The sequence below is a fragment of the Streptomyces violascens genome, from assembly GCF_014649955.1.
Classification (GTDB): Bacteria; Actinomycetota; Actinomycetes; order Streptomycetales; family Streptomycetaceae; genus Streptomyces; species Streptomyces violascens.
On the sequence record NZ_BMUA01000032.1, the window covers coordinates 1 to 83,380 of the forward strand.

An 83,380-nucleotide genomic window follows, 5' to 3' on the forward strand; every position below is an offset into this window, starting at 1 on the left:
CACAACAGCCGCTCTGCCCATCCGAGTTGGCGAGCCGCGTTGAGCCCATCCCGCAGGGGTCGTCTGGGCAGGAGCCGGGGTGAGCAACTCCGCCAGAAAACAGGGCACGACGTGTACGAGGTGATCGCGCCGGTGTGTGTGCGAGGTGAAGGCGCGTAGCATCCGGCAGGAATCCCTTGCACACACTCCCGGAGGAGTATCACCGTGCCGGAAAGCACCACACTCCAGTCGCAGTACGCGCTTCAGGTCCAGAGTGACCTGGAGAGCAATGGTGCGGAACGCGAACGCATCACCGCCGAGATCAACGTCCTCCAGGAGCAGTTGACAGTCCTGGAGGGCAACCATGTGCTGCTGACCGCGATGCAGCAGACCCTCGGCACCCGCACACCCCCGGCCGCCACGGCGCGGAAGAAGACCAAGGAGGCTGCACCTGCCGGGGGACGGGTTCCACGAGCACGTATCTCAGCCGATACCCCCGCCACGGGGGCGAAGAAGCAGAAGCAGACCGCAGCCAAGACCCGGGCGCGGAGGAACGGTCCGACCCTGCGCGAACTGGTCGCCACGCACCTCTCCGACACGCGTGAGCCACGTTTGGCTGCCGAGGTCACCAACAGCTTGACCACCGCCCATCCGGACCGGAACATCGCCGGCACCGTGGTGCGCAGCACCCTCGAAAACCTCGTGGCCAAGGGGCAGGCGGAGCGCACCCGACAGAACCGGTCCGTCTTCTACAGTCTGCCCGCCAACCCAAGCGGCACCAGGACGCTCGGTGACCCTCAGGGCACTGCACTCAGGGAGACTACGCCGTCCGGGGCCACGGCCTGATCCGGAGGCAGCACGGATTCGGTAGGGGTGATCGCCGCCTGATGTCATGACGACCTGCCGCCCTTCCATACCAGGATGCGCGGGGGGCGTTGACCCGGGTCGGCATCCTCGCCGGCGAACAGTGAGCTGAGCGCGCTGACGACTACTTCGCGCGCCGGCCCGGATGGCGAGACTGCGCGGGTCGATGCCGGACCACTCGTTGCGGCCGACGATCTCGGGCCGTTTCGGCTGGTCGAGACGCCAGGTGTGATTGAAGGGCCGGGACTTCGGCGGGACCTTGCGGATTGTGCCGATGGGGACGTTGTGTCCGTCCTGAACGCGGAAGTGGTGCTGACCGTCGGTCTCCTGCCCGGGCTCGACGGTGAGCACGGCGTCACGCCCCTGATGGCACAGCAGTTGCCAAATGTCACAAGGCAGCTCTCGAAGGACGCTGGTCGAGCATCATGCGATTCTTCGCCGGCCCCCGCCTGCTGGTAATCGACCTATGCCGAGACCGCGGCTATGCAGAAGCCATGCGTGCTGTTCCGCTCCTTCGTGGGGTTTCGGCTGTTCGTGGCTCTGCATAGTTTCGGTGCCGGGCAGCCGGGCCGCTACCAGCCCACCGACAAGGTCCTCGCTTTCCTCGACCGCCTGTGACGCACCTGATCGAGGACCTCAGGTCGAACCATGCAACACTCGCCACATGATGACGCCGAGAGAACTGCTGGAGGCATGCCCGCCCGGTGGAGGACCCTACGCCTGCCCCTGTTGCAGACTTCTGACCCTGGAAGCCCGCTGCCAGTGGGAGATCTGCACAGAGTGCGGATGGGAAGACGACGGCCAGGACGACCTGAACGCCGACGAAGTGTGGGGCGGTCCCAACGGATCACAGAGCCTCACCGACGCGCGGACAAACTACGCTCAGTACGCTGCTGCGGTGCGATCAGCCGACCAGGACTCACTCGTTAATGGCGGCGAAGGGGCCTGGTGGGCACCTGGGTCGCGAAGGATGCGCGAAATGGGTGACTCCACCTGACTATGGGCGAGTGAGGCAACTGCGACTATGCCGAGCAACGTCAACTGCAGGCCATTTCACAGTCCTTGCGATCGGAATAGCCGCGCTCTCGGCATAGGTCCAGCTATGCCGATATCGGCATAGATCGACGAACTCGGCTATCTCCCACTGCCTGGCGACGGTGCATCAGCCCTATTCCAAGTGATCAACCAGAGGTATCTGAAGTCGAGTACGATTCTGACTACCAATGTCGGGATTGCCGACTGGGCAGGGGCTTTCGGCGACGCCACCGTCGCGGCCGCGATGCTCGACCGGCTCCTGCACCGGGCCGCCGTGGTCGGCATTGACGGACCGTCCTATCGCCTCCGCTCGCACCAAGCCCACTCCGACAACCTCCGCAAAGGGGTGACCGGGCGTGCTGGTTGAAGTCCGAGCCTGTCCGATCTGCTGGACCCAGTTCCAGGTCAACCCGCAGGCAGCCGCGCGACACACCTACTGCTCACCCCGCTGCAAAGCAGAAGCGGCACGGCGACGACGACGCGAACGCGACAGCGCCAACAACGCCGTTGTGGCGGAGCCGACCAGGCCGTCATTGCCCGTGACCCCGCTGGCACCGACCGCGATCCGCAACTGTCCTCACTGCGACAAGCCCGTCACTGTCGTCGCTCTCCTGGCCATTCCAGAAGCCGCTCGCCCCACCATCCCCTCAGCGAGTCCGGACGTCATTCCCATGCGAAGAGGCTGAACCCCAGCCATGAGGAAAACCGCACGACACCACACTGGTCGTTCGATACGGTGCACCGGGAAAGGACGTGAGTATGGCGCTGGTCAAGAAGGGGTCGCGACACATAACGGTTGACGGCATCACCTATCGTTGGAGGATTCGACGGAGGCCGACCTATAGCCAGGCCTGGCCTGGTCCCCTCTGACTTATGCGGTCGAGCATGGCGATTCGTCGGGCACCGTCCTGATGGTCACAACCAACCAGCCGCACCCGAGCAACTGGCTGGTCGACCCGGGCAGTTCGGTCCTCCCATCCGATGTCGCCGACAGCATTCGCACCGCTCGTGCTCACGGGTGGATCCCTGAGAAGCCCGGACCGTCATTCCATCTCGATCAGTCAGAAGGCTTCGTCTCCTTCCACTGACTTGCCGCACATTGAAGGACTCACCGACCGTGCGATCGGTGAGTCCTTCTGCTTTGCGCTCACTCCATTCCCCAGTTGGTTCAGAAGCTGCGTTTGAACTCGGGATAGGGACTGCTGAGGGTGCTGTGGCCTGGTTTCGAGAAGTGGTCGTCGGCGATCAGACGTGGGTGCGGTCGGACGATGAGCATAGGGAATGGGCCGACTCGAACCGGCGCTGAACTCACTCTCACTCAACAGCTGAGGTACTTGATCATCGCGTCACCAGCGCTGGCCGCGGCACGGTAGAAGTCTGCGAGGTCCTGCAGATCACCGGCCACCCTGCAGGCCCAGTCTTCGTCCCAGGATGTGGAGAATCCGAGTTCCCGCACCATTGCGGTCATGCGCTGCGGGTTGGCGAAGATCCATGCCCCGTACGGTGCGTTGCTCAGGAACTCGGCTGCCGAAGCGACCGCTTCGGGTTCAAGCACCGTGACGACGGTGACTTCCTGCACTTCACCGTCGGGATTGGTCCACAGATCGGTGCGCGGCTCACCGCCGTAGACGGCAAGCCCAGCGGACGAGTCCTGGATGGGGCAGCATTCGAGAAGAACCTGATCCATCACCGAGCAGTGGAAATCCACTCCGGTGGCCAGGCCCGTGTCCCACAGTTCCGGCTGCTCGCTCCAGTCCGGGACGAGTTTCAGCAGGGCCTGTGGAGCCAACGACGAAGCCGCCTCGGCCGACGTTCTTCGCCAGAAGAAGGACACACTCACGCTCTTACTCCATCCGCTCGCCGACCGCCCGCACCCGTGATTGAGACGAACGCAGCGTAGAAGTACCCACTGACAACACCCCCACCAGGCCAGTTACCAGCGTGGAACAACCAGAGGCTCTGACATCCCGGAGCACAGCACCCCATCACTTGCCGGCGAACGATTACTTGCCTCACGGGGAAAGATCGGCGGATCGCCGAAACGTGCCTGATCAAGCACTCTCGTGCACGGCCCGACGATGCAGAGCAACAGGCTGGGCGGTCCCGGGTATGTCCGCAGGCCGACCTTCTACGCTGCGCGCCCCCACGGTGACGGTCCTCGACAGACTTCAGCCGCCGGAGAAGTACGGCGGCGTGCGAACTCGCATGGTGACGGCCAGTTCTCGGAGAACGGCGTCACTCACTGGCGGAGTCCTTGCCTCGATGACGGCGACCGCGTCGCCGACCCGGGTGAAGTACTCGACGTACTGGTAGCGCGACCAGCGCCACACTCCGGTCGTGAGCGAGGTTCCGCACCTCTTCCAGCGGGTCGCTCTCCCGGACTACCCGATGTGGACGGGGAGTGACGAGTCCCCGGTCCGCTGGTTCTCTGCTTCCGGACTTCTACTGCGGCAGGACGGGCTGACGGCCGAGTGCTGGCTGCACGTCCGAGCGAAGACGCTGGCCCACCTCTCGGAAGCATGCATCGCCGTCCCGGGACGGTGGGCCCAGTGGCAGGGGACCGAGCCGAACGCGGTCGACGAGCTTCCCTTCTAAGTCGGAGTCGAGCCGGCAAGGTCGTCACCGTCTTGCGCAGGCCATCGCGAGGCGGCCACCCACCCGGGCGTTCTGGCCCAATAGCTCGCGCTGTGGCGGGAGTTCGATGCGTTCATGGGCGGACATTGTCGGAGGCAGCCCGTAGCCTGGTTCTGGAGCGCACCGATGTCGGTGACTTGTGCAAGCCCCGATGGGTCCGTCGCGGTCCGGGGTGGCCAATGCCGGGGTTCCCTTGAGGAACCTGCGGCGGCCGGGCATGGTGATCTGTCCAAGGTGGTCGTGACGGCCCAGTGCCCCGCAGCGGCGGGGAGGCGGTACGGCGGCGGCACCGACCTCTGCGCATGCGGCAGGCGGACCCACTTCGCGTCCCGATCCGCCCGGGAACAGCGGCGAGCAAGCGGCCGTTCCCGCGTACGAAAGCAGAGGTGCGCTATGTCGCCGCGTCGTTCCGACCGCCCATCCGGGCCCTTCCGCTATCTCGACGAGCCCGAGTGGCGGGCCCGCTTCGTCCAGGCCGGCCTCGCCGACCCCAGGTGCACCCTCGATGAGCGCGCGCTGGAACGCGTCGCCACTGAGATCATCGACATCAAACCCCTGCTCGACACCCACGGCCGCGGCAACAACATGGTCGTCACCGGCTTCAAGAAGCTGGCGGTCAAGCCGATCGAGACCGAGTACGGAACCTTGTTCCAGCTCCTGGGCCACCAGTCCGGCCTCGCCGGCGCGATCAATCAGTTCAACATCCGCTTCGCCCACGACGTGGCCGCCAGCACGGAGGTGTCCACCCCGAAGGTGAAGCCTGCCACGGCCGAGGACGGCCCGCAGCCCGCCCTCATGGAGGCCGAGTTCACCTCCGAGCAGGAGCTGCTGAAGCACCTGACCTTCATCGAGGGCCGACTGACCGCTGCCGAGAAGGCCCGCAAGTACGACCTGAAGGAAGACCTGGCGGTCTCGGGCCAGTCCGAGCGGGCCACCTACCACGTGGTGCGCTACCACGTCGGTGACGAAGTCTGGGACACCGTCAGCGCCACGGCCGGCTCGAACCGCACCCGGCACCGCCATGCCCTGTTCGGGATCCAGGCCGCTGCCGGTCTGCTCGGCCTCAACCAGTCCGCGCTCGGCGGCCCGACCGGTCAGCGCTGGCGCAATCCCGCCGACTGGCGCGACCGTTACACCACCCTGCTGAACAAGTACGCCGAGTTCGATCCCGAGGACATCGAGATCCCCGACGACCCGGACGCCGCAGCCGAGGCCCAGGAGGCCCGGCAGTGGGCCCAGCTCGCCGCCGCCGCCCGGCAGGTCGCGGTCACCAACGTGGCGATCATGATCGGGTTCATCCCCAAGGCCGCCACGCGCCCGGACTTCGATGCGGCGCTGGCGTCGACCAACCTGCGCACCCATCTGCGTGGGCCCCTCGACTTCACCGACACCAACCAGGCGATGGCCGCTGCCAGGAAGCTGGCCGACCACGCCTACAGCGACAACGCGATCACAGAGCTGCAGCACTCGGTCCTCACCGGCACCACCCCGGCGGCCGAGCTGCACGCCGACCCGCGGGAGGCGGTGGCGGAGCTCGTGCGGCTGGTCGACGAAGTCGTCTACCCCAGCGAACGGAAGGCACTGCGCCGGACCACGAAGGTGCTGGTCGAGCCGTCTCCCTCGCTTCTGCGAGACAAGCATGCGAAGGCCCGTGGCGAGATCCGCAGTGCGCTGCTCACCGCCGCAGTCGGGGGTGTCGACCTGCCGGCTGCTGCCATGGACAACCCGCACCGGACGGCCGTGCCCAAGGGCATCATCACCACTGGGCTGTCCGTCGAGCAGCTGATTGCCGCAGCGACCGACTCCAACCCGAGCACGGCCCGTGCCGCGGCCCGCGGTGAGCTGGGCCACCTGGCGGTGCCCGGCCTGGTCAACGGCAAGGTTTTCCTGGGCCCCTACGGGTCGACGGGGGACCGCCGTCTGACGTCCACCAAGCTCGCCGCCGCCGACACCGAAGACGGCGTGCTGCTGCTCACTGAGGCGATCGACGCCTTCGCGCGGGTTATGCAGCTGCGGGCGGGACGCCCGGTGTCTGCACAGTCGGTACCGGACGGCCGGCTGCGCCGCGTGGACAACGGCGACTTCGACGCTACGAGCAAGTCGGCCGACTCGGAGTGGTTCACTGGCCACTGGCCGGTCTCGAGCGGCAGCGACGACTCGAACGACGAAGCCGGCACTCCGTCGGGCCCGTCGCCCAGCGAGCAGTGGGCGGAGCAGGTCAAGAAGACGCAGGGGCTCGTGGACGTCGCCATCCACGGCGTGACCAACGTGGTCAAGCACTTCAAGGCGATGGGGCCGCTGGTCGGGCCGGACCGGGAGATGACCAGCGGCGAGCGGCAGGGCTGGCAGGACCAGCTCGATGCCATGGAGGACCTCGTGGGTGAGGCTGGTCGGTACTTGCGGAAGCTGCGGAATTCAACGGTCGACACCGAGGCCACCGACGGCAGCGCCGACGACTTCGTCTATGGCACCGGGGAGTCCGAGTGAGCACTTCTCTGCCGGGTCCGCGGACGCCTGAGGACGCCCCTCCTCCCCCCGGCCCGCTTCTCCAGCGAGTCCACATCCCGCTGCTGGCGCGCGCCCTCGGCAGTTACAGCGCCGCCGATCCCGTCTGGTTCCGGGTCGACACCGTCAGGGCGTTCTTCCCTGGCCTGTACCTCGTGGTCGACGCCCAGGGCCGGATTGTCTGGCTCGGCATGGCGGCAGGCTTCCTGGGCGTGACCGGGCGGATCATGCAGCACCGGACCGAACCGTGGAAGCGCCGGGTCTTTGACCGGGTCTTCGTCGCCGAGGCGCGGGAGGAGATCACCCGCCCCGCGCTGGAGGCCGCGGAAGGCTGGGCCGCGGACGCGCTGAATTTGCGCACCTGGATGCCGTACCGCACCTGGCCAGCCTCGACCAACTGGGGCGCCCTCGTTTCCAGCCGTTCCTGACTGCACGACAGAACGCGTGGCGGGACTGCCTCGTGCTCCCGCCAGGCCCTCCTGGCCTGCCCAAGAGGAAGAACCGCGACCGGTTCCCGGGATGAGTCCTCCGAGATTCGGCGAATCGGACGGATTCAGGTGGTGGGCGACTCCGTGGTGGACGCGGCGATCTGCGACGGCGACCTCGTCACGGTCCGCCGCCAGTCCACCGCCGAGCCTGGCGACATCGTCGCCGCGATGCTGGACGACGGCGAAGCCACGGTCAAGCGGTTCCAGAGAGACGCCGCCGGGCATGTGCCTGGCTCGTTCCCCACAACCGCCACTACGGGCCGCTCAGCGCCGACGACGCGGTCATCCTCGGCAAGGTCGTGTCCGTGATGCGGGCGCTGGGCTGAGCCGAAGTCCCGGCCCGTGCCCGGTGATTGCGCGGCAATCACCGGGCACCGTCCGGCGCGCGCGGGGGCGGACCGCCACGTGTCCGCGGACGTACTTACGCATTTGCCCTCCGTACGACGAACCTCTCTCAGCGCGAATTGCCCAACGGCCCTCCAGCGCAAGGAGCCTGATCCATCGTGCCCGTGCCTGCTCGGCGATGCGCGTGCGGGCAACTGCCGGTCAGCGGGGAGGGCCGACGATCCGGTCGCGGTAGTTCTGGAAGGCGCGCCAGCCTGCGGGGTCTTGGGTGCTGAGCAGGTCTCCGGTGGAGCAGTCCAGGGCCTTGCAGCCCAGGGCCTCTGCGAGGCGGGTGACGGAGGCCAGTACGTCGTCGCCGGATCCGCGGATGTGCAGCATGATCGAGTCCACTGGATCGTCGGAGCCGATGTTGAGCTCGATCGACCAGGTGGCGCCGGACAGTTCGCCCCAGGCCGGGTCCGAGAGGTCGGCCTCGGGGGTGGCCCGGGCCACGGCGGCGAGGATGTCCTGCTGCTGGCCGAGCGGCGCAGGGGTGTAGCCGTCGGGTATGTCCCGCACCGAGACGACGTCGTCGGGCAGGTGGAGGAGGATCACGTCCCAGCTCATGTAGGCCTTCCAGATAGGGGAGTGGCGAGCCGCCGGGGGCGGCCGGGGCCACTCGATCCGGTGGTGTTGCCGTGCCCGGCGAATCACTCAGGGGGCGTCGTCGCCCAAGGTATGGAACCGATCAGCAGTACAGAGTGCGTGGGCGAGCCCGGACTCGTGGTCCTGGACATCGCAGCCGCGGACGAGGCGACCGACACCGCACCCGGCCGTCCGCACGGAGGCGGCATGTTCATGGTCCTGACGCTGTTTCGCCCCGGCGACAGTGCGACGGCCTGGCCGCGATGATTCAGGTTCGCGCCTGGCCTGCCAGTTCCTTGGCCAAGTGCTCCAGTTGAGGGTCGGCCTTGGCGTTCTGGCCGAGGCTGACGATCAGGGCCAGGTCGCCTGGTCCGTCCATGGGCAGTCGCACCGACACGACGCTCTGGCCGGGCGTCGCCACCGGCTGGCCGCGCTCTGCCGTGGCCGCCTTGTTGAGCCAGGTCTTCATCTGGGCCGTGGACATTTCGGCGTCGCTCTGAACGCGCGGCGCCAGAAGAGCGAGAGCCGCGCCCTTGCCGACCCCGACGGTGTAGACGTGCAGCTTCTGCGCGTCGATGCGGTAGACGCAGTCGAGCACAGCGCCCTCGGACCGGCGGATCGGGGAGTCCGGGTCGGCCGTCGGATCGTCGACGTCCGCCGTCGCGGCGGGCCCGCCGGGGCTCGTGCCCGCCTGGCCGCCCTGGCCCGAGGCCTTGGCCGCTGCGACGATGTCGTACTTCACCGGGCACGTCGACGCACCGCTGCTGCCCGTCGCCTTCGCCCGCTCCCTGACCCACGCCACGCTCAGTGCTCCGCTGTCCGGGCCCTGCGAACATCCCGTGAGCAGCAGCGCGGCGACGCCGAGCGCGGCGGCCGCGCTAAACCTCATGACCATGGACATCCCCCGATGAGTTCTCCGGCTGAACCTCACCGGCGACCGAACGTTGATGAGGGTGCCGATGATCGACGGATGGATCCTACTGGCCGTTGTTCCTTCGACGGTGACCGGCTGGTTTCTGCGGGCCAAGCAGGTCGCCCGGGTGATGCGGCAGACCGACCCATCACGTCGTCGGGCGCGCTGTGTGATTGGCCTTGCTGGTGGATGCACCACCGCTTCACGACCTGGAACACGATCACCGGGACCTGTCCGGCCAGTTGGGCAGAGCCGACATTGATGACGACTCGATACGCGCATCTAGGGCCTGTTCGAAGTCGTGATCACGGGATGGGGACTGAAGTCCACCGATGAGGGGCCAGTTAGGGTCTGTGCCATGTCTGCTGTCACTGAGCCCGCGCCTGCTCATACCTTGCGCCCCGCGACCCGTGCCGACCTGCCTGCGGTACTGGCCCTGCTCGCTGACGAGGAGCAGGTGGTAGACCCGGCGACGGCGGTGGTATCGGAGGCGCATGAGCGCGCCTTCGCGGAGATCGACACGGATCCACGCAACGAAATGCTGGTCCTGGTGGACGACGGGGGCACGGTGGTGGGGTGCCTGCAGGCGACTTACATCCCGGGACTTGGCAAGGGCGGCGCCGAGCGCGCCCTGGTCGAGGCGGTGCGGATCCGCGCAGACCGGCGTGGGGACGGGCTCGGCCGGACCTTGATGGCGCACGCGATCACACGGGCACGCTCGCGTGGGTGCGTGTTGGTGCAGCTGACCAGCAACAAGCAGCGTGAGGACGCACACCGCTTCTATGCCGCACTGGGCTTCGCACGCAGCCACGAAGGGTTCAAGCTCGCGCTTTAGGGACGGTCGGGTCGCCTGTCATCATGCGGGGTGGAGACTGCGGAGCCAGATGATCGCGCCGCGCAGATGAAGCCCCGCCATGTAGCTGTCGGGCCTCTTGTCGAAGCGTGTGGCCAGTCCCCTCCAGTCCTTGATCTTGTTGATGCACCGCTCCACGGTGTTGCGTTCCTTGTACATCCCGGCGTCATGGGAGACCGGGCGCCCGCCCCTCGCGCCCTTCTTCTTCCGGTTGGCCGCCTGGTCCGCCTTCTCCGGGATCACCGCCTTGATCTTCCGTTTGCGCAGGTGGGCACGGTTGGCTCGGGAGGAGTACGCCTTGTCGCCGGCCACGGCACCGGGCCGGGTACGCGGACGTCCGACGGGCCCGCGCACCCGCACCCCTGCCAGCACGGCGGAAAATTGCGGGCTGTCGGCGGCCTGCCCGGGGGTAAGCACGAAGGACAGCGGACGGCAGCGTCGCTCGGCCGCCAGGTGAACCTTGCTGGTCAGGCCGCCGCGGGAGCGGCCCAGGGCTGCCGCCTTCAGTCGCGCCCGGCGCCGGTGCCGCTGCCGGCGGCGCTCCTCACGCTCCGGATCGGGCTCGGCCTCCTCGGCCGGGGTCATCTCATCGGCTTCGGCTGCAGCCTGCCGCTTGCGCCGCTTTCGCGCCTTTCGCGTGCCCCCTTTTTCGCCCTCGGCGGCCTTCTCCAGGGCGGCGAGAACCTCCTCGTCCACGACCATGCCGGCCGCGGCATGATGGGCGCGGGCGGTGGTGGAGTCCACGCTGACCAGGGACAAGTCCACCTGCCCGCGGCGGGCGGCTTCTGCGATCACGGCCTCCATCACGGCGGCGAACACCCCGGCATCACGCCACTGGGCAAACCGGTCATAGACCGTGGACCAGGAGCCGAACGCATCCGGCACGTCTTGCCACGGGCTGCCGATGCGGAACCTCCAGATGACCCCCTCCAGCTGGTCGCGCAGGTGCTCCGGATAGGGGCCGTACTGCCCGATCGGCAGGTGGGGACCGATCAACTCCCAGTCAGCATCGCTCAGTTCGCGTCGCAGCACACGAGAGATCTATCAGTTCGATCGTGGTTGCCGAAAGCGATCACTGGGACCCTGATCACGACTTCGAACAGGCCCTAGCGCTGGGCTCGGGTCCGGGTGACACGCTGGCGTGGGTGGCCCTGTTTGCAGTCCCGATGGGGGCGGCTGTCCGAGGGACAGATGCCCGTGTCGCACCCGGAGGCCGGATGGGGGCGGGGGATGATCGGCGCGGTTCCGCCCCTGGCTGCCCATAGCCGGTGTCTCCCAGGACACGGGGCGGAGCCCCTCCCCGTCGCCCTGTCCCGGGTCCTCGTGTTGCGTCCCGGACGGCGCGGCGGGCAAGAACGGTGCCACTGCCTGGAGCGGCTCACCCCGGCCGGTGCCCGGCAGCACAGGGCCCCGGGGCTGGGGGCTGAACTGTCCCGGGGCTCGTGTGTACTTCACCTGACCGATGGTTCAACGACTCGTCGTTCCCGTGGTCACTGTGTCGTCACACCCAGTCGACGCCCAACTCGGCGCGCAGAACGGGTTGTTCGCCGCTGGGCCGCTCGCGGCGGCCCTTCTGGTTCGAGTCCAGACGCCGTGATCCCGCCACCGGCGGCTGCCAGAGACGGGGGCGGAGGCGCGCTATTTGCCGCTCTCGTGGGGGTTCCGCGTGGGGCGGAAGGGCCGACGGAGGCCGACGCATCAGCCTGCACCTGGCCGACCAGGACCACCGGGCCCTCATCCTGATCCTGTCCCACCAGCCTGGTCACGGACCCGAGGGCGAGGACCTGCTGCGCGAGGTGACCGCGCTCGGTGTCGAATCCTGCGGCACGGACACGGACCAGGAGGACGACGGGCGTCGGCGCTGGGCCCTGGCCGACCTCGGCGGGTGAGCCGATGTCATCTTGATGCCGCGGCTTGTGACAGCTCGGACAGCTCAACTGGAGGTCCAGCTACGTGACGGAATATCTGCCAGGGCGACCGTGCAGCCGACACATGTACGAAGCCCGGGAGACACTCAGGGGATAGAACGGAAGATGCGGATACCCCGAAACTTTTCCGCTAAGGAAGCACCGCGACCTCCATCACACTCATCCGTCAACACGACTTCTGCTGACCTCCGGCGGGAACCGGAAGCCCTTGTACGACGGCGGCCTGTCCACGAAATGGCCTCTCCCGAGACGATCAACACCAAGACTTGATAAGGCCGGAGCCCAGGGTGTTGGGACTGTGGCTCGCCATGATGGCGCTCGCCGCCAGCACGGTCATGGGCGCCATGCTGGCGGTTCTGATGACGTGAGGAGTGTCGGCTCATGGCTGCTGGGACATGGGACTGAGCTGACCGCATCAGGTGGGGCTGTCGGAGGTGATGCGGGCCAGCAGTTCGCGGGTTTGCTGGGCTCGGTGGTGTCCCGGGGGCAGGAATTGTTCACAGTCCGCCAGTGCCTGGCGAGCCTCTGCTTCAGCCTCGCTACGGCGGCCCAGGCCGTGCAGGGCGGTGGCGGCGCCGAGGCCGATGGCTCCGGCGCCGCCGCGGCCGTATTGCGGTACCGGCTTACGGGCCTCGGTGAGCGCCTCCTCGTGGCGGCCCTGGCCGTTGAGGCTGCGGACCAGGCTGCAGCTCAGGGCCATGACGGCATCTCCCTCGGCACGGGGCAGGGCACCGCGGGCAACGGTTTCGGCCTCCGGGTGGCGGCCTTGGCCGTTGAGGGCGTGCACCAGACAGTGGAGCGCGGCCAGTTCCACCTTCACGGAGTGCTGGGTGATGCGGGCCAGGGCGTTCAGGACGTCCCGGCACTCGGTCTCGGCTTCGCCGGGCCGCTCCAGGTGGCAGAGCGCCTGCGCGCGGTTCACCCGGACCGCGAGCGATGTCACGTAGTGACGCATGCTCGGCGGTTCGGCCGGCTCGGCCAGCAAGCCATCCAACTCGGACAGGGCCTGCGCGGCGCGTCCTTGCGCGAGGACGGCGCGTGCGGCCAGCAATGAGGCGGTCACGTTCGTCAGGTCGCCCCGTCCCGGGGCGCGCCGCGCGGCACCTTGAAATGTACGCGCCCGGGCCTCGGCCTCCTCGGCACAGCCCGCACGCAGAAGCTCTTTGATACCGCGCAGCACCAGCGCTGAGGCCTGGTCGACTCCGCCCGTGGCCGTCGCCGGTCTGGTGCGGGTCAGGAGGGTTCGTAGGGACTTCACAGACCGGGAGGCTACGTGGAGCGGCTCATCGTTGATCGTCGGGGTGCTGCCATGTCCCAATCATCCTTATCTGCCGGTCAGTAAGCCGTGCTCGTGGCTGTCGGCCGCAATGGGGCGTGGCTTTGTCCATGAGTGTGTCGTCCCGGTGGGGTTGAGTGGGTGGCTTTGTCGGCGGGTCTGTGACCTGTGGTGCTGCAGGTTTTGGGACGGGTTGGCTCGGGGTTCTGGGCTGCTGTGTTCTGGGTTTCTCGCTGGTTTTGGCGTTGTGGCTTGGGGTGTTGCAGAGAGTGGGATTGCTGCAGAACGGCTGGGATTTCCTGGGGTGGTGTCAGCGGCGGGCGTCTTGACCTTGGTCGGTACTCCGCCCGCCGCTACCCCCGTTGCCCCGTCCGCCCGGGTCTCCCGCTGCGCCTCGTCACCCGCCCCCTTCTGCCGGCTGTGCGACTCAGGCCCAGCCTGGGGCGGTGTCTGTCGTGACGGCCGTGCTGAGGCTGGCGCCGGGCTGGGCAACGGCCGACAGGTAGCGTCGATGGCGTGAGCGGCCCAGGCCAAAGGAAGCGGTGCGCCCCCAGACGGCGGCGCGCGATCTGTCCTCAACACAGGTGTGCTGGAGCCGAGTTGCTGACGTTCCGCGTCGTTACGATTTTCTCCCATGACGGATGACTGGCGGTTGGACCGGATCGGAAGTGCCCTGCGCGGTGAGAACCCCACGGTGCTGCGTCGTTTGCGGGCCGGCTTTGCGGCTATCGGCGATGTTCAGTTCCTACCGGGCTACTCGGTGCTGCTCGCGGACGATCCGCAGGTGCAGCGGCTCTCCGACCTGCCGAAGGCGAAGAGACTGTCCTTCTTGTCGGACATGGACGCGCTCGGTGAGGCAGTCGAGCGTGCCTGTCGGCAGCTCGACCCGGCCTTCCGCAGGGTGAACTTGGAGATCCTCGGCAACACCGACGGGTTCCTGCACGCGCATGTATGGCCGCGGTTCGAGTGGGAGTCGGCGGAGCTGGTCCACATGCCGGTCTGGCTCTATTCCCGCGAGCACTGGCAGGACGAGCGTCATGCCTTGTCTGCTCAGCATGCTGCGTTGCGGAAGACCATCGGTGAGGAACTGGATCTGCTGACCTCCTCCTGAGCTGGGGCTCAGGTGGCCAGTTCCTCCCAGTGAATAGGGGCAGTGGCGGTCTGGTCTGTCGGAGTCGCTCACGCCCTCCACCCGCACATCGATCCCGGGAAACAGCACATCCTCTACCGTCTTGCTCGCTACGGCAGGAAGTCGTTGCCGAAACGATCCCGCGTTCTGACCGCTGACCTGGGGATTCACGGAACTGCGGCCAGAGCCTCGAAGATGGCCAGGGACGCTGCCCGCCTCAGTTCGTTCGGGGTTCAACGGTGTGGGGATGAGTGGGGAGCGACCAGCATCCACGGCAGGGCCCGGTGACCAAAGCTCGCCGGGGCCTGGTGATCTGTAAGGGCTGGCGGAGGCAGCTCCTGTTCCGACCCCCCTCGCTCCGGGCTCGTCGCCATCGTTAATGTCGAGGGGATCATGGATCATCGCCGAGCCTGACGCGCTCGGGGGTTAGACGGGAGAGCCTGGTGCCGGAGCTCATCGACCACTTTGAGAGCAGGCTGGGGAAGACGATAGGTGCCTGGTCCCCGCCCGCAGACGCCGTGCAGGGGCGTCCTGAGGTGGCGTGCTTCCGCAACGGGCGACTCTCCGGCTGCCAGGCGTTCGCGACCATCGGCCGTTTCCGGACGCCGTTGCAGCATCCCACTTTGGACCGTCACTTTCACTTGGAGCTGCTGGCCTGTGAGAACACCCGCCGCACCACTGGCTATGGACATTTCCCCGACGTGCTCGAATACCTCGCTGGGCAGCTGCTGGCGAGCGGTCAGGCGATCCTGCGCGGTGACGTGGTCCCGCTTCCCACTCCGCTGCCAGGCGGAACCATGACGTCCCTCTATGCAGGACTGCCCGTCTACTTCGACGACGACTTCTTCTCGGTCACGATCGAGAACGGCAGCGATGTCGTCATCGTCTGGCTCATCCCCATCACGGATCAGGAGACAGCCTTCATCCGCGACAAGGGCTGGCAGGCATTCGAAGACGCACTCGCCCGCCAGGACCCCGACCTCCTCGACCCCGCCCGTCCCCAGCTCGACCTGTGAGTCGGAGACAAGCGGAGGGCCTTGAAGTCGCGCTCCGGGCCCCCAAGGCACTCCACCACCGTCCCCCGATGACCTCAGTGGCATCGGAGCGGCTCCCACTCCCGCGCTCGCGGCTCAACTGCCCACGTGGAAGCTGCGGCTGATGATGACGAACGCGGGCCGCAAGCGCGGCATCACCGAGGACGCCGAACGGCTCCACACGCTGTCGTCGAGGGCCAGGAGCGGCTTATCGGCAGTGGTCAGTGGGGTGCGTGTTGGAGGTGGAGATGACGTCCAGGGAGCCGTCCGCCTTCTTGACCAGCCAGGCCCAGCCGGAACTGAAGGTGGTGACCGCCGCCGGCTTGCGGCGCGATCTGGCCAAAGCGAGACATGACCAGCGCGGGACACAGCGAGCGGGGAACACCGCCATCGTACCGGGGTCACCGGGCCGTACACAGGCACGGCCTGCCGTGTGGCGCGGGGGCCCCGGGGTGCGGTGTTCCGTCACGCCGGCATAGGGCCGCTCGCTTGCCCCCGGGGCGGGTGCAGCATGGCATGTCCCCGTGGGGCGCAGCAGTGCGATCCGTGATGGTGGCCGACAACTTCCCTAGGTGCAGGGCTTGTTCGACGCGTTGTGATCCGTGTGGGTAGTTCCCGGCCGCCCGTGAGGCGGACGGGTACTGAGGTTGCAAGACCGGCGATGAACGCCGCGCGCTGCCCTGCTGGCCGGAGGAAGGACAGTTGCACGTAGCGGTGTTTCGGTTGGCTCGGTTGCGCTGTGTCTGTGCCATCCGTCCCGTCGGACACGGTGGCTTCCTCGCTCAGCTCCGGCTCCGGTTGGACCCGTCGGCGAACTGGCCTACCGGGGCTCTGCGATGGCGGTCGCGCCGATGTCGACGCAGGTGAGGTCGGCGGGGAAGCCGAGAGCACTCAGGGGACGCCCACCGTCGGCCTCGGGTGGGAGGCGCATGCTGGCAGGGGAGGCTGTGCTGGCGACTGCTTCCGTGGTGCGCATGGTGTCCATCTCTCAGAGGAGCGACATGGCTGGCTTACCAAGCGTTACCGGTGCCAACATCAAGAAGGGCCCCGGAGAGATGCCTGCAGTGCCTGCGGCGGACGATGTGATGACGGTCCTGGGACCGGTAGAGCCCGGCATGCTGGGGATGACGCTGATGCATGAGCATCTCTTCCTCGACCTTGGGCGGATCACCCGGGACAAGACACAGCACCTGTATGAAGTGCCACTGGTGGTCCAGGAGCTGAGCTTGTGCTTTATGGGCGGAGGCTTCGTTGAGGTCAGCAGCGCACGCGGGCAGTGTCGCCGTCGATACGGACGATGCACTCTTTGAAGAGCGCCATGGGCCTGCCTTCGTCTTCGGCGACCAACGTTAGTCCGAGGTCCATGATGGGCTTGATGGCCTGCGCTGTTCGAGAGCCGTCAGGGTCCGGGCCGTGCAGATCCGCCCAGCGTTCGAACAGCGCACGGACCCCTTCCCATCCGGGCCTCGGGATGAAGTGGCAGAGAAACGTTGGCTGATCAATTGCGTACTGCCGTAGCTCGCCGATCCGGGTGTCGCCCTGTGTGAGTCACCACGTCCCGTTCACTGTCGCCCCCTTCAGCTGCCGACCGCCTACCAGGCAGGTTCGCCGAGCCCGGCCTGGCTCGCCGGCCGGCTTCGGCAGTTGATCGCCCGTCGTATCGCCCACCCGGACCGCCCGGTGGCCGGACTGCATGGCTGGGTGAAGGGTGCGCTCGGCGTGAGCAGGGGGCAGTGCGTCGAAGTCGACGAGTTCAGTCGGGCCGACAAGAAGCAGATCGTCCAGGCGGTTTGGGCGGCCCGGCGTGTGACCGAGGAGAGGATCGAAAAGGGTTGGGCTCTCGTGGCCGTGGGGCGCGACCCGCGGATCACCGGGTGGTACGCGGCCGAAGTCGATTGTCCGTTGGACCGTAAGGTGACCGGACGAGACGGGGGAGATACGTCGTGACCAGCACCGCACAGCAGACAGCCGAACCGGCTGCCGTAGTACGCCACGTTCCCGCGCGGGTTGCCGCCTGGTCAGCGTACTTGGGTGTCAGCGAGATCATTGCGATCTCCGCGACGCCGATGTTCTGGCTGATGTATGTACGGCGGGATCTACACGTTTTTCATGTTCGTGTTTGGCATCATTGCCATCCCTGCCGGTCATCTTGGCCGCATGCGGGGTAAGCGACTGGGCGGCCACGACCGTGGCCTGGCCTTGATCGCCATCGTGACCGGGTGGCTGCTGCTCTGTGCCCTGCTCATTGTTCTGGCGTACGCCGGGTTGATGGTCGGACTCACGGCTCTGTTTGCCTTCGCGCGCTGAGGGGGGCTTTCCGACTAGTCGCGCCCGCCTTCGTCCTTTTGAGCCAGGTTCACTTGATCACGCCTCGCGCGGATGCTGGGCCCGGCATGATTCTCCACGCGGCAGGCTGGTCTGCCGCTGGCCGGGGAGGGAGCTTTCTCTCGGCCACGGCCGTTTTCTGTATTCACGGAGGGGACAGATGGCTTCGGCACCTCGCGAACCGTACGGCACTGTGGTCAGCACCAATGGGGTGAGCGTGCGCAAGTACCCCAGTACCGACTCCTCTGTCATCGGCACACTGTCTGCCGGGGTCCAGGTCGGCCTGCGATGCAAGGTTCGCGCCCAGGATATCAACGGCAATGACATCTGGTACCTGCTGAGCGACCGGGAGGGCTGGGTGGCAGCCCGCTACGTCGACAACACCGGCCCCGTCAAGTTCTGCAAGGACGATGCTACTGAGGGCGCGCCCGCCGATGGGGAGAGTGCGGGGTAGGCACGGGATACCCCGTCTCACATCGCATCACTGATCACCAACCGGACAGCCACATCTGATCAACTGCGGCCGTCGCTCGGATCGGTCGCGCAGGATGGGAACAGGCCGCACGGGCCCAGGCTTGCGTAACAACTCGCTCAACTCGTAAGTCCGCTCTCGTGTCTCGGGCCAGTGGCGCAACACTCTTGATCATCTGCTGAGCGGTGCCTAGGCTCTCATGCCCATGGAGATGGGGGAGCCGGATCGTGGGCGGCGGGCAGGGCACGATGGGTTGGGCAGGCATCGTGTAGCCGTAGCTCTCCTGGCCGGGGCGGCGGGGCTGGTCATTCTGGGCACGGTGTTCGTCGTGCTGCCGGGGGTGGTGGTCGACCACGATCTCGCCGGGGCGAGCGTCGCCGCGCAGGATCGGCTGAAAGCGGTGAACGATGTCCGTACGACGCTTCTGCAGGTGGTCGGCGGCCTGGTCGTGCTCTTCGGCGCGTACGCCACCTGGCGGCAACTGCGGGTGAGTCAGGACGGCTTGCGCGCCACCCAGGAGGGCTACGTCACCGACCGATTCAGCCGGGCCGTCGACCAGCTCGGCAGCGACAAGCTGGATGTGCGCATCGGCGGGTTGCACGCGCTGTGGCGGATCGCGGAGCAGTCCGCCCGCGACCGGGAGGCCATCATCTCCATCCAGGCCGCGTATCTGCGTACACACCTGCCCTGGCCACCCGCCGGGCCGGAATCACCGGCGGCAGACGTGCCCATCAACGACATCGCACCCTTGGAGACCCGCGCCGCCGACGCCCAGGTGGCGCTGACCGCGCTCGGCGTGCTGTGCCAGCACCGGGAGCAGTCCTGGGTCAATCTCAGCATCACCGACTTGCGCAGGGCCGACTGCGACGGACTGTGGTTCCCCGAGGTCAACTTCGACCGCGCTTGCATGGAGGCGGCGGGCCTCTACCACGCCAATCTGACCCAGGCGTCCCTGGTCTCGGTCAACCTGCGGCACGCCGACCTCACGACGGCGATCCTCCGCCGGACTCGCTGCATTCTGGCCGACCTACGAGCCGCGAAGCTGGTCGAAACCGACTTGCGTGACGCCGACTTCACCGAGACCGACCTGCGCGAGGCAAACCTGCGTAAGGCCAACGCCCACGGCGCGGTCTTCCACCGCGCCGACCTCCGCATGGCCGACTTGCGCGGCACCAACCTCAGCACCGCCAACCTTGCCGAAGCACGCCTGACCGGCGCCCTGGCCAGCGAGCACACCCGCTGGCCCGCCGACTTCGACCACACGGCCGCCGGAGTCGTCGAAACCGATGACCCCGGCCCCGAGCCCTCACCCCTACTCCAGCCACCCGGGATGACCCGGCAGGCACCGCCGCTGCGCTCCACTCCCTGACCAAGACGCGCCGGTCAAGACTGCGGCGACCGCGATCCGCCTGACAGGCGTCACTCCTCCTCAGCGGCGTCCTGATCACGCAGGGGCCCACGCCGTCAGACAGGTCTGGGAGTGATATCGCTCCCAAGGTCGTTAGCGGCCGGTCTGTGCCTTCTCGAGCGCCTTGGCCACCTGGGTATCCACCAGGCCCGGCGATCCCGAGATGTCCACGACGATCGTGCCCGTGCGGATGACCGTCTGCTTCATCAGGGTGCTGCGCCCGTTGGCGGTGAAGGTCATCAGCTGGCTCCACTGCTCATCGCCGAGTTGGGGAGCGGACAGCCTCTGGACGGGCACCTGGATCGGCGTGCTGCCCACCATGATCTGGTAGGAGGGGCAGGCCGTCAGCTTCGACTCCTTGACGGTGATCAGGGGCGGCCACAGTGGCCCGAGGTCCTGCTCCTTCCGCACGGCGGCGCGGTCCGCGTACTGCGCCGCCTCCGGCGGAGCCTCGATCGCCTGACCCGCCCTCAACCGGTCTTCGTCCTCACCCCGGATGCGGCTCCAGGCGGAGGATCGCCCCTGTCTCCAGAGCGATGTGAACAGCGCCGTCGGGTCCCACCGCGAGGCCGTGGGGCTCGGAGCCGGGATCCTGCAGGTCGTACTCCGAGATCTTTCCGGCCGGCGTGATGAACCCGACGCGCCCGGCCCCCCACTCGGTGAACCAGCAGCCGCCCCGCACCGGATCCGCGGCGATCGCGTGCGGCCGGCTTCCGCGATCCGGCAGCGCGAACTCGTCGGTATGCCCGTCGGGGCCCATGCGCCCGATCTGCCCGGCGCCGATTTCGACGAACCAGAGCGCACCGTCCGTACCGCAGGTGATGCCGACCGGCGCGGCCTGCCGCGTCGGCAGCGGGTGGATCGTGACCTCTCCGTCCAGGCTCATGCGGCCCACGGCGTCCGCCTGGTTGAGGGTGAACCAGAGCGCGCTGTCCGGGCCGACGGTGAGGGCGGACGGGAACGCTCCGCTCACCGGCAACGGGAACTCCGTCACCTGGCCGTCCACGGTGATCCGCCCGATCCGGTCGCCGTGAAGCTGCGTGAACCAGAGCGCCCCGTCGGGGCCGGCCACGATCCCGAACGGACCGCTGCCCGTCCGCGGGACCGGGAAGGAGGTGGCCCGGCCGTCCACGGTGATCCGCCCGATCCGGCCGTCCTGGCAGCGGGTGAACCACAGTGCCCCGTCCGGCCCGGGGGTGATGACCGACGGGCCACAGGACGCGGAGTCGAGCGGGAAGCGGTCAAGCCGGCCGCCGGGGGTGAGGCGGGCGACCTGCCCCGCGTGGACCAGGGTGCACCAGAGCGCGTCGTCGGGACCGACGGTGATGGCGTACGGGCCGCAGCCGTCGTCGCCGACGGCGGTCCGAGTGAGGGTGACGGGCACGTCAGACATGCGAGATCCTCCGGGCGATCTGCTCGATCTCGGCGGGCGTGCCCGCCATGATGGTCCGGACGTGCTCCGTGACCTGCTCCACCGGCCAGTCCCACCACGAGGCTCGCATCAGACTCTCCACCTCGGCGTCCTCATAACGGCGGCGGATCGGCCGGGCGGGGTTGCCGCCGACCACCGTGTACGGCTCGACGTCGGCCGTGACCACCGAGCCGGCCGCGACGATGGCTCCGTCACCGATCCGCACGCCGGGCATGATCAGCGCCTGGTAGCCGATCCAGACGTCGTTGCCGATCACGGTGTCGCCGCGGCTGGGCATATCGGTGACCAGGTCGAGGGTCCGCTCCGCCCAGGCGCCGCCGAACATAGTGAACGGGAAGGTGGACACGCCCATCGTCGGGTGCGCCGCGCCGGCCATCAGGAACCGGGTGCCCGCGGCGATCGCGCAGTACTTGCCGATCACGAGCCGCTCCGGGCCGTAGCCGTACAGCACATTGCGGCGCTCGAACTCGGTGGCACCGTCCGGGTCGTCGTAGTACGTGTACGCGCCGACCTCGATCCGCGGGTCGCTGACCAGCGGGCGGAGCAGGACCACCCGGTCGTGTCCGGGGAGCGGGTGCAGGGTCGCGGGGTCGGGGATGTGCGCGGTCATGGGGGCGTCCCTAGGAAGGTGAGGCGGTCCGGGAGGACCGGGTGTGGCTGATGGGGTGTGGCTCTTCTGAGCGCCGGTGAGACGGCGCCCCGGCCGGTCGGCGGCGTTCCGCCGGGGATCCTGGCGGCATATGCGCATTGCGCCTGCCGCCGTCGGCGGCCGGGTGTCAGCGCTCGCCGTGCGGCTGGGCAGGCCGGGTCTGGATGGTGGCGACGTAGCGCTTGGTGAACACCATCGGGACGACGAAGCCGGCGATCTGGACCGCGGTAGCGGTGGTCGAGTGGCCTTGGTCCGCGTGTGCGAGGAGCGCCAGAACGGAAGCGGTCACCGCGAACGCGAGGGTCCAGACGCTGGTGATGACGGTGTTGGTCCGCACGAACAGCGGCCGGCCCCAGACCTCCCGCGGGGTGGACTGCTTGGCGATGCCGAGGGTGAACGGCTTGCCGATCACCAGCGAGACTCCCGCGATCAGGGCGAGGACCCCTGAGGACAACGCGGCCGAGTACGGGTGCACGGCCGAGCCGGGGTCGGCGAAGGCCACTGCGGCGAGCACGGCGAAGAACGCGGCCGACCCGGATTCGATGATCAGCGCGTCCGGGCCAAACCCGGCAGATCGCTGTCTCACGATGACGCCGACTGCCACGACCAGGCCGGCCAACGCGGCCCACTGCCACCGTTCGGACGGCAGGACCGCATAAACGATCCATGGCAGGAACGTGACGACGTAATTCATGGTGGTTCTCCCCCTACGGTCAACAACGTCCGGGTCCTGCGGCTTCGGCCGCTCCGACACCGGTCGGGAGGCCGAACGCGTCCTGGAAACCGGTCCTTTGCCGCGCTGGCCACACGCCTCATCGGAGAGGAACGCCGGCACCCGCAGTTCCCCCGCGGGGCCTCCACCATCCAAAACGACCCGTTTCGTTTCGGCGCGATGTGGATCATGCAGCCCTCGCACGCCCGCTGTCAAAACGACTCGTTTCGTTTCGACGCGGTAGTATCGGTGGGTGACTCCGCTCCGCCCACCCGCCCCGTCCCGCCGCAGCGAACGATCCGCCCGGGCGATCACGGCGGCAGCCCTACAGCTCTGCAAGGAGGTCGGGTACCCGAAGGTCACCATGGACGCCATCGCCACCCGGGCGGGCGCGAGCAAGGCGACCATCTACCGCTGGTGGCCCTCCAAAGGCGCCCTGCTGCTGGACGCCTTCCTGGAACAGACCGTCGACGCGGCACCCTTCCCGGACACCGGCGACATCGTGGCCGACCTCCGCAGCCAGATGAACGCCGCCATCGCCAGCATCGGCGGCCCGGAGCTCTGGCCCCACTACACCGCGCTGATCGGCGAAGCCCAGCACCACCCCGAGCTTGCCCAGGCCGTCTTCGACCGCTTCATCAGCCCCCTGGAGCAAGCCGCCGCCGATCGTCTGCGCGCGGCCCAGGCCCAAGGACAACTCGACCCCAGCCGGGACCCGCACATCCTCATCGACCTGATGTACGGGGCGCTCTACTACTCACTGCTGCTCGTCCGCAAACCCACCGACCCCGCCTACGTCGACGCCCTCCTGGACACGACGCTGCACGGCTGGATCACCGGCTCCGCACCGACCGGAGCGGACACGCGCTCAAACTCCGCACGGTAACCATGCGCATGCCGGCGACAGTGAGCGAAGGGGCGCGGCGGGTGGCTCTGCCCCTGATCGTGTGCCGCGGTGAGATATGTTGCATCGGCTGAGCGGACGAGCTCACCACCACGACGCGGAATCCAGAGAGCTTCAGCCCGCCGCTGATTGACATCGCAAATGCGTCCATCGGTCAGACTCCCGTGCTGATGCTGGACTCCGCCGCCCTGGCAGGCTGGGAGCTGTTTTCGACGGAATGCTCAAGTCGATGTCGCTCAGGGCAGGCGGCTACGTCCCGTGGGGTGGAGGAAGCTCGTGGATGTCTGTACAACGAAAGACGGTTTGGTTCGGGGCCATCGGCCGGCCCCCGATATCGTGGCGTTCCTCGGTATTCCCTACGCTGCCGCGCCCTTTGGGGCCAACCGCTTCAGAGAGCCGCGTCCGGTTCGGGCATGGGAGGGCGTCCGTGAGTGCCGGACTTTCGGCCCGGTGGCCCCGCAGTCGGCGCGGCTTCCGGGGGCGCCGTCCTGGTCGCCCGGCGACGAGGACATCCTCACCCTCAACGTCTGGGCGCCGGCATCCGGCACTGACCCAATACCGGTCCTGGTCTGGATCCATGGTGGTGCCTACACCTTCGGCTCTTCCGCGCAGCCCGACTTCGACGGCACCGCCCTGGCCGGTGCCGGGCTGGTGGTGGTGACCTTCAACTACCGGCTCGGGTTTGAAGGCTTCGGTCACATTCCGCCCGGGTCCGGGCCCCCGTACCCGGAGAACCGGGGCTTGCTCGACCAAATCGCCGCGTTGCGGTGGGTGCGGCAGAACATCGCCGCCTTCGGTGGCGACCCGGCCAATGTCACGGTAGCGGGGCAGTCCTCCGGGGCGGCCTCGGCCGCCTGCCTGATGACGATGGACCGGGCCCGCGGACTGTTCCACAGGGTCATCGCCCACAGCGTCGTCGGCCCCTGCTACTCGATGGAACTCGCAGCTGAGACCACCCGGAGAGTCGCTGCGGCGGCCGGCATCCCCGCCACCTCCACGCACCTGACGTCCGCGACCCCGCAGGCACTGGTCGCCGCCGCCGACCGTGTCGTCGATGGCTACCGGCAAGACCCGGGTTCCGGGCCCCGCCACTACAACCCGGTGATCTACGGCCCGGTCATCGACGGCGACATCCTGCCCAGCGACCCCCTCGCCGCGACGGCGGACGGAGCCTCAGCGGCGGTGGACCTCCTGGTGTCCCATACCGCTCAGGAGTACTGGCTGATGGACGCCGTCGGCAGCAGCCCGAAAGTCACCACCGACGAACAACTAGCCCAATTTTCCAACGACTTCCGCCTCCCCGATGGCCTGGTGCCGGGCTACCGGAAACTGATGCCCGTTGCCCCCGTCCTCGACATCTATCTTGCGATCTTCGGCGACCTGCTGTTCAGCGAGTACACCAACCGGCTGGCAGAGCGCCACGCTCAAGCCGGTGGCCGAGCGTTCACCTCCCGCTTCGCCCGCCACCGCAGGGGCATCGAGGGAGTGGTACGCGCCTGGCACTGCGCTGACATCCCCTTTGCCTTCGGCAACCTCACCCTCAAAAGCGTCGAGTTCCTCATTGGAGGTCCCCCCAATGCCGCAGATCATGAGCTGTCCCAGCGCATGATGGGAGCATGGGCCGGCTTCGCCCTCACTGGTGACCCCGGTTGGTCCTCCCTCAACGGCCCGACGACCAGCCCCCACGTCTGGGACACTGCAGACACCCCTGCCGGGGCGACAAACGCCGCGGCCCGTGCTCTGTGGCGCCACGCAGACTTCTCGCCTCTTCGACCCTGAACCCTCCAACGCTACGCTGCCCGGGAGGTCTTCCACCTGGTCAGGCGCAGTCATGACCCCCGTCATACAGACCGACGTCCCCGTGGGGCGAGGCGATGTTCACGGCGATGCTGTCCGGGCTTTTGATGCTGCGCGAGGCGCAGGGCGACGTGGATCCGAGTATGGCGGTGGAGAAGTGCCTGGTGGCCTGTCGGCACTTCGTGCTCGCCGTGTCCGTTGCCTCCGCCGATGTGGAAGAGGCCGTCGTCTGACGGCTGGGCAACCCGCAAAGCGAGGGTCCGCGGATCAGGTCCACCCTGCCAGGCGCGGTTGGGGGCAGCCGGTGGAGCTGTCGGCAGGCGGGTACGACGGCGGGGGCCGTACCGGTGTCACGGGATCAGCCGCACATATCGGGCCTGGGCTCCTTGTTGGGGGCCGTGGTCGGCGGTTGTGGCGGTTGCGTGCGCTTGGCCGTACCCGGGGTGCTGTCTTGTCCTGGAGGACGGAGGCTGTCGGTGGAGGCGCGCGTCCGGTGCGCCGGTTCACTGATACGGGAGTACGAGCATGGGCACGACGGGCAAGAAGATGCAGAACAAGGCGCAGGAAGCGGTTGGCAAGGCCAAGGAGGGCGCGGGCAGGGTGACGGGGAAGGACGATCTGCGGGCGAAGGGGAAGGCCGAGCAGGGCCAGGCCCGGGCGAAGGAGGCCGCCCGCCGTACGAAGGAAGCGGTGACGGAGCGGGTCAAGGGCAAGCACGGCAGTTGATCCCCCCTGTCACCGGTCCAGGAGTGCGTGTGAACGTGGGAGATGAGTACCGCGCCCGTGCCCGCGTTTTGTGGGTCAGGGCGGGGGAGTGGAGGGCGGCGGCCCGGCAGGCCACGGACCCGGACCAGCGACAGCGCCTGCTGGACACGGCCCGCCGGGTCCAGGAAGAGAGCGAGCAGGCACGGCGCAGGGCTGATGGGGATCCGCGATTTTGGCTCTGGCCGCAGTTCCGTGAACCCACGAAGGACGCGTGTGGACAGGTGGCGCGTGAAGTTCAGAGAGCCCCGGGGTGGCCCGTGGCGGCGAACTGATCTATGACATCGCGAAGTTGCTCAAGGAAGTCGCGCAGACCGGCGGCCACGGCATAGAACTCGTCGTTCCAGGTTGCAGTCCTGGACTTGTGGACCGTGCCGTTGGCCGCGAGAACGAAGAGATTGCCGCCGCCGTCGCTCCCGAAGACGATTCCATGATCGCCATTCTCGAGGGGAACCGCGCCGTACTCGTCCAGGTGCGCAGTCACGGTGGAGGGCGGGTGGATGAAGTAGCCGTTGCCGATGTCGGGCAGAGACACGCTGTCGATCACGGCGAAGAGCGACAGCAGGGCCACACATTCCGGCCGGTGATTCGTCAGGAGGATGGCCGCGGCCCGCGTCTCATGATGGTGTCCCGCCGGGTGGTGTAGTGGCGATCTCCGCGTAGCCTCTGGCCATGGGGCGGCCACCGCGTAACTCTCCGAGTAGTGACGCTCGTTGAGAGGTGACGCGATGGCCTTGTCCCAGCATGACTTACTCCGCCTCACGGAGGCACTGCGTACGGCGGACGGAATCGAGTTGATCAGGGTCCTGGCCCAGCGGATCCTGCAGGAACTCATCGAGGCCGAGGCCACTGCCCACATCGGTGCGGAGCCCGGCGAGCACACCGAGAGCCGCACGACCTGGCGCAATGGGCACCGCGAGCGGCTGCTGACCACGCAGGCCGGGGACCTGGACCTGGCGATCCCCAAGGTCCGCACCGGGTCGTTCTTCCCGTCCCTGCTGGAGCGCCGGCGGCGCATCGACCAGGCCCTCTACGCCGTCATCATGGAGGCATACGTGCATGGCGTGTCTACCCGCAGCGTGGACGACCTGGTCAAAGCGTTGGGCGGGGACACCGGGATCTCCAAGTCCGAGGTCTCCCGGATCTGCGGCGACCTTGACGCGGAGCTGACCGTCTTCCGCACCCGTCCCCTGGACCACACCCGCTTCCCCTACATCTACCTCGACGCCACCTACTGCAAGGCCAGGGTCGAGCACCAGATCGTCTCCCAGGCCGTGGTCATCGCCACCGGCATCACCGAGGACGGTGGCCGCGAAGTCCTCGGGCTGATGGTCGGCGATAGCGAAACCGAGGTGTTCTGGAGCGAGTTCCTGCGCTCGCTGCGGGCCCGCGGCCTCACCGGGGTCCGCCTGGTCATCGGCGACCACCACCTGGGCCTGGTCGTGGCCGTCCGCAAGGTCATGCTCGGCGCCGCCTACCAGCGATGTCGCGTTCATTTCCTGCGTAACGTCTTCTCGGTGATCCCGAAAGACTCCTCGGAGATGGTGGCCGCGACGATCCGCACGATCTTCGCCCAGCCCACCGCCGAGGCCGTCCGGGCCCAGCTCGACACCGTCGCCGACATGCTCGGACGACAGTTCCCCAAGGTCAGGGACATGCTCCTGGAAGCCAAGACCGACCTGACCGCGTTCGCGGACTTCCCCGAGCGACATTGGAAGAAGATCCAGTCCACAAACCCCCTGGAACGGGTCAACCGCGAGATCAAGCGCCGCGTCGACGTCGTCCAGATCTTCCCCAACCCTGACGCCCTCGAACGCCTCACCACCGCCGTCCTCATCGAGATGCACGACGAATGGATCGCCTTCCCCCGCAGCTACCTCCCCAAGGGCGGCATGGACTCGATCTACCCCCAGCCAGAAGATCAACCCGCCGCCGCTACACCACTACAGGGGACATGACCATCGAGTCCCACGAGTGCTGTCGGCGCGCTCACACCTCAAAAGCCCCTACCGACACCGAGACATGATGGGATCAAACACACCTCATCGATGAAAACGACCTCTAAACGGCTGTGAGGTGCTGGCTCGCGTTTGTCGCCTGGGATCAGCGTCCGCCGTTTAGGTTGGTCGTGCCGTCCTTGAGGACCTCGAAGTATGTTGTGCCGGGCTGGCGCAAGGTGAACACCATTCCGTACTGGTGGCGGATGTCGGCTACGGTCTTCGAATCCGGCTGGCGGGTACACCGTCGAATCGGCGGGTCGGGCTGGATGCACGGGGACGGTTCGTGGACCAGAACCGGGCGCTGTGGACTTCGGACCGTGTCCCACTCCAGAGTCTCCTCACTGTCGAGGAGTTGTGTGGGCTCTTGTGCATTCGGCCCCAGGGGGTTGGGCCCCTTTCCCTTGTAGTAGGCGACCAGCTTGGAGGCGAAGTCGCTTTGACTGGAGACGACACCAGCTCCGCCGGTGGGGTGCGAGGCTTTGTCCCGGTCTCCTGCGGCCAGAATCGACTCCAGCACGTCACCGATCCGGTCTGGTGCGGCGCCGAAGTAGCCGGTGACCTCCAGTGAGCAGCGCATCTTGTATGTGTCGTCGCCCGAGGGCCACAGCCCCCCGGCACCGCTCCCGCAAGAGTCGTTGACAGTGACCAGGGCGGGGGTGAGGGACATCTTCTTGCCGTAGGCATCGACGGCATCGGCCATGCGCTTCTCCGCCTTCTGCCTGGCTTGCACGGCCTGCGGGCTGCCCGCGGGCTTTCGTAAGTCTTCGTAGCTGAGTGCTCTGTCTCCGGAAGAACACGAGACGATGCCCACGACAGCGGCGACAGCCCATGTGGCAGCCGCGGCCCTCCGGGCCTGGCGAGGCTTCCAAGTCGCAGACATACCGGTGTCTCCTTCGATCTGACGTGATGCAGCCTATGGTCCCGAAGCACAGCGGGTGGGGCCTGAGTATGCGTACTCAGGCCCCACCGTAGGCCGGATGAAGTCCGGGCAGAATGGGTCGTGTCCTGGAACGGCCTTCTACTGCAGGCGGCGCTCCAGTACGTTCGCGTAGAGGCGTGCGCCGGAGATCTTCGGGTGGAACGATGCCATGCCGACTGGTGAGTTGTCGGCCTGGGCGTGGCCGGTCAGGACGATGCCGTTGACTGTTTCTGGGTCACCGCACACGGCCTTGCCGTCGAATTCGGACCGCGGATCCGCGAAGAGCGTGTAGGCGCCGGTCTCGGTCGTGGAGTCGAGTGCGGCTCCGTTCATCTCCTCATTCAGCATGTCCGCGAGTGAGTTGAGCCATGGTGCCTCCTCTGTGCCGATGCCCGGGATGCACTGTCCGCCTCCGGACAGTAGCCGGGGATAGCCCATGAGGATGATCTTCGCGTTCTTCGCCCGATCGTGAATGGCGTTGAGTGTCTTGACGATCTGGGGGCGTACGGAGTCGTGCAGCCACTTGGGAGCCCAGTCCTTTAGCGGCCCGGTATCCCCCGGAAGGGGTTTACCTGTGGTCGGGTCCTCGTTGTCCATCGACGCGTTCTGGCAGAGGTCCAGGATGACCTCGTACACACACTTCTTGAACACGTCGGTGAAGCGTGCGTCGTTGCCGCCGACCGACAGGGTGACCAGGGTGGTGTTCTGGTCGAGGTAGCCTGCGTCGAACTGCGACACCTCACCGTATTGGCCACCGTCCGTGCCGGGCAGCAGCATGTCGTACGTGCGGGCCCCCGAGCAGGCGACGAAGTGGTAGTCCATCTGCGGGTCACGGGCGTCGACCATGTCACCGACCGACTTCGAAGCGCCCGGAAGCGTCGCCTGCCGCGACCACGCGTACGCGGAGCGGTGGCATTTGTCGGGCCGATCGCCGGGGTGGTCGCTCTCCGGGGAGAAGTCCTTGCCGCCTGTCGCACTCGCGCCTTCGCCCGAGGAGTAGGAGTCTCCCATGGCCACGATGGAGTTGGCCGGCTTGCCGGAGAGCGGCCGGAAGGCGACCGCGCCCCAGGCGACATCCTCGTCGGCCGTGCCGTCCGCTGTCACGTTCGACAGCGACACCTTCGGGGTGCCGGTGAAATGGAATGCGCCGAGGCTGAACCAGGAGCCCGCACGCTGGGGTACCACCCGTCTCGTGCTGGTGCTGTCTGTTCCGCCGACGGTGTAGGCGGCCTGGCGGGTCTGGGCGCCGGTGTCGGGCAAGTGCACCCATACGCTGGCCCAGTTCAGGTTCTGGCCAAGGGTCCAGGTGCCGTCGATGGTCATGGGCCCGCCCTCGCCGCCGAAGTGGTCGCGGTCCCGGGTGTGGGTGTACCAGTAGTGGCCGCCGTAGCCGCCGCCTACCTGGTGGAGGTCTGCCTTTGCCTGATAATGGCCGCTGCTGTCCGGTGTGAACCCGAACTGGAAACTTCCCTGCGAGGTGGTCTTTTCGCATTCGCCCCATGTTTCCGTGCCGTTGGGGACGGAGGTGACGACCAGGGAGTCCAGCGGTGCGCCGGAGCATATGGGTGTGCCGTCTTTGAGGAAGCTACCGCGTCCCGGCTCCGGGATCAGAGTCTGGTACTTGATGGCTTCGTGGCCGCAGCTGGTGGCGCAGTCCTTCTTCCATGTTGCGTTGGGCTGGTTCCACCAGTACTGCGCGTAGCATTCCGCGTCGGGGCACTTCGGTGGTGTGGCCTTGTCGCAGTTGTTGTTGCTATTGCAGAAGGTTTCCAGTACCGGTGAGACGTGGCTGCGGTCCATGGTGGTGGTCCACCAGGCGGGCCGGAATCCGGCCGTGGAGAACCCGGATTGGCCGGGCCGGTCCTGGCGGCCGGAGGTGGAGTAGGAGTACCCGGTGTCGATGGACCAGGCGGCCCACCCCATCACCTTCTCCTGGTAGGGCCACCACTGCGGGTGGGCGGCGTCCTTGTTCGCGTTCGGCCCGTCCACGTCGGTGTCCATGAACGGGTGGCCCCAGCTCTTCTCGTAGATCGGGTTGGCCGGGTTGTTGTACCAGCCCAGTCCCCAGTGCCCGGCGTGGTTGGACGCGTCGGTGGGCGGGTTGAAGCCGAGGTTGTAGTTCCACACGGCGGTGAACCAGTTCTCCACCATGGACGGATCATCGTTGTTGACGGTGACCTTCTGCCCGTCCTTGTGGACCTCGTTCCACTTGTCGGCGAGGATCTTCATGGACGCGGCGATGTTCGTCGCATAGTCGACCGCGATGAGCTTCTGGAGGGCCGGGGACAGGCTCGTCTCACCGGGCTTCTCGTGACCGGCCATGCGCATACCGTCGGTGACCTGGCCGACGCCATAGCCGCAGTCGGACTTGTCCCAGTTGATCTGCCAGTAGGCGGCCGGGTTGTTGGGGTTGGCCTTGTGCCCGTAGTAGCCGTCCACCGCCGCGAGCGGGCTGCCCATCTGGCCAGGGATCGCCCCGGACTCGGCCTGCCACAGGTTCGACTCCTGCGCCATGATGCCGAGCAGCACATTGGCCGGGATCTTGCCGCCGCCCGTCAGGGTCGGCGGCGGGAACAGGCCCTGAGGGTCGATGGTTCCGAGACCGGCCTGGTCGCGGTAGCCGCCCTGCTTGAGCCATTTGGAGCGCAGCTGGCCGCGCACCGCCATGTCGACCCCCCACTCGACCTGGTTCGAGGTCGGCTGCAAGGCTTGCGCGCTGATGTCATTGCGGGAGACCGCACACCAGCGGTCCGGGTCGGTCGGGTCGGTGGATGCCCCGGCGGCCGCGGTGCGCTGGGCGGTGTCTCTGGTTCTTCCGAGGGCCGGAGAGGGAATGGTCCCCGAGCCGTCCGCAGCTTGCTGCTGCACGCTCTGGGTGAACTTGGTCCCGGTGCTGGTGGCGGTGCTGGTCACCGTCACCGCATCATTGCCGTCGGCGGAGGCCGCAGCTTGCGAGGCGGATTCTTCAGCCTTGTCGAAGCTCTTGCCTGCGTCCTTGATGTGCGTCAGGCCCGCGCGCACGCCGGGGGTGAGGACCGGGTCGACGGCCAGGCGGCCGTGTGAGGACACGTCGGTGTTCGCCGGGGCGTTGGTGCGAGTGATGCCGGTTCCCACCGTGGCGGGCGCGGTGGCGGGGTGGCCGGTGAGGAAGATCTGGCCCGCCTCGCCCTGCATCAGGCCGAGATCGCCGAGCTTGCCGGAGGCGATGGCGGCCGGCTTGCCGGTGCCGGTGAACACCTTGGCGGTCACCGTGGAGGCGTCCTTGCGGTCGACGAAGGCGACCTTGCCGTCAGCGGCGGGGCGGATGTCGAACGGGGCACTGTCCGCGTCCGCAAGGTTCTTCACCGTGCCGGAGGGGTCGAGGTGGACCAGGCGGCTGCCGAGCGCTGCGACGGTGCCGTCCTTCACCGGAACCGCGCTGGTGACCTCGCCCTTCGCCGCAGCCGTGCCCGTGGTCTTCCCGGCGGTGTCCACCGTCATGACGCGCGTGCGAGTGCTCGCGGGGTCGTTCATGTCCCGGTAGGCGGTAAACGCAGCCGTGCGGGTTGCCGTGTTGCAGGACGGGTCGAAGTAGGCCAGTGATGCCGTGAACGGCAGCTTCGTCACATGCCCTGTCGCCAGGTTGACGATGGCGGTGAAGCCGCCGCCTTGCATCAGGTCCGGCTTGTTCGTGAAGCTACGCGGCGCATAGACGACGGCGGCGTGGTCGTGGTCCATCAGGCACTGGTTGCCGATCCACGAGTCCGCCGGCATTTCCGGCTCCGACAGCTTCGCAGCTGTCTTCCACGCGTATGCCTGGCTGCTGTCGGCGACCAGGAGGTGCAGACCGTCCGCATCGGCGGCGGCGGTCACCGCACGGTCGGGGCTGGACTTCCAGTCCGGACCGAGCTTCTTGGCGGGATCCTCGACCCGGCCCGGAGACGCCGGCGGCGGGGCGGGGCTGGCGGCCGGGCTGGGTTTCGGTGCGGCGATAGCAGGGGCAGCCTGGAGCAGGCCGCCGGTCAGCGCAGCGACCGTCACAACAGCGGCTAACGGCCCGCGGGTTCTCTTTCTGAGTCTCATGTGATCGTTTCCTCGTGTCTCGAGGGATGGTGTCCCGTGCCCTTGCAGGCACGGCGAGGCCCGCCCGCCCGTGCGCAGGGGCACGAGGCGGGCGGGAGTTGTGGTGCCGGCGGCGGGTGGTGGTCCCGGCGGGCTAGTGGTAGACGTCGACGACGATGCGGTTCGGCGCGGTGAGGGTGGAGACCTGGTACCGGGTGTAGTCGCCCAGGGAGAGGCCGAATCCGATGTGGCCCTCGTAGTCGCCAGTCATCTGCACGCCCTTGAGTGAGGGCAGCGAGACCGGCTGCACGGTGGGTGTGGTGTAGGCGTCGGGGCCGCTGGACCGGGCCTGAGCGGGGTAGACATCGAGGAGCAAGTAGGACTTGCCAGTGATGGTTAGGTGCCGTGTCTCGCCAGAAGCTCCCGGAGTGTAGGACCCGTCGGCCGAGAGCTGGGCTTGCACAGCGGCGGGCGGGACGTTGTCGGTGAGGTCGAAGACCAGGCGGTCATAGTCCGGGTGACCCCCGGTCCGGGCATCCAGAATGCACACACGCTCACACGGCATGGGCGTTGCGGCCTGGGCGGGCGCTATGGCTGTGGCCAGGAAACCGGCGGCAACTAACGCCGTTGCGGCAAGACGGCGGACAGCGGGCATCAATGACTCCTTTGAATGTGTGTGATTCCGTCATGTAGGAACGGCGGCTACGGCTATAGGCATCGCCCCTTGAGCCGCACCGGAGGCTGGTGATGGAGGCGGAGAGCTGGGTATCGTCGACCTGCTGGCGCAGACTGCCAAAATGCATGCAATACCCCACATTCCAGAGAAGATTGGGCCGGGCATGACTCGCATTCCCTTAAAGCCGTTTATGACCTCTGCTCTGCTGGCGCTCGCCGCCACCGGGGTTCTCGCTCTGTCAGGCTGCACCGTTTTCCAGAAGGATCGCGGGCCCATCCAGGCCGCACCGACCAATACACCCACCGGCACCCCCGCTGCGGCGGAGACCGCCCTGGCCGAGCGTTACCACCGGTCCGGCGGGGCACCAGAGGTGTACGGCATCCAGTACCGTTCCGACTCCGGCACCCCTGTCATCAACGTGTGGACACGCAATCCCGATGACAGCTCTCCAACATTCGAAAGCCTCAGGAACGGGGTCACCGGTTTCCTCGCCCGTGAGGAACACGTCTCACTGGCCAAGGGCTATCAGCTATATATCGTCGGCCCCACCGGAGCCTTGCAGCACCGCTGGGACACGCGTCTCTGACCGTGCGGGGGAGCTTTCATACCTTCTGCTCTGACTGGCAAAGAGGAAACTCCCGAAAACGCCAGTGCGGCCGGTCGGGAGGAGGCCGACCGGCCGCTTCAGGTCAGCCGCGCCAGACCTTCACAGCGTCAGCCTTGTTGTCCCAGTTGCCCCCACCCGGGTATGCGAGCCAACTGAGATTGGGGCGGTCTTCTTCCGACGATATGAACGATATGTCGCGGTCCGCGACCGGCCAGGAACGGTAGTCGATCAGATGGGCACCGCCGTAGTTCAGCGGATAGTTCACGACGATCCGGTAGAGGGAACTCGCTCTGTCCCGGAAGCCCCAATCACTCAATTCTTTCGTACCGGGGTCAAAGAACTGCAGGTGCGGGCCTGAGTAATTCGGGCCGTCGTAAATGCACCAGTAATCCGCCGAGCAGTCCTGCACCTTTCCGGCCCGGGCCACACCAGATCCCCCGGTCTGCTTCCGGCTCGGTGCCGTGTACTTGGCCACGTCCTTGGAGCCCGCCCGCGCGGCCATGAACCGGGCAGTGTCGGCATCCGCCTGCTCGAACGTGTCGTAGCAGTGGACCGCGCCTCCGGGCAGCTCCGTGCAGGTCTGTGCGCCCTGCCAACCCTCAGCAAGGTTGATCTTCCGACCGTTGTAGTCGGCGATGACCGGATGAGGAACGGGCTTTGCGGCCGAGGGGGCCACCGACACGTTCTGCGCCGTAGCCGCCGTAGCCGCCGTAGCCGCCGTAGCCGCCGTAGCCGCCGTAGCCGCCGGAGCACCAGCGATGAGTACACCTCCCACCATCGCCGCAGCCAAGAAAACCGCCTTGAAATTCTTGTGCATATTCCCTCCCCGTGTGTGGCGGCGGAAGGGACTTCTCTTTGTTTGTGAGCAACCCCCCGCCGCTCAAGACCAGTCGAACCTAAACCGGCGGCTCGAAGAAGTCACCCGGATAAAGCATTCCGGATCGCCATTGGCTCAAAACCTGCACGTGACGCTTCTCGCCGACATGGTCGAAGTGCAAGCATTGCGCACCGAGTACGGGCGGGCGCAATGAAAAATTTGCGCCTTCATAGCGACGACACGCCGCCGAACCACTTGGATCTCCCGGAGGTGCGGTTTCGTCGACCTGTCTCTCGTGGAAGAGTTCGCAGACTTGACCGCTGCGACCTGATTCGCTCCATGGCGTTTCCATGAAAGAACAGTGCAAACACTACAAATCCATAGATCTGGACAGTCTGGTGAAGCGGACGCGGACCTGGAACGACTGGAGCAGCCACGCATTCTGGCGAGAAGTCACCCTGTCCCTCCCCTCGTAGTATGGAGATGTCCGCTATGAGGAAGTTTGATGGCAGAGATACGCAAGAAGTACGACGCGGAGTTCCGGGCTGGGGCCGTCCGGATCGTTCGTGAGACCGGGAAGCCGGTGACCCAGGTCGCGAGGGACCTGGGGATCAACGAGGGCACGCTGGCCACGTGGACCTCGCGGGAGAAGGAGGCCACCCGGGCCGGTCTGGATCCCGACGAGCGGGCCGAGCTCGCGCGGCTGCGCAAGGAGAACCACGAGCCGGCATCGACCCCGCAACGCTGCCTCCCCTGCCCGAAGCCCGTAGGCGCCGCCCGCGCCGCAGGTAGTGACTGCTCGGCCGTCCCGTGCGCGTGGACGTGAGCCGCTGCGCGTGGGTGAACTCCTGTTCAGCGGGCTGCTTCCCAGCACCAATCCTGCTGTGGGGGTGGTGCGGCCGGAGGAGCTGCGTGTGGGCGCGGAACTGTGCGACTAGGCCGGGTCACCGGGGTCCCTGGCAGTCCCAGGATGGCGGCCGGATTCGAGGGCACCGTCATCGACTTCGACGCCGATGAAGTCCTTGCCGTGGTCCAGCGGTAACTCGCCCGTGTGCCCGCCTGTCTCGTCCTGTCGGCTGTCACCCGCTCTGCGGGTGCAAGGGCGGCTGCGGCAGGTTTTGCGGTGGACCTTCACCACCTGCCGCGGATCTTGGCGAGCAGCGCGAGCGGGATGAAGGCCGTCCAGAAGGCGATGGTGGCGAACAGGGGGGTGACGACGACGAGGAAGGCGAGTCCGAGGAAGGGTTCACCTTCGGATTTGATGCCGAGCAGGGGCAGTGTCCCGCCCGTGATGATGACCACTGTCCACCACAGTCCGAGGAGCATGGCTGTGGCCGCGGTGCCGTACGCACCGGTCAGCGGCCAGTTGGCCGGTTTCTTTGTCACTGAAGTCCCCCAAAGCGCGGCAAATGCAAGATCATCATAGTGTGTGCGGTCTTGCGGGTGCCGGTTTTGGCCTGTCTCCCGGACTCGCTGGCCCAGACGGGCGGTGGCCAGTACTGCGTCGTCACCACGTAGCGATCAACGCCTGGCTGTGGGGTGGGGGTTCGGGTTTTGTGTGGCGGTGGTGCCGGGCCGGTTGCGATGGCGGGATCGCTTGCCTGGGCGGTCGCGGCCGCCGTGGGGCTGGCTGCGGTTCTGCAGCGGTGGGACAGGCGTCGTGACGGTTCGGCAGAACGACGCGCAGGGTATGGAGCGTCATCCCGGTTCGGCTTCCGCCACTCCAGCGTGCCCTTGTCCGGGCCCGCGCGCAGCCGGATGCCCAGCTGACATGCGGACGAGGCAGCGGAGCGTCCCGTGCAGGCTGCCAGTTCGCTCGAACTCCCCTGGCGACGGTGTCGGCTCCGGCGGAGCCGGAGGGCTCTCTCCTCGGCGGCTCCGGAGGCCGCAGAGCCAACTCCACGGAAGCCATCGCCCACAACGGCACAGCCGGCTACGTCAGCATCGTCGTCACGTAACGACGCGCCCCGGTGGAGAAGCAGCTCAGTGTGCGGGCTCAGCAGGCCCGCGGTTGGTCCGGTGCGGCCTCTGCTCCGCCTCCAGCGGCACCGTCAGCTCCGCGATCTGTGTCTCCAGCGCCTGAACCCGCTCCCGCGCCGCGGCCCTCCCGCGTCTCCAGCTCCTCGCACCGCCTCCTCGCCGGAACGGCAGGGAAACGGCGCGGCGGCCACAGCCCGACCGGCCGCCAGGATGCCCGGTACGTTTCCGACGTGGCGCCACGGCCAGGCGTTGTCGCTTCACGGCATGTTGAGATCCTCTCGGGCTCCCGCTATCTGGCGCAGAACACCATGGGAATCGCTGCTCCGAGCCAGATCTGTCGCTTCCGTGAGCAGCGCGGCTGCCTCGTCGCGCCGGTTCTGTTGAGCGGCGAGGTAGGCCAGTCCGATCAGGTTGGCCGCCACCCCCGGCAAAAACCCCAGCTCGCGTCGCAGACGGGTCGACTCCTCGAGAAACGTATGGGCGTCGTCCAGGTTGCCGGCCATGTGGTCGGCAATCCCGAGATGCCGTAAGGCGTAGGACATGGTCAGCCGGTCTTCTACCTGGCCGGCGAGGTCGAGGGCACGCCGGAAGGCGGGCAGCGCGCTCGCGTTGTCGTCGCGGACCACCTGATGGAAGACGCCGATCCAGAACACCGCCTCGCCGTGACCTCGCACCTCACCGAGGCGCCCGTAGAGATCCGCCGCACGCTTGAAGAGCTCCAGCTCCCTTGCGTCCTCCTCCCGATCCTCCAGGAACCGGGCATGGATCAGACGGCCACGTGCCAGAGCCAAGTCGGCCTCGACCGCGTCGAGGCCGCGGTCGGCGATCTCCAGTCCGTCGCTGTCGCCACCGAAAACGGCGCGTTCGTAAAGAAGTCCGGCCTGCTTGATCCGCTCGTCCACAGTCATGCAGTGATCGTATCGATCCCAGATTCGGAGTGCTGCGGCGTCCGGCGCTCGGTCGGCCTCTAAGGGCTGTCCCGTAAGCGATCTTCGACCGGTTGCGGCAGCGCCCCGCGCGCGGGCGACTGGGCCCTGATGGCAGGATGATCGCCCCGACGATTCTGGGGGCCATGTCCGTGCACACGCCTGCTGACTACCTTGAACTGGCGCATGCCGAGAGCGACAGCGCCGTACTGCATCGCCTCGCACGGTGTCCTTACCCCTTCGTATGGCAGGCACTGGCCGCCAATCCCGCCACGGCGCCTGCCACTCTGCTGGAACTGAGCACGGCGCAAGACAGTGCCTGGAACGACAACAGGCTCCTTCGGCTGCTGGCGGAGCATCCGAGGGCGGACCACGCGGTGCTGCGAGGCGTCCGTGATGCCGTGGCGGCGAAGCTCGCCGAAGGTGAACGGCCCTATGCCGCTGTGCTCGCGCTGGCTGGGCGGACGGAACTCGCGGCGGCAGAAGTGCGACAACTCGGGACTCTCCGTGGGGCTTCCGCGCGTCTGCGCGGTCAGCTGGACCGGCACCTCGGGCTCCGCACTTGACCCATACCCGGTCCCGGTCGACCCCAGATGAAACGATCTTGGTGTGACTGCGGTGATCACGGCGTCGGTGCCGTCCTGGATAGGTCCCTTCACCGGGCTGAGCCCGCGCTCCTTCCGCAGGCTGGTGACTGCCGTGCGGCGCGAGACCGCTGCCGGACTTCAGCGTGGGCGGCCCTGGGGGCTCCCACTTGAGGATCGCATTCTGCTTGTCACGGCCTACTGGCGCACGAACTTGACCATGCGCCAAATCGCCCCGCTGTTCGGCATCTCGAAGTCGGCCGCAGATCGGATCATCGACCACCTCGGGCCGCTGCTCGCACTCCAGCCCCGCAAGCGGTTCGCGAAGGACACCGTCCTGATCGTGGACGGCACCCTGGTTCCCACCCGTGACCACACGATCGCTGAGCAGTCCAAGAACTACCGCTATTCCACGGCCCATCAGGTGGTCATCGACGCCGATACCCGCCTGGTTGTCGTGGTCGGCCGACCCCTGCCGGGCAACCGGCACGACTCCCGCGGCTGGGAAGAATCCGGCGCCAAGGCCGCCGTCGGCAAGACGATGACCATCGCAGACGGCGGCTACCAAGGCACCGGACTGGTCATCCCGCACCGCCGGCGCAAAGGCGAGGACCTCCTGGCCTGGAAAGAGGCACACAACCACTCCCACAAGCAGGTCCGGGCCCGCGTCGAGCACACCTTCGCCCGCATGAAGGGCTGGAAGATCCTGCGCGACTGCCGACTCAAAGGCGACGGCGTTCATCACGCGATGCTCGGCATCGCTCGCCTGCACAATCTCACCTTCGCCGGGTAAGCACAGCGGGGGACGCAGCGACCGACCTCTCCTCCACCAACTCCAAGATCGTTACGGGACAACCCTTAGGTGATGGGCTGCTCGGTGGTGGGGTCCCAGGTCACCCGTTGCGATCCCGCGCCCCCAGGGACAACCAGCGAACAGAGCCTCTGTGCGTCACGAAGGACCGCAACGGAGTGTGGGTGATCATTCGGGGGCCGGGCGGACTACGATTCCGGTGATCTGGGCGGGCGGCGGAAGCGCCGCGTTCAGGCGCGCGGTAAGGGCGGCCGACAGCACGGTCGCCTGCGCGGCCCAAGCCACCGTGATGCCTCGAAGATGGAGGCGGCCCTCGGTATCGACGCCGAGCGGCTCCAGATGGCTGGACGCTTCGACTCCCAGGGCAGTCCTCCACCAGGCGTCGAGGTCATCGAACCAGTCAGGTCGCGACAGGGCCATCGTCATGCCTCCCCGGTGAAGACGCCCCGCCAGCAGGTCCCCGCCACCTCCGCGGGCGCTGCTGACGCACCGTGAAGGATATCCAGGTTCCGGCCCCGCCGGCCTCCTGGGGCACCGCGCTCAGTCCGTCGCAGTCCGTCCGTGCGGCCTGAACGCCGCGGGTTGTACGCGAGCGGGTCTGATGACCCGTCACCTGTCCGCGGCGGCACAGCCGGATACGGGCGTGGATCTCCGCGGCATGAGAGACCGCCCGGTGGCTCCGTCCCGGAGTACGCAGACCGTGCCGTGCCGGGGTCATCGGCCGGCCGTGGGTCTTGGTATCCGCTGCGCCCGGAGTCGTTGTCAGACCCTCCCCCTACCCTCAGCAACATTCCGTCACACGAGGTGACGGAATGTTGTGAGAGGGCGGACGCCGTGACCGTGTGTGTGGAACGCAATGCCGTAGTGGACCTGGAGACCCTGGTCCAGCAGGTCCCGCAATGGGCACGCGAGTGCGGAATGGTTCCGCTGGCCCGTACCCCCGGCCTGACCGGACGGTCGGTGGGACTTGGCCCCGACGACCTCGGCGCCGAGGAGTTCGTCGGCCTCGCCCGCGAGGGCGGGGCACGGTTCCTGTACTACGTGGCCGAACGCTTCGAGGCCGAGGATTTCGCCGTCCTCGACGACGGGGACGAAGAAGACTCCCCGGAAGACCGGCTCGACGCCGACAGCCTCAAGACACTGCGCGCCCTGCGCCGACGGGCCAAGACTCACGACGGCGAGCTCGACAGCGTCGCTCTGTGCTTCGTGACCGACGGCGTCGCCCACTACTGGGCAGCCGAGGCCCCCTGGCGGGCCAAACTGGATGAGCAGTGGACCGAGTTCAGCAACGCGCTCAGTTACGGGGCCCAGGTCAAGGCCGAGGAAATGCGCGCCCACATCGAACAGGAGAGCGCCCGGCCGTCCAAGGAACTCGAAGCCCACCCCGACATGCGCTCCGCGCGGGGCATGTGGGCCTTCGCCATCGCCAGTGAGGTCTACCCCGCCCCGGACGGCGCGGACGACGAGACCCTCTACGCGCACCGCCGGATCCTCCAGGGCGCCCTGCGCGACGCAGAGGCCGCCATCGGGCAGACGGCCTTCCGCCTCTTCACCCGCTACGAGCAGGAACTGGACACCCTGGCCACAGAAATCCTCGACCAGCAGCTCCTGAACGGCGCCACCACCGCCGCAGTTCGCCGGATCCGGGTCCAGGACTTCCTCACCGAGAAGTCCGGCGGCTACGCACCACCCAAGCGCACCGTCGACCTCCTCCTGGCCCGGCCCGAGCTCAAAGCCCCCAAGCCCCGGCCCGGCGGATGGCCGGACGGCCAACTGCACTTCGGCTGACAGCCGTGACGCCGGCCCGCAGCTTGGCGGGCCGGCCTCCCGCGACTCCGGATACAACATCAGGACAGGACGGCCATGTTGGGCCACGTGACATCCGGCCGAACGGTCATCGCGGCCGGAATCGCGGAGCAGGGGCCGTGGCACCTCCGGACTACCTACGGATCGAGGAAGGATCTCACCGGCGCCGTGCGCCCGGCTCCGGTGACGAACTCGACGCGCTGGGTGCGGAGTACCGGGTCGCACAGACTGTATTCCAGCCCTGACGGTCAGTTGGCGTGGGGCGTGAACCGTTCGAGGAGACGTTCCTTCTGGGCGTTGCCCAGGCCGCGTACCCGGCGGCTGTCGGAAATCTGCATCTCGTCCAGGATCCTTTGGGCGCGTACTTTGCCGACGTCGGGGAGCGCTTCGAGCAGTGCCCGGACCGGCAGCTTGCGGACCGCTTCGGAGGTGCTGTCCAGCACGTCACCCAGCGACAGCTTCCGGTGCTTGAGCGCCTCCTTGACGGCGGCGCGCTCCTTGCGGGCGGCGGCTGCCTTCTCCAGCGCGGCCCGGCGCTGCTCAAGGGTCAACGGGGGCAGAGCCATGGGGCGGTCCTCTCGTCCTGCGGAAACCGAGCGGCCCCCATCATGACCCTGTGGCCGAGGCTTTGACCAGCGGGTTCAAGCCCATGTCACGGTGGCGTGGCGGGCGATGGCCGGCGTCCATGCGGGCACCGCACGGCAGCAGCGGGTACTTCTTTCGGTCATGCCCCCTCCTCGAAGTCGGCGGGCAGGTCGGCGGTATGGCATCGTGACAAGTCCGGCCCGTCAGGCTCCCCCGTCTTGGCGGGCCGGGCCTCTGCCGCGGCAGAGGGGACGGGGATCAGCCCGTACTGGGTGAGCGCCTGGGGTGTAGGCGCGACTGGCTCGCGGCACGGATCCGGCTAGGCGACATCTCCCGGGACCACGCCGCTCTGTTGTGACCATGACTTGATGACCATGTACTCACCGTCGGCGGCTTTCTCGGCGAGCGTGACGACGGCGTTTCCTGAGCCGTAGATGCCGACTTGGCCGAGGAACTTCTTCTCGGCCACCTCGCCGTCGTCCCAGTAGCCCTGTACGCACGCACCGTCGGGCCCGAACTGGGTGGTTACGCGGAATCTGCCGGGGTTTATGGACCGAGAGCCTGCCATGCGATGTTCGTCAGCCGTTGCCGTGCCCTGGCCGGGGCACCGCGAGCCGCTGCTTCGGTAGGGAGAACGGGGCGGGTGGTTCATCGGCGGCGTACGGCGCTGATCCAGGCGGGCAGGGCCATGGCGGCGAAGGCGAGCATTCCGTCGGCCGGTGGGAGGCGACCGCGACATCGACGCCGAGAATCGGCCGGATGCCGTGGGCGGCACAGGCCTGCACGAAGCGCACCATTCCGGCCATGGTGTCCCGGTCGGTGAGCGCCAGCTCCGTCATGCCGCGCTCGGCAGCCCGTGCCACCAGGGCTTCGGGGTGGGAGGCGCCGCACCTGGCGGAATAGCCGGAGGCGACATGCAGATGCACAAACCCGCCCATCCGCTCCTCCTGCGCTCTATGCCCCCTTGCCCCTTCTGTCCCAGTGGCCAGATATCCACCATAGCCCACAGAACCGAATGCCTGTTCGAACAAGAAGTAAGGTCTTGTCCACCCCTCTGGCTGCTAGCAATTGCTATCTTGGGGGGATGGCAGCCGATGAGAAGCAGCTCAACGTCCGCGTTCGCGCCCGCACCCATGAACTCCTCGCCGAACGGGTCCAGCGCAGGGGCGTCACCATGCAGGCCTACGTCTCCGGCCTCATCGAAAGCGACATCGACCCCGCCCGCGATCCCTTCGTCGCCGGCCTCGTCGACGACATGACCGGCCTGCTCGACGAGTTCGACGACGCCTTCCACCCCGGACAGCGTTGATGTTCCTGCGCATCGACGCCCGCTGGATCGAAGACGCCCTGCAGGACTTCGAACAGCGCACCGGCCGCGAGACCGGCATCGACGACTGGGGCGCCCTGACCGCCGCGGTCTACCGCCACGCCTACGAACTCCACGCCGGCGAACCCTTCTACCTCGAAGCCCCCGTCAGGGCCGCCGTCCTGCTGCAGATGTTCGTCACCCTCAGGCCCCTGACCGACTACAACGGCCTCGTCGGATCCGCCCTGGCCCTGCGCTACCTCCACCAGTCCGCCGAACCCGCCAAACCCCCCGCCGGCGCCATGGCCGACCTCGTGCGGGAAATCCGCTCCGGCACACTCACCCTGCGCGCCACCGCCGCTCGCCTGCGCTCCTGGGGCACCGACTGACCCCTGCCGAGTGCGCCACCGCCCTACGGGCCGATGGTGACCGCTGCTCTTCCACGACCAGGCCCGGTCTCCCTGAAGGCGGAACGGCAGCGGCCCGCGTGCGGCGAGCGCACGAAAGTACTGGCGGACCTAAGGGACGACTGCATTGTCAGTGCCCCCCTTTAGCGTCGAAAGCCAGGGCCCGGACCGGCCGGGGCCATCGAGCGAGGGAGCGACCATGGGCAACATCAGCATCGACAAGAAGGCGCTGCCACGGCTCCTCGACGACGGCTCCGCCCATCACGGCGCCTCCTACCAGCAGGTCTTCACCGCCCTGGCCGCCACCCACCGCGGCCGTCCGCCGGCCCAGATCGTGCCCCTGCTGCGCCGCGCCGCGGATGACGCGCTGCTCGGGTTCACGGCGGCCGATCTGCGCGAGCAGGCCGAGGCGATCAGCACTGGCCGGCCGTACGAGCTGAGGATCACCCTGACGTGAGATGGCCGCCGGGAGCGCACGCTCCCTCCAACACCCGTCCGACCGGCCCCTGTTGAGGGAACTAGGTGGGCAAACGCCTCCTGCCGGGCGTCGTGGCCCTTTCGATGCCGGTGTGCGCAACATGAAGCCGTTCAGGGAAGCCGTCGCTGAGACACTCGCGGAGCTGGCCCGCCGCGGGGGTGACGCTCGCGCCCGTCACGGTGGAAGACACCATCGAGAAGCAGATCACCGTCGTGGCCGACCGGCTCGGCAACCAACCGCGGTCGGCACGGCGCTACTTCGACGCTGCCGCCATGGCCGACCCCCTCGCCCGCAACGTCCGCGCCGAGGCGGTGGTGAAGGCCGCCGGGTCGATCTCGCGATCGGTGATCGGGTAGAGGTTGGTGATGTGCCGGGCCGGGATCGTGACGGCGTCGGCTGCGGCGCTCTGGTCCATGTCGCGCCGGGCCCGGTCGTGGTCGTCGGAAAGGCTTGCCCGGCGAGTTCGTTGAGTTCGGCGTAGACCGATGATGCCTGCGACCTTGCCGGGAATCTGTACCGGGCGGCCAGTCAGCTGGAGGAGCCGGTCGCGGGTACGGCGCAGCCTTCACCACCCCCCTCCCCGCCTGCATGCCGTGATCATCAGCACATGGGGTAATAGCGGGATTTGGTGCGCAAACCTCATTTAGGATGATCACCGCACATCGCCATGCCGTGCCGCTCTGCGGGGTATTGCAGGGCGTCCTGCTGACGGCTCATCGGGGGTTCCTCCAGACTGTGGCTCAACTCGCCGATGGCCCCGGCATGCCGGGGCCTTTGGGCAGCGGGCAGGACTTGCCGCTCGCCCCTCCCGTATTGCGCCCGGCCGTGGCGCCGATCGGGGAGGGTTTGTCATTAAGACACGTAGAATCTTCGCCGCCGTTGCACTGGCGGCCGTGGTGGGAGTCGAAGTCCCTGCCGTCAGCCATGCTGCTGACCAGGCAGGCGAGATCGTCAGTGGAGTGAGCGGCAAGTGCCTGGAGGTCGACAACTCCAGCACGAACGACGGTGCTCGCGTTCAGCAGTGGGACTGCAAAGGGCAGGCCGGGTCGAAATGGGAGATGACCCGGACCGACGACGGCGCGCTGCAGATCATCAACTCGAACAGCGGTAAGTGTCTGGAGGTGGCTGACGCCCGCACGGACAACGGAGCGCCCGTGCAGCAGTCGGCCTGCACCGACGCGAAGGCCCAGCGGTGGGAAGCCGCGAAGTTTCCTGGGACCGACTACTACTACACCTTGAAGAACGTCAACAGCGGCAAGCTGTTGGAGATCGACAACGCCAGTTTGGCGAACGGGGCCCGGGCCCAGCAGTGGGCGGACAACGGTCAGCGGGCCGCCAAGTGGCTGCTGCCGCCGCTCAAGAAATACAGCCCCGGTTTCCCGCTCTATGCCGTGACGAAGGACGGCTCCTTGGAGAGCTGGAATGTGTTCACGTCGACAAGCTCCCGGCTTGTCTCCAACTGGGATTTCACCGCCGCAGTCCAGGTCGACCATGACAAGGACGGCCGGGCCGAGGGCCTCTACACCCGGGACGCGGAGGGGAACCTTGCCTACACCAATGACGCGCTCGACGACGATGTGGACCTCGGGGACGGCTGGAACCAGTACGACCTCCTGTTCTCCCCCGGGGACCTCGGTGGGACGAAGGCATCTGAACTCCTGGCGCGGGACACCTCGGGAGTGCTGTGGCTCATCCGGGGCAACCTTGACGGGTCACTGGGGGAGCGGATCCGGCTCGGAGGCGGCTGGGGCGCCTACACCCAGGTGACCGGGCTGGGGGACCTGACGGCCGACGGCAACCCGGACATCGTGGCGGCCGACAAGGACGGCGTCCTGTGGCTGTACCCCGGAACGGGCAACTACCGGGCGCCGTTCGGGGACCGCATCCGCGTCGGCGGGGGCTGGGGCCAGTTCAATCTGCTGGCTTTCGTCAGTGACGCCGGAATCGACGGCCGCAGCGACCTGATCGCCCGCGACGGCGCTGGCGGCCTCTGGCTGTATGAGAGCACCGGCAAGGCCGACAGCCCGTTCAAGCCGCGGCGCAAGTTCCTCGACGAGACCAAGAACTGGTCTGGATACCGGGCCCTGTTCTAACAGTCCCCAGCTCAGCCCGCCGGCGCCGCGACCTGCTGTCGCCCGTCACGAGCCTGGCATCACACCTCAGACTTCAGGACACATCACCATGAGAACCACGCGACTGAAAACGCTCATACCCGCCGCTCTCCTCGCCGTCGTGGGCGGACTGCTCGCCCCGGCCTCCTCAGCCCAGGCGGATCCAAACACCGGCCAGATCGCCGCCCCTCAAGGGCCCATGTACACCAATGGCACGCCGTCCCTGCGCGCACGAGCTGCAGCGGCACCGGGTGCACCGTCGATCAGCATCACGCGCAACGGATTCACCGCGGAGTCGGTGGAGAAGCACTCCCCGTTGATCCGACTGCCACAGAAGGAGGTGGTCGGAAACGTCTACTACAAGCTGAAGCAGTCGATGACACTCGACACCAAGTCGCTGGACTTCTGGGAAACCCTCACCGTAGAGGTCACACGCACCGACGGCCTGGGCACCGGCGCCACACTCAGCGTGACCCCCTCATGCGGCGGAACCTGCACCGCCCGAAGCAGCCTGCCCAAGAGCATGAGCATGACGCCCGGCGCCGTCCTGACCGGACGCATCGACTACACCGACGCGGTGAGCAGGGGTGCCCACGACGACAGCGCGAAGTACGTCCTGGAAGTCTCCCGGCCCGGATTCACCGCAGCTTCCACCCGCTGGGAATCCCCGGCGTTCCGCTGCGACGACCAGGTCAAGGGCATGCGCGCCGGATGCGTGATCCCTGAGGCAGCCCCGACCCTCACCACCATGAAGCAACTCCCCGGCATCGCACAGAACATCCGCAACATCCAGAACGCGCCCGGAGGACTCGGGATCGGAAAGCCGGGAAGCGGCCACCCCCTGACACGCACCACCAGCACGGTTGTGGAGCGCGCCAATCGGAACACGGCCTGCCCGGCGCGGGTCAAGAAGGCAGCCCCTTCAGGTATGAGCTGTGACGAGTACCCCTTCGCAAAGACGATGGAAGGGGCTGCGAATGCGCAGAAGCCCAACTGGGGGTTCGCCTACGTCCCCGTGAGCGAACAGAACAGTCAGGGCGGCTACCTCAGGGCATTCTTCATGCAGGAACGGATCCTGGACGGCGACAGCTTCTACGTGGAGGTATAGGCCCTCATGAGTAAGGCAACCGTGCGGCTGGAGGTGTCCGCGCACCAGTACTGGATCGCGGGTGATGTTCCAGAGTTCGGTGGATGGGACTACAGCGGCTTCAACGGACTGATCGCATCCCTGGACGCGGGCAGGATCGCGCACCCGGGCCAGTTCGCCGTGGTGATGACGGGCACCGACACTGGAGGCGTCACGGTCACCCTCGACGTGCGCAACCAGCCGCCCGAACAGGTCGACACCGACGCCTGGGACGACGTGGTGGAGATCAGCCTGGACTGCCCCGGCGAGTACCTGGCCGTGACCAGCGACTGCGAAGCAGACGAAGAACTCCCCGACTTCACCGACGCCCAGCCCGGCCCGTTCCGCATCCGTGTCCACGCCCGCGGCCGCGACGCCGGCGAAGAAGCCAGCCTGAACGACATTGACGGGGACGCCGAGCCTGTGGAGGAGCACCTCGTCATCGCCTGGCCCGCCCCCGTAGCCCCGGAAACCATCCACAAGGCCACGGACCGCTTCGGCGCCGGCATCCGGGCCCGATAGATCCGCAATACCAGGATGCCGCCCCGGGGCCGCCCGCCGCGCTCCGGCACTCGCCCAATAGAAGCCAGCCCCAACTAAGCGGCCTTCCAGGTACGCGGTACCCGGAAGGCCGCTCCGATGCCCGCTCAGTCGCTGACCGCATTGAGGGGCTGCGCGTGCGCTGATGCCCCAACAAGGAGATGCGCGTGCGGCAGGAGTTGGCCGAGCAGGCGGCGGCGGAACGGACCCGGCGGCCGCGCGGGCGCCCGCAACTGCCTGCCGACCGGGAACGGGTGCACGGCCGGGATCTGACGTACATCACCGACAAGTCCCGGGGCGACGCAGCCTGGAACGGCCCCTTCACCACCGCCAGGCCCAGGTGATGCCGACCTCGGCGAGCTTTGCTGGACGGCCCGCTCGCCTGCGCTTCTGGGCCGTCGGCTGAAACCGGTTGTCACAGGCGGGACCTACAGTGCGGGCATGGACCAGGCAGAAGTGGCGCGGCCTGGCCATGCGAACGGACAAGCTCGCCATCGCTTACCAGGCCGCACTCCACCTCGCCGCCATCGTCATCTGGGCACGGCGGTGACGACGAAGCGACGGCGATTCAGTCGTAGAAGAAGAGCTCAAGGTCCTCGACGGATCCCGGCCCGGTGAGGAAGCCCTCAGCCTTCGCGACCTCGTCTTCTGGCGGCAGCTCACCCTTCAGGAGGTGCCGCATCCGCATCCAGATTTCTACTTGCTCGCCGACCGCGTAGATGCCAGACAGCAGCTCGGCCATGCCCGCCGGTTGCGGCGGGCGGCACCCGGCGACGGGTTGGAGCACCCATCCGCCCGACCGGGCCGCGAGTCGAAGCACCCCGGCCCAGTTCGCGATCCTCCCGATTCGCACGTGCCACGGGTCCTCGGTGAACGGGGCCATCCGCCCACCATGAAGAGGGTTTGTGGCGGCGCCGATGTCCTCGATGACTTGCCGTTCCACGGCGTCACGGACCCAGCGTCCCTCCTGCGCTTCTTCGATGGCAGCTTCCCACCACTTGCATGCGCCCTCGAGTCGGTCCGCGAATGTGTCCATGCGGACAGGCTTCCATGCACGATGCCGCAAGCGTTCACGAGGGCACCGATCAGTGGACCGACTCATCGAGGAGACAGGCTCTAGTCGTCGGTAGGCTCGTCGATCGGCCAGGCGATCTCCAGGCGGTTGCCCGGGTCGTCCGGTGTCCCGGTCCACCGGCGGTAGACCATCCGGGCCGGGCCCGCGAAGGCGAAGCCGTGCTCGGTGATCCAGTTGGCGACGGCGTCGTACGCGCCGAGGATCTGCGGGAACACGGCGGCCGCTCCCTCGACCTCCGTACAGGCGAGGGTGCTCTCGGGCAGCTCGCGCACGGTCATGCCTTCGGGCAGGTCCGTGGGCTGCGCCCCGTCCTCCCAGAACGGCAGGCACGCCTCGACGAGCGTCTCGTTCTCGTCGTCGCACACTCCGTGGAAGCGGACGAAAGCTGGCCCGGTGAAGGTGAGCGGGCCGCGGCCGGCGACCTCGTACATCTCCTGGTAGGCGCCGCGGAGGAAGGCGTCGAGCCCGGAGTTGTCCAGGGTCGCCCCGCAGACGAGGATCCGTTCGGCGGCGCCCTGGCGGACGGTGACGCGGTGGGTCATCTCTGCTCCTTCGGTCAGTCGGCTCAACAGGCTGTGGACCATGGAACGCTGCACCTCCAGCCGCCGCTCGGCCGCCCGCAGATGCGCCCGCAGGGCGGCGACCAGTTCCTCCTCGCCGCCGCCGAGCAGCCGGCGCACCTCCTCGATGGGGATGTCCAGTTGCCGCAACGCCCTGATCGACTGCGCCGTACGCACCTGGTCACGCCGGAAGTACCGGTAGCCGCTCACCGGATCGACGAACGTCGGCACCAGCACGCCACTGGCGTCGTAGTGCCGAAGCGCAGTAACCGAGAGGCCGCTGGCCTGCGAGAACTGCCCGATCGGCAGCAGGTTTCTCCTGTCCACGGCATTGACTGTGCCGTCTCGCGTTACCCGAGAGTCAAGCCCGTCCTCGAATGATGGCTTCACCGCCATCGCCAAGGTGCGCCCGAGCGTCCCCGCGCGCCGAAGTTCCGCGACGGCCTGATCCGAAAGACACGCCCTAGCGGTGGATGACGGCGCAGGGGTTGTCGCCGGGTGCCTTGTTGAAGGCGATGCACAGTCTCGTCCCGTCGGGGAAGGTCTGCCCGCCCTTCCAGTACCAGTGGACGATCGAGGTTTTGGTCAGGCCCCAGGTGTGGTGGGTGGCGTTCTGCCAGCCGGTGATGTTGTGCGGGGTTGATCGTGCGGTGAGGGTGTAGAGCTGGGCGCGGGTGCCGGCGGGTTGGCCGTCCATGTAGCCGTCGACGGTGTCGACGCGCAGACCACGGCCTTTGACGTGGATGCCGACCTTTCCTTCTTCGACGGTGGCGTTGGCGTGCGCGGGGGTGGTGCACAGGCTCAGCACGGCGGCCGCCAGGACGGCGGGCAGGGTCTTCTTCATACCGTGGTCAACCCGCTGGTGGGGGAAAGGTCACCGAGCCGTACAGAGCCACGGCTGGCCTTGTGGCGCGGGGCCCCGGGGTGCGGTGTTCCGTCACGCCGGCATAGGGCCGGCTGCCTTCCCCGGGGCGAAGGCAGGATCGCACGCAGACCCGCCGGGTGTCCGCGTGATCGTGGTGGGCGGCCGGCAACCACCATTTGTCCCGGATCTGTCGAGTGGGTTCGTGCTGCGCGTGTGCGGGGCACGAGCGGTGCTGATGGCATCCGGAAGTATGAGCGTGTGGCCGGCGCCTATTTCCGCTGTTGGCAGGCGGCCGCCGTGCAGACCTGCGTCTCAGTGGGGGAGTTGTTGGCGGCAGGCGGTCACGACGGCGGGGTCAACGCCGGCTTGGCTGGCCCAGGCGCAGACGTCCGGCCCCTGGTAGCGGGTCCGCGGCCGCGATGCTGGAGGCCGGGGAGTGGACGGGCGCCGGTGGCGTGCCGAGGGGGCTTCTTCTCGCGGTCGGGACCGGGCTGGTCGGCGGTGGGCAGGCTGCGCAACGTCGGTCCGGGGGTGTGGGGCCCGGCCGGTGTCGGGGGATTGTGCGGGGGCGGGTGGGGCTTGTGCCGGGGCGAGGGTTTCCCGTGCTGGAGGCTGGACGGGCTCGGGCCATGAAGCAGTGGGGTTCACGACAGTGAGGCGGTTCCCGCCCGGCGCAAGCTCTCGTGGCTCCTGCGTCGGCATGGCGGGGGTCGGGGAGACGCAGCCCGCGGTGAACAGCATGGCCAGGGCGAGCAGCAACAGACGGGGGCGCATGTGCCTACCGTGGCCTATCAGCCAGGGCCGACGGAGCAGGCACGTAGGTTCGGCGCCCCCGCCGACCGCGGTTTGCCACAGAGGTACGCCTATGCGGTACATCCACACGCCGGTGTCGAGCTGCTGACGCTCCTCTTGAGCGAATCTCATCGAACGTTGACGGAACGCAGTTCGTCTTATCGATGGTTAAGCACACAGGTCAGAGCGTTGTGCAGCTAGCTTCGCGATCTTGAGATGATCTCTGTCATGACGGGGGACCCGAGGATTCAAGAAGCCGTGTGGGCTGATGGCAGGAACTTGTACGACGCCGTCCCCCACCTCGACACCATCATCGAGACCATTGGTAGGGACCTGGTCTTGGAGGAGCACTCGCTGGCGCTCAACACGGCTTACGTAGCGGCGCAAATGGTCGTGGAGCAGGCGGAGTCGACGGGGATCCGCGACGAGGAGACGGCACTGCTGGTCGTCCGTACACTCGCCGAGGCGGCGGCCGCTACGGAACGCGCAACTGATGGTTCCAATTCGTAATGTGCCACCGCATTGGCCTGTGAGGTAGGCGGTGCTGAGACTGCTCAATGTCCGGTGCGACAGGACAGCGGATGCCCTGTCGCACGGAACCCTGAGCGAATCTTCACCGAACGTCGACGGATCGCAGCTCGTCCCATCTGAGGGTCAGCCGACTGTGGTCAGTCGATCCAGTCATGGAACCGGGCATGCGACGGTCTGCATGCCCCATCGGCCAAGGCCTTCTCGTACGCCTGCTGTGATGCGGTGATTGCTTCTGCCGCCGAGGCGGTGGCAGGCACGTAGGCTCCCGAGTAGACCGTGCATGTTGGATGGACCGGCTGGACGGCGTACCAGCCGACGGCGGCAACGGCGGCTGCCAGGACGGCCAGAGTGACAAGTCGGCGCCGGGGTGTGCGGAAGAACTGCCTGATCACCCTAGGGATTGTATGGAGAGAGTCGCACCGGCCTCTGCGCGGCGATCCGCCGTGAGGGCTCTGCTGGCCTCCACTGACTGGGCTGGCGTTGCCGGGACAGGCACATGGTGGCGAGGCGTTCGGGGCGGTGGTTCTCAGGTGTGCCGGGACAGGAGGGCGACGAAGGTGAGGTAGGTGATGGCGGCGGTGGCCACGAACCAGAAGTAGGGATTGCCGTTTCTTCCGGATGCCAGTTCGCCGATGAAGGCGCTGAGGTTTCCCACGGTGAGCACGATGCCCGTGCCTGCCCAGGCCATGCCTCCGATCCGGGCGAAGCGCTCGTCGGGAGTCTTATCGGTGAGGCCTTGATAGGTCTCGCTCCGGCGGCCCAGCAGTATTAAGGCAAGGCTGCAGAGCGCCAGGATCCCTAATGTCACGAGGCCGAGGGCGAGGTGGCCGCCGACTGTCGCCGCGATGAGGCATGCGGCTCCGACGGTGAGGAAGAAGCCGGGGACGGACCGCCTGGCTGCGTTACTGCTCATCTGCTGTGCTCTCTTCGGCATGGAACATCTCCTCGACGCTGACCTTGAAGAACTTGGCCATGGATATGGCGAGCGGCAGGGAGGGTGTGTATCGCTCGGTCTCGATGGCGTTGATCGTTTGTCGTGAGACCCCGAGGGCGGTGCCCAGTTGGCCTTGGGAGAGCCCTTGTGACGACCGAAGTTCTCTGACGCTGTTCTTCACATGTAAAGCTTACTTGTCACCCTCTGCTGCTTGTCAAGCATGCTTTACAGGAAGGAGGGGCTCGCACGGCGCCTTGGGCACTGTGTTCACCGTCCAGGTAACCGGGCGCGGACTGCCAGGACATTTGTCCTGCGGCAGTCGGGATTCTTCGCTCTGCCGCGGGACCCCTCCCCGACGGGAGTATCAGTGGTGTCGGCAAGGGGCCGGCGGGCACTGCGAAGTCGTGAGGGGAACGCCATGAGCGCGACGGTTGTGATGGAGACTCAGACTCAGACTCCGGCTCAGGTTCAGGTCGACGCCGAGGTCGAGGTCCAGGGGGCCGGCGCCGAGGGTGTTGTGCTCAAGGGGCTGCCGAACTGGTACTTCCCGCTGGTGGGTCTCTTCGCGGGGATCTTCGACATTGCTCGTGCCTACCCGATCCTGTACGCGCTGATCCCGGTGGTGGCGATCGTGCAGATCGTGCTCGCGTTCACCGTGCTCAAGGCCCGGATCCGGTACATGAAGTCGCTGTGGAAGAACAAGCGGACCCGGTTCCTCGCGCTTGGTCTGCTGGCCGTCCGGTTCGTCATCCGGTACGGGCTCGGGGTTGCCGGTCTCGCGCTGGGTGCGGCTGCCGGGCAGCTGACGCTGGGCATCGTGATGGCGGTGATCGGCACTGCCATGGCTTGGGGAGACCAGTGGCTTATTCTCCGCACTCTCAAGCACGCCCAGCTCAAGGCTGCCTGACGGACCGTGGAATCACCCGACACCTCAACCGTGAACCCCACATCGAAACAGGGCCCCGCCGCGCAGCACCGCGGTATGGGGCCCTTCGCATGCGCTCCATGCAGGCGTCTGATCCGTGCTGGGGGCACCCGCTGCCACGGGAGTGGCGTGCGGGGCCTCAGCCGAGGGGCACCGTGGCTAGGGATTCCCACTCGTACATGCGGTGGTCGCGATGGATGACGATGAGTTCTGCTTGGGTGATCCGGCCATGTGCCGGCTCGATGGCTGTGTCGGCGAGTGCGGCAGCGAACGGGGCTGCGGGTCCGGTGCTGTTGCTGTAGCCGACGGAGACGTGCGGCGTGAAGCCGTCGGCGCGTTCGGGGACTTCGGGCAGTACGTCACCGATGGCCGCGCGGATGGCGTCACGGACTGCCCGGACGGCTGCGGCGGGTTGTACGGGCGCAAGGATGGCTTCCGGGTCGACGACGGGGTTCTCCAGCGTGACGTCGAAGGCCGGGATTCCAGCGAGACGTGCCCTGGCCGCTTTGGCGATGTCGAGAGCGTTTTGTCTGTCGACTTCGCCGACGAATCCGATGCCTTGCATCGTGAGGTGGAGCCACTGGTCGGGGATCAAGTCGAGCCCGCCGAGGGGCGCGAGCACGGTGCGGTAGGCGGCGGCGAAACGGTGGATGTCCGCCTGGCCGTCGAAGGTCAGGTGCCAGGTGTAGAAGCGGCGGCCGAAGTCCCAGCCCGGCCGCCAGTACCAGTGATCCCGCATGTGCTCGGGTGCAGTCGTCATGGCCCCTGACCCAATCAGGGTGACCCCTCGCCTGGCGAGAGGGCCAAGTGCTGGGGCCCGGAGTCCTGTCACCAGTCGGTCAGAACCCGCCGCGCTGTGGTCGTGGCGACTCCGCTCGCGGCGCGTCCCACGGCCATGAGCTGCCCGAGGTCCTGCATGGGGGGCGTGATGGAGGCCAGCCGTTGCTCGGGCGGCATGGCCAGGACGGGGGAGTGGGCTTCCACGGCGCCGTCCGGCTGGGGTGCCCAGGAGAGCGATGGCGCGGGTGATGTGGATCTGGGCTTCCGTGCCGTACCCGCAATTCGGCTGCGCGCCGAGACGCGCCAGCAGACGAGCGCCTAAGGCGGCGAGCAGCATGGCAGGTTGACCAGCAGCCGGGCGTCGATCTGATGAGCGGGTGACACCGGTTCTTCCGATTCACCCGTCAGATCCCTCAAGTGGGCGAGGCAGATCGCCGGTTAGCATCAGTTCAGACGACCGTCGGCCACGGCCCTACAGTTCCATCCGGTAGAAGACTTTGTCGGTCTTCGGTGCCACGCCGTAGGCCTGGTAGAAGTCGAGGGCTGGTGGGTTGTCGGCGTCGCCGGTCCACTCGATGCGCGAGCAGCCCGCCGCGGCAGCGTCTTCCTTGAGTCGGGCCATGAAGAGTTGGGCGATGCCGCGGCGTCGGGCAGGTTCCCGAACGTACAGCTCCTTGAGGTAGAGCGAGGTGTCGGCACCGGCGGCTGGCCACAACAAGGAGTACGAGGCCAGCCCCAGTACGTTGGTGCCCTCGCGGGCGAGTAGCACAGTCGCGGCGGGCCGGTCGGAGAACAGCGCGGCCCGGATCTGTTTCACGTCGCCGGGCGTCTTGTCGCCTCCGTAATAGGCCTCGACCTCACCGAGGATCTGAGAGATCACCTCGATGTCTGCTTCCGTGGCCGACTCGATCTGCACCGTCATCAGCTATCCCTCTCCCGCAGGTAGCGCCAGCACCTCCCGCAGCACCTCGCCTTCCGGCAGGCTCCGCGCGTCGGGGACTCTATCCGCCAGTTCCCGCGCCCGATAGATGATCAGCGGGCTGCGATGCTCCTCCGGAAGGGCCATGAGGGTCGCCGTGGCGTGGGCCGCCGCCATGACGGGTTCCCCCTCGATCACGTAACACATGGCCTGGTCGAGGCCGATGAACGCCCGGTCGGTGTGATCATCCATCGGGTACAGCTCCAGCGCCCGCTCCTGCTCGGCACGGGCGCGCCCTGTCTGCCGCAGATGTGTCCAGGCGTTCCCGGCGTGGAAGCGCAACTGCGACTCGGAGTACCCGAACGCCGATCCGGTGCGCAGCTCGCCGTCGAGCCGTTCCAGCGCGGCCTCTCCCGCGCGCAGCGCGCTGGCGGTCTGCTCGGCCCGGCCAAGGCGGGCGTACGCGCGGGCCTCCAATGGGGCAGCCAGAGCGGGCCCGACGCACGGCAGACCCCCGGCCAGGTCCCGGGCGTGGATGGCGAGTTCGACGGCGCCGTGCACGTCGCCTTCGTAGTAGAGCTGGTAGGCCTCCTGCGCGTACATCCACGACAGGGTGGCCCGGTCCTCGGCGGCCGCGGCTGCAGCCCGTCCGGTGCGCCACCAGTTCCGGGCGGCCGGGTCGCCGAGCTTCAGCAGGGTGAGGGCCATCAGGCCGGACATCTGCGCCGCGGCCACGGTCAGTCGCCGGCGCGCCGGCGCGGGATGCCGGTGCGCCAGGAGCCGGTTGAGATCGGTGAAGTCGGCGATCAGGTCGGGGAGCTGGTCGCTCTCGGCCCGGTAGCGGGTGGCCCTGCCGTGACGGGCCACGGCGTACTCCACCTCCTCTACCGACATCGCCGTCATGGGGCCTGCGGAGAGAGCGTCGAGGAGCCCGGCTTGGAGGGCGGCTGCCTGTGCGGACAGCGACGCACCGGGCGGTGTGGCGGCCAGCCTGCGCAGCTCGCCGCCCGCGCCGACGGCGTCGTCGAGAGCGGCAGCCATGGCGGGCGACGGCGTCTTCTTGTCTTGTTCGAGGTCGGCGACGTAGCTCTTGCCGCAGTTCGCGAGGAGGGCCACGTCGCGTAGTGACCGGGTGCCGCGCAGGCGCCGGAGGGCCTGGCCGAACGACTCGTCCATGAGTTTCTTCCCCTGCTGTCCGCCCTGTCCGCCGGGCAGCGGACACCAGCGGACGCCGCTTGCCTGTCCTACACGGTGCGTATTGGAAACGCTACTCCCAACAACCGATCCGCTACGGGGACTTGAGAGAGGCCATCATGCGTGCCATCAGCACCGACGCCGAGACGGAGGCCGCCGTCGCGGCGTGGCTGGCCGACAGCCTGAACCGGCCGGGTAACGCGCGCCAGCAGTGGACGGACGGGCACGTCGCCCTCCTCGCCCTGGGCCGGCGGTTCTCCGCCGTCCGCCTGGCTGACGACCTGGTGTACGCCGTGGCAGCCGGTGCGGAACCGGCGACCGCCAGCACTGTCTTGCGCTTGTTGCGCGGACCGGTCATCCACGACCCGCGCAACCACCGCTTCTACGCCCTGGTGCCGTCCTCTCCGCCCGGCCCGGGCCTCGGCCGGTATGCGACGCACCTCGGTCTCGGTCACTACATCGGCGTGCCCAAGGTCGGGGACAACGAGCCGACCGGCACGCTGGCGAGCTACTGGGCCGTCCCCGCAACCGCCCCCGGCGCCCTGTGCGATCCGATCCGGCTCAGGGACATGATCGAGATGGGCACCGCCGCGCTCGACCGCCAAGCCGCGTCATGAACGCACCACGGAACCCAAGGGGTTATGTGGTCCCCGAGCGCCGGGTCGCCCGGCAGATGTTTTGGCAGGAAGGGCACCCGGAGGTCGTTGAAGTCGGCGACAAGCCGATTGGGCCGTCCCCCGAGGGGCTGGCCCGCGTCGTGCCGTCAGCGGACGACGACGTTGTAGGCCGGGCCGATCTCCGGCTGGAGATCGCCGTATCCGAGGTCGGCGATGATCGGGCCGAGTACCTTGCCGAACGCCTCGAAGCTTTCGGCGGACTCCCAGACGTCGGTGATCCGCCAGCCGCCGTCGACAGGGCCTGCGGCGTGCGAGAGGAGGCCGACGACGGGAAGGTCCGTGACGCTGGTGAACCCCTTTCCGTCGGTGAGGCGCTCGACGCAGCTGTCGTAGAGCTCCGGTCCGATGCCGGGGACGAAGAAGGTGACGATGATGGCCATGGGAGTGCTCCTGTCGGTGCGGTGCCGCAGGGTTCCGGGGCGAGCCGGTTGCGCGCACCAGCCCTCGGCGCCCTCGGTGACTTCCCATCTCTCGGGCATAGCATCCCCGGCGGCGACGGCTCGTCGGCGCTCTCGGGCGCGGGTCGTTGGCGCGGGCGCGGATGACGACCAGTGCACGCGCCTCACAGTCGCCATCGTTCGCCGCGGGGTTCGTTCTCTTCGGCGCGCCGGGCCAGATGTTCACGGTCCGCCGGACGGCCTGGGTGTCGTTGAGCGAGGGCGACATGCGCTCGGTGCGGCGTCGGTTCGGGGCCCTCGGTCTGAGGTGGCCGGGTTCAGTCGTCGAGGTCGATGACGAAGTCGACGATGGTGGTGTCGCCGCGGCGCACGATGGGGTGGCCGACTTCGACGACGCGTCCGGTGTCGGCGATGTGGCGGCGGGTGTAGCGCATGACGGGGACGCCGGCCCCGATCCGCAGGGTGGCGGCTTCGGATTTGTCCGGCATCCCGGTGGTGAACGACTCGGTGATGCGGGTGACGGTGATGCCGAGGGAGGCCATCTGGGCTCGGGTGCCGCCGGGCCAGGGCTCGTTGATGGGGTCGGCGACGGGTGTTCCGGAGACATCGGCCCAGCGGAGGTAGGACGTGGCCATCTGGGTGGGCTGGTCGTTGTCGTAGAACACGAAGTGCCGGGCGAGCAGCCGCTCGCCGATTTCGCTCTCGAAGAGCGCGGCGAGCTCGGCGTCGGCCTGGACCTTTTCGAAGCGTTTGTCGAGCCGGTACTCGGACCAGCCGATGCCCTGGTCGCGGGTGTAGGGCGTGGACTTGGCGCCGTGGGTGGTGCGATAGCGGTCGGCGGCCATCCGGTGGATCGGGGGCCGCGGGCGCACCCGGGTGCCGGCGCGGGCCCGTGTCTCGATGAGTCCCTCGTTGCGGAGCAGTGCCAGGGCGTTGCGGATGGTTGTTTCGGAGACGCGGTAGTGCTCGCAGAGCGCGGGCAGGGTGGGGATCTGGTCGCCGGGGCGGAATTCGGCGGAGTGGATGCGGCGTCGCAGGTCGTCGGCGATCCGCAGGTACTCGGGCTCTGCCACTGCCACACCACCGTTCTGGATGATCGCGTCAATCTGTGTACACATACTTTGCCCTTCCTCTTGACCTGCGCCAACTCCAGCGACAATCTGAGTACAGAAAAGCTTTATCCGTACTCAGATAACAGCTGGGGGCCGGTCATGCCCGAATCGGGGCACACCTGGCGCAAGGCTTTCAAAGGGCTTCCCGAGGAGGCCCGCACCGTCCGTGTGTGGACGGCCGGCCGCCTCGGTCACCCCGATGCCCCGCTCATCGCGAACGAGCTGTTCACGGCCGTCCTGGGTGCCGGGCCGGACAGCATCGAGATGACCCTGTCGACGGCGGGCACCAGGATCCGCATCGCCGCGGACGGCTCCGTCCAGCTGTCGTTCCTGCAGACCCGCGGGCCGGGCGCGATCCTCGTCGGCCAGCTGTCCGCGTCCTCGGGCGTCTCCGAGGACGGCCAGACCCTGTGGGCCCTGTTCGAAGGGGAGTCCTGATGCCACAGCCCACCACCGGACATGACGCCGCCGTCCAGGCGGCCGGCTCCGCCACGCGCACCGACATGCGCCGCGATATCGAGATCGCGATGGCCCTGGCGGTCACCTGTCCCAACGGCGCCGTCGCCGCTGCAGTCCGGGGCCGTCTGCGCGGCTACATCAGCGGGCTCGCCGAGCCCGCCGGAACGTACGTGCACGCGCTCAAGTCCGAGACCAGGGACCGCGACATCGCCGAGGGCACCCTTCGGCACGCCAAGAACCTGCTCCACGTATCCGGCAGTGATCCGGCCGCGCGCCTTCGCCTGCTGGCCAAGGGCGTCGATCACCTGATGCGGTACGCCGCCCAGGCCCGCGCTGAGGCTGAGCGGCCCTGAGACCGGCGCCGGACCGGAGGAGGCTCCCCGGCCGGCGTCCTGGTGCCGTCTCTTCACGTCCCCCCGAGAGGGGACGGCACCAACCCCGCCCCGCTGCAGGGGAGGGGTGCGGCACGGGCAACTGCCCGCGCCGTTCGCAGAGAAGAAGAAGGAGATCCTCGTGGAACTGTCCAAGTCCGAACTCGCCGTCCAGGACCAGCCCGTCGTGAAGGACGCGGCGGGCGGCATCGCCGCGCTCACCGTGCCGTCCAGCGTCGTACGGATCGAGGACGTCGAGGAGGAAGGCGGCGTCGCCTAATCCCGCGCAACCCGTGGTGCCGGCACCCCTGGCGGTTCCGGCACCGCGGCCACGCCTGTGGAGGAGCACATGATTCACGTCTACGTCGGACCCACCCTGCACCACGGGGAACCGCTTCTCTCCGCACCCCGGGTCCGTGTGCTGCCGCCGATGCGGCACGGTGACCTGTTCGATCCGGCGATCGGCACCGGGGACACGGTGGTCCTCATCGACGGGATGTACCACCAGGCTGCGGCGGTGCGGCACAAGGAAATCCTGGCCGTGCTCGACCGGGGTGTCCGGGTCATCGGTGCCGCCTCGATCGGCGCGCTGCGCGCGGCCGAGCTGAGCGCGTTCGGGATGACCGGCGTCGGTGCGGTCTTCCGCGCCTATCTGCGCGGTGATCTCGACGGGGACGACGAGGTCGCGGTCGGGCAGCAACCGGACGGCAGCTGGCGGTCGTTGACCTGGCCGCTGGTCAACCTCCGCCACGTCCTGGCCATCGCCGCACGCGACGGGGTCATGGCGCCGGACGCTGCGGCCGGGCTGCTGGCCGCGTTCGGCGGCGTCTACTACCCGCACCGGACGCTGCCCGCGGTTCTCGCGATCTGCCGGCGCCACCATGCCGACGCCTTCGCGGCCTGGCTCCAGCAGCGGCGCTCGGCCGATCCGTACTTCGGCGACGTCAAGCGGGCCGACGCCCTCGAAGCCGTCCTCCTCGCGCTCACCAGCACCCATGCGCCGCAGGATCCAGTACCAGCACGGTGCTGGGACACCGGGTACTACCGGCGCTGGGCCAACCACTTCGCCACGCTCCCCGTGGCCGGGGAGCCGATGGCGACGGCTAGGCGCGTGGCCTACCAGCAGCTCTTCGACCCCGGCTTCCCCGCGGTGTGGCGCGCCTGGCTCGGCCACCTCTCCGAGCACCCGAACGACGGCACACCAGGAATGCCGCTACCGGAACGCATGGCGGAGCTGACCCAGCCGCACACCGGCCGCATCCCTGCCCACACGCTCTTCCATCCCGTACCCGACCTCAATGACCCGAGCACCGTGGCCCGCCTGCTGGCTCACGAGAGCGCTGCGGACCGGGCGACGATTGCACGGTACGCAGCCTGCAACGACACGGCCCGCCGGACCCAGCCGGGCTTCTGTCCCGAAGCACTCGACAACGCCGTGACCGGCCGCGCCCTGCAGTGCCTGTGGCACTGCCCCGGCGCACGGGAACTCGACGACGAAGCCGCAGCCCGCGGCTTTCACACCAGCGCCCACGCGGTCGCCGACCTGAAGCACTTCCTGACAGGGCTCCTCCACGACCAGGAGCACCATCACAGCCTGTCCGGACGGGAGTTAACCGATGCCCAGTGACCCCATCTACCTCGACGGGACCGTCCGCGCCCGGCTGCCCCACGAAACCTGGACCATGCTCGTCCCCCTGCTGCCGCGGTACGGCATCACCCGGGTGGCCCGCCTGACCAGGCTCGACTACCTGGGCATGCCCGTCTGGACGGCGATCCGCCCCGCCTCGCAGACTCTGACGGCCACCCAGGGCAAAGGCGCCAGCGACGACCTCGCCAGGATCTCCGCTGTGATGGAGGGCATCGAGCTGTGGCACGCCGGACAGCCGCTGCGCACCGTGCGGCGAGCCCCGGCCGCCGGCCTCGACCTGCCCTATCCACTGACTGCCCTGCCGGTCAGGACGACGGCGCCAGGAGTGGAAAACCTCCAGCTGGACTGGGTTGCCGGCACCGGCGTCCTGAGCAGGCGCCATGTCCTGGTGCCGCTCGGCCTGGTCCAGCGCACGGCGGCGCGCCCCATGTGGGAGCCGGACCTGTTCCGCACCAGCAGTACGGGGCTGGCCTGCGGGAACTCCCGGGACGAGGCACTGCTGCACGCCATGTACGAAGTCATCGAGCGCGATGCCCTGTTCACCGACGACCTGGCCTCGGGCGCCGGGAGGACCCTGATCGACCCGGCGACGGTTGCGGACCCGTACTGCCGTCGTCTGCTGCTGTACCTGCTCGGCGCCGGCGTCACGGTGGAGCTGGTGTCCGTGGACAACGGGTACGCCGTTCCGGTCTGCATGGCCTATCTGTGGTCCGAGGACTACCCGGTGACCTTCGCTGGGACCGGCTGCCATGCCGAACCGCACATCGCGCTCTCGCGCGCCATCACCGAGGCCGCGCAGTCCCGCCTGACCTGCATCGCCGGCACCCGCGACGATCTCCCCTCCCACGAGGCAGCCTTCGACGCCGCACTCCCCGCCCGCCCCCACAGCGCCCCAGGACCGTATGAGCCCTGGAGCGTCCTGGCCGGCACACGGATGGGATGGCCCGTCACCCTGGCCGAGCAGGCCGAGGCGATCGCCCGGAGAATCCAGAAAGTGACCGGCTACGAGCCGATCTGCCTGGACCTGTCCGACCCGGCCGAACCCCTGGCCGCGCTGAAAGTCATCTGCCCCGCCGCCCGGTCACGGATCACCAGATCGGTACCCCGATGAACACCCAAACCCAGGAACAGCAGCTCCGCGACGGCTACGACGCCTTCCACCGCAGCCGCGCCCACAGCACGTGGGTTGCGCGCCTGTACGCCGAAGCCATGGGAGACGCCTATCCCACTGAGGTCGCCCCGCACAGCTCCTGCGACTGGCCCCTGTTGGCCACCCTGGTCAGCCAACTCCGCCTCAACCCCGGCGATCTCCTGGTCGATGCCGGTTGCGGCACCGCAGGAGTAGGCCTCTGGCTCGCGCGCGCTCTGTCCGCCCGCCTGATCGGCATCGACATCTCACCGGTCGCCGTCGACCTCGCCACCGCCCGCCGCCCGGCCTTCGTGACCCCGCAACGAGCCACGTTCCGCGTCGCCACCCTGGCCGCAACCGGCCTGCCCGACGCCCACGCTCACGGCTTGGTATGCGTGGACGCCCTCGGAAACGCTCCCGACCGAGCCGCAGCTCTCTGCGAGTTCCTCCGCATCCTGCGCCCCGGCGCCCGGGCCGTCCTCACCCGCGCCGTGCGCCACGCTCCGCAATCCCTGTCCTTTGAACAGGAAGAGGCCGCCGGTTTCATCGTCGAGGACGTCACCGAGCGGCCTGAGGAGCCCCAGATGTGGGCATGCCTCTACCGCCTGTGGATCACCCACGAAGCTGATTTGCGCAACGAACTGGGCGACGACCAGGCCAACATCATGCTCAGCGAGGCCACCCGCATGCTCCCCCGCCTCGCCGGGCGCCGGGCGCTCGTCATGACCCTGCTCCGCCCGCCCGACCCTGCGCTGTCCCCTACGCTCCATCACGCAATCCTCGACGGAGAACAGGAAACTTGATGAAGATCGCCGTACTGTCGGCTGGTTCGTGGGGGACGGCCTTCGCGGCGGTCCTGGCCGACGCGGGCAACGACGTCCTGCTGCACGCCCGCCGCGACGAGATCGCCGACGCGATCAACCACCGCCACGAGAACCCCGCCTACCTGCCCGGGATCACACTGCCCACGACGCTGCACGCCACCACCGACCCCGCCAAGGCCCTGGCCGGGGCTGACTTCGTGGTGGTGTCCATCCCGGCCCAGTCGCTGCGCGCCAACCTGGCCCGGTGGGCACCCCTGATCGAGCCGCAGACGGTCGTGGTCAGCATGATGAAGGGCATCGAGATCCACAGCGGTCTGCGCATGTCGGAGGTCATCACCGAGGTGACCCGGGTACCGGCGGACCGGGTGGCTGTCGTGTCCGGCCCGAACCTGGCCCGCGAAATCGCCGAGAAGCAGCCCGCCGCCTCCGTCATCGCCAGCACCAACGAAACGGTCGCGAAGACGCTGCAACAGGCCTGCATGACCCCGTATTTCAGGCCCTACACGAACACCGACGTCATCGGCTGCGAGCTCGGCGGTGCTACCAAGAACGTGATCGCCCTCGCCGTCGGCCTCGCCAGCGGCATGGGACTGGGCCACAACGCCACCGCCCTGCTCATGACCCGAGGCCTCGCCGAAACCGCACGCCTCGGCGCCATCCTCGGCGCCGACCCCCTCACCTTCTCCGGCCTCGCCGGCGTCGGCGACCTCATCACCACCTGCTCCTCGCCGCTCTCCCGCAATCGCACCTTCGGCGAACACCTCGGCCAGGGAATGACGGTGGACGAGGCGACCGTCGCCACGAAGCAGACGGCAGAGGGCGTGAAGTCGTCCGCTGCGCTGCTGGCCCTCGCCCACCGGTACGGGGTGGAGATGCCCATCACCGAAGTCGTGGTGGATGTCATCAAGCGGCGTATCAGCGTCACCGAGGCAGCCAGCCGCCTGATGGCCCGAGCACCGAGGTCCGAGCTTTACGGCCGGTGAATCCACAGGCCTTCAGCTCCGTGTACGGAGACTGCGGATGTTCGGGGGCTCTGTCCGTGGACTGCCGTGCTGGCCATACGCTGCTGACCGTGACGCGCTTCGATGAGGTCAAAGCATCGTTCTGGAGCAGCGACGACGATGGTGTCCAGCCGTCCTTGACTGAAGCTGCGGTACGGGATGCCGAGTTCCGGCTGAGTGTCTCGCTCCCCGCCTCGCTTCTGTGCCTGCTGCGGCTGCAGAACGGTGGCCGCGTGGCGGATCGATGGAATGCGTTTCCCACCTGCGTGCCCACGTCGTGGAGCGATGATCACGTGCCGTTGGACGAGCTAATGGGGATCGGCGGGCGCGAGCGGATGACATCGGTTCTGGACACGCCCGAGCTGATCGAGGAGTGGGGCCTCCCCTCGCCGATTGTGTTGTTGTCCGGTGACGGGCACTGCTGGATCGCGCTCGACTACCGGGTCTGCGGTCGGCTTGGTGAGCCGTCGGTCACCTGGTTCGACACTGATGCGGACACGGAGCTGGCTCTTGCGCCGGACTTCGCGTCGTTTGTTGAAAGGCTCGTCCCGGCTGATGGGTTCAAACTGGATATTCAGCCGTCCCAGGGGATTGAGCTGCGGTGGTCAGGCTCGCGTTGTACCTGTGTGGGTGACGTCAGCCGCGACGCTTCCGGGTAGCACCCCCATACCAGCCACCGGGAGGCAGTTGATGGACATCTACCGTTCGGGCGGAAGCTTCGACAACAACAGCGGGAGCATCGGACGGGTCATCCTGCCCGACCCGGTCCCCGCAGGGAAGCGTCTGGTCATCGAGACGGTGACGGGGTTCTACTCGATGGACAACGGGGGCGTGCTCGGCTCTGCCTTCCTGACGGCCAGCAACAGCGGACTGGAGTACGCCTTTCCCTGGGTGCCGTGCGGTCCGCCGCCTTCCGGGCCTCCCGACCGCAGGTTCTACGGCTTCAACTACAGCTCGACGATCTACATCGACGGCCCCGCTACGTTGCAGTTCGACGCAGCCGGAGCGTCCGGCGGCCCGATTCTGAGCGGTACCTACACCGTGACCGGAACCCTTGAATCCCTCTAGATGGATGAGTCCAAGGGGAGGTGTCCTGCGCCAGCATCCTGATCATGTGCTTGACCAGCCCGGATGCGTTGCGCAGGCGCTTGTTGTACCCGGACTGCTGGGGTAGGTACGGGAACAGGTGGCGGAAGTCCCGGTCCGCGCGCCGCAGCCACCGCCGCTCCGAGGCGAAGCCGAGCAGCGCCGACATCACCGCCAGCGTGACCAGTTCGGCGTCACTGAGCGTGGGCGCGATCCCGACTGCCGGGCGCCACGGAGCCAGATGCGGTGAAGCCTTCAGTTCGTCGTCGGTCCTCACGTAGAGCGCCGTTGCGAGGGTGTCCAATTCTGTCTTCACACACCGACATTGGACACTCTCGCGGCATGCCCGCAGGCGGATGCTCGGACTCGCTCGGCATGCGGACAGTCGGGTATCGGCGGCTGTTCGGCCGAAGCGGATGTCTCCATCCCCCGAGCGGGGGAGCCGAGTTGGACCTTGGGCATGATTCGGCGGGGTGATCCGCCGGACAGCATGGAGCCATGGTCACGTTTGGGACACCTGCAGGTGCTGCCATCTCCGAAAATCCGCCTCCTGCCCGTTGGGTGGTCCGATCCGCGCACGTCGTTGCCCTCACTGCTGTGCCATCCGGGATTTGGCGGATCACGATGGGACTCGGCATCCCGGTGGCAGCAGGACCTGGCGCTGAGCCCCGAGGTCTATGACCAGTGGCGCGCGGCTATCAAGCGGTGGGACCGCGACGAGCGCCGCACTCGCGCCGACGACTCCGGCATCCTCCTGGCCGTCCGCGCTCTCTATCTCGACCTGCACAGCTGGGCCATCGACGAGCCCGAGCAGTGGGCTCAGTGGGTCGTGCCCTGCCCGATCCGGCCGAAGGAACTCAAGGGGTTCGCCAAGCGCAAGCGGGAGATCCACCAGCGGATGTCCGACCGCATCCGGGTCCGCCAGCCGCTGCTGCCCACCCTGGTCGCGCACGTCGAAGGCCGCTACGAGCACTTAACGGGCCTGCTCAAGAAGGCCCGCGCGGTCGAACTCGGAGAGATCTTCGAGCACGACGGGCACTCCTACCGGCGCACGGACAGCGACCGCGATCGCACCTGGGCCAAGAGCCAGGACGAACCACCGGTCCGCGTCACCGACGAGGACGGACAGGTCCTCAACGTCACGCTCACCGAGGACACCGCGTTCTGGGAATGGGCCGGCCTGGAGATCCTGCGGCACAGCGGTATCCGCGTCGAGGAGCTCTGCGAGCTCACCCACCTGAGCATCCGCCAGTATCGGCGCCCGAACGACGAGGTCATCGCCCTGCTCGTCATCGCCCCGTCCAAGAGCGAACGCGAGCGTGTCATCCCGATGTCCGCGGACCTGTTCCACGCGGTCGCCCAGATCATCCGCCGCCTCACCCCCGACGGCCAGCCCGTCCGCCTGCTCAACCGCTACGACCCACACGAGAAGACCTGGTCAGAGCCCATGCCGTTCCTCATGCAACGGCAGAACGGCACACAGCGATCAGTGATCTCCCCGACCACGTTCCTCCACATGTTCGCCCGCAGCTGCGAGGAACTCGCCGAGTCCCACCGGGCCTTCGCCGACATGACCTTCACGCCGCACGACTTCCGACGGCTCTTCGCCACCGAGATCGTCAATGGCGGCCTGCCCATCCACATCGGCGCCGCCCTGCTCGGCCACCTGAACCTCCAGACTCTCCAGGGCTATGTCGCGGTCTTCGCCGAGGACATCGTCGCCAACTACCAGCGGTTCCTGAACCACCGCCGCTCGCTCCGGCCCGAGATCGAATACCCCGAGGTCACGCCCGAGGAGTGGGCCGATTTCGAGGAGCACTTCGACAAGCGCAAGGTCGAACTCGGCAACTGCGCCCGCCCCTACGGCACCCCCTGCAACCACGAACACGCCTGCATCCGCTGCCCAATGCTCCAGGTCAACCCCAAGATGCTGCCCCGCCTCGCGGAGATCGAGAAGGACCTTCTCCTGCGCCGCAAGCGAGCCCAGGAGGAGCACTGGCTCGGCGAGGTCGAAGGCATCGACTCGACCCTGACCTTCCTCCGCGCAAAACAGGCCGAAGCCGCCCGCCTCTCCAAGAGGCCCACCACCAACCTCGGCATCCCACGCCCACGCCCCGAGGAGATCCAGTGATCCCCAACAAACCACGATCGAGTGAGCGCAGACAAGGAAGAAGCAGGTCAGGTGCGCCAGCGATGCGCATACCCTTCTCTCAGCGGTCCGCCGAGCAGGTCGAGCACCCCCTCAACCGCAGTCGCCAACGGAGCGGGATCGGCCCGTTCCGCCAAGGTCTGATGGCCGTCCAGCAGCGCCTTTCCTCGTGCCGGATCGGCGCTCAGCAGCCTGCGAGGCAGCCACTTGCCGATGCCCGTCCAGGCGCCGTGGTGGGCGGTGAGCAGATTGGCAGCTTCGCGCAGGACGAAGTCGGCGAGGGAAAGCTGTTCGTACCGGTTGGTGGGCGGAGTGTCGACCAGGTCGTCCATGAAGCAGGTCAGGCCATAGCGGCCTCGTTCCCATTCCGCCGGCGTGAGCGGCGGAGGCCCGGCCGCGAGTACCTCTCGGGCCTGTTCGCACACTCGGGAGAGCTCGCCGTGCGGGTCCATCAACGGCAGGCCCTGGTCGTAGATGAACAGGACCGTGCCGCGGCGGCGGGCTCTGTCCCACTCGAAGAATTCCGGTATGTCCGCAACGGTGTTCAGGAACAGCTCGGCCAGTCGGCCCTCATGGCGGACTACCTCGCGGCGGCTGATATCCGAGTCCGGCAGGAGGACTGCAACGTCCAAGTCGCTGGCCTCAGTAGCGCGTCCCTGGGCAGCCGATCCGCCCAGCATGGCCCCCAGGGCATCTGGGAAACGGGTCGTTACCAACCGCAGCGCCTGAGCAGTCAGAGTGCCTTGATCATCCATGGGCGCTCATCGTGCCATCTGCGAAAAGCGCATGCCAGGGGCCGAGCCGGACGCACCCCCGTCGTTCAGATCCCCAGCGAGCCTCGATCGAGTGAAGTGCAGAGAAGGTGCCTGTTGTGCAACGGGGTCCTCCTCTTCGAGGACACCGGCGAGTTGTTGCCCGACGGTCAGGCCATCGCTCCCTGCCGATCGCTGCTCGTAGAGCGGACCGTCGCGTGAGGGGCCCGACCAGGGGCTCTCGTTTCCGCGTCAAACGCTGCACGCAGAACATGCAACAGACCTGATGAGCATGCGAGTTCACCCTGAGCGGGGTCTTCGGCGGTGCCATGGCTGCACGGGGGCCGCCCCCGCTGCCGCCTAGGCGGCAGCTCCCTTGCCTTCCGCCGTCGGTGGGGGCTTCCCAGGGTGCCGGTTACCCATCACGGCCGGACACCCAACCGACAGCGGACGCCCGGCTCCGCGTGACGAGGATCAACTGGGCGGAGCCGGGCACACCACCCATCTCAGCACGAGTTGCATGACCTGCGCCTCTGATCGCTCAGCTCCACGTTTTCCGCCCTTGGAGCCTTTGTACCAGAGCGCCGACACAACCCCATGCGGCCGCAAGGCCCCTTCCCGGCAGAGCACCCTCGCCGGCCTTCCCCACTCAATCCACAGACGGGTTATGGGACATGGACGTACTGGTGACCGGCGGTGCCGGCTTCATCGGCTCGCACCTCGTCAAACAACTGCTCCGCGCCGACGACGTCACCAAGGTGACGGTGCTCGACGCCATCACCTACGCGGGGCACATCGAAAATCTCCGCGACGAGCTGCACTCACCGCGAATGACGTTCGTCAAGGGCACCATCCTCGACAAGGAGCTCGTGGACTACTACGTGCAGCGCTGTCAGGCGATCGTGCACCTGGCCGCCGAGTCCCACGTCGACCGGAGCTTCTTCGAAGCCGGCACCTTCGTGATGACGAACGTGCTGGGCACGCAGATCGTCCTGGACTCAGCGCAGCGGTTCGGCATCGAACGGTTTGTGCACGTCTCCACCGATGAGGTCTACGGGCCGCTGCCCTCCGGCGCCGCCACCGAGAACGATCCGCTGCGGCCCACCGTCCCCTATGCCGCATCGAAGGCCGCGAGCGATCTCATCGCCCTGTCCTACCATCAGACCTTCGGCGTCCCGGTGTGCGTGACCCGGTCGTCGAACAACTACGGGCCCTGCCAGCACGCCGAAAAGATCATCCCCAGGTTCGTGACGAACCTCCTCACAGGAGAACCGGTCACGCTGCACGGGCAGGGCGAGCACATCCGCAACTGGCTCTACGTCGAGGACAACTGCCGCGCCTTGGAACTGGTCCTGCGCGAGGGTGTGCCCGGCGAGATCTACAACATCGGCGGCGGCACCGACCTCACCAACCGGGAGCTCACCGGGCTCCTTCTGGCCGAGTGCGGCGCCGACTGGGACGCGGTGCGGCATGTACCCGACCGGCGCTCCAACGATGTGCGGTACGCGATGGACTGGTCCAAGTTGCGCGCGCTCGGCTGGGAGCCCCAGCGCACGCTGGAGGAAGGCCTCGCCGAGACGGTGCGGTGGTACCGCGACAACCCCGACCGGCGGCCGCCCGTACGGCGCGACCCCGCGGCCCCGACGGCCGAAGTCGCCATCACCGCCCCGGTGGGGGCGTGAGTTCCATGGCTGCGACAAAGAAGCCGAAGGCCCGGCGGATCGTCGTCACCGGGGTCGGCGCCAACCCCGGGTTCGGGCTCGCGCGCAGCCTTCAGCGGCTGGGGCATCAGGTCATCTGCACGGACGCCGAACCGCTTGCTCCCGGATTGCTGCTCCCCGGGGCCGTCGCCCGGGTCACCCCGCGGGCCGACCATCCCTCCTACGCCGCCGCCATGGCGAAGGTGTGCTGGGACACCCGGGCTGACGCCGTCATGGCGGGGATCGAGAACGACCTCATGCCGCTGCTCAGGGCCCAGCGGACCCTGGCGAAGACCGGCGTACGAATGTGGCTGCCGAGCGCCCAGTCGATCCAGACGTGCGTGGACAAGGCCGTCTTCCACGACGTGCTCACCACGCGAGCCATCCCCACTCCCCGGACCGTTCTCCCGCACCGGCTCGATGAACTGATCGAGGGCGAGGGGGAGTTTGTGGTGAAGCCCAGGGCAGGCCACGGAGCGCAGAATGTGTTTTTCTGCAGCACGCCCGAGCAGGCCCGGGTGCTGTGCGAGCTGGTTCCCGAGGCGCTGGTCCAGGAGCGCATCCGAGGCACGGAGTTCACCGCCGACTGCCTGGTGGACCGGGCAGGCCGGGCGTCGGTGATCCTGCGCCACCGCAAGCTCGTCAAGGGCGGTCTCGCCGCGGTCGCCACCACCTTCCATGACGCCGCGGTCGACAAGCTGGTCAAGGAGACCCTTACGGCCGTCGGCGCGGCCGGTCTGTGCTCGGTCCAGGGCTTCCTCACCGACATCGGGCCCACCCCTGTGCTGATCACTGAGCTCAATGTGCGCGTCGCCGGCGGGTTCGCCCTCGCCGAGGCCGCCGGAGCCGACCTGGTCGGCCAGACCGTGAACGGCCTGTTCCATCAACCGGTCGATCACGACCGGCTCACCTACCAGTCCAACGTGTTCCTCACCCAGTACACCGAGACGCTCGCCAGTGGTGACCAGGCCACGCTTCCCCGATCCAGGGAGACACTATGACCGCCACACCTGCCGGTCCCGGCGCCGGCCGCAACGCCAGCCCGTACCTGTATGGGACCGAGCAGGCCGCCGTGGCGCGGGTGCTGGCCAGTGGGCACTACGGCCACACTTCAACCGTCGAGGAGTTCGAGGAAGGTGTCGCCCGCCTCCTCGGCGTCGAGGATGCCGTCGCCGTGTCCTCGGGAACCGCCGCCGTCCACACCGCCTTGGTGGCTGCGGGTATCACCACCGGCATGGACGTGATCGTCCCCTCGCTGACGTTCTGCGCGACGATCCAGGCGATCCTCCACTGCGGCGCCCGACCCCGCTTCGCCGAAGTGAACCCCGACACCCTGTGCATGGACGCCCCCGCTGTCCTGGACGCCCTCACAGATACCACCACGGCCGTGATGCCCGTCCTGTACGGAGGACGCGCCGTCGACCTGCGCCCCATCGACGATCTCCTGGCCGAGCGCGGCATCACGGTCATCGAAGACGCCGCGCACGCCTTCGGCTCCTACCAGGGCCTCCACCGCGTCGGCGCCACCGGGCGGTTGACCTGCTTCAGCTTCGGCCCGATCAAGAACCTCACGTGCGGACAAGGCGGCATGATCATCCCCCGCACCCGTGCGGAAGCCCGCCGGATCAGGAGCCTGCGCCTGCTTGGTGTCGTCGAGTCGGCCTCCCAGCGAGCCGCCTCCACCACCTACCAGGTCACCACCCCGGGCGCCTTCCGCTACCAGATGTCCGCGATCAATGCGGCCATTGGCAGCGTCCAGCTCGCGCACTTCGCGACGGCCCAGGCCGTCCGCAAGTACCTGTGGCGTAGCTATCAGACGGCGCTGCGCAGCGTCCCGGATGCCATCCTGGTGGACGTCGACGTGGACCACTCCGTCCCGCACCTCGCCGTCGTCAAAGTTCCGGACCGCGACCGCGTCTGGGCGTACATGCGCGAGAAGGGCATCGGAGTCGGCGTGCACTACCCGCCCAACCACGAGCAGCCTGCCTTCTCGCCGTGGCACCGCCCGTTGCCCGTCACCGAACGACTCGGGCAGCAGATCATGACGCTTCCGTTCCACCAGCACCTGACCAGCGACGACATCCGCTATGTCGTCTCCACCCTCCAACAAGCCCTCGACACGAGCGGAGTCTCCCGATGACCTCAACCGACCGCCCGCGGCGCATCCTGACGGTGTGTCTGGGCAACTACTGCCGCAGCGCGTTCGCCGGCCTCGTGCTCTCAGTCCAGGGGGCGATGCGCTGGAGGTCCGATCGGCAGGACTGATCGACAAGTGGGTCGGCGGCCCCGCCCACCCCAACATGATCAAGGCAGCCAGGGCACGCGGCTACGACCTCACCAGCCACCAGCCCACCCAAGTCGACAAAACCCTGATCGACTGGGCAGACCTCGTCCTGGCGATGGACCGCTCCGTCCTAGACCAGCTCCACACCATCGGCGGCGAAGACAACACCGCCAAACTGCGCCTCTACCTCGACGACGGCCAGGACGTCCCCGACCCCATGGGCAAACGCGCAGCGGACTTCGCCGACTGCGCAGCGATCATCGAAGCCGGCGCCGCGCCCTACCTGCCATAGGGCACGGCATTCGAGAGGCCTCAGCGCCAGTCCGCGGCGGACAGCACCACATCCACCAGCCGCTCGGCAGCATCGGGGCGCCCGTGCGACCGGGCCTGCTCAGCCATCTGGGCCCGGACCTTCGGGTCGGTGAGCAGCGGGGCCACCGCCTCGCGCAGCACCTCCGGCGACACCTCGCCGACCAGGGCGACCGCGGCACCGGCCCGCTCCAGATGCTGCGCGTTGTGGACCTGCTCATTGCCCGCCGATGTTGCCAGCGGGATGAACACTGCGGCCTTGCCCAGCGCGGTCAGCTCCGCGATCGTCCCGGCACCGCTGCGGGAGACCACCACGTCGGCCAGGGCGAGCACGTCGGGCAGCTCGGCGCCGACATAGGCGGTCAGGTGGTAGCGGCCAGCGAGATCCGCCGGGAGGCCGGCAGTGTGCTGGCGCAGGCTCGTCAGGTTGTCGGGCCCGCACTGGTGGATCACGTTGGCGTGAGCGAGCAGCCACGGCAGTAGATCAGCGACCAGGCCGTTGATCTGCTGCGAGCCCTGGGCGCCACCCGTGACGTACACGGTGGGCAGGCGGCGGTCGAAGCCGCTCATCCCAAGTGCTTGAACCGCCTTGCCCGCCTGTCCGGTGAACACCTCGGGCCGAACGGGATTGCCAGTGACCACCGCAGCACCGCGGACCGAATCAGGCAGAAGCGGCAGAGTGGACTCCGACGACACAGCGACGCGCGCCGCTGCCCCGGCGAGCGCCTTGTTCGCCAGGCCCAGCCGGACAGTCTGCTCATGGACCACAAGAGGCCGATGGCACAACCGGGTTGCTGCCACGCCCACCGGAACGGCAACAAAACCCCCCGTGGCCAGCACCACGTCCGGCCCGAACTGGCGGATCACCTTACGGGCCTGCAGCACCCCCACCGGCACACGGCCCATGTCCTTCACATTCGCCGGCGACACCATCTTCAGCGGATTGCTGGAACGACGGATCTTCCCGACAGCAACCGAAGCGAACGCGATCCCCTCAGCAGCCGCAACACGGGACTCCAGACTGCTGGCCTGCCCGACCCACAGAACTTCCAGCGCCCGCCCGGCCGCTGCGAGCCGGGCCTGCAACGTGCGTACCGCAGTGAGCGCCGGGTAGGTGTGACCGCCAGTCCCGCCACCAGTAACGACCAGACGGAAGGCCCGATCGGGACCGTGGACATCGCTGCTCACAGAGAAGCTCCCAGAATATTGAAAACCCTGCTCAGGCCGCCCACGCGAAGTCCCCCTCGGTAACAGCCTCGACTCCAGAGCCTCCCACATTTGCACGGACGCTTTGCGTCCGTTCGCCATGATCCGCACGGCCGAGAGGAGGTCTTTCTAGAGCGACGAGAACGGTCAGGCAAGGCGGTGGCGTGCGTAGTCGCGGAGGTCGACGATCGGTTGCTCGGGCCGTTTGTCGAGGCGGCCAATGAAGGTGGCGACGAGGTCGACGCAGCGTGGGGCTCCTGTGTCGAGTGCGGTGTCGAGTGCGGCGCGGGCGTTGTCGGCGGCTGTCGCGGCGTCGTGACGGCGGAGTGCGCTTTCGGCGCGGTAGGTGAGGAACACGGCTTTGGTGCGGGCGCGGCGTGGGTCCAGCTCCTGGAGTCCGGTGCCGATGGCTGTGTTGGCGCGGCCGGGGTCGCCGAGGTCGAGCCAGCAGCGGCCGGCGTCGGCGTTGACGTCCGCGACCGACATCCAGGAGACGACCGCTGGCGCCGACTGCGGTGCTCCCCGCTCTAGTTCGGTTTCTGCGGACGTGAGGGCTTGTGTGGTGGCGGTGCGGTCCTGGAGTACGGCGCAGGCGCGGGCGCGGCGTACGTCGAGCAGGGAGCGGACGGCGGGCGTGCGGGTTGCGGGAGCGGGCGTGTTCCAGGATGCGCACCGCGTCGGCGGGGCGGGCGAGCCAGGTGGCCTGGTAGGCGAGGTCGGACAGGGTGGCGGCGGCCAGGTCGCGGGCGCCGGCCTGATGGGCGGCGTGGACGGCTGCCTGCCAGTGTTGTTGGGCTGCGGCGTGGCGGTCGGCGTCGAAGCGGAGCCAGCCGACACGGTGGGCGAGGTTGGCGGCCACCGCGTGCAGGCGTCGTCCCTGGGGCCGGGTGTGGCGGTCCTGGGCGATGAGCTCGATCGCGGTGTGCAGGTGCGCGTCGATGAGCGCGGGGACGGGTGAGCCGAGTCCGATGGGCATCGCGCTCAGCTCGCTGGCGCGTTGCTCCAGCCATTCCAGTAGTTCGGCATCGATGCCCTGGCCATCGAGGGCCTGGTTCAGGTGATCGGGTTCGACGCGGGCCCAGTTCGCGGCGACGTCGACTAAGGCGCTGCTGCTGAAGACCAGGAAGGATCGTCGGTCCATGCGGGTGACCTGAACCTCTCTCAGGGCTGCTCGGCTTCCCGACGGGCTGAACTCGGCGGGCTGTTCGAAGGCGGGCAGCCAGTGGGGCCATGGGAGCTGTGCGATTACGGCGGCTGGCACGTCCAGGAGGCGGGCGAGCAGGAACTGGCTCTCCGCGGTGGGTGTGGTGCCGGTTTCCCAGGGCCAGATCCGGTTGCGGTCGATGCCGCTGCGCAGGCCAAGAGCCCTGGCCTCGCTGCGCAGCAGCCGGGCGAGGTCGCCCATCGACCAGTGGCGCTGCCGGCGCAGGTATGTCAGCGGATGCCGGTCCATGTCCATGCCGCCCCCGGAATTCCAGCGCCGATGCCTTCCCGTCCCACCATGCCGCAACGTGCAGCGGGGCGACGGTGGTTGGCTACGCGAGCACACGCCGGACACACAGTTTTCCCCTGGGGCGCGAGTGCGTGCGCTGCTGTTCTGGGGGCGTGCCGCACACCGGGCGCGGCCTCGACGCACAAGGGGTGGACCTGCGTGAACACCGTGGACTGCTTTGCTGCTCTGAAGGATGCGACGGTGACTGTGACGGGCGGCTTCGGCCTGGTCGGCAGCCGTATCGTGCACCGGCTCCGTGGGCTGGGTGCCCGGCCCGTGGCTGTGGGCCGCCTGGACGCGTACGGCTCCTGCGGCTACTCCTCCGTCTTCAACATCTCCCCGCGTGACCCGGACGTGATCGTGGGGGACGTCACCGATGCTGCGCTGATGGACAACCTGGTCAAAGGCAGCGACTTCGTCATCCACGCCGCCGCCCTGGCCGACGTTGCGGCCTGTACGCGCAATCCCGCGGCCGCCCTCACGGCCAACATCCACGGAACGCAGACCGTGCTGGACGCTGCGGCCCGGCACTCGGCCACGCTCAAGCGACTGGTCTTCGTCTCGTCGGCCAGCGTGTACGGGCTCGGCTCCAGATCAGGCGACCCCGCGGCCCGGTTCAGCGAGGGTGACCCGCTCACGCCGGGGTCGGTCTACGCCAACACCAAGCTGTGGGGCGAGCACCAGACCGCCTTGGCCCTGAGCGGTGCGGCAGACTCGTACGCGATCGTGCGGTACTTCTCGGTCTACGGCGAGCCGCAGGTGGTGAAGGAGAACAGCCACAGCTGGGTGGTGGCCTGGTTCGCGATGCGGGCCGCGCTCGGCCTGCCCCTGCACCTCAACGGCGGTGGCGTGCAGGTCCGCGACTTCGTGCACGTCGACGACATCGCGGACGCGACCTTGCTTGCGGCCGTCACCGGCGCCGCGCACCGGGCGACGCTCAACGTCGGCACGGGCCACGCCACATCCATCCGACGCGTCGCGGACCTGGTACGCCGCCACTACCCGGACGCACGGCTGACCGAGACGCCCCGGCCGCACGACGACCCGCTCGGCGGCTGCGCGGACACCACGCGGATGCGTCATCTGCTCGGCTGGGCGACCCAGGTGTCCGTCGAAGACGGGGTGGACCGCTATCTGCGGTGGCTGGAACAGACCCCCGAGGCCCTCCCCGCCTGGCTGCGCACCGCAGCCCAGACCGGGGCCCTGGCCGTGGCATGAAGGGGTCAGATCACGGGCGGCCGGCCGAGGCGAGCCAGTTCCCACACGGTCCGCCAGCGCATCGGCTTGCGCCGCCCGCACGGGGTGCGCCATCCCTCGGCGAACCCGCCGAACCACGCCCGGAGCCCGGCAAGGCTTCGGGTGCGGGCCACGGTGAGCACCACCCACACGCCCAAGTAGACCGGGATCAAAGGGGCCGGGAGGTGGCGGCGGGCGAGGTAGACCCGGTTGCGCGCGTTGACCTGGTAGAAGAAGGCGTGCCGGGCCGGGGAGGTGCGCGGGTGCTGCAACAGGAGCTGCGGCGCGTAGCGGACCCGCCAGCCGGCGTCGATCGCCCGCCACGCCATGTCGGTCTCTTCGTGCGCGAAGAAGAAGGCGTCCGGCCAGTCGCCCACCTGGGCAAGCATCTTCTGCGACAGGACGTGCGCGCCGCCCAGGAACCCGGTCACCAGGCCGCCGCGCATCGGGTCTGCGGCCCGCAGCCGCGGCACATGCCGGCGCTGGGTCACTCCGGTCTCGTCCGCGATGCGGAAGCCGACGATCCCCAGCTCGGGTTCCGCCGCGTAGAGCCGGTCGATGGTGGCGAAGACGTCGTCGGCAACGAGCAGTCCGTCGTCGTCCAGGTCGAGCACCAGGTCCATGTCGCGCAGGTACGCCAGCGCGACATTGCGGCCGCCGGTCACCCCGAGGTTCTCGCTCAGGTGAACCGGCTCGACCCACGGTGGCAGCTGCGGCAGTTCGCAGCCCTGCGCAACCACCACGGTCCGGGCCGCCGGATGCGTCTGCCGGTGCACCGAGGCCAGCAGATCCGCCAGCTCCTTGGGCCGCGTGCCCATGGTCAGGATCGCCACACCCAGCTTCACGCCCGCCCGCACCCATCTGTCCGTGGAAGGAACACCGTGTCCCCACGAGCACCGCAGCCGACCTCCAGCCTGCGAGAACTCGCCCAGCAGCGCCGCCTGCCCGCCCACCAGCTGATGGACCACGTGACGCTGAAGTGGATTGAGAGCAACCGGCCGGCGAACTTCGACGCCGAGCCCAGCTTCCCACGACCGGGGATGCTGCTCGTACCACCACCAGCCTGGTTCACCCAGGAGCGCTCGGCTGACTCCATCCACGGCACACTCCACAACGGCCGCGTCGGGCTGCTGGCTGCGCTCCTGGCGGAGGAGTTCGGGCTCGACACCGAGGACACCGCAGCGGCCTGTATTGCCGGCATCGTCCACGACTGCCGCCGCCACGACGACCGAGCCGACCCCGGACACGGCCAACGCGCGGCCACCTGGCTGCTGCGGCACGCCGACACCGTCACGAGCGCGATCGACGTGCCCGTACCTGCGGCCACGCTGGAGCGGGCGGCGACCGCCGTCGCCCTGCACGACGTGCCCTACGAGAACTTCACCTCCCGCCAAGAGCGTGCCTTCCGCACCTGTCCGCTCCTGGTGGACGTACTGAAGGCAGCCGACTGCCTGGACCGCTACCGCCTGCCGCGCACGCGCTGGTGGCCCGATACCTCCCGGCTGCGCCTGGCGCTGCCCGACTGGCTCCCCGCCGTCGCGTTCGCCCTCGTCACCCGCAGCGAGCAGGCCCGCTTGGACGGCGCCGACCCTGCTCAGGCCCTCACCGATGCCCGCCAGACGCTCACACCCAGCCAGAACGAGTAGGAGGAAACTGGTGGACACCGAACTCGACGACGCCCACACCGACTACACCCGCCCGGTCAGCCGGCCCGCCCCGGCGGGTCTGGCCGACAGCGAAGCCGACTGGCGGCACCGCCTGGTGCAGGACACCCCGGGCGGCTGGCTGTTGGCGGACAACGCCATGACGAGAACGCTGGCCAGCGGCCGCCCGATTCACCTGATGCACACCACGACCGCGCTTGACGCCATCCGCTCCAGCGGTCAGCTGTACGTCTCCTCCGGCTGCCTGGTCGCCGCGCTGTACTGCGCGCCCCTCATACCCGAGGCTACTGGCCTGCGCCCGCACAACCTGGGCGCCTACCTGCTGGAGACCAAACCGCACACCCGCACCCTGATCATCGAAGTCACCCCCAGCAGTCCGGTACCGGCCAAAGGCATCGACTACCTGCGGCTCGGCCGCGTTCACCTGCGCACCTACCTCCAGCACCGCAACTTCCTCACCGAGCAAGAAGACACCCGGCTGCGCCGCACCGTCGTGCAGCAGATCCGCACCGTCGCCCCCTTCCTCGACCTGCTCCTGGCCAACGCGGCCGGAAGGCGAACCGCGCCGGACACGTTCATCGACCGGCTCGCCGCCGCCATCCCTGGCCTGCCGTTCCTGGGCTACCTGTATTTCGAGGTGCTCTCGGAATACCTGATGCTGCACTCCACCAGCGGCCAGACAAGGACATGCGCCGAGGCCGGCGAGATGAACAACGCTCTGTACAAGCGGCTGGCGTTCTCCGCCGTAACCGGCATGGACAAACTCTTCGATCTCTCCCGCTTCCACCCCGGCCACATGCGACTGCGCGAGCTCATCGGCGGCATCGAACCCCATCTGGTGCCCGACACGGCCGCCTACGCCCGAGACCGCCTGGCGCACCTGTTCGCCGCTATCGCCCTCGCTCCCAGCCAGGACGTGGCGTCCTTCACCTTCCACGGCGCGGACTTCGACTCCCTCGCCCAGAGCGCGCCCTCCCTGCTGGGGCAGTCACTCTTCCGCGAGATGCGGACCCTCGCCCGCTACCCGCAGCTCTACCTCGCCTTCGAACAGGCCAAAGCCCTTCAGACGTGGACCTACTGGAACGCCAGCGGGATCGCAACACCGTTCAACGGCTTCCTCCCCAAGGGCGAGATCGGCGTCAACCCGGCCTACCCCGGCGCCGAGATCACGGTGTGGCTCGCCGAGCGCTGCGAGCGAGGCCTGCTCCATCCCCTCGACCAGCTCGACGTCGACTTCGTCCCCCGCCTGGCAGACCTTGGCATGACCGCCATGCGCCGCGACGCCAACGGCAGAGCCGCCGGACACCCCGTGTAGTAACTAGCAGTCGGCGTCTCGCTCGGCCTGCTCCATCGCGGCGATCGTCCGCTTTCGCCAACGCCCAGACAGCACGACCGCCACCAGACTCAGCAACAACAGCACGCCTACACCCAGACAAGCGACCACCAGGCCGATCGCAGCCAGGACGACCATACTTCCCATGCCGCACCCCTCCCCTTGATCACGAAGGGTAGCGAGGCCCGCGGTGCGATCGCGCCCGCCGTCGCTGTCAGTTCCTGGTTGGCAGGCGAAGACCGAAGGTACGCAGCCGCCGCTCCGACGCCGATGTTCTCCGGGTAGTGACCGCGGAGGTGCTGCATGCCGCTCCATGCTGCTTCGCCCCCGGTACCGGCCGCTCAGGCGGGTACCAGGGGCGAAGCACGTCCTACTACGGGGCGAGGAAGACCACCGACTTGAACAGCCGCGCGGGCCCGGCCGTCGCACCCGCCTTCAGAGTCGTGCTCGGACCAAAGCACTCCTCCTCCAGGTAGAGCAGCACGTCCTCATCGGTGCGGTTGTTGGGGCTGAAGGCGTTCTGGAGCGGGTGCCCCACGACCTCGGGGATGTCGATGCACTTGCCGGACCTCGGGTCTTGCAGCAACGACGTGGTCGTGGCTCCCGGAAGGCCGTAGTGGTAGTCGAGGCGGCCGAGGGCCGCGTGGGCCGAGGCGGGAATCGTCACGGTGAGGACCAGGGCGCCGAAAGCGGCGCCGACCGCATGACGAAGACGCATGAGGGGACTTCCTCTGTTCGGAGGCGGCCAACCGGAGGTAGGCCGTCCGCTACGAGCATGGACTGAACGTTCCCTCCGCAGCCCTCGGAGCGGAGGCGCACGGTGGCGATCAGAGGGCGCGCGAGGAGTGGTCGAAGAGGATGGAGGCCGCGCATGTCTTCCCTTGGCTCAGGCCATGGAGACACGTAGGACAGCCTTCAGTTGGAATGCGCTTCGGCCTTGGAAAGTTTTGCCCGCTGGCCGGTGGCCCCCAGTGGCCGGTCCGCGGCGGCGTGTGCCGCCGCGGGAAGGAGTTGGCGACTCCTCCATGCCGGCCACCGGACGGTGTGCTGGCCCGCCTGGGCATCAACAACCCTGACCAGAAACCGTGTCTGTCACCCCGTGTGGGGCGATGTCCTGCTGCGCCTGTTTGCGCGCTCGTGAGCCTGGTCGAGGATACGGCGCCGGGTCCAGGCCGGCCGTTGTCCGCGGGCACCGGGCAAGGTTCCGTCCTTCTCCTTGAGGAGCGGGAGGATGCCCTGGGACAAAGCGCTGCTGAAGCTCGTGACGTTCTTGTATCCGAGGAGCGCGGCCGCAGCCGGAGCGGCCAGGAGTTCGTCGGGGTCGCCCTCGCGCGGGACCTCGGGCAGGGGCGTGCCGCCGGCGAGGTCGTGCCGGTTCCCCTTGCCGCGGCGGGTGGCGGCCCAACCCGTGACGGTCGAGCGGCGCCATTGCTTGCGGGTCCAGGGCCGGTCCGCCGTGCCGAGCTCGTCGACGACATCGGGTTCGGGGAAGTATCCCGGCCGGTCGCGCAGGTAGTTGGTGATCTGGTTGGCGTTCTTGTAGCCGAGGACCTTGGCGACCTGGGTCGCGTTCAGCAGCTCGTCCGGGTCGCCGGCGATCGCTGCGCCGGCTTCCTGCAGGCGGGGCTTCTCCCTTGCTGCGAACCAGTCACTAACCGCGCCGTGCTCCCACTGGCGTGCCCGGCCCTTGCTGCCGGCGGTGTCCGGGAAGCCCGTGGTTTCCCGGTTGTTGTACCAGAGGGTGACGGTTCCGGTGCTCACGCCAAACTCTTCGCCGATCTCTGAGGTGCCCACCAGGCGGGCGCGGTCGGGCGAGGAGGGCATGACGGAGTCCGTCCCGCAGACGTTGGCGGGGGCGGTTCCCGCGCCTTCTTCCTTTCATAATGGCAGAAGAGGCATGGTGGGGCCAGTGGGCGCCGGCATCCCGTCCCAACTTGGTTCGCACACCGGAGGCCCCATCGCGGCATGGGCGGTCACCTCGCGACGGCTCGCCCAGGGCCACTGCGTGCATCGTTGGTGGTGGTTACTTTCGGCCCTACAGGTCGGAGGAAATCCACTTGAACGGGTACGGGGCGTGCGTGGCAGGCTTGCGCGGTGATTATTGAGTTGTCTCCCGGTTTTCTCAGCTGGGACGAAGTGGATCCGGCCCGTCATCCGTTTGACAGCGCCTTGGCAGAACCGGTGGTGCACTCGCTCGGGCCGGCCCGCTGTGTTCCCTGCCGTCCCGATGTCGGCTTTGCCGACCGTGCAATGAGCGACTGGGATCACGACATTGCCACTCCGTGGGCCAACGCCATGTCTCACGCCCTCGTCGAGCACTACGGCCAGTGGATCGTGGGCTGGCGCTGGAACCGCGACGAAGGGGACTTCGACGGCGGGCCGGTGGGGAACTGGTGCTGTCCGCGGGACTCGATCACGACCCCGCAGGAGACGCTCACGCGTGTTGTGGCTGCGCTGTGCGAGTGGCGCGAATGGCTGGAGACCCTCGCCGGATGGTTCGAGGCGTACCCCCTCCAGCTCGACGATGTCGAGTACCAGCGGATCTTGTGGGAGTGCTCTGCGCGAAACCTGATCCTGCAGGTCGTCGACCGCACGGGCTGCGGCAGCGGCTGGCACGGCCACTGCCGTCAGGTACTCACCTGGTTCCTCAGCCGCTGGGGCATCACCGCCGACGTCGCGGAGAAACTCGTCGATGAGGCAATCGGCGGGCGATTCCAGAGCTGGACCGGCCCCGACACACTGCTGGTCGATGATGTCGCGGAGAAACTCGCGCTGTCCCTGCGGCCGGACACCAGCGCACGTCCCGCCGAGCAGGCGCCGGACCACCTGCAGCAATGGCTCACCGTACGGGAGACCGTGCCATGGCACGAAGCCCCGGACAGTACGCAGGGACCGGTGACCCCAGAGCGCGACGGCGCCGCGGAGGACATCCGCGCGTTCGACGCTGCCATAGACCCCGCCCGCGCCACCGGGCTGCTCACCGCCCTGGAGCACATGCGCGCCGACGCAGCTCGCAACGCCCCGCTCGACTTCGCGCTCCTGAGCAGTTGGCAGCAGCACGTCCTGGCCGCCTCGCAGCCGCCGCCGTTCCGCACCTCGCCCGCCTTCGCCAAGGGAGGCCGGGAACGGTACGGAATCGGCTCGCACACTTCCGCCCGCTTCGATGCCTGCCTGGCTGAAGCCAACGTGGCCGGGGACCGTTCCCTCCCTCTGACGGCCCGCGCCGCCCGTGCCTACCTTGACGTGTGCTTCTTCCACCCCTTCGACGACGGCAACGCCCGCTCCGCCTTCCTCGTGCTTCTGTTCGTCCTCGCTCGCGAGGGCATCACGCTGGATGCGGTCACGCTGCTCCGCCGCGTCACCTTCCAAGCCGGAGACCCCCAGGACCCGCTGATGCTTACCCGGTACATCGACCTTCACCTCACCGAGAGCCAGCAGGCCGCCGCCTCAACTGGCCCCACCAGGACGTGATCAGCAGGCGGCACGGCCGTGACCTCAGTGTCTGCGAAGAGCGCTCATCTAAAACTGGGACAACTGGAGCTCAGGAACGGAAGCCGATCACGCCGAAGCCTGGTTTTGCCGCCGCGTGGCGCATCCAGCCGAGGCATTGCGTGACGGCTTCGACGACTTCCGGCTCCAGGGGCGGCGCCTGCCCTGAAGCGTCGATCGCCTGCTTGGCGCTTTCGAACTGTGCGAGAGCGCTGGTGATTTGGGCGGGTGTCCATTCGCCGCAGCCCGGTGTCTCGGTGTACGGCAGCGGATTGGGCAAGTCGTTGTAGCTCAACCTCGCGACCGACACGGCTGTGATGCCCAGTGCCCTGAGGCCCTGGTCGACCACGGACAGCCAGTCTCCCCGGTGCGGGGTGAACGAGCTGTTGTCCAGGAAGGATCCGGTCAGGTCGCACAGCCGCTCGTACGTGTAGCCGTACTGGAAGGCGACTGCCTGGTCCTCGCTGAAGGGCCCGCCGTGGACAACGGCTGACGATCACTTCGCGGACCGTCCCTTCCTGACTCAACACGCAATCCTGCGTGAGAGTGTGAGACCTGCTCAGTTGCGAGTGCAGAGATGAAGGAGGGGCGGCGCAGGTGACCGCGGGGAAAGCAGGACCGACCACGAAGCTCACCCGAGCGCACCGCATTCTGATCGGGTTGGTGGTCGCGGGTGCCGTGGTGATCGCCGGGATCGG

Annotated in this window: 97 protein-coding genes and 6 pseudogenes; 60 read left to right on the forward strand and 43 right to left on the reverse strand. The window is 68.0% G+C overall.

Annotated features, from left to right (window positions below):
- Positions 1-204: 204 nt before the first annotated feature.
- From IE206_RS36255 to IE206_RS36265, 4 genes are all read left to right on the forward strand, one after another.
- Positions 205-825: a hypothetical protein gene (locus IE206_RS36255; RefSeq protein WP_189969922.1), complete on the forward strand. Its 621-nt coding sequence runs from the start codon at positions 205-207 to the stop codon at positions 823-825.
- Between the two features lie 501 nt (positions 826-1,326).
- Positions 1,327-1,461, forward strand: coding sequence for a hypothetical protein (locus IE206_RS43300; protein WP_264198456.1), 135 nt, complete (start codon positions 1,327-1,329; stop codon positions 1,459-1,461).
- A gap of 49 nt (positions 1,462-1,510) precedes the next feature.
- Positions 1,511-1,840 (forward strand): CPCC family cysteine-rich protein, encoded by a 330-nt coding sequence (locus IE206_RS36260; protein WP_226599911.1) that lies wholly within the window; start codon positions 1,511-1,513, stop codon positions 1,838-1,840.
- Between the two features lie 123 nt (positions 1,841-1,963).
- Complete coding sequence (locus tag IE206_RS36265; RefSeq protein WP_308433977.1) at positions 1,964-2,245, forward strand: ATP-binding protein; 282 nt, start codon at positions 1,964-1,966, stop codon at positions 2,243-2,245.
- A gap of 951 nt (positions 2,246-3,196) precedes the next feature.
- Here the strand turns inward: IE206_RS36265 and IE206_RS36270 are convergent.
- Positions 3,197-3,718, reverse strand: a complete 522-nt coding sequence (locus tag IE206_RS36270) for a hypothetical protein (protein WP_189969927.1) — start codon at positions 3,716-3,718, stop codon at positions 3,197-3,199.
- Between the two features lie 328 nt (positions 3,719-4,046).
- On the reverse strand, positions 4,047-4,208 hold the full coding sequence (locus tag IE206_RS36275; RefSeq protein ID WP_189969929.1) for a hypothetical protein: 162 nt from the start codon (positions 4,206-4,208) through the stop codon (positions 4,047-4,049).
- A 7-nt stretch (positions 4,209-4,215) separates the two neighbouring features.
- Between IE206_RS36275 and IE206_RS36280 the strand changes: the two genes are divergently transcribed.
- The 4 genes and pseudogenes from IE206_RS36280 to IE206_RS36295 form a co-directional block, all read left to right on the forward strand.
- A complete protein-coding gene (locus IE206_RS36280) occupies positions 4,216-4,473 on the forward strand; it encodes a hypothetical protein (RefSeq protein WP_229853321.1) in 258 nt (85 codons plus the stop codon).
- A 432-nt stretch (positions 4,474-4,905) separates the two neighbouring features.
- Positions 4,906-6,999 (forward strand): hypothetical protein, encoded by a 2,094-nt coding sequence (locus IE206_RS36285; RefSeq protein WP_189969931.1) that lies wholly within the window; start codon positions 4,906-4,908, stop codon positions 6,997-6,999.
- Positions 6,996-7,445, forward strand: coding sequence for a hypothetical protein (locus IE206_RS36290; protein WP_189969933.1), 450 nt, complete (start codon positions 6,996-6,998; stop codon positions 7,443-7,445). The genes IE206_RS36285 and IE206_RS36290 overlap by 4 nt, the downstream gene beginning before the upstream one ends.
- 123 nt (positions 7,446-7,568) lie before the next feature.
- Positions 7,569-7,831, forward strand: a pseudogene (locus IE206_RS36295) (LexA family protein); the annotation flags it as partial.
- 220 nt (positions 7,832-8,051) lie between these two features.
- On the opposite strand, the gene IE206_RS36300 reads toward IE206_RS36295, so the two are convergent.
- Positions 8,052-8,456 carry a hypothetical protein gene (locus IE206_RS36300; protein ID WP_189969935.1) on the reverse strand — a complete coding sequence of 135 codons (405 nt, stop codon included), beginning with the start codon at positions 8,454-8,456 and terminating at the stop codon, positions 8,052-8,054.
- A gap of 138 nt (positions 8,457-8,594) precedes the next feature.
- On the opposite strand from IE206_RS36300, the gene IE206_RS36305 reads away from it, so the two are divergent.
- Positions 8,595-8,741 (forward strand): DUF6207 family protein, encoded by a 147-nt coding sequence (locus IE206_RS36305; RefSeq protein ID WP_189969937.1) that lies wholly within the window; start codon positions 8,595-8,597, stop codon positions 8,739-8,741.
- Position 8,742: 1 nt separating this feature from the next.
- Here the strand turns inward: IE206_RS36305 and IE206_RS36310 are convergent, their stop codons facing one another.
- Positions 8,743-9,363 (reverse strand): hypothetical protein, encoded by a 621-nt coding sequence (locus IE206_RS36310; protein ID WP_189969939.1) that lies wholly within the window; start codon positions 9,361-9,363, stop codon positions 8,743-8,745.
- Between the two features lie 382 nt (positions 9,364-9,745).
- On the opposite strand from IE206_RS36310, the gene IE206_RS36315 reads away from it, so the two are divergent.
- Complete coding sequence (locus IE206_RS36315; protein ID WP_189969941.1) at positions 9,746-10,222, forward strand: GNAT family N-acetyltransferase; 477 nt, start codon at positions 9,746-9,748, stop codon at positions 10,220-10,222.
- A gap of 21 nt (positions 10,223-10,243) precedes the next feature.
- On the opposite strand, the gene IE206_RS36320 is transcribed toward IE206_RS36315, so the two are convergent.
- Together IE206_RS36320 and IE206_RS36330 are read right to left on the reverse strand one after the other, a co-directional pair.
- Positions 10,244-11,272, reverse strand: a complete 1,029-nt coding sequence (locus tag IE206_RS36320) for an IS5 family transposase (protein ID WP_189969943.1) — start codon at positions 11,270-11,272, stop codon at positions 10,244-10,246.
- Positions 11,273-12,583: 1,311 nt separating this feature from the next.
- Complete coding sequence (locus IE206_RS36330; protein WP_189969945.1) at positions 12,584-13,426, reverse strand: tetratricopeptide repeat protein; 843 nt, start codon at positions 13,424-13,426, stop codon at positions 12,584-12,586.
- A 652-nt stretch (positions 13,427-14,078) separates the two neighbouring features.
- Here IE206_RS36330 and IE206_RS36335 point away from each other — a divergent pair.
- On the forward strand, positions 14,079-14,555 hold the full coding sequence (locus IE206_RS36335) for an HIT family protein (RefSeq protein ID WP_189969947.1): 477 nt from the start codon (positions 14,079-14,081) through the stop codon (positions 14,553-14,555).
- Positions 14,556-15,109: 554 nt separating this feature from the next.
- Positions 15,110-15,589 carry a suppressor of fused domain protein gene (locus IE206_RS36340; RefSeq protein WP_229853337.1) on the forward strand — a complete coding sequence of 160 codons (480 nt, stop codon included), beginning with the start codon at positions 15,110-15,112 and terminating at the stop codon, positions 15,587-15,589.
- Positions 15,590-15,815: 226 nt separating this feature from the next.
- Here IE206_RS36340 and IE206_RS42835 read toward each other — a convergent pair whose 3' ends face one another.
- Complete coding sequence (locus tag IE206_RS42835; protein ID WP_373301041.1) at positions 15,816-15,950, reverse strand: Fe-Mn family superoxide dismutase; 135 nt, start codon at positions 15,948-15,950, stop codon at positions 15,816-15,818.
- 586 nt (positions 15,951-16,536) lie between these two features.
- Between IE206_RS42835 and IE206_RS36350 the strand changes: the two genes are divergently transcribed.
- The 5 genes from IE206_RS36350 to IE206_RS36370 all read left to right on the forward strand — a co-directional run bounded on the left by IE206_RS36350 (position 16,537) and on the right by IE206_RS36370 (position 19,773).
- Positions 16,537-16,917, forward strand: a complete 381-nt coding sequence (locus tag IE206_RS36350) for a phosphotriesterase family protein (protein WP_189969952.1) — start codon at positions 16,537-16,539, stop codon at positions 16,915-16,917.
- 334 nt (positions 16,918-17,251) lie between these two features.
- Positions 17,252-17,554, forward strand: coding sequence for a hypothetical protein (locus IE206_RS36355; RefSeq protein ID WP_189969954.1), 303 nt, complete (start codon positions 17,252-17,254; stop codon positions 17,552-17,554).
- 135 nt (positions 17,555-17,689) lie between these two features.
- Complete coding sequence (locus tag IE206_RS36360) at positions 17,690-17,914, forward strand: hypothetical protein (protein ID WP_189969956.1); 225 nt, start codon at positions 17,690-17,692, stop codon at positions 17,912-17,914.
- Positions 17,915-18,092: 178 nt separating this feature from the next.
- Positions 18,093-18,386, forward strand: a complete 294-nt coding sequence (locus IE206_RS36365; protein ID WP_189969958.1) for an SH3 domain-containing protein — start codon at positions 18,093-18,095, stop codon at positions 18,384-18,386.
- A gap of 223 nt (positions 18,387-18,609) precedes the next feature.
- The gene (locus IE206_RS36370; protein ID WP_373301042.1) at positions 18,610-19,773 is read left to right on the forward strand and encodes a pentapeptide repeat-containing protein; all 1,164 of its coding nucleotides are present in this window, start codon (positions 18,610-18,612) and stop codon (positions 19,771-19,773) included.
- 132 nt (positions 19,774-19,905) lie between these two features.
- Here IE206_RS36370 and IE206_RS36375 read toward each other — a convergent pair whose 3' ends face one another.
- The 4 genes from IE206_RS36375 to IE206_RS36390 all read right to left on the reverse strand — a co-directional run bounded on the left by IE206_RS36375 (position 19,906) and on the right by IE206_RS36390 (position 22,587).
- Complete coding sequence (locus IE206_RS36375; RefSeq protein ID WP_229853322.1) at positions 19,906-20,286, reverse strand: hypothetical protein; 381 nt, start codon at positions 20,284-20,286, stop codon at positions 19,906-19,908.
- Positions 20,287-20,299: 13 nt separating this feature from the next.
- Positions 20,300-21,205, reverse strand: a complete 906-nt coding sequence (locus IE206_RS36380) for a Vgb family protein (protein ID WP_189969959.1) — start codon at positions 21,203-21,205, stop codon at positions 20,300-20,302.
- Positions 21,198-21,854, reverse strand: coding sequence for a CatB-related O-acetyltransferase (locus tag IE206_RS36385; RefSeq protein WP_189969961.1), 657 nt, complete (start codon positions 21,852-21,854; stop codon positions 21,198-21,200). The genes IE206_RS36380 and IE206_RS36385 overlap by 8 nt, the downstream gene beginning before the upstream one ends.
- Before the next feature lie 166 nt (positions 21,855-22,020).
- A complete protein-coding gene (locus IE206_RS36390; RefSeq protein ID WP_189969963.1) occupies positions 22,021-22,587 on the reverse strand; it encodes a hypothetical protein in 567 nt (188 codons plus the stop codon).
- A gap of 271 nt (positions 22,588-22,858) precedes the next feature.
- Between IE206_RS36390 and IE206_RS36395 the strand changes: the two genes are divergently transcribed.
- From IE206_RS36395 to IE206_RS42840, 5 genes are all read left to right on the forward strand, one after another.
- The gene (locus tag IE206_RS36395; RefSeq protein ID WP_189969965.1) at positions 22,859-23,491 is read left to right on the forward strand and encodes a TetR/AcrR family transcriptional regulator; all 633 of its coding nucleotides are present in this window, start codon (positions 22,859-22,861) and stop codon (positions 23,489-23,491) included.
- Between the two features lie 294 nt (positions 23,492-23,785).
- Entirely contained in the window at positions 23,786-25,288 is a 1,503-nt protein-coding gene (locus tag IE206_RS36400; RefSeq protein WP_189969967.1) for a carboxylesterase/lipase family protein, read from the forward strand.
- Between the two features lie 95 nt (positions 25,289-25,383).
- Positions 25,384-25,539 (forward strand): hypothetical protein, encoded by a 156-nt coding sequence (locus IE206_RS36405; protein WP_189969969.1) that lies wholly within the window; start codon positions 25,384-25,386, stop codon positions 25,537-25,539.
- A gap of 292 nt (positions 25,540-25,831) precedes the next feature.
- Positions 25,832-26,032, forward strand: a complete 201-nt coding sequence (locus IE206_RS36410) for a CsbD family protein (protein ID WP_189969971.1) — start codon at positions 25,832-25,834, stop codon at positions 26,030-26,032.
- A 35-nt stretch (positions 26,033-26,067) separates the two neighbouring features.
- Positions 26,068-26,343, forward strand: coding sequence for a DUF6381 family protein (locus IE206_RS42840; protein ID WP_229853339.1), 276 nt, complete (start codon positions 26,068-26,070; stop codon positions 26,341-26,343).
- Here IE206_RS42840 and IE206_RS36415 read toward each other — a convergent pair.
- The gene (locus IE206_RS36415) at positions 26,307-26,639 is read right to left on the reverse strand and encodes a hypothetical protein (protein ID WP_189969973.1); all 333 of its coding nucleotides are present in this window, start codon (positions 26,637-26,639) and stop codon (positions 26,307-26,309) included. The two genes, IE206_RS42840 and IE206_RS36415, sit on opposite strands and share 37 nt — an antisense overlap.
- 157 nt (positions 26,640-26,796) lie before the next feature.
- On the opposite strand from IE206_RS36415, the gene IE206_RS36420 reads away from it, so the two are divergent.
- Positions 26,797-28,026: an IS256 family transposase gene (locus tag IE206_RS36420; RefSeq protein WP_189969975.1), complete on the forward strand. Its 1,230-nt coding sequence runs from the start codon at positions 26,797-26,799 to the stop codon at positions 28,024-28,026.
- Between the two features lie 145 nt (positions 28,027-28,171).
- On the opposite strand, the gene IE206_RS36425 is transcribed toward IE206_RS36420, so the two are convergent.
- From IE206_RS36425 to IE206_RS36435, 3 genes are all read right to left on the reverse strand, one after another.
- Positions 28,172-28,768 (reverse strand): hypothetical protein, encoded by a 597-nt coding sequence (locus IE206_RS36425; protein ID WP_189969977.1) that lies wholly within the window; start codon positions 28,766-28,768, stop codon positions 28,172-28,174.
- A gap of 318 nt (positions 28,769-29,086) precedes the next feature.
- Positions 29,087-33,007 (reverse strand): SGNH/GDSL hydrolase family protein, encoded by a 3,921-nt coding sequence (locus IE206_RS36430; RefSeq protein WP_229853323.1) that lies wholly within the window; start codon positions 33,005-33,007, stop codon positions 29,087-29,089.
- Between the two features lie 175 nt (positions 33,008-33,182).
- Positions 33,183-33,578, reverse strand: a complete 396-nt coding sequence (locus IE206_RS36435; RefSeq protein WP_189969981.1) for an AMIN-like domain-containing (lipo)protein — start codon at positions 33,576-33,578, stop codon at positions 33,183-33,185.
- Between the two features lie 247 nt (positions 33,579-33,825).
- On the opposite strand from IE206_RS36435, the gene IE206_RS36440 reads away from it, so the two are divergent.
- Positions 33,826-34,290, forward strand: a complete 465-nt coding sequence (locus IE206_RS36440) for a hypothetical protein (protein WP_189969983.1) — start codon at positions 33,826-33,828, stop codon at positions 34,288-34,290.
- A 103-nt stretch (positions 34,291-34,393) separates the two neighbouring features.
- Here the strand turns inward: IE206_RS36440 and IE206_RS36445 are convergent, their stop codons facing one another.
- Complete coding sequence (locus IE206_RS36445) at positions 34,394-35,128, reverse strand: peptidase inhibitor family I36 protein (RefSeq protein ID WP_189969985.1); 735 nt, start codon at positions 35,126-35,128, stop codon at positions 34,394-34,396.
- Positions 35,129-35,633: 505 nt separating this feature from the next.
- On the opposite strand from IE206_RS36445, the gene IE206_RS36450 reads away from it, so the two are divergent.
- A complete protein-coding gene (locus tag IE206_RS36450) occupies positions 35,634-35,954 on the forward strand; it encodes a transposase (protein ID WP_189969987.1) in 321 nt (106 codons plus the stop codon).
- 305 nt (positions 35,955-36,259) lie between these two features.
- Here the strand turns inward: IE206_RS36450 and IE206_RS36455 are convergent, their stop codons facing one another.
- The gene (locus IE206_RS36455) at positions 36,260-36,514 is read right to left on the reverse strand and encodes a hypothetical protein (protein ID WP_189969989.1); all 255 of its coding nucleotides are present in this window, start codon (positions 36,512-36,514) and stop codon (positions 36,260-36,262) included.
- Positions 36,515-36,963: 449 nt separating this feature from the next.
- Between IE206_RS36455 and IE206_RS43305 the strand changes: the two genes are divergently transcribed.
- Positions 36,964-37,086 carry a hypothetical protein gene (locus tag IE206_RS43305; protein ID WP_268254464.1) on the forward strand — a complete coding sequence of 41 codons (123 nt, stop codon included), beginning with the start codon at positions 36,964-36,966 and terminating at the stop codon, positions 37,084-37,086.
- 279 nt (positions 37,087-37,365) lie between these two features.
- On the opposite strand, the gene IE206_RS36460 is transcribed toward IE206_RS43305, so the two are convergent.
- Entirely contained in the window at positions 37,366-38,016 is a 651-nt protein-coding gene (locus IE206_RS36460; RefSeq protein WP_189969990.1) for a tetratricopeptide repeat protein, read from the reverse strand.
- Positions 38,017-38,153: 137 nt separating this feature from the next.
- On the opposite strand from IE206_RS36460, the gene IE206_RS36465 reads away from it, so the two are divergent.
- On the forward strand, positions 38,154-38,600 hold the full coding sequence (locus IE206_RS36465; RefSeq protein WP_229853324.1) for a hypothetical protein: 447 nt from the start codon (positions 38,154-38,156) through the stop codon (positions 38,598-38,600).
- Positions 38,601-38,643: 43 nt separating this feature from the next.
- Positions 38,644-39,411: a transposase gene (locus tag IE206_RS36470; RefSeq protein ID WP_189969992.1), complete on the forward strand. Its 768-nt coding sequence runs from the start codon at positions 38,644-38,646 to the stop codon at positions 39,409-39,411.
- 186 nt (positions 39,412-39,597) lie between these two features.
- On the opposite strand, the gene IE206_RS36475 is transcribed toward IE206_RS36470, so the two are convergent.
- Positions 39,598-39,855, reverse strand: coding sequence for a DciA family protein (locus tag IE206_RS36475; protein WP_189969995.1), 258 nt, complete (start codon positions 39,853-39,855; stop codon positions 39,598-39,600).
- 408 nt (positions 39,856-40,263) lie between these two features.
- On the opposite strand from IE206_RS36475, the gene IE206_RS36480 reads away from it, so the two are divergent.
- Positions 40,264-41,217, forward strand: coding sequence for a hypothetical protein (locus IE206_RS36480; protein WP_189969997.1), 954 nt, complete (start codon positions 40,264-40,266; stop codon positions 41,215-41,217).
- A 266-nt stretch (positions 41,218-41,483) separates the two neighbouring features.
- Here the strand turns inward: IE206_RS36480 and mihF are convergent, their stop codons facing one another.
- From mihF to IE206_RS36495, 3 genes and pseudogenes are all read right to left on the reverse strand, one after another.
- The gene (gene mihF, locus IE206_RS36485; RefSeq protein ID WP_189970000.1) at positions 41,484-41,801 is read right to left on the reverse strand and encodes an integration host factor, actinobacterial type; all 318 of its coding nucleotides are present in this window, start codon (positions 41,799-41,801) and stop codon (positions 41,484-41,486) included.
- A gap of 338 nt (positions 41,802-42,139) precedes the next feature.
- Positions 42,140-42,388, reverse strand: coding sequence for a hypothetical protein (locus IE206_RS36490; RefSeq protein ID WP_189970002.1), 249 nt, complete (start codon positions 42,386-42,388; stop codon positions 42,140-42,142).
- A gap of 157 nt (positions 42,389-42,545) precedes the next feature.
- Positions 42,546-42,758: pseudogene (locus IE206_RS36495) on the reverse strand (PHP domain-containing protein); the annotation flags it as partial.
- Positions 42,759-42,904: 146 nt separating this feature from the next.
- Here IE206_RS36495 and IE206_RS36500 point away from each other — a divergent pair.
- From IE206_RS36500 to IE206_RS36540, 9 genes and pseudogenes are all read left to right on the forward strand, one after another.
- Positions 42,905-43,129, forward strand: coding sequence for a hypothetical protein (locus IE206_RS36500; protein WP_189970004.1), 225 nt, complete (start codon positions 42,905-42,907; stop codon positions 43,127-43,129).
- Positions 43,129-43,515 carry a hypothetical protein gene (locus IE206_RS36505; protein ID WP_189970006.1) on the forward strand — a complete coding sequence of 129 codons (387 nt, stop codon included), beginning with the start codon at positions 43,129-43,131 and terminating at the stop codon, positions 43,513-43,515. Before IE206_RS36500 ends, IE206_RS36505 begins: the two co-directional genes overlap by 1 nt.
- Positions 43,516-43,732: 217 nt before the next feature.
- On the forward strand, positions 43,733-43,990 hold the full coding sequence (locus IE206_RS36510; protein WP_189970008.1) for a hypothetical protein: 258 nt from the start codon (positions 43,733-43,735) through the stop codon (positions 43,988-43,990).
- Positions 43,991-44,190: 200 nt separating this feature from the next.
- Positions 44,191-44,367: a hypothetical protein gene (locus IE206_RS42845; RefSeq protein ID WP_229853325.1), complete on the forward strand. Its 177-nt coding sequence runs from the start codon at positions 44,191-44,193 to the stop codon at positions 44,365-44,367.
- A gap of 537 nt (positions 44,368-44,904) precedes the next feature.
- Positions 44,905-46,104, forward strand: a complete 1,200-nt coding sequence (locus tag IE206_RS36520) for an RICIN domain-containing protein (protein WP_189970010.1) — start codon at positions 44,905-44,907, stop codon at positions 46,102-46,104.
- Positions 46,105-46,192: 88 nt separating this feature from the next.
- Positions 46,193-47,230: a NucA/NucB deoxyribonuclease domain-containing protein gene (locus IE206_RS36525; RefSeq protein ID WP_189970012.1), complete on the forward strand. Its 1,038-nt coding sequence runs from the start codon at positions 46,193-46,195 to the stop codon at positions 47,228-47,230.
- 6 nt (positions 47,231-47,236) lie between these two features.
- A complete protein-coding gene (locus tag IE206_RS36530; protein WP_189970014.1) occupies positions 47,237-47,770 on the forward strand; it encodes a hypothetical protein in 534 nt (177 codons plus the stop codon).
- Between the two features lie 185 nt (positions 47,771-47,955).
- Positions 47,956-48,132 carry a hypothetical protein gene (locus IE206_RS36535; protein WP_189970016.1) on the forward strand — a complete coding sequence of 59 codons (177 nt, stop codon included), beginning with the start codon at positions 47,956-47,958 and terminating at the stop codon, positions 48,130-48,132.
- Between the two features lie 107 nt (positions 48,133-48,239).
- Positions 48,240-48,338 (forward strand): annotated as a pseudogene (locus IE206_RS36540) (IS5/IS1182 family transposase); the annotation flags it as partial.
- 18 nt (positions 48,339-48,356) lie between these two features.
- Here IE206_RS36540 and IE206_RS36545 read toward each other — a convergent pair.
- The 3 genes from IE206_RS36545 to IE206_RS36555 form a co-directional block, all read right to left on the reverse strand.
- On the reverse strand, positions 48,357-48,824 hold the full coding sequence (locus IE206_RS36545) for a hypothetical protein (RefSeq protein ID WP_189970018.1): 468 nt from the start codon (positions 48,822-48,824) through the stop codon (positions 48,357-48,359).
- Between the two features lie 80 nt (positions 48,825-48,904).
- Positions 48,905-49,750: a MerR family transcriptional regulator gene (locus IE206_RS36550; RefSeq protein ID WP_189970020.1), complete on the reverse strand. Its 846-nt coding sequence runs from the start codon at positions 49,748-49,750 to the stop codon at positions 48,905-48,907.
- A 136-nt stretch (positions 49,751-49,886) separates the two neighbouring features.
- Positions 49,887-50,267: a hypothetical protein gene (locus IE206_RS36555; protein ID WP_189970022.1), complete on the reverse strand. Its 381-nt coding sequence runs from the start codon at positions 50,265-50,267 to the stop codon at positions 49,887-49,889.
- Between the two features lie 1,041 nt (positions 50,268-51,308).
- Between IE206_RS36555 and IE206_RS36560 the strand changes: the two genes are divergently transcribed.
- Positions 51,309-51,590: a hypothetical protein gene (locus IE206_RS36560; RefSeq protein WP_189970024.1), complete on the forward strand. Its 282-nt coding sequence runs from the start codon at positions 51,309-51,311 to the stop codon at positions 51,588-51,590.
- A gap of 158 nt (positions 51,591-51,748) precedes the next feature.
- Here the strand turns inward: IE206_RS36560 and IE206_RS36565 are convergent, their stop codons facing one another.
- The 3 genes from IE206_RS36565 to IE206_RS36575 form a co-directional block, all read right to left on the reverse strand.
- On the reverse strand, positions 51,749-52,003 hold the full coding sequence (locus tag IE206_RS36565; protein ID WP_189970026.1) for a hypothetical protein: 255 nt from the start codon (positions 52,001-52,003) through the stop codon (positions 51,749-51,751).
- Between the two features lie 134 nt (positions 52,004-52,137).
- On the reverse strand, positions 52,138-52,524 hold the full coding sequence (locus IE206_RS36570) for a hypothetical protein (protein ID WP_229853326.1): 387 nt from the start codon (positions 52,522-52,524) through the stop codon (positions 52,138-52,140).
- Complete coding sequence (locus IE206_RS36575) at positions 52,514-52,726, reverse strand: helix-turn-helix transcriptional regulator (protein WP_189970030.1); 213 nt, start codon at positions 52,724-52,726, stop codon at positions 52,514-52,516. The genes IE206_RS36570 and IE206_RS36575 overlap by 11 nt, the downstream gene beginning before the upstream one ends.
- A gap of 237 nt (positions 52,727-52,963) precedes the next feature.
- Here IE206_RS36575 and IE206_RS36580 point away from each other — a divergent pair, with 237 nt between their 5' ends.
- Positions 52,964-53,452 (forward strand): hypothetical protein, encoded by a 489-nt coding sequence (locus IE206_RS36580; RefSeq protein ID WP_189970032.1) that lies wholly within the window; start codon positions 52,964-52,966, stop codon positions 53,450-53,452.
- 157 nt (positions 53,453-53,609) lie between these two features.
- Here IE206_RS36580 and IE206_RS36585 read toward each other — a convergent pair whose 3' ends face one another.
- From IE206_RS36585 to IE206_RS36600, 4 genes are all read right to left on the reverse strand, one after another.
- Positions 53,610-54,230 (reverse strand): 2'-5' RNA ligase family protein, encoded by a 621-nt coding sequence (locus tag IE206_RS36585; protein ID WP_229853327.1) that lies wholly within the window; start codon positions 54,228-54,230, stop codon positions 53,610-53,612.
- A 68-nt stretch (positions 54,231-54,298) separates the two neighbouring features.
- A complete protein-coding gene (locus tag IE206_RS36590; protein ID WP_189970034.1) occupies positions 54,299-54,454 on the reverse strand; it encodes a hypothetical protein in 156 nt (51 codons plus the stop codon).
- Between the two features lie 268 nt (positions 54,455-54,722).
- Positions 54,723-55,172 (reverse strand): GNAT family N-acetyltransferase, encoded by a 450-nt coding sequence (locus IE206_RS36595; RefSeq protein WP_229853328.1) that lies wholly within the window; start codon positions 55,170-55,172, stop codon positions 54,723-54,725.
- 3 nt (positions 55,173-55,175) lie between these two features.
- On the reverse strand, positions 55,176-56,345 hold the full coding sequence (locus IE206_RS36600; RefSeq protein ID WP_189970036.1) for a helix-turn-helix domain-containing protein: 1,170 nt from the start codon (positions 56,343-56,345) through the stop codon (positions 55,176-55,178).
- A gap of 137 nt (positions 56,346-56,482) precedes the next feature.
- On the opposite strand from IE206_RS36600, the gene IE206_RS36605 reads away from it, so the two are divergent.
- Positions 56,483-56,980: a hypothetical protein gene (locus IE206_RS36605; RefSeq protein ID WP_189970038.1), complete on the forward strand. Its 498-nt coding sequence runs from the start codon at positions 56,483-56,485 to the stop codon at positions 56,978-56,980.
- A gap of 146 nt (positions 56,981-57,126) precedes the next feature.
- Here the strand turns inward: IE206_RS36605 and IE206_RS36610 are convergent, their stop codons facing one another.
- A complete protein-coding gene (locus IE206_RS36610) occupies positions 57,127-57,420 on the reverse strand; it encodes a hypothetical protein (RefSeq protein WP_189970040.1) in 294 nt (97 codons plus the stop codon).
- Between the two features lie 335 nt (positions 57,421-57,755).
- The gene (locus tag IE206_RS36615) at positions 57,756-58,556 is read right to left on the reverse strand and encodes a GntR family transcriptional regulator (protein WP_189970042.1); all 801 of its coding nucleotides are present in this window, start codon (positions 58,554-58,556) and stop codon (positions 57,756-57,758) included.
- 93 nt (positions 58,557-58,649) lie between these two features.
- On the opposite strand from IE206_RS36615, the gene IE206_RS36620 reads away from it, so the two are divergent.
- The 9 genes from IE206_RS36620 to IE206_RS36660 all read left to right on the forward strand — a co-directional run bounded on the left by IE206_RS36620 (position 58,650) and on the right by IE206_RS36660 (position 65,050).
- A complete protein-coding gene (locus tag IE206_RS36620; RefSeq protein ID WP_189970044.1) occupies positions 58,650-58,988 on the forward strand; it encodes a hypothetical protein in 339 nt (112 codons plus the stop codon).
- Positions 58,988-59,362: a DUF6415 family natural product biosynthesis protein gene (locus tag IE206_RS36625; protein WP_189970045.1), complete on the forward strand. Its 375-nt coding sequence runs from the start codon at positions 58,988-58,990 to the stop codon at positions 59,360-59,362. The genes IE206_RS36620 and IE206_RS36625 overlap by 1 nt, the downstream gene beginning before the upstream one ends.
- A 106-nt stretch (positions 59,363-59,468) precedes the next feature.
- Complete coding sequence (locus IE206_RS36630) at positions 59,469-59,660, forward strand: hypothetical protein (RefSeq protein ID WP_189970047.1); 192 nt, start codon at positions 59,469-59,471, stop codon at positions 59,658-59,660.
- A 69-nt stretch (positions 59,661-59,729) separates the two neighbouring features.
- Complete coding sequence (locus tag IE206_RS36635) at positions 59,730-61,007, forward strand: TfuA-like protein (RefSeq protein ID WP_189970049.1); 1,278 nt, start codon at positions 59,730-59,732, stop codon at positions 61,005-61,007.
- Complete coding sequence (locus IE206_RS36640) at positions 60,997-62,139, forward strand: YcaO-like family protein (RefSeq protein ID WP_189970052.1); 1,143 nt, start codon at positions 60,997-60,999, stop codon at positions 62,137-62,139. Before IE206_RS36635 ends, IE206_RS36640 begins: the two co-directional genes overlap by 11 nt.
- Positions 62,136-62,960 (forward strand): class I SAM-dependent methyltransferase, encoded by an 825-nt coding sequence (locus IE206_RS36645; RefSeq protein ID WP_229853329.1) that lies wholly within the window; start codon positions 62,136-62,138, stop codon positions 62,958-62,960. Before IE206_RS36640 ends, IE206_RS36645 begins: the two co-directional genes overlap by 4 nt.
- The gene (locus IE206_RS36650) at positions 62,960-63,964 is read left to right on the forward strand and encodes an NAD(P)H-dependent glycerol-3-phosphate dehydrogenase (RefSeq protein WP_189970054.1); all 1,005 of its coding nucleotides are present in this window, start codon (positions 62,960-62,962) and stop codon (positions 63,962-63,964) included. Before IE206_RS36645 ends, IE206_RS36650 begins: the two co-directional genes overlap by 1 nt.
- 89 nt (positions 63,965-64,053) lie before the next feature.
- Positions 64,054-64,641, forward strand: coding sequence for an SMI1/KNR4 family protein (locus IE206_RS36655; RefSeq protein ID WP_229853330.1), 588 nt, complete (start codon positions 64,054-64,056; stop codon positions 64,639-64,641).
- Positions 64,642-64,672: 31 nt separating this feature from the next.
- Positions 64,673-65,050, forward strand: a complete 378-nt coding sequence (locus IE206_RS36660; RefSeq protein WP_189970056.1) for a hypothetical protein — start codon at positions 64,673-64,675, stop codon at positions 65,048-65,050.
- A 9-nt stretch (positions 65,051-65,059) separates the two neighbouring features.
- On the opposite strand, the pseudogene IE206_RS42850 reads toward IE206_RS36660, so the two are convergent.
- A pseudogene (locus IE206_RS42850) lies at positions 65,060-65,384 on the reverse strand (IS982 family transposase); the annotation flags it as partial.
- A gap of 267 nt (positions 65,385-65,651) precedes the next feature.
- Between IE206_RS42850 and IE206_RS36665 the strand changes: the two are divergent.
- Positions 65,652-67,199, forward strand: a complete 1,548-nt coding sequence (locus tag IE206_RS36665; protein WP_189970058.1) for a tyrosine-type recombinase/integrase — start codon at positions 65,652-65,654, stop codon at positions 67,197-67,199.
- A gap of 47 nt (positions 67,200-67,246) precedes the next feature.
- Here the strand turns inward: IE206_RS36665 and IE206_RS36670 are convergent, their stop codons facing one another.
- Positions 67,247-67,972 carry a nucleotidyltransferase domain-containing protein gene (locus IE206_RS36670; RefSeq protein ID WP_189970060.1) on the reverse strand — a complete coding sequence of 242 codons (726 nt, stop codon included), beginning with the start codon at positions 67,970-67,972 and terminating at the stop codon, positions 67,247-67,249.
- Between the two features lie 69 nt (positions 67,973-68,041).
- On the opposite strand from IE206_RS36670, the gene IE206_RS42855 reads away from it, so the two are divergent.
- The 5 genes from IE206_RS42855 (at position 68,042) to IE206_RS36690 (ending at position 72,245) form a co-directional block, all read left to right on the forward strand.
- Entirely contained in the window at positions 68,042-68,191 is a 150-nt protein-coding gene (locus tag IE206_RS42855; protein WP_373301046.1) for a DUF5999 family protein, read from the forward strand.
- A gap of 452 nt (positions 68,192-68,643) precedes the next feature.
- Positions 68,644-69,651, forward strand: a complete 1,008-nt coding sequence (gene rfbB / locus IE206_RS36675) for a dTDP-glucose 4,6-dehydratase (protein ID WP_189970062.1) — start codon at positions 68,644-68,646, stop codon at positions 69,649-69,651.
- 5 nt (positions 69,652-69,656) lie between these two features.
- The gene (locus tag IE206_RS36680; protein ID WP_189970064.1) at positions 69,657-70,670 is read left to right on the forward strand and encodes an ATP-grasp domain-containing protein; all 1,014 of its coding nucleotides are present in this window, start codon (positions 69,657-69,659) and stop codon (positions 70,668-70,670) included.
- Positions 70,667-71,809 (forward strand): DegT/DnrJ/EryC1/StrS family aminotransferase, encoded by a 1,143-nt coding sequence (locus IE206_RS36685; protein ID WP_189970066.1) that lies wholly within the window; start codon positions 70,667-70,669, stop codon positions 71,807-71,809. Before IE206_RS36680 ends, IE206_RS36685 begins: the two co-directional genes overlap by 4 nt.
- Positions 71,757-72,245 carry an arsenate reductase/protein-tyrosine-phosphatase family protein gene (locus tag IE206_RS36690; RefSeq protein ID WP_229853331.1) on the forward strand — a complete coding sequence of 163 codons (489 nt, stop codon included), beginning with the start codon at positions 71,757-71,759 and terminating at the stop codon, positions 72,243-72,245. The genes IE206_RS36685 and IE206_RS36690 overlap by 53 nt, the downstream gene beginning before the upstream one ends.
- 20 nt (positions 72,246-72,265) lie before the next feature.
- On the opposite strand, the gene IE206_RS36695 is transcribed toward IE206_RS36690, so the two are convergent.
- On the reverse strand, positions 72,266-73,450 hold the full coding sequence (locus IE206_RS36695) for a UDP-N-acetylglucosamine--N-acetylmuramyl-(pentapeptide) pyrophosphoryl-undecaprenol N-acetylglucosamine transferase (protein WP_229853332.1): 1,185 nt from the start codon (positions 73,448-73,450) through the stop codon (positions 72,266-72,268).
- A 165-nt stretch (positions 73,451-73,615) separates the two neighbouring features.
- Positions 73,616-74,927, reverse strand: a pseudogene (locus IE206_RS43900) (helix-turn-helix domain-containing protein).
- A 234-nt stretch (positions 74,928-75,161) separates the two neighbouring features.
- Between IE206_RS43900 and IE206_RS36710 the strand changes: the two are divergent.
- Entirely contained in the window at positions 75,162-76,178 is a 1,017-nt protein-coding gene (locus IE206_RS36710; protein ID WP_229853333.1) for an NAD-dependent epimerase/dehydratase family protein, read from the forward strand.
- Positions 76,179-76,183: 5 nt separating this feature from the next.
- On the opposite strand, the gene IE206_RS36715 is transcribed toward IE206_RS36710, so the two are convergent.
- The gene (locus IE206_RS36715; protein WP_189970104.1) at positions 76,184-77,014 is read right to left on the reverse strand and encodes a glycosyltransferase family 2 protein; all 831 of its coding nucleotides are present in this window, start codon (positions 77,012-77,014) and stop codon (positions 76,184-76,186) included.
- A gap of 63 nt (positions 77,015-77,077) precedes the next feature.
- Between IE206_RS36715 and IE206_RS36720 the strand changes: the two genes are divergently transcribed.
- On the forward strand, positions 77,078-77,842 hold the full coding sequence (locus IE206_RS36720) for a hypothetical protein (protein WP_189970075.1): 765 nt from the start codon (positions 77,078-77,080) through the stop codon (positions 77,840-77,842).
- A gap of 10 nt (positions 77,843-77,852) precedes the next feature.
- Complete coding sequence (locus IE206_RS36725; RefSeq protein ID WP_229853334.1) at positions 77,853-79,175, forward strand: hypothetical protein; 1,323 nt, start codon at positions 77,853-77,855, stop codon at positions 79,173-79,175.
- A gap of 3 nt (positions 79,176-79,178) precedes the next feature.
- Here IE206_RS36725 and IE206_RS36730 read toward each other — a convergent pair whose 3' ends face one another.
- The 3 genes from IE206_RS36730 to IE206_RS36740 all read right to left on the reverse strand — a co-directional run bounded on the left by IE206_RS36730 (position 79,179) and on the right by IE206_RS36740 (position 80,954).
- Positions 79,179-79,340, reverse strand: coding sequence for a hypothetical protein (locus tag IE206_RS36730; RefSeq protein ID WP_189970078.1), 162 nt, complete (start codon positions 79,338-79,340; stop codon positions 79,179-79,181).
- 226 nt (positions 79,341-79,566) lie between these two features.
- Positions 79,567-79,911, reverse strand: a complete 345-nt coding sequence (locus IE206_RS36735; RefSeq protein ID WP_189970080.1) for a hypothetical protein — start codon at positions 79,909-79,911, stop codon at positions 79,567-79,569.
- 374 nt (positions 79,912-80,285) lie between these two features.
- Positions 80,286-80,954 (reverse strand): hypothetical protein, encoded by a 669-nt coding sequence (locus IE206_RS36740; protein ID WP_229853335.1) that lies wholly within the window; start codon positions 80,952-80,954, stop codon positions 80,286-80,288.
- A gap of 489 nt (positions 80,955-81,443) precedes the next feature.
- On the opposite strand from IE206_RS36740, the gene IE206_RS36745 reads away from it, so the two are divergent.
- Positions 81,444-82,664 (forward strand): Fic family protein, encoded by a 1,221-nt coding sequence (locus tag IE206_RS36745; RefSeq protein WP_308433976.1) that lies wholly within the window; start codon positions 81,444-81,446, stop codon positions 82,662-82,664.
- A 70-nt stretch (positions 82,665-82,734) separates the two neighbouring features.
- On the opposite strand, the pseudogene IE206_RS36750 reads toward IE206_RS36745, so the two are convergent.
- Positions 82,735-83,160 (reverse strand): annotated as a pseudogene (locus tag IE206_RS36750) (DUF7691 family protein); the annotation flags it as partial.
- Positions 83,161-83,380: the final 220 nt, after the last annotated feature.

Bases quoted from the DNA above. Each gene is read 5' to 3' on its own strand.
- IE206_RS36580 (WP_189970032.1), top strand. From the start codon at position 52,964: ATGAGCGCGACGGTTGTGATGGAGACTCAGACTCAGACTCCGGCTCAG.
- IE206_RS36500 (WP_189970004.1), top strand. From the start codon at position 42,905: ATGGCAGCCGATGAGAAGCAGCTCAACGTCCGCGTTCGCGCCCGCACC.
- IE206_RS36380 (WP_189969959.1), bottom strand. From the start codon at position 21,205: ATGTCTGACGTGCCCGTCACCCTCACTCGGACCGCCGTCGGCGACGAC.
- IE206_RS36715 (WP_189970104.1), bottom strand. From the start codon at position 77,014: ATGGGCACGCGGCCCAAGGAGCTGGCGGATCTGCTGGCCTCGGTGCAC.
- IE206_RS36490 (WP_189970002.1), bottom strand. From the start codon at position 42,388: ATGGCAGGCTCTCGGTCCATAAACCCCGGCAGATTCCGCGTAACCACC.
- IE206_RS36645 (WP_229853329.1), top strand. From the start codon at position 62,136: ATGAACACCCAAACCCAGGAACAGCAGCTCCGCGACGGCTACGACGCC.
- IE206_RS36555 (WP_189970022.1), bottom strand. From the start codon at position 50,267: ATGAAGAAGACCCTGCCCGCCGTCCTGGCGGCCGCCGTGCTGAGCCTG.
- IE206_RS36405 (WP_189969969.1), top strand. From the start codon at position 25,384: ATGTTCACGGCGATGCTGTCCGGGCTTTTGATGCTGCGCGAGGCGCAG.
- IE206_RS36370 (WP_373301042.1), top strand. From the start codon at position 18,610: ATGGAGATGGGGGAGCCGGATCGTGGGCGGCGGGCAGGGCACGATGGG.
- IE206_RS36300 (WP_189969935.1), bottom strand. From the start codon at position 8,456: ATGAGCTGGGACGTGATCCTCCTCCACCTGCCCGACGACGTCGTCTCG.
- IE206_RS36285 (WP_189969931.1), top strand. From the start codon at position 4,906: ATGTCGCCGCGTCGTTCCGACCGCCCATCCGGGCCCTTCCGCTATCTC.
- IE206_RS36315 (WP_189969941.1), top strand. From the start codon at position 9,746: ATGTCTGCTGTCACTGAGCCCGCGCCTGCTCATACCTTGCGCCCCGCG.
- IE206_RS36510 (WP_189970008.1), top strand. From the start codon at position 43,733: ATGGGCAACATCAGCATCGACAAGAAGGCGCTGCCACGGCTCCTCGAC.
- IE206_RS36560 (WP_189970024.1), top strand. From the start codon at position 51,309: ATGACGGGGGACCCGAGGATTCAAGAAGCCGTGTGGGCTGATGGCAGG.
- IE206_RS36335 (WP_189969947.1), top strand. From the start codon at position 14,079: ATGACGGATGACTGGCGGTTGGACCGGATCGGAAGTGCCCTGCGCGGT.
- IE206_RS36660 (WP_189970056.1), top strand. From the start codon at position 64,673: ATGGACATCTACCGTTCGGGCGGAAGCTTCGACAACAACAGCGGGAGC.
- IE206_RS36475 (WP_189969995.1), bottom strand. From the start codon at position 39,855: ATGACGATGGCCCTGTCGCGACCTGACTGGTTCGATGACCTCGACGCC.
- IE206_RS36680 (WP_189970064.1), top strand. From the start codon at position 69,657: ATGGCTGCGACAAAGAAGCCGAAGGCCCGGCGGATCGTCGTCACCGGG.
- IE206_RS36525 (WP_189970012.1), top strand. From the start codon at position 46,193: ATGAGAACCACGCGACTGAAAACGCTCATACCCGCCGCTCTCCTCGCC.
- IE206_RS36350 (WP_189969952.1), top strand. From the start codon at position 16,537: ATGCTGGCAGGGGAGGCTGTGCTGGCGACTGCTTCCGTGGTGCGCATG.
- IE206_RS36650 (WP_189970054.1), top strand. From the start codon at position 62,960: ATGAAGATCGCCGTACTGTCGGCTGGTTCGTGGGGGACGGCCTTCGCG.
- IE206_RS36685 (WP_189970066.1), top strand. From the start codon at position 70,667: ATGACCGCCACACCTGCCGGTCCCGGCGCCGGCCGCAACGCCAGCCCG.
- IE206_RS36390 (WP_189969963.1), bottom strand. From the start codon at position 22,587: ATGAATTACGTCGTCACGTTCCTGCCATGGATCGTTTATGCGGTCCTG.
- IE206_RS36385 (WP_189969961.1), bottom strand. From the start codon at position 21,854: ATGACCGCGCACATCCCCGACCCCGCGACCCTGCACCCGCTCCCCGGA.
- IE206_RS36425 (WP_189969977.1), bottom strand. From the start codon at position 28,768: ATGGCCGATGCCGTCGATGCCTACGGCAAGAAGATGTCCCTCACCCCC.
- IE206_RS36610 (WP_189970040.1), bottom strand. From the start codon at position 57,420: ATGGCCATCATCGTCACCTTCTTCGTCCCCGGCATCGGACCGGAGCTC.
- IE206_RS36620 (WP_189970044.1), top strand. From the start codon at position 58,650: ATGCCCGAATCGGGGCACACCTGGCGCAAGGCTTTCAAAGGGCTTCCC.
- IE206_RS36670 (WP_189970060.1), bottom strand. From the start codon at position 67,972: ATGGATGATCAAGGCACTCTGACTGCTCAGGCGCTGCGGTTGGTAACG.
- IE206_RS36595 (WP_229853328.1), bottom strand. From the start codon at position 55,172: ATGACGGTGCAGATCGAGTCGGCCACGGAAGCAGACATCGAGGTGATC.
- mihF (WP_189970000.1), bottom strand. From the start codon at position 41,801: ATGGCTCTGCCCCCGTTGACCCTTGAGCAGCGCCGGGCCGCGCTGGAG.
- IE206_RS36640 (WP_189970052.1), top strand. From the start codon at position 60,997: ATGCCCAGTGACCCCATCTACCTCGACGGGACCGTCCGCGCCCGGCTG.
- IE206_RS36465 (WP_229853324.1), top strand. From the start codon at position 38,154: ATGATCGCCCCGACGATTCTGGGGGCCATGTCCGTGCACACGCCTGCT.
- IE206_RS36460 (WP_189969990.1), bottom strand. From the start codon at position 38,016: ATGACTGTGGACGAGCGGATCAAGCAGGCCGGACTTCTTTACGAACGC.
- IE206_RS36605 (WP_189970038.1), top strand. From the start codon at position 56,483: ATGCGTGCCATCAGCACCGACGCCGAGACGGAGGCCGCCGTCGCGGCG.
- IE206_RS36450 (WP_189969987.1), top strand. From the start codon at position 35,634: ATGGCAGAGATACGCAAGAAGTACGACGCGGAGTTCCGGGCTGGGGCC.
- rfbB (WP_189970062.1), top strand. From the start codon at position 68,644: ATGGACGTACTGGTGACCGGCGGTGCCGGCTTCATCGGCTCGCACCTC.
- IE206_RS36420 (WP_189969975.1), top strand. From the start codon at position 26,797: ATGGCCTTGTCCCAGCATGACTTACTCCGCCTCACGGAGGCACTGCGT.
- IE206_RS36570 (WP_229853326.1), bottom strand. From the start codon at position 52,524: ATGAGCAGTAACGCAGCCAGGCGGTCCGTCCCCGGCTTCTTCCTCACC.
- IE206_RS36365 (WP_189969958.1), top strand. From the start codon at position 18,093: ATGGCTTCGGCACCTCGCGAACCGTACGGCACTGTGGTCAGCACCAAT.
- IE206_RS36260 (WP_226599911.1), top strand. From the start codon at position 1,511: ATGACGCCGAGAGAACTGCTGGAGGCATGCCCGCCCGGTGGAGGACCC.
- IE206_RS36530 (WP_189970014.1), top strand. From the start codon at position 47,237: ATGAGTAAGGCAACCGTGCGGCTGGAGGTGTCCGCGCACCAGTACTGG.
- IE206_RS36440 (WP_189969983.1), top strand. From the start codon at position 33,826: ATGCATGCAATACCCCACATTCCAGAGAAGATTGGGCCGGGCATGACT.
- IE206_RS36735 (WP_189970080.1), bottom strand. From the start codon at position 79,911: ATGCGTCTTCGTCATGCGGTCGGCGCCGCTTTCGGCGCCCTGGTCCTC.
- IE206_RS36585 (WP_229853327.1), bottom strand. From the start codon at position 54,230: ATGACGACTGCACCCGAGCACATGCGGGATCACTGGTACTGGCGGCCG.
- IE206_RS36600 (WP_189970036.1), bottom strand. From the start codon at position 56,345: ATGGACGAGTCGTTCGGCCAGGCCCTCCGGCGCCTGCGCGGCACCCGG.
- IE206_RS36310 (WP_189969939.1), bottom strand. From the start codon at position 9,363: ATGAGGTTTAGCGCGGCCGCCGCGCTCGGCGTCGCCGCGCTGCTGCTC.
- IE206_RS36635 (WP_189970049.1), top strand. From the start codon at position 59,730: ATGATTCACGTCTACGTCGGACCCACCCTGCACCACGGGGAACCGCTT.
- IE206_RS36730 (WP_189970078.1), bottom strand. From the start codon at position 79,340: ATGGGAAGTATGGTCGTCCTGGCTGCGATCGGCCTGGTGGTCGCTTGT.
- IE206_RS36615 (WP_189970042.1), bottom strand. From the start codon at position 58,556: ATGTGTACACAGATTGACGCGATCATCCAGAACGGTGGTGTGGCAGTG.
- IE206_RS36690 (WP_229853331.1), top strand. From the start codon at position 71,757: ATGTCGTCTCCACCCTCCAACAAGCCCTCGACACGAGCGGAGTCTCCC.
- IE206_RS43300 (WP_264198456.1), top strand. From the start codon at position 1,327: ATGCAGAAGCCATGCGTGCTGTTCCGCTCCTTCGTGGGGTTTCGGCTG.
- IE206_RS36745 (WP_308433976.1), top strand. From the start codon at position 81,444: ATGAGCGACTGGGATCACGACATTGCCACTCCGTGGGCCAACGCCATG.
- IE206_RS36505 (WP_189970006.1), top strand. From the start codon at position 43,129: ATGTTCCTGCGCATCGACGCCCGCTGGATCGAAGACGCCCTGCAGGAC.
- IE206_RS36445 (WP_189969985.1), bottom strand. From the start codon at position 35,128: ATGCACAAGAATTTCAAGGCGGTTTTCTTGGCTGCGGCGATGGTGGGA.
- IE206_RS36545 (WP_189970018.1), bottom strand. From the start codon at position 48,824: ATGGACACATTCGCGGACCGACTCGAGGGCGCATGCAAGTGGTGGGAA.
- IE206_RS36410 (WP_189969971.1), top strand. From the start codon at position 25,832: ATGGGCACGACGGGCAAGAAGATGCAGAACAAGGCGCAGGAAGCGGTT.
- IE206_RS36360 (WP_189969956.1), top strand. From the start codon at position 17,690: ATGTACGGCGGGATCTACACGTTTTTCATGTTCGTGTTTGGCATCATT.
- IE206_RS36625 (WP_189970045.1), top strand. From the start codon at position 58,988: ATGCCACAGCCCACCACCGGACATGACGCCGCCGTCCAGGCGGCCGGC.